This is a genomic window from Chryseobacterium taiwanense (genome assembly GCF_000813825.1).
Classification (GTDB): domain Bacteria; phylum Bacteroidota; class Bacteroidia; order Flavobacteriales; family Weeksellaceae; genus Chryseobacterium; species Chryseobacterium taiwanense.
This window is the reverse complement of the sequence record NZ_JWTA01000018.1, coordinates 1-115,343: the sequence shown is the minus strand read 5'-3', so window position 1 is coordinate 115,343 and position 115,343 is coordinate 1. Positions and strand designations below refer to the sequence as shown.

General features: G+C 33.4%; 103 protein-coding genes, 1 other RNA gene and 1 riboswitch (1 of these 105 running past the window's edge). Of the genes, 78 read left to right on the top strand and 26 right to left on the bottom strand.

Going from position 1 to position 115,343, the window contains the following annotated elements:
• Positions 1–628, bottom strand: partial view of a fructose-6-phosphate aldolase gene (gene fsa, locus RM51_RS17205; RefSeq protein WP_039372485.1) — the 5' portion only. The gene continues 26 nt to the left of window position 1, outside the view; the window shows 628 of its 654 coding nt (coding positions 1–628); it begins with the start codon at positions 626–628; the stop codon falls past the left edge of the window.
• A gap of 245 nt (positions 629–873) precedes the next feature.
• On the opposite strand from fsa, the gene RM51_RS17200 reads away from it, so the two are divergent.
• Positions 874–1,359, top strand: coding sequence for a YdeI/OmpD-associated family protein (locus RM51_RS17200; RefSeq protein ID WP_039372481.1), 486 nt, complete (start codon positions 874–876; stop codon positions 1,357–1,359).
• 33 nt (positions 1,360–1,392) lie between these two features.
• Here the strand turns inward: RM51_RS17200 and RM51_RS17195 are convergent, their stop codons facing one another.
• Positions 1,393–1,947, bottom strand: a complete 555-nt coding sequence (locus RM51_RS17195) for a tetratricopeptide repeat protein (protein ID WP_039372478.1) — start codon at positions 1,945–1,947, stop codon at positions 1,393–1,395.
• Positions 1,948–2,131: 184 nt separating this feature from the next.
• Here RM51_RS17195 and pepE point away from each other — a divergent pair, with 184 nt between their 5' ends.
• The 3 genes from pepE (at position 2,132) to RM51_RS17180 (ending at position 5,540) form a co-directional block, all read left to right on the top strand.
• Complete coding sequence (gene pepE, locus RM51_RS17190; protein ID WP_039372475.1) at positions 2,132–2,824, top strand: dipeptidase PepE; 693 nt, start codon at positions 2,132–2,134, stop codon at positions 2,822–2,824.
• A gap of 166 nt (positions 2,825–2,990) precedes the next feature.
• Positions 2,991–4,364, top strand: a complete 1,374-nt coding sequence (dacB, locus tag RM51_RS17185) for a D-alanyl-D-alanine carboxypeptidase/D-alanyl-D-alanine endopeptidase (RefSeq protein WP_039372473.1) — start codon at positions 2,991–2,993, stop codon at positions 4,362–4,364.
• A 6-nt stretch (positions 4,365–4,370) separates the two neighbouring features.
• On the top strand, positions 4,371–5,540 hold the full coding sequence (locus RM51_RS17180; RefSeq protein ID WP_039372470.1) for a sensor histidine kinase: 1,170 nt from the start codon (positions 4,371–4,373) through the stop codon (positions 5,538–5,540).
• A 220-nt stretch (positions 5,541–5,760) separates the two neighbouring features.
• Here RM51_RS17180 and RM51_RS17175 read toward each other — a convergent pair whose 3' ends face one another.
• From RM51_RS17175 to RM51_RS17160, 4 genes are all read right to left on the bottom strand, one after another.
• Positions 5,761–7,605, bottom strand: coding sequence for a M61 family metallopeptidase (locus RM51_RS17175; RefSeq protein WP_039372468.1), 1,845 nt, complete (start codon positions 7,603–7,605; stop codon positions 5,761–5,763).
• Between the two features lie 147 nt (positions 7,606–7,752).
• Complete coding sequence (locus tag RM51_RS17170) at positions 7,753–9,381, bottom strand: M1 family metallopeptidase (protein WP_039372466.1); 1,629 nt, start codon at positions 9,379–9,381, stop codon at positions 7,753–7,755.
• A gap of 174 nt (positions 9,382–9,555) precedes the next feature.
• A complete protein-coding gene (gene tatC, locus RM51_RS17165; RefSeq protein WP_185095018.1) occupies positions 9,556–10,383 on the bottom strand; it encodes a twin-arginine translocase subunit TatC in 828 nt (275 codons plus the stop codon).
• A 67-nt stretch (positions 10,384–10,450) separates the two neighbouring features.
• The gene (locus RM51_RS17160; RefSeq protein ID WP_039372463.1) at positions 10,451–11,410 is read right to left on the bottom strand and encodes a KpsF/GutQ family sugar-phosphate isomerase; all 960 of its coding nucleotides are present in this window, start codon (positions 11,408–11,410) and stop codon (positions 10,451–10,453) included.
• 158 nt (positions 11,411–11,568) lie between these two features.
• Between RM51_RS17160 and recQ the strand changes: the two genes are divergently transcribed.
• From recQ to RM51_RS17125, 6 genes are all read left to right on the top strand, one after another.
• Positions 11,569–13,773 (top strand): DNA helicase RecQ, encoded by a 2,205-nt coding sequence (recQ, locus tag RM51_RS17155; RefSeq protein ID WP_039372461.1) that lies wholly within the window; start codon positions 11,569–11,571, stop codon positions 13,771–13,773.
• A gap of 409 nt (positions 13,774–14,182) precedes the next feature.
• Positions 14,183–15,262 (top strand): glycosyltransferase, encoded by a 1,080-nt coding sequence (locus RM51_RS17150; RefSeq protein WP_039372458.1) that lies wholly within the window; start codon positions 14,183–14,185, stop codon positions 15,260–15,262.
• A 78-nt stretch (positions 15,263–15,340) separates the two neighbouring features.
• Positions 15,341–15,691, top strand: coding sequence for a hypothetical protein (locus tag RM51_RS17145; protein WP_039372457.1), 351 nt, complete (start codon positions 15,341–15,343; stop codon positions 15,689–15,691).
• A 489-nt stretch (positions 15,692–16,180) separates the two neighbouring features.
• A complete protein-coding gene (locus RM51_RS17135; RefSeq protein ID WP_039372452.1) occupies positions 16,181–16,684 on the top strand; it encodes a hypothetical protein in 504 nt (167 codons plus the stop codon).
• A gap of 117 nt (positions 16,685–16,801) precedes the next feature.
• A complete protein-coding gene (lpdA, locus tag RM51_RS17130) occupies positions 16,802–18,205 on the top strand; it encodes a dihydrolipoyl dehydrogenase (protein WP_039372450.1) in 1,404 nt (467 codons plus the stop codon).
• Between the two features lie 95 nt (positions 18,206–18,300).
• Entirely contained in the window at positions 18,301–19,170 is an 870-nt protein-coding gene (locus tag RM51_RS17125; RefSeq protein WP_039372449.1) for a DUF4476 domain-containing protein, read from the top strand.
• A gap of 115 nt (positions 19,171–19,285) precedes the next feature.
• Here RM51_RS17125 and RM51_RS17120 read toward each other — a convergent pair whose 3' ends face one another.
• Positions 19,286–19,774, bottom strand: a complete 489-nt coding sequence (locus RM51_RS17120) for a hypothetical protein (protein WP_039372447.1) — start codon at positions 19,772–19,774, stop codon at positions 19,286–19,288.
• 262 nt (positions 19,775–20,036) lie between these two features.
• Between RM51_RS17120 and RM51_RS17115 the strand changes: the two genes are divergently transcribed.
• The 5 genes from RM51_RS17115 to RM51_RS17095 all read left to right on the top strand — a co-directional run bounded on the left by RM51_RS17115 (position 20,037) and on the right by RM51_RS17095 (position 27,873).
• The gene (locus tag RM51_RS17115) at positions 20,037–22,763 is read left to right on the top strand and encodes a TonB-dependent receptor (RefSeq protein ID WP_039372445.1); all 2,727 of its coding nucleotides are present in this window, start codon (positions 20,037–20,039) and stop codon (positions 22,761–22,763) included.
• A 17-nt stretch (positions 22,764–22,780) separates the two neighbouring features.
• A complete protein-coding gene (locus tag RM51_RS17110) occupies positions 22,781–24,169 on the top strand; it encodes a DUF4876 domain-containing protein (protein ID WP_039372443.1) in 1,389 nt (462 codons plus the stop codon).
• Between the two features lie 6 nt (positions 24,170–24,175).
• Complete coding sequence (locus RM51_RS17105) at positions 24,176–25,759, top strand: DUF6850 family outer membrane beta-barrel protein (RefSeq protein ID WP_039372441.1); 1,584 nt, start codon at positions 24,176–24,178, stop codon at positions 25,757–25,759.
• Between the two features lie 6 nt (positions 25,760–25,765).
• The gene (locus tag RM51_RS17100; RefSeq protein ID WP_039372438.1) at positions 25,766–26,893 is read left to right on the top strand and encodes a cytochrome-c peroxidase; all 1,128 of its coding nucleotides are present in this window, start codon (positions 25,766–25,768) and stop codon (positions 26,891–26,893) included.
• Between the two features lie 158 nt (positions 26,894–27,051).
• A complete protein-coding gene (locus RM51_RS17095; RefSeq protein ID WP_039372435.1) occupies positions 27,052–27,873 on the top strand; it encodes a CvfB family protein in 822 nt (273 codons plus the stop codon).
• A gap of 49 nt (positions 27,874–27,922) precedes the next feature.
• Here the strand turns inward: RM51_RS17095 and RM51_RS17090 are convergent, their stop codons facing one another.
• Positions 27,923–31,255 (bottom strand): T9SS type B sorting domain-containing protein, encoded by a 3,333-nt coding sequence (locus tag RM51_RS17090; protein WP_039372433.1) that lies wholly within the window; start codon positions 31,253–31,255, stop codon positions 27,923–27,925.
• A 181-nt stretch (positions 31,256–31,436) separates the two neighbouring features.
• Here RM51_RS17090 and RM51_RS17085 point away from each other — a divergent pair, with 181 nt between their 5' ends.
• The 4 genes from RM51_RS17085 to RM51_RS17070 all read left to right on the top strand — a co-directional run bounded on the left by RM51_RS17085 (position 31,437) and on the right by RM51_RS17070 (position 37,744).
• Positions 31,437–32,030 carry a TetR/AcrR family transcriptional regulator gene (locus tag RM51_RS17085; RefSeq protein WP_039372431.1) on the top strand — a complete coding sequence of 198 codons (594 nt, stop codon included), beginning with the start codon at positions 31,437–31,439 and terminating at the stop codon, positions 32,028–32,030.
• Between the two features lie 94 nt (positions 32,031–32,124).
• On the top strand, positions 32,125–33,477 hold the full coding sequence (locus RM51_RS17080; protein ID WP_052248548.1) for a TolC family protein: 1,353 nt from the start codon (positions 32,125–32,127) through the stop codon (positions 33,475–33,477).
• Positions 33,478–33,486: 9 nt separating this feature from the next.
• Entirely contained in the window at positions 33,487–34,548 is a 1,062-nt protein-coding gene (locus RM51_RS17075; RefSeq protein WP_039372428.1) for an efflux RND transporter periplasmic adaptor subunit, read from the top strand.
• A gap of 7 nt (positions 34,549–34,555) precedes the next feature.
• Positions 34,556–37,744, top strand: coding sequence for an efflux RND transporter permease subunit (locus RM51_RS17070; protein ID WP_039372426.1), 3,189 nt, complete (start codon positions 34,556–34,558; stop codon positions 37,742–37,744).
• 325 nt (positions 37,745–38,069) lie between these two features.
• Here the strand turns inward: RM51_RS17070 and RM51_RS17065 are convergent, their stop codons facing one another.
• On the bottom strand, positions 38,070–38,666 hold the full coding sequence (locus tag RM51_RS17065; protein WP_039372423.1) for a hypothetical protein: 597 nt from the start codon (positions 38,664–38,666) through the stop codon (positions 38,070–38,072).
• A 155-nt stretch (positions 38,667–38,821) separates the two neighbouring features.
• Between RM51_RS17065 and RM51_RS17060 the strand changes: the two genes are divergently transcribed.
• Complete coding sequence (locus RM51_RS17060) at positions 38,822–39,694, top strand: AraC family transcriptional regulator (protein WP_039372421.1); 873 nt, start codon at positions 38,822–38,824, stop codon at positions 39,692–39,694.
• A gap of 138 nt (positions 39,695–39,832) precedes the next feature.
• Positions 39,833–40,633, top strand: a complete 801-nt coding sequence (locus RM51_RS17055; RefSeq protein ID WP_039372419.1) for a Cof-type HAD-IIB family hydrolase — start codon at positions 39,833–39,835, stop codon at positions 40,631–40,633.
• A 77-nt stretch (positions 40,634–40,710) separates the two neighbouring features.
• Here RM51_RS17055 and RM51_RS17050 read toward each other — a convergent pair whose 3' ends face one another.
• Entirely contained in the window at positions 40,711–41,157 is a 447-nt protein-coding gene (locus tag RM51_RS17050) for a KTSC domain-containing protein (protein ID WP_039372416.1), read from the bottom strand.
• Positions 41,158–41,361: 204 nt separating this feature from the next.
• Between RM51_RS17050 and dcm the strand changes: the two genes are divergently transcribed.
• On the top strand, positions 41,362–42,603 hold the full coding sequence (gene dcm / locus RM51_RS17045; protein WP_039372413.1) for a DNA (cytosine-5-)-methyltransferase: 1,242 nt from the start codon (positions 41,362–41,364) through the stop codon (positions 42,601–42,603).
• On the opposite strand, the gene RM51_RS17040 is transcribed toward dcm, so the two are convergent.
• Positions 42,579–43,343 (bottom strand): Eco47II family restriction endonuclease, encoded by a 765-nt coding sequence (locus tag RM51_RS17040; protein ID WP_039372410.1) that lies wholly within the window; start codon positions 43,341–43,343, stop codon positions 42,579–42,581. The two genes, dcm and RM51_RS17040, sit on opposite strands and share 25 nt — an antisense overlap.
• A gap of 127 nt (positions 43,344–43,470) precedes the next feature.
• Entirely contained in the window at positions 43,471–45,786 is a 2,316-nt protein-coding gene (metE, locus tag RM51_RS17035; RefSeq protein WP_039372408.1) for a 5-methyltetrahydropteroyltriglutamate--homocysteine S-methyltransferase, read from the bottom strand.
• Positions 45,787–46,319: 533 nt separating this feature from the next.
• Positions 46,320–46,504: riboswitch (cobalamin riboswitch) on the bottom strand.
• A gap of 154 nt (positions 46,505–46,658) precedes the next feature.
• Here metE and RM51_RS17030 point away from each other — a divergent pair.
• Positions 46,659–47,120, top strand: a complete 462-nt coding sequence (locus RM51_RS17030) for an Lrp/AsnC family transcriptional regulator (RefSeq protein ID WP_039372509.1) — start codon at positions 46,659–46,661, stop codon at positions 47,118–47,120.
• Positions 47,121–47,135: 15 nt separating this feature from the next.
• Here RM51_RS17030 and RM51_RS17025 read toward each other — a convergent pair whose 3' ends face one another.
• On the bottom strand, positions 47,136–47,525 hold the full coding sequence (locus RM51_RS17025; RefSeq protein WP_039372405.1) for a VOC family protein: 390 nt from the start codon (positions 47,523–47,525) through the stop codon (positions 47,136–47,138).
• Positions 47,526–47,744: 219 nt separating this feature from the next.
• Between RM51_RS17025 and udk the strand changes: the two genes are divergently transcribed.
• From udk to RM51_RS16920, 21 genes are all read left to right on the top strand, one after another.
• Positions 47,745–48,359, top strand: a complete 615-nt coding sequence (gene udk, locus RM51_RS17020) for a uridine kinase (RefSeq protein ID WP_039372403.1) — start codon at positions 47,745–47,747, stop codon at positions 48,357–48,359.
• A 1-nt stretch (position 48,360) separates the two neighbouring features.
• Positions 48,361–48,717 (top strand): FtsB family cell division protein, encoded by a 357-nt coding sequence (locus RM51_RS17015; RefSeq protein WP_039372400.1) that lies wholly within the window; start codon positions 48,361–48,363, stop codon positions 48,715–48,717.
• Between the two features lie 87 nt (positions 48,718–48,804).
• Entirely contained in the window at positions 48,805–49,956 is a 1,152-nt protein-coding gene (locus RM51_RS17010) for a methylmalonyl-CoA mutase family protein (protein WP_039372396.1), read from the top strand.
• Positions 49,956–50,396 carry a DinB family protein gene (locus RM51_RS17005; protein ID WP_039372393.1) on the top strand — a complete coding sequence of 147 codons (441 nt, stop codon included), beginning with the start codon at positions 49,956–49,958 and terminating at the stop codon, positions 50,394–50,396. The genes RM51_RS17010 and RM51_RS17005 overlap by 1 nt, the downstream gene beginning before the upstream one ends.
• 33 nt (positions 50,397–50,429) lie before the next feature.
• Positions 50,430–51,578, top strand: coding sequence for a THUMP-like domain-containing protein (locus RM51_RS17000; protein WP_039372391.1), 1,149 nt, complete (start codon positions 50,430–50,432; stop codon positions 51,576–51,578).
• 138 nt (positions 51,579–51,716) lie between these two features.
• The gene (locus RM51_RS16995; protein WP_039372389.1) at positions 51,717–51,995 is read left to right on the top strand and encodes a hypothetical protein; all 279 of its coding nucleotides are present in this window, start codon (positions 51,717–51,719) and stop codon (positions 51,993–51,995) included.
• Positions 51,996–52,162: 167 nt separating this feature from the next.
• Positions 52,163–53,542, top strand: coding sequence for a dipeptidase (locus RM51_RS16990; RefSeq protein ID WP_039372387.1), 1,380 nt, complete (start codon positions 52,163–52,165; stop codon positions 53,540–53,542).
• Positions 53,543–53,757: 215 nt separating this feature from the next.
• Positions 53,758–54,465: an SDR family oxidoreductase gene (locus RM51_RS16985; RefSeq protein ID WP_039372384.1), complete on the top strand. Its 708-nt coding sequence runs from the start codon at positions 53,758–53,760 to the stop codon at positions 54,463–54,465.
• Positions 54,466–54,615: 150 nt separating this feature from the next.
• Positions 54,616–55,362 carry an electron transfer flavoprotein subunit beta/FixA family protein gene (locus RM51_RS16980; protein WP_039372382.1) on the top strand — a complete coding sequence of 249 codons (747 nt, stop codon included), beginning with the start codon at positions 54,616–54,618 and terminating at the stop codon, positions 55,360–55,362.
• 42 nt (positions 55,363–55,404) lie between these two features.
• Complete coding sequence (locus tag RM51_RS16975) at positions 55,405–56,352, top strand: electron transfer flavoprotein subunit alpha/FixB family protein (RefSeq protein WP_039372380.1); 948 nt, start codon at positions 55,405–55,407, stop codon at positions 56,350–56,352.
• Positions 56,353–56,510: 158 nt separating this feature from the next.
• Positions 56,511–57,110 carry a bifunctional nuclease family protein gene (locus RM51_RS16970; protein ID WP_039372378.1) on the top strand — a complete coding sequence of 200 codons (600 nt, stop codon included), beginning with the start codon at positions 56,511–56,513 and terminating at the stop codon, positions 57,108–57,110.
• 22 nt (positions 57,111–57,132) lie between these two features.
• On the top strand, positions 57,133–58,515 hold the full coding sequence (locus tag RM51_RS16965; RefSeq protein ID WP_039372376.1) for a nucleoside permease: 1,383 nt from the start codon (positions 57,133–57,135) through the stop codon (positions 58,513–58,515).
• Positions 58,516–58,630: 115 nt separating this feature from the next.
• Positions 58,631–59,173, top strand: a complete 543-nt coding sequence (locus RM51_RS16960; protein ID WP_039372374.1) for an RNA polymerase sigma factor — start codon at positions 58,631–58,633, stop codon at positions 59,171–59,173.
• Positions 59,151–59,840 (top strand): hypothetical protein, encoded by a 690-nt coding sequence (locus RM51_RS16955; protein ID WP_039372372.1) that lies wholly within the window; start codon positions 59,151–59,153, stop codon positions 59,838–59,840. Before RM51_RS16960 ends, RM51_RS16955 begins: the two co-directional genes overlap by 23 nt.
• 75 nt (positions 59,841–59,915) lie before the next feature.
• On the top strand, positions 59,916–61,001 hold the full coding sequence (locus RM51_RS16950; protein ID WP_039372370.1) for a hypothetical protein: 1,086 nt from the start codon (positions 59,916–59,918) through the stop codon (positions 60,999–61,001).
• 149 nt (positions 61,002–61,150) lie between these two features.
• Entirely contained in the window at positions 61,151–61,537 is a 387-nt protein-coding gene (locus RM51_RS16945; protein WP_039372369.1) for a hypothetical protein, read from the top strand.
• A 54-nt stretch (positions 61,538–61,591) separates the two neighbouring features.
• The gene (locus RM51_RS16940; RefSeq protein WP_039372367.1) at positions 61,592–62,770 is read left to right on the top strand and encodes an acetyl-CoA C-acyltransferase; all 1,179 of its coding nucleotides are present in this window, start codon (positions 61,592–61,594) and stop codon (positions 62,768–62,770) included.
• Positions 62,771–62,964: 194 nt separating this feature from the next.
• Positions 62,965–64,506: an MFS transporter gene (locus RM51_RS16935; RefSeq protein ID WP_039372365.1), complete on the top strand. Its 1,542-nt coding sequence runs from the start codon at positions 62,965–62,967 to the stop codon at positions 64,504–64,506.
• A gap of 79 nt (positions 64,507–64,585) precedes the next feature.
• Positions 64,586–65,512 carry a mevalonate kinase family protein gene (locus RM51_RS16930; protein WP_039372507.1) on the top strand — a complete coding sequence of 309 codons (927 nt, stop codon included), beginning with the start codon at positions 64,586–64,588 and terminating at the stop codon, positions 65,510–65,512.
• 10 nt (positions 65,513–65,522) lie between these two features.
• Positions 65,523–66,452 (top strand): UbiA family prenyltransferase, encoded by a 930-nt coding sequence (locus RM51_RS16925; RefSeq protein WP_052248547.1) that lies wholly within the window; start codon positions 65,523–65,525, stop codon positions 66,450–66,452.
• Positions 66,453–66,517: 65 nt separating this feature from the next.
• A complete protein-coding gene (locus tag RM51_RS16920) occupies positions 66,518–67,687 on the top strand; it encodes a proline dehydrogenase family protein (protein WP_039372364.1) in 1,170 nt (389 codons plus the stop codon).
• 288 nt (positions 67,688–67,975) lie between these two features.
• Here the strand turns inward: RM51_RS16920 and RM51_RS16915 are convergent, their stop codons facing one another.
• A complete protein-coding gene (locus tag RM51_RS16915; RefSeq protein ID WP_039372363.1) occupies positions 67,976–68,515 on the bottom strand; it encodes a helix-turn-helix transcriptional regulator in 540 nt (179 codons plus the stop codon).
• An 844-nt stretch (positions 68,516–69,359) separates the two neighbouring features.
• Between RM51_RS16915 and RM51_RS16910 the strand changes: the two genes are divergently transcribed.
• Positions 69,360–70,469, top strand: a complete 1,110-nt coding sequence (locus RM51_RS16910) for a M14 family zinc carboxypeptidase (protein WP_039372501.1) — start codon at positions 69,360–69,362, stop codon at positions 70,467–70,469.
• A 107-nt stretch (positions 70,470–70,576) separates the two neighbouring features.
• Here the strand turns inward: RM51_RS16910 and RM51_RS16905 are convergent, their stop codons facing one another.
• Entirely contained in the window at positions 70,577–71,083 is a 507-nt protein-coding gene (locus RM51_RS16905; RefSeq protein ID WP_039372499.1) for a DUF4920 domain-containing protein, read from the bottom strand.
• A 144-nt stretch (positions 71,084–71,227) separates the two neighbouring features.
• Between RM51_RS16905 and RM51_RS16900 the strand changes: the two genes are divergently transcribed.
• The 3 genes from RM51_RS16900 to RM51_RS16890 all read left to right on the top strand — a co-directional run bounded on the left by RM51_RS16900 (position 71,228) and on the right by RM51_RS16890 (position 75,133).
• Positions 71,228–72,643, top strand: coding sequence for an APC family permease (locus RM51_RS16900; RefSeq protein WP_039372361.1), 1,416 nt, complete (start codon positions 71,228–71,230; stop codon positions 72,641–72,643).
• A 143-nt stretch (positions 72,644–72,786) separates the two neighbouring features.
• Complete coding sequence (locus RM51_RS16895) at positions 72,787–73,227, top strand: GPW/gp25 family protein (protein WP_039372354.1); 441 nt, start codon at positions 72,787–72,789, stop codon at positions 73,225–73,227.
• 22 nt (positions 73,228–73,249) lie between these two features.
• Positions 73,250–75,133: a type VI secretion system baseplate subunit TssF gene (locus RM51_RS16890; protein WP_039372351.1), complete on the top strand. Its 1,884-nt coding sequence runs from the start codon at positions 73,250–73,252 to the stop codon at positions 75,131–75,133.
• 67 nt (positions 75,134–75,200) lie between these two features.
• Here RM51_RS16890 and RM51_RS16885 read toward each other — a convergent pair whose 3' ends face one another.
• The 3 genes from RM51_RS16885 to RM51_RS16875 form a co-directional block, all read right to left on the bottom strand.
• Positions 75,201–75,500 carry a putative quinol monooxygenase gene (locus RM51_RS16885; RefSeq protein ID WP_039372349.1) on the bottom strand — a complete coding sequence of 100 codons (300 nt, stop codon included), beginning with the start codon at positions 75,498–75,500 and terminating at the stop codon, positions 75,201–75,203.
• 21 nt (positions 75,501–75,521) lie between these two features.
• The gene (locus tag RM51_RS16880; protein WP_039372347.1) at positions 75,522–76,202 is read right to left on the bottom strand and encodes a type 1 glutamine amidotransferase domain-containing protein; all 681 of its coding nucleotides are present in this window, start codon (positions 76,200–76,202) and stop codon (positions 75,522–75,524) included.
• A gap of 458 nt (positions 76,203–76,660) precedes the next feature.
• Positions 76,661–77,233, bottom strand: a complete 573-nt coding sequence (locus tag RM51_RS16875; protein WP_039372345.1) for a Crp/Fnr family transcriptional regulator — start codon at positions 77,231–77,233, stop codon at positions 76,661–76,663.
• A gap of 185 nt (positions 77,234–77,418) precedes the next feature.
• On the opposite strand from RM51_RS16875, the gene uvrA reads away from it, so the two are divergent.
• The 7 genes from uvrA (at position 77,419) to RM51_RS19680 (ending at position 83,080) form a co-directional block, all read left to right on the top strand.
• Positions 77,419–80,250, top strand: a complete 2,832-nt coding sequence (gene uvrA / locus RM51_RS16870; RefSeq protein WP_039372342.1) for an excinuclease ABC subunit UvrA — start codon at positions 77,419–77,421, stop codon at positions 80,248–80,250.
• A gap of 240 nt (positions 80,251–80,490) precedes the next feature.
• Positions 80,491–80,889: an energy transducer TonB family protein gene (locus RM51_RS16865; RefSeq protein ID WP_039372339.1), complete on the top strand. Its 399-nt coding sequence runs from the start codon at positions 80,491–80,493 to the stop codon at positions 80,887–80,889.
• A gap of 144 nt (positions 80,890–81,033) precedes the next feature.
• Positions 81,034–81,168, top strand: a complete 135-nt coding sequence (locus tag RM51_RS19325) for a bacteriocin-like protein (protein ID WP_081999148.1) — start codon at positions 81,034–81,036, stop codon at positions 81,166–81,168.
• A 135-nt stretch (positions 81,169–81,303) separates the two neighbouring features.
• Complete coding sequence (locus tag RM51_RS16860) at positions 81,304–81,816, top strand: DUF421 domain-containing protein (protein WP_039372337.1); 513 nt, start codon at positions 81,304–81,306, stop codon at positions 81,814–81,816.
• 6 nt (positions 81,817–81,822) lie between these two features.
• Positions 81,823–82,317 (top strand): GNAT family N-acetyltransferase, encoded by a 495-nt coding sequence (locus RM51_RS16855; RefSeq protein ID WP_039372336.1) that lies wholly within the window; start codon positions 81,823–81,825, stop codon positions 82,315–82,317.
• Positions 82,318–82,427: 110 nt separating this feature from the next.
• Positions 82,428–82,718 (top strand): hypothetical protein, encoded by a 291-nt coding sequence (locus tag RM51_RS19425; RefSeq protein ID WP_131667094.1) that lies wholly within the window; start codon positions 82,428–82,430, stop codon positions 82,716–82,718.
• Between the two features lie 227 nt (positions 82,719–82,945).
• Positions 82,946–83,080, top strand: coding sequence for a hypothetical protein (locus RM51_RS19680; protein WP_262483705.1), 135 nt, complete (start codon positions 82,946–82,948; stop codon positions 83,078–83,080).
• Positions 83,081–83,133: 53 nt separating this feature from the next.
• Here RM51_RS19680 and RM51_RS16845 read toward each other — a convergent pair whose 3' ends face one another.
• A complete protein-coding gene (locus tag RM51_RS16845; RefSeq protein WP_039372496.1) occupies positions 83,134–83,448 on the bottom strand; it encodes a DUF4286 family protein in 315 nt (104 codons plus the stop codon).
• Between the two features lie 149 nt (positions 83,449–83,597).
• Between RM51_RS16845 and gyrA the strand changes: the two genes are divergently transcribed.
• The 6 genes from gyrA (at position 83,598) to RM51_RS16815 (ending at position 90,781) form a co-directional block, all read left to right on the top strand.
• Positions 83,598–86,189, top strand: a complete 2,592-nt coding sequence (gene gyrA / locus RM51_RS16840) for a DNA gyrase subunit A (protein ID WP_039372332.1) — start codon at positions 83,598–83,600, stop codon at positions 86,187–86,189.
• 29 nt (positions 86,190–86,218) lie between these two features.
• Positions 86,219–87,262: a tetratricopeptide repeat protein gene (locus RM51_RS16835; protein ID WP_039372329.1), complete on the top strand. Its 1,044-nt coding sequence runs from the start codon at positions 86,219–86,221 to the stop codon at positions 87,260–87,262.
• A 391-nt stretch (positions 87,263–87,653) separates the two neighbouring features.
• A complete protein-coding gene (locus tag RM51_RS16830; protein WP_039372493.1) occupies positions 87,654–88,490 on the top strand; it encodes a 1,4-dihydroxy-2-naphthoyl-CoA synthase in 837 nt (278 codons plus the stop codon).
• Positions 88,491–88,577: 87 nt separating this feature from the next.
• Positions 88,578–89,507, top strand: a complete 930-nt coding sequence (gene menA, locus RM51_RS16825) for a 1,4-dihydroxy-2-naphthoate octaprenyltransferase (protein WP_039372328.1) — start codon at positions 88,578–88,580, stop codon at positions 89,505–89,507.
• A 12-nt stretch (positions 89,508–89,519) separates the two neighbouring features.
• On the top strand, positions 89,520–89,966 hold the full coding sequence (locus RM51_RS16820; RefSeq protein ID WP_039372326.1) for an SRPBCC family protein: 447 nt from the start codon (positions 89,520–89,522) through the stop codon (positions 89,964–89,966).
• 128 nt (positions 89,967–90,094) lie between these two features.
• Positions 90,095–90,781, top strand: a complete 687-nt coding sequence (locus RM51_RS16815) for a metal-dependent hydrolase (protein ID WP_039372324.1) — start codon at positions 90,095–90,097, stop codon at positions 90,779–90,781.
• A 105-nt stretch (positions 90,782–90,886) separates the two neighbouring features.
• Here the strand turns inward: RM51_RS16815 and ffs are convergent.
• Positions 90,887–90,984, bottom strand: an RNA gene (gene ffs, locus RM51_RS19320) — signal recognition particle sRNA small type.
• A gap of 131 nt (positions 90,985–91,115) precedes the next feature.
• Between ffs and RM51_RS16805 the strand changes: the two genes are divergently transcribed.
• The 12 genes from RM51_RS16805 to RM51_RS16750 all read left to right on the top strand — a co-directional run bounded on the left by RM51_RS16805 (position 91,116) and on the right by RM51_RS16750 (position 100,925).
• On the top strand, positions 91,116–91,712 hold the full coding sequence (locus tag RM51_RS16805) for a DUF4199 domain-containing protein (RefSeq protein ID WP_039372320.1): 597 nt from the start codon (positions 91,116–91,118) through the stop codon (positions 91,710–91,712).
• 20 nt (positions 91,713–91,732) lie between these two features.
• Positions 91,733–92,683, top strand: coding sequence for a glycosyltransferase family 2 protein (locus RM51_RS16800; protein WP_039372318.1), 951 nt, complete (start codon positions 91,733–91,735; stop codon positions 92,681–92,683).
• A gap of 16 nt (positions 92,684–92,699) precedes the next feature.
• A complete protein-coding gene (locus RM51_RS16795; protein ID WP_131667093.1) occupies positions 92,700–93,077 on the top strand; it encodes a hypothetical protein in 378 nt (125 codons plus the stop codon).
• 22 nt (positions 93,078–93,099) lie between these two features.
• The gene (locus tag RM51_RS16790) at positions 93,100–93,831 is read left to right on the top strand and encodes a DUF3667 domain-containing protein (RefSeq protein WP_039372314.1); all 732 of its coding nucleotides are present in this window, start codon (positions 93,100–93,102) and stop codon (positions 93,829–93,831) included.
• 6 nt (positions 93,832–93,837) lie between these two features.
• Positions 93,838–94,539 carry a GIN domain-containing protein gene (locus RM51_RS16785; protein WP_039372491.1) on the top strand — a complete coding sequence of 234 codons (702 nt, stop codon included), beginning with the start codon at positions 93,838–93,840 and terminating at the stop codon, positions 94,537–94,539.
• A gap of 157 nt (positions 94,540–94,696) precedes the next feature.
• Positions 94,697–96,412, top strand: a complete 1,716-nt coding sequence (locus tag RM51_RS16780) for a phospho-sugar mutase (RefSeq protein WP_039372312.1) — start codon at positions 94,697–94,699, stop codon at positions 96,410–96,412.
• 31 nt (positions 96,413–96,443) lie between these two features.
• Complete coding sequence (locus RM51_RS16775; protein WP_039372309.1) at positions 96,444–96,800, top strand: four helix bundle protein; 357 nt, start codon at positions 96,444–96,446, stop codon at positions 96,798–96,800.
• Between the two features lie 54 nt (positions 96,801–96,854).
• Positions 96,855–98,108 (top strand): pyridoxal phosphate-dependent aminotransferase, encoded by a 1,254-nt coding sequence (locus RM51_RS16770; protein WP_039372307.1) that lies wholly within the window; start codon positions 96,855–96,857, stop codon positions 98,106–98,108.
• Positions 98,109–98,189: 81 nt separating this feature from the next.
• The gene (locus tag RM51_RS16765) at positions 98,190–98,786 is read left to right on the top strand and encodes a hypothetical protein (RefSeq protein ID WP_039372305.1); all 597 of its coding nucleotides are present in this window, start codon (positions 98,190–98,192) and stop codon (positions 98,784–98,786) included.
• Positions 98,787–98,830: 44 nt separating this feature from the next.
• Complete coding sequence (gene kdsB / locus RM51_RS16760) at positions 98,831–99,553, top strand: 3-deoxy-manno-octulosonate cytidylyltransferase (RefSeq protein ID WP_039372302.1); 723 nt, start codon at positions 98,831–98,833, stop codon at positions 99,551–99,553.
• A 115-nt stretch (positions 99,554–99,668) separates the two neighbouring features.
• Positions 99,669–100,331 (top strand): hypothetical protein, encoded by a 663-nt coding sequence (locus RM51_RS16755; protein WP_039372299.1) that lies wholly within the window; start codon positions 99,669–99,671, stop codon positions 100,329–100,331.
• A 15-nt stretch (positions 100,332–100,346) separates the two neighbouring features.
• Entirely contained in the window at positions 100,347–100,925 is a 579-nt protein-coding gene (locus RM51_RS16750) for a glutathione peroxidase (RefSeq protein WP_039372297.1), read from the top strand.
• 109 nt (positions 100,926–101,034) lie between these two features.
• On the opposite strand, the gene RM51_RS16745 is transcribed toward RM51_RS16750, so the two are convergent.
• Entirely contained in the window at positions 101,035–101,691 is a 657-nt protein-coding gene (locus RM51_RS16745; RefSeq protein ID WP_039372294.1) for an NAD(P)H-binding protein, read from the bottom strand.
• A gap of 93 nt (positions 101,692–101,784) precedes the next feature.
• Here RM51_RS16745 and RM51_RS16740 point away from each other — a divergent pair, with 93 nt between their 5' ends.
• The gene (locus RM51_RS16740; protein ID WP_039372291.1) at positions 101,785–102,138 is read left to right on the top strand and encodes an MmcQ/YjbR family DNA-binding protein; all 354 of its coding nucleotides are present in this window, start codon (positions 101,785–101,787) and stop codon (positions 102,136–102,138) included.
• Between the two features lie 18 nt (positions 102,139–102,156).
• Positions 102,157–105,906, top strand: a complete 3,750-nt coding sequence (locus tag RM51_RS16735) for a DUF3857 domain-containing protein (protein ID WP_084111192.1) — start codon at positions 102,157–102,159, stop codon at positions 105,904–105,906.
• A 45-nt stretch (positions 105,907–105,951) separates the two neighbouring features.
• On the opposite strand, the gene RM51_RS16730 is transcribed toward RM51_RS16735, so the two are convergent.
• Positions 105,952–106,872 carry a bifunctional riboflavin kinase/FAD synthetase gene (locus RM51_RS16730; RefSeq protein ID WP_039372286.1) on the bottom strand — a complete coding sequence of 307 codons (921 nt, stop codon included), beginning with the start codon at positions 106,870–106,872 and terminating at the stop codon, positions 105,952–105,954.
• A gap of 300 nt (positions 106,873–107,172) precedes the next feature.
• On the opposite strand from RM51_RS16730, the gene atpD reads away from it, so the two are divergent.
• The 3 genes from atpD (at position 107,173) to RM51_RS16715 (ending at position 109,961) form a co-directional block, all read left to right on the top strand.
• Positions 107,173–108,681 (top strand): F0F1 ATP synthase subunit beta, encoded by a 1,509-nt coding sequence (atpD, locus tag RM51_RS16725; RefSeq protein WP_039372285.1) that lies wholly within the window; start codon positions 107,173–107,175, stop codon positions 108,679–108,681.
• Positions 108,682–108,777: 96 nt separating this feature from the next.
• Positions 108,778–109,059, top strand: a complete 282-nt coding sequence (locus tag RM51_RS16720; protein WP_039372283.1) for a FoF1 ATP synthase subunit delta/epsilon — start codon at positions 108,778–108,780, stop codon at positions 109,057–109,059.
• An 80-nt stretch (positions 109,060–109,139) separates the two neighbouring features.
• Positions 109,140–109,961, top strand: coding sequence for a hypothetical protein (locus tag RM51_RS16715; RefSeq protein ID WP_039372281.1), 822 nt, complete (start codon positions 109,140–109,142; stop codon positions 109,959–109,961).
• 254 nt (positions 109,962–110,215) lie between these two features.
• Here the strand turns inward: RM51_RS16715 and RM51_RS16710 are convergent, their stop codons facing one another.
• From RM51_RS16710 to RM51_RS16695, 4 genes are all read right to left on the bottom strand, one after another.
• Positions 110,216–112,411, bottom strand: a complete 2,196-nt coding sequence (locus tag RM51_RS16710; RefSeq protein ID WP_039372278.1) for a B12-binding domain-containing radical SAM protein — start codon at positions 112,409–112,411, stop codon at positions 110,216–110,218.
• A gap of 70 nt (positions 112,412–112,481) precedes the next feature.
• Positions 112,482–113,366, bottom strand: a complete 885-nt coding sequence (locus RM51_RS16705) for a DMT family transporter (RefSeq protein WP_039372276.1) — start codon at positions 113,364–113,366, stop codon at positions 112,482–112,484.
• 89 nt (positions 113,367–113,455) lie between these two features.
• Positions 113,456–114,727: an aminotransferase class I/II-fold pyridoxal phosphate-dependent enzyme gene (locus RM51_RS16700; RefSeq protein WP_185095019.1), complete on the bottom strand. Its 1,272-nt coding sequence runs from the start codon at positions 114,725–114,727 to the stop codon at positions 113,456–113,458.
• A gap of 81 nt (positions 114,728–114,808) precedes the next feature.
• Positions 114,809–115,343: pyridoxal-phosphate dependent enzyme (locus RM51_RS16695; protein WP_039368867.1), on the bottom strand; the 535-nt coding region annotated here is incomplete at its 5' end.

Genomic DNA, 115,343 nt, shown 5'->3' with positions numbered 1-115,343 from the left:
CAAATTGAGCCAATCCGCTGTCTGTTAATGGGTGTTTCAACAAGCTCAAGATCGGAGGAAGTGGAGAAGTGATAACATCTGCACCAATTTTAGCACAATCAATAATATGCATTGAGTGACGGATAGAAGCTGCTAAGATTTCAGTTTCATACATATAATTATCAAAAATCAATCTGATTTCCTGAATTAAATTTAATCCGTCAGTAGTAATGTCATCTAATCTTCCCAAGAAAGGAGAAACATAAGTAGCACCTGCTTTAGCTGCTAAAAGAGCTTGTCCCGGAGAGAAAATCAAAGTACAGTTAGTTTTAATTCCTTTGTCAGAAAAATATTTTAACGCTTTGATACCATCCTTAATCATAGGGATTTTTACCACAATGTTTGGGTGGATTGCTGCCAATTCATCACCTTCTTTGATCATTTCTTCATAAGTTGTAGAAAGAACTTCCGCAGAAATATCTCCGTCTACGATCTCACAGATTGCTTTGTAGTGATTTTTGATCGCTTCAGCTCCCTGGATTCCTTCTTTTGCCATTAATGAAGGATTGGTAGTAACACCATCTAAAATTCCAAGATCTTTAGCTTCTTTAATTTGCTCTAAATTGGCTGTGTCAATAAAAAATTTCATTTGTTTTCTAGATTTATTTGTGCAAAGATAATCATTCCTTTGTGAGTGGAAAATTAATTTACGGCGAGATTCGGGATTCGTGTTCCGAGGCTTTGGGTTAAAATTATTACAATCAAAAATAAAGTTAGTTGTTGCAAGAAACAATTCCCCTCCTTTGGAGGGGTGGCAAAAATTCTTTGAATTTTTGACGGGGTGGTTAAAAACAGCTCAACAAAAATGAAGAAAAAATCATTACATTTATTTCAATGAAAAACCTGTTCACAGCCAGATTAGAAATCATCGGAATCAATCCTTTTGTATTTATTCCTGAAGAAATTTTAAAAGAAATTTTTGAAGTATCGGGAAGAAATAAAAGCCCGATTCCTGTAAAAGGGACTGTAAATGGAAAAGAATATACCCAAAATCTCATGAAATATCTGGGAGAATGGCGATTGTATATCAATATGATCATGTTGAAAGATTCACCGAAACGGATTGGTGAAAACATAGAAGTCTGTATTGAATATGATGCTTCGGACAGAGTGCTTTCCATTCATCCACAATTGGATCAGGCGATCAAAGAAAATCCTTTAGCTCAAAAGAATTTTGAAGAATTAATCCCTTCCAGAAGATCAGAACTTATTAAATATATTAATAACCTCAAGACAGAAGAAAGCATTCAACGGAATATTGAAAAAATTATCCGTCATTTACAAGGTGAAACCGACTTTTTCGGGAAGAAACTAAAATAAAAAAGGTTCAGAAAATGTTCTGAACCTTTACAACTATGAATTTAAAACTTTGCTAAGTTTTACAGCGTCCTGATTGCTAGGATCATACTGTATGGATTTAGCAATGTGCTCTTTGGCCTTATTAGGATCGTTTTTCTGTTCAGAAAAAGCAAGATAAAAATAAGCATATGCCAAGTTTTTCTTATTCTGTTCCACTTCTTCTGGTTTTACAGTGGCAACATATTTTTCATAAGCAATTTTTGCATTAATGTCATCTTTTGCAGCCTGATAAGCATAAGCCTGACTATAATATGACGGGGCCCAATCCGGTAATAAAACCGATATTTTTTTCCAGGTATCCACTGCATTCTTCCAATCTGAAGCTTCCTGATAAGCTGTTGCTAACTGTGCTAAAGCATTTACATCTTTCGGATTGGCCTCAATTTGTTTTTTTAGCCCATCAATGGTGGTAGTATCTCCAGTTTGAGATGTTTTTGCCGCAGCGTTTGTGTTGTCGGTTTGTGTCGTTTGAGCGCTAACAAAACCTAAACCTCCTGCGAATAATAAACCTAAGAATAAGCTTTTTGTGTTCATTTTAATCATTTTCATAATCTTATATTTTCGAGTTGTGCTGGGTAAAGTTCAATTATAATTCCACAAAACCTTAAATTTTAGAACCCTTAAGTTTTTTTAGAAAAAATTAAGAGGATTAAATGTTTTTTTATCGAAATTTTTGATTCGGGGCGGTTTCAGCTATCTTTGTATTTGAACTTTTTTAATCAATATATTTTATATGAACATCATATTGGCTTCAACTTCCACGCTTTTTGGTGGAGAGTATCTGGAATATTTAAGAGAAGAATTAATTCAATTATATAATGGAATAGACGAGATCGTATTTGTTCCTTTTGCAAGACCAAGCGGAATCTCTCATGATGAGTACACGGCAAAAGCACGTTCTTTCTTTGAAACAATCAATATAAAAGTGAAAGGGCTTCATGAGTTTGAAGATAAAACTGAAGCATTAAATAATGCAAAAGGATATTTTACAGGAGGCGGAAATACTTTCTTATTGGTAAAAACACTGCATGAAGAAGGTATTATGCCTGTTTTAAAACAAAATGTTGAAAGTGGAAAACCTTATTTAGGGTGCAGTGCCGGAAGTAATATTGGAGGACTGAATATGAAAACAACGAACGATATGCCAATTGTGTATCCGCCAAGTTTTGACTGTATGGGATTGGTTCCTTTTAATTTAAATCCACATTATTTAGATCCGAATCCAGATTTGAAGCATAATGGAGAAACAAGAGAAACAAGAATTAAAGAGTTTTTAACGCAGAATGATGTAAAAGTTGTAGGATTGCGTGAAGGAAATTGGATCAGAAAAATAGGAGATAAAATTACGGTTGAAGGGAATGAATTAACGAGAATTTTTGAAAAAGATAAAGAACCTTACGAGATAGAAACAGGTTCTGAACTGTAATTTTAATTATATTTGAACTAGAGAGTCTGATTTTGGATTATATTGAATAGTTAAGGATGCTTCGACTCCGCTCAGCATGACATTTCTAATACTAAAAAATTATTTTGTAACATGTCATGCTGAGCGAAGTGAAGCATCTCCTATAAAAAGAAAATAAAAAAGCGAAATGAAAAAAACATTTGCAGTTCTTACTTTATCAACGCAAATTATTTTTGCTCAAAATATTGCCCAAAAACTGGATGCAGCTACAAAAGACCTGATGAATTCTTCGGGAGCGATTGCTTCCAATTTGTCATTCTATGTATCGGATGAAGATGGAAAGCTTGTTTATGAATTTCAAGGGAATAAAGGGCTTTCTACGGCTTCTACCCAGAAAATTTTTACAGCCGCTGCAGCGTTAGAAACGTTAGGAAAAGAATACACTTATAAAACAACATCAAGCTACTCCGGAAGTATTTCAGGAGGAAACTTGAATGGCAATCTTTTTATCAGCTCAAACGGAGATCCTACGTTAGGAAGCTGGAGATATGAATCTTATAAGCCGGAAAGTTTTAAAAAGAAACTTCTTGAAGCCATAAAAAACGCAGGAATTACAAAAATTTTGGGAGATCTGATTATTGATGATTCTTATTTTGATCATCAAACCATTCCCGGAGGTTGGCCTTGGGATGATTTAGGAAACTATTACGGAGCCGGAGTCTGGAGTGTGAACTGGAGAGAAAATCAGTTTGATGTGAATATCAATGGAACAGATTTTAAAAACTTTTCTTATCCTTTAGCCGGAATTAAATGGCTGAATGATCTGAAAACCGGAGGGAATTCTGATCAAAGTTTGGTTTTTACCGCTCCTTATTCAGATGTAGCTTTAATTAACGGAACTTTACCTGCCGGAAAAACAATCACGGTTTCAGGTTCTGTACCCAATCCTCCTTTACAATTAGGAGTAGAAGTAAAGCAATGGTTAAAAGAATCAGGAATTAATTTTTCAGGAAAAGTAATCACCAATTCTCAGCTTGAAATTGAAGGAAAAGCAATACAGGTTGCTCCTAAAAATAATATTATTCTTACCTATCAATCACCAACATTAGATAAAATTGTCTATTGGTTTCTGAGAAAAAGTGTGAATATGTATGGCGAAACCCTGATTAAAACATTAGGAAAAGAGAAAAAAGGAGATTCAAGCTTTAAAAGCGGAGTCGCTTATCTGAAAGAATTCTGGAAGTCAAAAGGAATTAATGGAAATATGATCAATTTTGCGGACGGAAGCGGACTTTCTCCTCAAAATTATGTGGCTGCAAGAGCGGAGGTTCAGGCGTTGCTGTATGCAAAAAAACAACCATGGTTTACTGCTTATTATGATGGATTTCCTATTCAGGATAATGGGCTGAAAATGAAAAGCGGAACGATGAAAGACACGAAATCTTTTGCCGGTTTTCATACCTCAAAAGATGGACAAAAATATGTTTTTTCAATAATTATTAACAATTATCAGGGAAGCGGAAGTACAGAACTTCAGAAAATCCTGAATGTTTTAAAATAACTTGCTTTGAAAAAGAAATCGATATTTTCCAGATTCAACAACTGGTTTATTTTTTCTCTCATGACTTTGGTCGTTGTATCCATCGTGATTGCATCTACGCTTATCGTTAATTATTTGAAAAAAGAAGAAGTAAAAAGGGTTGATATTTTGGTGAATGCTATAAAATTTCAACAGGAAGTTACTACACCTAGCCTGGAAGTTCAGGAATTACTTTTGACGATATACAGTTCAAATACAACAATTCCGTTAGTTATTCTGGATAAAAATGATCAGCTTATAGAATACAAGAATCTTCCAAAGGAAATACACGATCCAAACGAAATTATTGCTTTGGCAAAAAAAATGGAAAAAAAATATCCGGCCATTGAAATTAAAATTTTGCAGGGAAATAATCAGTTTGTGTATTACGACAATTCAAGAATTCTTAATAACCTTCAGTATTTTCCTTTCTTATTAGGATTGTTTGTGTTGTCTTACTTCTTATTTTCTTTTTGGTTTTTAAGAACGATCAAGAAGACGGATGAAGGCTATCTTTGGGCTGGTTTGGCAAAAGAAACAGCACATCAAATCGGGACGCCTCTCTCTTCAATGATTGGCTGGATGGAAATTATGAAACTTGATAATCCGGAATCTGAAGGGATACATGAAATTGAAAAAGATATTGAACGTTTGCGTACCATCTCGGAACGTTTTTCTAAAATAGGTTCTGTTCCTGAGTTGAATGATAGAAACTTTAATGAAACCATTCAGGAAAACTATGACTATCTGAAAACAAGAATTTCCAAGAAAATCAATTTTACATTACATCAGCCTACCTACACCATTTTGGTGATGCACAACAAAATATTGATAAGCTGGGTGATTGAAAATCTGGTGAAGAACGCGGTAGATGCAATGAAAGGGCAGGGAAATTTACTGATGACCGTTTTTGAAAGAAACAAGAATATTATTGTCGAAGTAAAAGACGACGGAAGCGGAATGACGAAACAACAGGCAAGAAATGCTTTTAAGCCGGGATATTCTACCAAAAAACGCGGTTGGGGATTAGGATTGTCATTGGCGAAGAGGGTCGTTCAGGAATATCATAACGGAGATCTAAAAATTGTTCAGACAGAAGTAGGAAAAGGAACTACTTTCAGAATTACAATTAAGAAAATTGAAGAAGAGAAAGTCTAAAACTTTTGAATTTATTTAAACCATTAAGGTATTAAGTTAATTTAAGGCAAAATTGAAGATTTTTATAAACAGAATCAATGCTTTAAGGGAAGCAAAGTTCAACTTAATATTCTTAAAATCTTACAATATCTTAATGGTTAAATTCTTCACTAGCTTTAAAGACTCTCAAACAGAAAATATTCACAAATAAAAAAGCGAGGAAATTTTCCTCGCTTTTTGTTTATTTTTTACCCGTTAACCACTGAGTTTGCAGTTTTTGTTCTTCTGCAGTCGGATTAGTTTTAAATTGTAGACTTTCCATCGTCATTTTATCAAGAATTGCTTTTCCTTTCAGCTCCATTTTATTATTGTTTCTTAAAATAGTAACTGTAACGTTTTGCCCTTCTTTGATCGTTTTAGAATAATCAATAAATGCCTGTACATTCTGGATATTGATCGTTTTGCCATCTAATGCTACAATTTCATCTGTCGCTTTGAAACCTATGCTTTTTGCAAATGGTGACAATGCCGAGCTTTCATCAAAAACAAACGTATTGTTCTTATCATTATAACCCGTTTGATTTGGATCTTTGATGAACCAGAAAATAGGCGGAGTTTCCTGTTTCTTTGTTTCCACACCTACCATACTCAGGTATTTTTCATACGGAGTAGGCTCGCTTCCTGCAATATATTTGTTGTAGAAATCTTTTACCTGAGGATACCCTGTAACGGTTACTAATTCGTCAATAAGTTGGTCATCTTTGAACGGTTTATTTTCTCCGAATCTTTGAGAAAGCTTACGGATCATATCACGGTATCCCATTTCACCATTAGATAACTTTCTTAGCTCAATATCAAGACACATCGCAAGAAGTGCCCCTTTTTCATAGACGTTTCTGTATTGATCCTTATATTCATCCAACAGAACGTTTTTACTCATCACCGTAAAAGGCATGGTATCATTATAGTTCTTAGAATTCGTGATTTTCTCAGCCATTCTTTGAAGGAATTCATCTTTAGTAATCAATCCTTCCTGAATCTGGAATAAATTGGCAAAATACTCAGTTCCTCCTTCATACATCCATAAATGCTGAGACATTTTAGGATCTGCATAGTCAAAATAATGGATTTCCTCAGAATGTGTTTTTAAAGGATTTACCGTATGGAAAAACTCGTGAGAAACAACATCGGTAATTGTTTTATCGATGGCTTCTTTAGGCATCATTTCAGGTAACACAACACTAGTTGATTCATGGTGTTCCAATGCTCCGAAACCTTTAATTTGCGGTCCGTCTCCACCTGAAAGATACAGCATGATCGCATATTTCTTATTGGTATTCATATCACCCAAGAATTTCTTCTGAGCAACGACCATTTTTTCTAAATTATCTTTAAAATCTGCCGCTTTGTATTTTCCTGTCGGAGAGTAAACTCCCAACACAAGATCCATTCCTCCAGCGTTGAATGTAATGTAGTCTGGTTTTGTATACATTAATGGAGAATCGGTTACTTTCGCATAATTTGCTAATGTAAACGTATCTGTAGATTCAGATTTATCTTGATCTACCAAAGCGGTTGTTCCGTAAAAATTCGCAGGTTTTTGAACGATTAATTGATAAGGGACATCTTGCATATTATCAATATACCCTATGAATCCGTGAGTATTAAGCAGGTAAATTTTTCCTTCCTCGATATCTGTTCCTGAAGGTGAAAATACCGCTTTGTGCTTTGAAGTGTCCATTTCATCATCAAAACTGTCATTCACCAGATAGGTAACTTTGCTTAAGTTCTGAGCGTTTTTAAGAGAATAGGTATTGTCATTCACTTTCGTAAAAGCTATTTCTTTTCCTTTATTATCAAAAAACTTGATGCCTTCTACAAATCTTCCGTAATCATCTATAGAATAAGTTCCGGGAACCGTTTTAGGAAAATGGAATTTTACATCTCCCGACTTCATTTTCGGGAATTCCATCGTTACGGCAACTTTATCATTTTTTACATTGACAAGATCAATGGTCGTCTTAATAGACTGGGCATTCACCAAAAAAGTGGCTAAAATGCCTAAACTTAGTGCTATTTTTTTCATTGAGTTTAAGTTATAGTTAAATAGTTGTTTTTTTTATCGTTTTGTTACGGAGATATGTATTAAAGTTTTCTTAAAAATAAATGTTAAATTTTAAAAATTTCAAAAAAATAAGAGCAAAACCACAATTTTGCTCTTAGATAAATAGGATTATATTTTTGTATAGTTAATGTAATAAGCATTGTTAAACTCAACAGGATTGTTGTTCTTTAGTTTTACCGTTTGCCATTCCTCTGTTGGGTTGATTGTTTGTTCTCCCTCAATTCTAATAGGTAGTTTTAAATTTTTAATCACATTCGTATAGCGGAATTTCAAAACATTTCCATTTTGAGAATATTCTAAAGTCGGGATTTTAGTGGTTCTTAAATACTGATTAAATACACTGGAGAAATCAATTCCTGCCTTTTTTGAGATATAACTTTCTATCTCTTCAGTCGTTACTGTTTTATGATAGAAATCCTTATTTAAACCTCTTAAAATCTGTCTGAATTTTTCGTCGTTATTAATCACCTGGCGAATCGTATGAATCATACTTGCTCCCTTGTAATACATGTCTCCGCTTCCTTCATTTCTTACGCCATATTTTCCGATAATCGGGATGTCATTTTCTATACTCTTTCTGATTCCTACAGCATAAAGATCTGCCGACTTCTTATCCATATATTTTTCGGTAAAAAGAACCTCAGAATACATGGTGAAAGCCTCATGAACCCACATGTCTGCCTGATCTTTTGCGGTGATATTATTGGCAAACCATTCGTGACCACTTTCATGAATAATGATGTAATCCCAGTTGAGTCCAACTCCCGTTCCTGACAGGTCGTTCCCTAGATATCCGTTTAGGTATTGATTTCCATACGCTACATTACTCTGATGTTCCATTCCTAAATACGGAGAATCTACCAATTTGTAAGAATCTTCATAGAAAGGATAGGCTCCAAACCAATATTCAAAAGCAGAAAGCATAGGTTTTACCTGCTGAAACTGTTTTTTTGCTTTCTCTAAATTATAATCTAATACCCAGTAATCAAGATCAAGTTTTCCTTTTTCTCCGTTGAACGTATCTTTAAAATTCACATATTTTCCAATATTTGGAATAATGGAATAGGCATTGATTGGATTTTTTACTTCCCAAGTGTAAGCAGTTTTACCTCCTACAGTTTTTGTATTGATTAATCTTCCATTTCCGACACCTACCAAATTTGTTGGAGTAATGATTTTCATTACAACGCCATTGTCTGGTTCATCGCTCCAAATATCTTTTGTAGGTAACCAGATTGAGGCTCCGATCCCTTCATCAGCAACGCTCATCCAAGGATTTCCATTCTGATCTTTTGTGAAAACCCAACCTCCGTCCCAAGGCGCATGTTTCGCAATGGTAGGATTTCCGGAATATTCTACATCAATCGTATATTTTTCGCCTTTTTTGAAACTTTTTTTAGCTTTAACCCAAATGAAATCACCGTCTTGCTTGTATTCTGAAACCGGGAAGCTTGCTGTTACTTTATCGGCTTTCATAGGTTGTTGTAAATCAATCTGAAAGGTTGGATTGGTAACGTCTTTAATAATTTCAAAACTGATCGTATTATTCCCTTTGATGCTTTTTTGTGCAAAATCGGGTTCAACAGACAGGTCATATTTCTTTACATCCCAAAAGTTTCGGAATATGGTGTTTGAACCTTTTAAAGTATCCTGTTTTGTGAAAGTTTTATCTTTCTCAAAGAATTGTCCAAAAACAAGTCCTGAAGCGAATAGAAGGGTATATGTCAGTTTTTTCATTTGAAATTAAATTAATCTGTCAAAAATAAATAATTAATTGTTTCTACATGGAGAAAGTCTAAATTATTAGATCTCTTTTGATTAGACGAAAGAAATAAAATTTTGTTACTTTCTATATCATAAAAAATCCCGCAGATGATTCTACGGGAATATTTTATAGGATATGCTTTTAAGCTATTTCTGAACAGCCGGAAGATTTCCGTTACGTTTTTGAACCTTTTTATACGTGTAAGAACACATGATAATACTAAATTCATACAATAGTAGCAAAGGTAATGCTGCCATCAACATACTTAAAACATCAGCAGGAGTGATGATTGCTGCTACCACCATAATTAATACAATGGCATGACGACGATAGGTCTTCATAAACATTGGTGTTAAAATTCCAATCGATGTAAGGAAGTAGATAAGGATAGGAAATAAGAAAATGACTCCCATACCCAAAACTACCTGTAAAAATAAGGTAGTATAATCACTAAGGTCATAAAGCGGAACAATGATGTCTGAAATTTTGAAAATAACTCCAAAATTAACCGCAAAAGGAAGAATCAAAAAATAACCGCATAAAACGCCGGTCATAAACAAGATCCATACAGAATTGATGATGAAAATTGAGTTTTTTCTTTCTTTCGGATGCAAAGCCGGACCAATGAATCTCCAAAGTTCCCATACAATATAAGGAAAGGCTGCAACCATTCCTCCAAAAATAGAAACCGCCATCATGACGTTAAACTGTTGGTACAGTTTACTGGCACGAACAGGGAAATCTTTCGGAAGGTGAATGCTGTCTTCTCCCAAAAGCATTCTGGAAAAGTGATTCACAAGTTCAAAAGTTGGAAAATCGTTTCTGGTAGGACCAAAAAAGATATGATCCATAATCCAATTGATGTTAAAGCCGACAACAAAAGCCGCAACAATGATCGCAATGATCGAGCGGATAAGGTGACCTCTTAATTCTCCAATATGTCCAAGGAAGGACATGTCTTTAGCATCACTCACAGAATAATATTTTTTAAGGCTTCAAATTTATGAAATATTTAAACAAGTTAAAGGTTTCAAACTATTTCTAGTTGATTCCTTCATCCAACAATTTATGCAGATCGATAATTCCGAAATACTTTCCGTTTTCTGTAACTACAAGCTGTCCGATATTGTTATCCTTTAAAATCTTCATGGCATCTTTTGCCAAAGCCGTTTTCTCGATCGTTTTCGGATGAGCAGACATAATATCTTTAGCCAATACTTTAGAAATATCGTCACCTTTCATCAACATTCTTCTTAAATCTCCATCTGTAATGACTCCGATAATTTCCCCTTCATTGGTAACAACAGTGATTCCATGTCTTGAGCTGCTGATAGAGATGATAACATCTTTAATCGTATCATTTTCCGTAACCTGTGGTTTTTGTGAAGAAAGAAAATCGTTCACTTTGGAAATCAGGTTTTTTCCTAAACTTCCTCCCGGGTGAAATTTTGCAAAATCATTGGCTTTAAAATCATTCATTTCCATTAAAGATACAGCTAAAGCGTCTCCGAGAGCCATTTGTAGCGTAGTAGAGCTTGTTGGAGCCAGTTTGTTAGGACAAGCTTCCATATCAACGTGTGTATCTAAAATAATATCAGAAAATTCTGCAAGTTTACTATTTTTATTTCCTGTCATCCCGATTAATGCAGAAGAATAATCCTTTAAATAAGAAACAAGATTTACAATTTCCGGTGAATTTCCGGATTGTGAAATACATAAAACAACATCCTGTTTTTGAATAACTCCCAAATCTCCGTGAATAGCTTCCGAAGCGTGAAGAAATTGAGAAGGTGTTCCCGTAGAATTTAGAGTGGCAACGATTTTATTTCCAACGTGTGCTGATTTTCCGATTCCTACCACAATTAACTTTCCTTGTGCAGCATGTATTGTTTCTACAGCTTTTACAAACTCTTCGTCAAGTCTGTTTTTCAGCTTTTCAAGTTCCGAAATCTCTATCTCTAAAGTACTTTTTGCTATCGAAATGATATTGGCTTTTTCCATTTTACTTTTATAAGGTCTACAAAAAATCTTTTAAAAAATGTTATATTTTAAAAAGAATATTTAATATGAATTTTATTTTTTATAAATTCGTTTGCTTTTATTTTAAGCAAAAAAATCTTAACTTTGGGTGAGATGCAAATTTAGCAATAGAAAATTAGATGAGCGCAAAAAAAGCCAATTTATCAGGCGAATTGAAAAAATATTTCGGGTTTTCTACTTTTAAAGGACAACAAGAACAAATTATAGAAAACCTGTTGAATGGGAAGGATATATTTGTCTTGATGCCTACAGGAGGAGGAAAATCACTATGTTATCAGCTACCTGCTCTTATTTCAGAAGGTACTGCCATAGTAGTTTCGCCTTTAATAGCGTTAATGAAAAACCAGGTAGATGCAGTAAACGGACTGTCATCTGATGATGGGGTAGCCCATGTTTTAAATTCATCTTTAAATAAAACGCAGACCAAACAGGTTTTCGATGATATTAAAAGTGGAAAAACAAAACTTCTTTATGTAGCCCCGGAATCTTTAATTAAAGATGATTATTTAGACTTTTTGAAAGAGGTGACAATTTCTTTCTTTGCGATTGACGAGGCGCACTGTATTTCAGAATGGGGGCATGATTTCAGACCGGAATACAGGAATTTGAAATCAATTATCGATAAAATTGCAGACGTACCTGTAATTGCTTTAACGGCAACAGCAACCCCTAAAGTTCAGGATGATATCCAGAAAACTTTGGGGATGAGCAATGCTTTGGTTTTTAAAGAAAGTTTCAACAGACCGAATCTTTATTATGAAGTACAGCCAAAGGTAAACGTAGATAAAGAGATCGTTAGATTTATTAATCAGCATAAAGGAAAGTCCGGAATTGTTTACTGCTTGAGCAGAAGAAAAGTTGAAGAATTTGCTCAGCTTTTACAAGTGAACGGAATCAATGCTTTACCTTATCACGCAGGTCTTGATCAAAAAATAAGAGTAGCCAATCAGGATAAATTTCTGATGGAAGAAGTGGATGTCATTGTAGCGACAATTGCATTCGGAATGGGAATCGACAAACCGGATGTTCGTTTTGTGATTCATTATGATTTCCCAAAATCTTTAGAAAGTTATTATCAGGAAACCGGACGTGCCGGAAGAGATGGAGGAGAAGGTCACTGTTTGGCATTTTATGATCCGAAAGACATTGAAAAACTAGAGAAATTCTTGGCTCAAAAGCCTGTTTCTGAAAGAGAAATTGGGTTACAGTTATTAAATGAAGTCGTAGGTTATGCCGAAACTTCAATGAGCAGAAGACAATATATCCTGTATTATTTTGGTGAAAACTTCGATCCTATTCACGGTGACGGAGCAAAAATGTGTGATAATTCATCAAATCCGCCAAAACTGAAAGATGCAACAGATGATTTGAAGAAAGTGTTGGAGCTCATCAGAGATACAGGAGAAAAATTTAAATCAAAAGACCTTATTTCTGTGATTGCAGGAAAAGAAACTGCAGTAACGAAATCTTATAAACTTGAGCAAAGTTCTTATTTCGGTTTTGGGAAAGAGGAAAAGGATAACCACTGGAAAACCATTTTAAGACAGGCAACCGTTCAGAATTTCTTGCAAAAAGATATTGAAACGTATGGGGTTTTAAAGATCGCCGAGAAGGGGAGATTGGTTTTGGAGGGTAAATTAGAACACTCGTTCCTGATTGCTGAAGACAGAGAATTTGATTTAAGTCAGACTAAAGCAGAAAGTGATCAGATTCAGCAGCAATCCGGAGGAGGATTAGATCAGAACTTATTCACTTTATTAAAGGAATTAAGAAAGAAAGTTGCCAAAAAGCACGGAATTCCGCCTTACACAGTCTTTATGGATCCTAGTTTGGAGGATATGACCGTTCAGTATCCGATTACTGTGGAAGAAATTGCGAAAATTTATGGAGTCGGTGAAGGAAAAGCCAAGAAATATGGCAAAGAATTCGCTGATTTTATCAACAAATACGTAGAAGATAACAATATCGAACGTACTCAGGATATGGTACTGAAGCAAGTGGCTAACAAATCCAGCCATAAAGTTTTCATTATCCAGAGTACCGATAAGAAAATTGACCTTGAAGATATTGCAAGAGCCAAAAATCTTTCAATGGATGAATTGTTGAAAGAAATGGAACGTATTGTTTATCAGGGGACTAAATTGAATATTGATTATTATATCGAAGACAATTTTGATGAAGATATCGTAGATGGTTTCATGGAATTTATGAACGAATCTGAAAGTGACAGCATGAAAGTTTTACTGGATGAATTTGGGGATGAACTTTCAGATGAAGAGGTGAGAATGTTGAGAATAAAATTCATCAGCGATGTGGCCAATTAATAATGAAAGATGTTTTAAAATATCTTTTATATATAATAATTTTCTTGATAGGCTGTTATCTGCTTTTGCTCCTTTTTGGAGTATTGATAGAGTGGTATCTTCAGGGAAGAAAATAATTAAAAAGAAACTTTTCTGTTGAGGAGTTTCTTTTTTTATGAAATAAATAATTTTAATGTTCAATTTGTCATTCCGTAGGAATCTCAATATAATATTAAAAAATAGCTAATAATTCTCTTGCCTGGATTCCTATGGAATGACAAGTTACATGGAGAATAAATGGCTTTAAGTTAAATATTTTCAGGAGTTTAAAAAAATGTGAAAAAAATAATCATATTTAATTTAAAGTTAAAAATCACTAATTGTAATCTGAAATTAAAGGTTGCCAAAACTTTTTACTAACTTTACATGAATGAAAAAGATTTCTGTCATATTTATTCTGCCGGATTTGGAAACCGGAGGTGCAGAAAGAATCATTACCACCATTGCGAACCATCTTTCCAGAGATCGGTTTGAACCCAAAATATTGCTTTTACGCAAACAAGGCGGCTATCTTGATTTTCTTAAAAAAGACATTGAAATCATTGATGTAGATACGGAACGAATCAGACATTCATTAAAGCCTATTTTAAGGGAGATCTATCGAAGAAAACCCGATATTGTTTTTTCGGGATTTGGAGAAGTAAATGCGTATTTATCTTTATTTATCAAGCTTTTTCCGAGAACAAAATTTATTGCAAGAGAAACCAATGTGGTCTCTCACCATGTAACCCGAACAGAAATAAAATTCTTCTACAGCTTTTATAATAATTATCAGCAAATCATTGCGCAAAGTGATGATATGAAAAAGGATCTGATCGATAATTTCAACGTAAAAGAAAGAAAAATCATTAAAATAAATAATCCTGTCGATTTTGATTTCATTGAAGAAAAACTGGCTGTTTCAAGTAAACCTGAATGTTTTAAATACAATTATAAAAATGTTGTAGCCATTGGGAATTTATCCGAAAGAAAAGGTTTTGATAATCTTCTGAAAGTATTTTCCAGACTTAAAAGTGAAAATATTTTGTTACATATTTTAGGAGACGGGAAAGACCGGGAAATACTGCATCAGATGAAAGACTTTTTAGATTTAAAAAAAGTAATTTTTCATGGAAGACAGGAAAATCCTTATCAGTTCCTGAAATATGCAGATTTGTTTATTCTCTCTTCACGATATGAAGGTTTTCCCAATGTTTTACTGGAAGCAGGAGCCTGTGGAACGTATTCTTTGGTGAATAATTGCCCGGGAGGAATTAATGAAATTATTCAAAACCGAATTAATGGAGAGATTTCGGATATCGAAAACCATGATGATTTCTCACAAAAAATTATTCAGATTTTACATGACAGCTATGATAGTGGTTCGATCAAAAATTCTATAAAATCAAGATTTTCCAAAGAAATTATTTTGGATAAATATGAAAATGTTTTACTGAACTTGATGAAATAAAAATGATCATATTTGCCTTATGGAGGCTTATTTTCTTACATTTGACCTCGATAATTTTATATAAATCAATATTTCCCAATGAATAAGATTCAGAAACTAGGATGTGCTTGTGAAAAACCTACCTCGGATTATACAGAATACAGAACTTCTGAATTAGGTATAGATCATACGAATGGAAGATATGGAGAAGTAAGTATTCAGCAGTGCAAACTTTGTCAAAGAATATGGATTCATTATTTTGTAGAATATGAAAGCTTTTCCAAATCAGGAAGATGGTACAAAGGAATTGTTTCGAAAAAAGACCGTCCGAACATAACTCCTGAAAATGCTGTAGAATTTTTAGAAAGTCTCGAATGGTATGTATACGGAGGTTCTTATTTTGAGAGTACAGGAACATTTGGCCAAGGAAAAGTGAATGTAGATTTATAATATTTTGATGAAGATTTTTATCAAAATAGTATTGTATTTTATTGTTTCAATCGGATTCTTCTGGTCGCATTTAGATATTGTAAAATATGTTCACAATTGTCATGTTGAGAATGAAATATTTCCTGAATATTATGCTGCGATGCCTTTTATTTATAAATCAGACTCTTTAGCCAGTTCTATGGCGACGGATTATTATATATTAGGTATTTTATTAAATTCAATAATTCTGACATTACTTTTTTTATATTTAGATTTTCTCATTCAAAAAGTTTTAATTAAAAGCAAAATACTGTTAAAATCTTATTTTGCTCTAAAAATTATTATTACTTTATTTTCATTCTCTAATATTTATTTTTCTTATACTTTTATAAGTGATGATCATTTTAGTTTTAAAAGTACTTTTAAAGAAGATATAGAGATGTTTAAAGCAAATTGTAAAGGGAACATAGTTTTCTTTTCACGGTGATTCAGTATTGAAAAAATCGGATTATGAGCTTAAGTTCAATAAAAATATTCAGTAAAATTATTATTTCTTTAGTTGTGATTTTTTTAGTAATGAGCTGTAAAAGTCCCAAAGAAAAGATAGAAGATGTTGTTCTTTATCAGGATAGTATTGGATACTGGAATTATGAATGGTCAAGAGAAAGAGCAGAATATTATGGCTTTACTTTTAAATTTATGAAAAAGAATAAGCTCCAAAAATTATCTTTTAATAAAGTTAAAAATAGAAGAACGATCTGGAATGATTATCCCTATGAAGAATCAATTTACAGATGGGGAGTTGCAGATGATTCAATATTTACTTTAATGAATTATAATTCAAAAATAAAAGTAACAAAATATAATAAAGACACAATTTGGCTTTATGATCCTGAGACAAAGAGCAAGGATCTTCTAATAAAAGTAAAAGGAGATCTTAATATTGAAAAGCCTGTTGAAATAAAAGGGATTAATAAAGATACAGGAGAAGAAATTCAAAGTCTTAATTTATAGTTAGAAGTTTAAATTTTTTAAAAGAAAAATTGACAAATCTCACTTTCTCACGTGGTAATTAATCGTTAAATTTGTAAGAATTAAGAAAGTTAATAATAAACAAATTCATAAAATAACATGAGTCAATTCGATGTTACCGTAATCGGTTCTGGTCCTGGTGGTTATGTTGCTGCAATCCGTGCTGCACAATTAGGTTTCACAACAGCAATTATTGAAAAATATCCTACTTTAGGAGGAACTTGCCTTAATGTTGGGTGTATTCCGTCAAAAGCGCTTTTGGATAGCTCTGAGCATTTTGAGAATGCAAAGCACAATTTCGCAGGTCACGGAATCATTATCAATGAGCCTCAAGCTGATATCGCAAGAATGATTGAGCGTAAAAATGAGGTGATCAAGCAAAATACAGACGGAATCAGCTATCTGATGAACAAAAACAAAATCACTGTTTTTGAAGGAGTGGGAAGCTTCGAATCTGCTACTCAGATCAAAGTAACGAAAAACGACGGTTCTACTGAAACGATCGAATCTAAATATACAATCATTGCAACAGGTTCTAAACCAACTTCTTTACCTTTCATCACTTTAGATAAAGAAAGAGTAATCACTTCTACAGAAGCTTTAAACCTTAAGGAAATTCCTAAGCATTTAGTTGTTATCGGTGGTGGAGTTATCGGTCTTGAATTAGGTTCTGTTTACTTAAGATTAGGAGCTCAGGTAACTGTTGTTGAGTTTATGGATAAAATCATCCCTGGAATGGATGGAGCTTTAAGTAAGGAATTAACTAAAGTTCTTAAAAAGCAAGGAATGAAATTTATGCTTTCTACAGCTGTTTCTGCAGTTGAAAGAAACGGAGATACGGTAAAAATTACTGCTAAAGATAAAAAAGGAGAAGAAGTTGTTGTAGAAGGAGATTATTGTTTAGTTTCTGTAGGGAGAAAGCCTTATACAGAAGGTCTTGGATTGGAGAAAGCAGGTGTTGAACTTGACGAAAGAGGAAGAGTGAAAACAAACGATCATTTACAGACAAACGTTGCAAACATCTATGCGATCGGAGACGTTATCAAAGGAGCAATGTTGGCTCACAAAGCTGAAGAAGAGGGAGTTTTCGTAGCAGAAACTTTGGCTGGACAAAAACCTCACGTTAATTATAACTTGATTCCGGGAGTTGTTTACACTTGGCCTGAAGTTGCAGGAGTTGGTAAAACTGAAGAGCAGTTGAAAGAGGAAGGTGTTGCTTACAAAGTAGGATCTTTCCCAATGAGAGCATTAGGAAGAAGCCGTGCAAGTGGTGATGTTGATGGATTGGTTAAAATCATTGCAGACGAAAAAACTGATGAAGTTTTAGGAATGCACATTGTAGGAGCAAGAGCTGCTGACCTTATCGCTGAAGGGGTAATTGCTATGGAATTCCGTGCAAGTGCTGAAGATATCGCAAGAAGTTCTCATGCTCACCCGACATATGCAGAAGCTATCAAAGAAGCTGCTTTGGATGCTACAGGGAAAAGACCTATTCATATGTAATTGAAAAATAATCATATATACAAAAAGAGAAACCATAATTATGGTTTCTCTTTTTTTTGGCATAAAAATGGAGATCATCAATTAAAAAATTACTTATGAAGAATATTTTTATCGGTTTGATGTTTCTTACAGGAATTCATTCATTCGCACAAGAAGCAGGAAAAGTAGGGGAATTGCTCAGAAATGAAGCTTCTAAAAATGAAATAGAAACTTCGATTTCTAAAACAGAGGGTTCAAGAAATAACAATAATTCAGGATTCAGAACTTCAAATAGTTCAGGATCAAGGATTAAAAATCCTAATTATCAATGGAACCAGAGTTACGGATATTCGGAGGTTTTTCTTAGAATTCCGGAGCAGGGATATTTTAGCATAGAACTAGGAGATCAGACGATCTCAAATAATTCAGGTAAATTTCGCTTTTTTGATCTGCCTTCAGGAAGAATTCCAATCTCTATTTATGAAAATGGGTATTTATTATACAGAACAACGTTAAATGTCCGTAATAACAGCAGATTGGTTCTGGATTTTTTCACTAATAAGGGGTTGTACTTATTAGATTCTTATCCTGTTCAGAATCAGTCTTATGGTTTTAGTAACTGGAACGATATCTGGAATAATCCTTATGGAAATGGAAATCAAGGCAATAATTGGAATAGCGGAGGAAATTATGCGAATGTTATGGATCATAATTCTTTTAGCGAATTTCTTTCTATGCTTCAGAGAAATGCAAGGTTTGACGATGACAGGCTTTCTATGATAAGACAACAGATGCGTATAACTCTGTTCTCTTCTCAGCAGATTCAGACTTTGGTAAAGGAAATGAGTTTTGATAAAAATAAATTGACTTTAGCGAAATCTATATTTAATAATTGCGTTGATAAGCATAAATATTTTATCGTTTGTGATGCGTTTGATTTTGAAAGCAGCAAAAGGGAGCTGATGGACTTTGTTTCAAATTCTTAATAGGTCAATATCAACAAAAAAGAGAAGCTTTATGCTTCTCTTTTTTGTTGATAAATAAGGTTAGAATGTTTTATTTGAAGAAATTATAAGGTATCATATAAAACCAAAGATTACTTTATTTCACAGCATCATGCGGTTGATCTTCCGGAATAAAAAGCCCCAAACCATATTTTTGATTTAAATACTTTTTAATATCAGGACTTGAATTTGTAACCCATTCGATCGTATAAACTTTACTGGTATCAATATCCAATTTTTTGTAATACGTATTAAGAGACTGTACTGTAATCTTGTGTAGAAAATCAAAATCTTCCGGTGTGTGGTTGTTATAAACAAAATATTCAGGCTCATATTTTGCGGCTAATACTTTGTCGCAGGAATCCTGAATATCGCGATGGGTTTTAATGTAATAATCTCCAAAAGTTTTGTTTTTTGAATCCAGTTGATCTAAAAACTGATTAAAAACCTGTAGAGTATCTTGATGAAAGTTCATTTTTGAAACGACAGTATTTCGGAATTCATCATTAGCTTTTGGTGTTTTTGAGCAGGAAATAATTCCTAATACGATAAAAAGAGTGTAACTTATTGATTTTCTTAAAGTCATATATATGTTTTATATAAAACTATGATTATTTTTCTTTAAAAATGTAATTTTTTTGAAATTTATCTTGAAAGGATTTAATGATTTAATAAATTTTAAACTGTTTTTGAACTAAAATTGTGTTGGTTAATTTTTTTTATCGTTAACCAGTGATTTTATATTTAATACGCAATAATATAGCTATGAAATTTATCAACTAGAAAAAAAATATAATTTAATTTTTATTTAGAAAAATTATAAATAATTTTGCAAAAAATTGTTAAAGTTGAAGAAGAGTCTTTTATTTGTTGCTTTTCAGTTTGTTATACTTTCTGTAAGTGGTCAGTCTTTGACCGGGATTGTAGTAGAAGCTGATAACAAAAAGCCTATTTCGGGAGTTAAAGTCGGTATTGAAAATTCAGGAATCTGGACGGTAACGGATAATTCCGGAGTGTTTCAGATTAATTATAATGCGAATGAAACATTGGTTTTTTCAAAGGCTGGTTTACTGGAAGAGAAGAAAACATACGTTACCATTCCTGCGAACAGAATTACGGTAGATATGCAGATTGCTTCTATTCGTATTAAAGAAGTAATGCTTTCTGCAAAAAAGAAAAATTATTCTGAAATTGAGATTAAGGAAGAAGCTTTGAAAAACATTCAGGCATTCTCTTTGAATGAAGTATTGGAACAGATTCCGGGACAGAAACTTCAGAATCTTAATTTGAATGAATTTAAACCCATAGTTTTCCGTTCCACACTTCCTACAACAGTTTCAGATCAGGGATTTGGGAATAAATCTTTTGGTACTGCTATTGTGATAGATGGGATTCCGATCTCTAACAATGAAAATATGCAGAGCTATGCTGCAAATTATTCTGCATCAGGAAATTCTTGGGCCAATGAAGGTTCTGTTTTTATGCCTAATCTTCTTGGTTTTAGTGCCGAAGGAGGAAACTTTTCTAATACTAATTTTGGTGCCGATTTAAGAGAAATTCCTGTTGAGAATATTGAAAGTGTAGAAGTAGTTCAGGGGATTCCTTCTGCAAAATATGGAGATTTAACTTCGGGATTGGTTACCATTCAGCAAAAAAGCGGAAAAACACCTTATAGAGCTTATTTGGCTTTAAGAGATGGAACTCAGGAATACAATATTAATAAAGGGTTTAAGATCAACGATAAATTGGGTTTCTTAAATGTAAACTTCAACTATTTAAGCTCAAATTCCGATCCAAGAACGAAATTCAATAAATATCAAAGAGTTACTACCAATTTGATGTGGACGGTTTATAGCAAGAATAAAAATATTAAAAACTCTTTCTCTGTTGATTATGGGAATAATTTTGATAATGCCAATTTTGAAGAAGAAGATGCAACTCAGCTTATTGTAAAAAATAAAAAAAGAGATCTTAGAATTTCCAATCGTTTCAGCTGGAGGTTCAAGGATTTCTTTTTTGATAACTTAGACATTAATGCAAATTATTCTCAGGGATATCAAAACTCTTTTAAGTCAAGTCTATTTAATGGTGGTGGTGAATTGGTAGGAACAAGTCTTGGAGAAGGGGTTTATACAGCGACGTATTCTCCGCCAAGCTATACTCAGGTTCAGGAAATTGAAGGGAAACCTATTTCTATTTATTTTGCTGCCGATTTTAAGAAACATATCAAAACAAAAGAAAACTGGACTCACAATTTTTTAGTGGGAACATCTTTGAGAAGCAGTGATAATAAAGGAGCCGGAAGATTAGGTAGCCCGGAAACAATACTTACGCAATTTTCAGGAGGAGGGCAAGGTTTCAGACCTTATAACTTCGGAGATAATGTAAGAGCTGAATACCAGTATTCTTTGTATGCTGAAGATAATGTTTTCAAAAAATTCGGAAATTATATCTTTAACTTAAATGCAGGGGTAAGATATGACAATCAATTTGGATCATCGGTTGTACAGCCTAGAATTAATTCTTATTTGATTTATAAAAACTTCAAATTCAGAGGAGGTTTTGGTATTGCTTCTAAAGCGCCTTCTATCAATATGATATATACAGGTTCGAGATATTATGATGTAGTTTTGGCAGATCTTCGTCTCCCTGGATATTATAATCTAGGAATTATGCAGACTTTTATTGATCGTGCAGATAATAAGGACTTAAAGCCTTCAAAAAGTATGCGTTCAGAAATTGGAGTTGATTACAAATTCGGGATAGGAAATGTAGGATTAACCGCTTATTATAACAATTTGTATGATGGATTCACTACTGAAACATACGGTGTAAAGAGAGGTTTGGCTCAACTTCAGATTCACGACAATGGAACAAGTCTTCCCACCTATGATGTAGTAGGATACAGTAATTATTACTATTTACAGAATAGGATGGTAAATGCATTAAAATCTAAAGACAAAGGATTGGAATTAATGGTTGGGCTGGATAAACTTCCAATTAGAAACATCAGTTTAGACTTGAACGGAGCCTATGTTGAAACAACCAACAGATCTGAAATAGACCGATATTTTACTGCATCTACTACTCAGGGGAATGCCATTTGGGGATTGTACAGACCTTTTGATTCCAAATACCAACAGTTTAATATAAGTGCAGCGTTGAATTATCATTTGCCGAAAGCAGGTTTGGTGATTACATTAAGAACTCAGCATTATATTATTGATGAAAAGAATATCTTTAATCGTAAGTCGTTGTATGCATACATCAATTCAGATATGGAAAAAGTAATGCTTACCCAAGAGCAGATTGATGATCCGAATCAATTTGCAAATATTAAGGAAGCGAATTTTTACCAGGATAAGGAACGTATCAATAAAGTGTATCATAACATTAACTTGAAAATTTCCAAAGACTTCCAAAATGGTTTCAAATTTTCTTTTTACGCAAATAATTTCCTTGATCTGAAACAAACAGAGACTATATTCTCACAATCGTTAGGAAAATATACAACTATTTTAAAAGGTGATTTGCTCACGTTGTCTTTCGGAGCTAAAATCGAATATCAATTTTAATAATAAACACTATCCATATGAAACAGTTATTTAGCTTTTTAGCAATTTTAATGTTGCTTTTCTCTTGTAGAGATGATGATTTTGGGAACAATAGCAGCACGTTACAACCTACTAATTTTAAAGTAGAAGTAAAATATGATGCTTCTTATAATGATGCTAACAATAATCCAAGACGTGCAAAAAATGCTGCAGTAATTTTGGTTAATAGTAATTCAGGAGATACCTATACGGTTTCTACTGATGCAAATGGTTTTGCAAACTTTTCAAATGTTATTCCGGGAACTTATAAGATCACAGTATCTAAAAATATGCTTGCTGACGAGTTCTTCTCAACATTTAACTACGTTTCTCCTGCTGATGAGATCAACTTTAACGGAACTCAGGAAGGTGCAACGGTTAATGTTAATGTTCAGAGTACTGTTATTGAGCTGAAAACAGCAAGAATTGGTGATCTGTTAATAAAACAAATATACTATGCGGGTTCTCATGCAACTCAGGGAGCTTCTTTCAGAGATCAGTTTATTGAACTTTATAACAATTCTAATGAGGTAATTTATGCAGATGGTTTATACATTGGTCAGTTGTACGGAAAAGTAAATACAACGTTCAATCAGAGTTATACTCAGGCAAACGGACAATTCGACTGGAGCAAATCTATCGGAATGACAATGGGAAGTGCTGCTAATACAGATTATGTATATGCAGATTATGTAATCAGAATTCCGGGAACAGGCACTCAGTATCCTATTTTACCGGGAGAAAGTATCGTAATTGCAGCCAATGGAGTGAATCATAAATCGCCTTTGGTTGATAATACAGGGAATCCAATTTCAATTCAAAATCCTGCTTTGACTGTTGATTTGAGCGGTGCAAATTTTGAGGTGTATTTAGGTGATTTTAATTTATCAATCGGTCAGCCGGTTTATAAATTTGATATTCAGAATCCTGCGGTAAAAGACATGGAAATTGCGTATTGGGGAAGAACTGGATATTGGAGTGGAAACAATGATTTGTTGATGGATAATCCGGGAAGAGACAGCTTCGTTATTTTTAAAATGAATAATGCTGATTTTACAGCACTTCCAGACTATTCTGATCCTTCTGTGACCAACGTTACGACAAGTACAAAATATTTTAAACAGATTCCTAATTCTGTAATTATTGATGGGGTAGATTTGCAGAACTTCAATCCGAATTCCCAAAGACCCAAAATGCTGAACGCTTCTATTGATGCTTCTTTCACGAATTGTGACGCTTCATTCAATTCTCAGGCGGTGATCAGAAAAACAAAAACAACAGTTCCTGCTCAGGGAAGCACTCCTGCAAGAAAAATTTTGGTAGATACCAACAATTCAGCAAATGATTTTGTAAAACAAGCGGCAAATCCTAGAGGATTTCAACAATAATAAGTAATGAAATTTAAAAGTTTTTATATAATTTCTTTCCTGTCATTCGGTTGTGCTTCGGCTCAGCTGAATGATAGTATTTTTATTCCGACAAATCAGATTTATTATCAGCAGCTCAACAGAATTTGGGATAACCCCATTCAGTTTTCAAAGCAAAAGTTTTCAGACTTTACAGAAACAGAGCTTAGTGCTGTTGTAAAAGATTTGAGTATGAGAAGAACTCAAACGGCGGAAAGTTCAAATGAATTTGGATTTAAAACACAGGGAGTTTTCAATATTTCCAAAAAATTAAGACTTCTAGGTAGCTTTGATTACCAATTTGTAACAGAGAAAAACTTAGGCTACAATTTGACGAATGGAAGAACAGAAGATCAGTTTGTTTTGAATCCTAACTATCTTTTTGTACCTAAAAAAGCCAATTGGGAAACCCAAAATTATCATGTAAAAGGAGGATTGTCTTATAACCTGTGGAAAGGGTTGGAAGTTGGGGCAACGGTTGATTACAGAAATCAAAGTTCTTACAGAAAGTCGGATCCAAGACCGGAAATTAATACTGCAGATTATTCAGGGAAAATTTTTGCAGGATACCGCTACCTAAATCATCAGGTTTCTATTTTCGGAGGATTGGGTAGAAAATCTGATACTTATGATGTAATGGCTGTGAATGAAGCTGTAAATGCGCCTGCAAATCCGGAATATTATGTTAGATTTTCTAATGGTTATGGTAGAATTGTATATTTCCCGTCCTACGGAGATTATGGCTATAGAACGGTAGATAGAAATTTTGGAGCTGGGTATACGTTTGAAAATCAGAAAAACTTCTTTAATATTAACTTTTCTTACAGTAAAGCGATGCAAAACCTTTACGGTAACACTGGTGAATTGTATGGGACAAGTTCTACTTCAGGTACAGGATCCGTTTATTTTGCAGAAAGTTTAGAAAAAATGAAATACCGTCTTGTTAACTATAAAACCGATGCAAACTACTGGTATAAAGGAGATAAAATAGATTTTATGTCCAATGTAAACTTCCAAAGTATTACAGGAGATAATTATAATAATGCAGAATTTGGTCAGAATTATAGGATGACTTTAGATAGAGTTTCCACTGCGAATCATTTTTTATTAAGAGAGGGTAAAAAAATAAAATTTGGGACAACTTTAGAGGGGATTTATAATGATTTTTCAGCGATTGATTTGTTGGGAATCACTTACAAATATGTGAAAAGCCTAAATTTGAATTTGAAATTCAATAAAGATATTTTCTACAGAGATACTCAAAAAGTAAATTTGGAGATTGGTGCGATGTCGTATTTTCCTTTAAGCGAAAGTTTAACGTATGTTCCGGCTTCTTCAAATACTTTACTGTATGACAATGTGATTAAAAACGATCATGAATATGATGCTACTTCAAAATTAGGGCCTCAATTCGGGTTACAATTTTATCAAAAGGTAACTTCTAAGACAGACCTGAAAATATTTACTAATTTTGCAACGTTATTTCCTTTAAGTAAAGATTTAGAAAAAAACACTGATTACAGTGGAAATCCAAGTCTTTATTTTAATGCAGGAATCTCTTTGTTTTATTAGAAAATTATGAAGTATTTTTTATCGCTTTCTGCGGTTTTGTTTTTAGCGTATTCTTTTTCTGATTTTACGGCTGTTCAGAAAGGATATACTCCTCAGGAATTGAGGGATTTGTATGGGAGTGGAAATCAGAGCTTATGGCCAAAACCTCATTTGTTTGATGAAGCTAAAGAAGGATTTCAGGATATAGGAGTTTTATCTAAACCTGAATTTCCGGTAGATAATCCTTATTCTGAAGCAAAAGAAGAGTTGGGGAAAAAACTGTTTTTTGATCCGAGACTTTCAAAATCAGGACAAATTTCCTGTGCAAATTGCCATGATCCTGAATTAGCTTGGGCAGATGGAAGGAGAGTGGCTTATGGTCATGACAGACAGTTGGGAACGAGAAATGCACCAACGGTTTTAAATATTGTATACGCTAAGAAATATTTTTGGGACGGAAGAGCGGCTACTTTAGAAGATCAGGCAAAAGCACCGATTGAAAATCCTGTAGAGATGAATTTTCACTCCAGACTGGCTGTGAAAACAATTGCTAAAATTAAAGGCTATAAAGAGCATTTTCAGAAAGCTTTCGGAAGTGATAAAGTTACAGAAGAAAATATAGTAAAAGCTATTGCTACGTTTGAAAGAACGATTGTAAGTCCAAAATCGAAGTTTGATAAATTCGTAAGCGGAGAAAAAGACGCATTGACTGATTCTGAAATTAATGGATTACATCTTTTCAGAACAAAGGCAAACTGTATCAATTGTCACAATACGCCCTATTTTTCAGATCAAAAGTTTCATAATGTAGGATTGACCTATTTTGGGAGGGAATACGAAGATTTAGGACTCTATAATATTTCAAAAAAGAATGAAGATGTTGGGAAGTTCAAAACGGCTACCTTGAGAGAAATCTCACAAACGGCACCTTATATGCATAACGGGTTATTTCCTAATATCAGAGGAGTTCTGAATATGTATAACGCAGGAATGCCAACAGAAAAACGAAACAGAGAAAGTCAGCTTGCTCCTCAAAAATCAAAAATGTTAGAAAAGTTAAATTTGACAGATGAGGAGTTAACAGATCTGGAAAATTTCCTGAATACGTTGCATAGTTACAAATACAAAATGCGAGCTCCTGAATTACCGAAATAATAAAAAAAGAAGATCAACAAGGTCTTCTTTTTTGTTTTTGAAAAATGTAGTAGTATTTGTGATGATGTCATTCTGACGAAGGAAGAATTTCTGCTTTTTTCACATTATTGCAATTTCCTTTTATATTTCCGTACCTTTGTCAGCTAATTTTATCATACATGCAACTCGGGAAAACTCAGACTTTAAAAATTTCAGATAAAAACAATTCAGGTTGGATCTTAACTGATGATACTGAAAAGGCTTTTTTACCTAAAATCTTCACACAGGATGAAAAAGAAATTGGTGATGAAATAGAAGTTTTCGTGTATCAGGATGATCATAAATTAAAAGCAACTACTGAGATTCCTTTAGCGGAAGTAGGTGAGTTTGCGGTAATGAGCTGTGTGCAGAGTCTTCCAAGCGGTGCGTTTATGGATTGGGGAATTATTAAAGACTTATTCATTCCTTATAAACAACAGAAATCTAAAATCATAGAAGGGAAAAGATATTTGGTAAATATCTATGTAGATGAAGATTTAGATTTGATTACAGGAACTACCAAATTTAAAAGAAATCCACAATATCAGGATTTACCTTTTCAAAAAGGAGATAAAGTTGATTTGATCATGATGAATGAAAGCGAATTGGGCTGGAATGTGGTGATCAATAAAAAATATATCGGGTTAATCTATGGTTCGGATGTTTTCAAGAAACTATATCCTTTATCAGAGGAATCAGGGTATATCAAAGAAATCAGAGAAGATGGAAAAATAGATGTTTCTTTACAGCCTCAAGGTTTTGAAAATATTGATGAGTTTAAAAAGAAAATTCTAGACAAATTAGAAGAAAACTACGGGTTACTTTACCTTTCAGACAAATCTTCACCGGAAGAAATTAAAGATGAAATCCAGATGAGTAAAAAGAACTTCAAAAAGGCAATCGGAGGCTTATATAAAGATAAGATTATCGATATTGAGGAGGATAAGATTAAATTACTTTAATTAGTATACAAATAAAAAAAGCGAGCAGAAATTTCTGCTCGCTTTTTTGTTAATCTCTATTCTTAATAAGTACCCAACCGGTATATATTCTACCGTCAGAAACTTTGATGACATACCAGTAGGTTCCTGTAGAAATTTGATTTCCGTTCAGTTTGCCATCCCACATTAATGGATTTTTAGCAATGATTTCCTTGAATACCGGAAGTCCTTTTCGATCATACACACTTACTTCAGTCCCGGAATAATTTTCTAATCCCACAATTCTCCATTTGTCATTAAATCCGTCTCCATTTGGGGTGAAAGTATTAGGAATATTGAAGATTGAGAAAGGTTTTTGACCAATGATACATCCTTCTTTTGTTCTTACGTACACAATGTATTCTCCCATAATCAGGTTCGTGAAAATATTAGAATTCTGCCAAACTGAATTATCTAATGAGTATTCAAAATTTCCTGTTCCTGAAAGAATGATGGTTGCAGTATTATTGGTGATATTTACGGAAACAATCTCCGGTAAAATTGTATAACTTACAAGAGTATTGTCTGTATCCTGACATCCGAAATTATTAGTTACAGTAACTGAATAATTTCCAGGAGTTGAAACCGTAATGGTTTGAGTGGTAACTCCAGTATTCCATAAGTACGATGTGTATCCGGTTCCTGCATCTAAAATGATACTTTTTCCTTTACAGAAGTCTATTTTTTCAGGAAGGTTCAACTCTGGTTTTGGATTTAGAGTTAAACTTAATCTTACAATCTTAAAACATCCATCCGGAGTAGAAACCTTTACAAAAAATGCGTTTAAACCCATACTCAAAATATAGCTTGTCGGATTAGAAATTACATTTCCTGAAGTATCTGTAAAAGTAAATAGGTAATTTGATGGATTGGCAATGATATTACCTTGATAAGAAGTAAGATCCACTACCATTGAGTTTCCCGCTGTACTGTTACATAAAGTTGCAGAATACTCATTTGCCGGTACATTGTTATTTGAAAGGGTCACAGCTATTGATAGTTTCTCTGATTCACAATTATTCAATGTCTGAGTTACAAAATAGGTAGTTCCGTGTACAAGCGGAGTTGTTAATGGCAGAATATTTCCTGCTGCATCATAGAACTGTAAAGCAGTTCCGGTAACTACTAAATTGGCTAAAGTAGGACCCGCTGAAGAACAAAAATCCTGAGCTGCATTTGCTGTTGGTTTCGGGGTTTCGTTTACGGTTACCTGAACTGCAATTTTTCCACTTTCACAACCATTGATAGTTTGAGAAGCATAATATGTTTCTCCATTTACTAAAGCTGTTGTTGAAGCTAAGATATTTCCAGCTGCATTATACCATTTAATATTTTGTCCCGTAACCTGAATGTTTGAGATTGTCGGATTATTGGTTTTACAGAATATTTGTTGTGTATTTACTGTAGGTGTTAACCCTTGTATTGAAAATACTTTAAAAGGAGCTTTTATACTTTCACATTGTCCATTGTATTGGGCTACATAGTATTGTGCTCCAGCAATTATATTAGAATAATTACTGATAAGATTTCCTGCTGCGTTGTAAAAATGAATATTTTGATTATTGTTAATGTTCAATTGATTTAATGTCATCTGATTAACATTGGTACAAAAATAAAAATCAGTTACAGTTAATGTTGCAGGGGCGGTATTAATCACAACTTTTACTGCAAGACGTTTGGGGTTGTATGGGCAAGATTCATCTTGTACTGATGCGTAATAAGTAACATTATTTTGCAGTGGTGTATTGGGTGCCAATGAATTTAATGATATTGGTGAGTCATACCAAGTTGTATAAGATGTATTAGGATATAAATCCTGTATAGTAGGATTGATAGATGAACAAAAAGTTTGAGTCTTATCTCCATCAGGAGTTCCATTGTAGCATTTTCCAAACTTCTGAATAAGGCCGTTGATATTACTATTGGTATATTTTATAATTTTAACATCTTGATCAGGATCAAAATCTTGATAATCATCATAATATCCTGCTAAAATTATATTTCCTTCATAATCGATATTTTGACTATATGTAAAAGATGAAAAATCACTTTTATTAAAGATTAATTTACCATCATTTCTGAATTTTAAATAATAAGCATCCGCATTACGACTTAGGTAACTGTAATTTAGACCTAAATCTAATTTATGTACAACTTCTTCTGTATTATTATTTCCGTTAACAACTGTGATTGTATTGTCTGAATAACGTCCGAAAAAATTAATAGTATTATCTGGATTTAGTTTTATAGAAAGAAAATCATAAGCACTATTTTCTTCTTTCACTAATGAATTCCAAACTAAATTACCTGTACTGCTAATTTTATAAATTATCGTTTTTCCATCGTCAGGAGCATTGATAGTAGCATTCGGAAAACTGATTGTCTGGGGTTCATAATAAGTACTTGCTGTGTAAATATTATCATTGTTATCTATATCAATTTTAGAATTTGATGAGTTTAGAAACATACTAAAAGAAGTAAGATTCTGATACCAGATAAAATTTCCATCATTATTAAATTTAGCAATGAAATGTCTGTTTGAGCTTATATTTCCTGCTGAAAATGTATTGTTATCTATTTTTAAATAGGCTTCAAAATTTCCTAAAATAATGATATTATTACTCTTGTCAACCTTTACACTATTTATTCCAGGAGTATTATGAGCATGTAGCGGTCTAGCCCATACAAAAGATCCATTAGGATTGTTTTTCATTATAAATATTCCATCAGGAGCGGGTAGATTATAAGTAATTGTTGGATCTGGATTAAAATCTGTAACAAATAACGGAACATAATTTGCGTAATTTCCTGTAGATATTATATTGTTGTTTTGATCTATAGTACACGTTATATTCCCTGCAAAATTATAAATATTTCCAAATACATAATTTCCGGAAGTATCAAGTTTTATAATATATGAACTACCAGAGAGTGTACCGGTATTAAAAATTGCATTTGAATTAGGATTCAGCTTTAGATTTTGTCCATCTGTATAGCCTGCAACAATTACATTGTCCTGTTTGTCAACAACTACTGAAGTCACTGTAGATGCATAATCCGAACTGATTTCTTTTACCCATATTACATTTTTGTTTTTATCGAGTTTTGCAACAACAGCTCTTAACATTTCTGTAGGAGATGTCGTTTTGGTGATGCTTCCGAAGGTTATACCATTAATACTCGGGAAAAATGATCTCCCATATCTTCCTGCGACATAAATATTTCCCTGAGAATCCGTGTCACTTAAAGTGATAAAATGCTCAGATTCAATAATAGGGCTGGTTGTTTGGAATTCCCAAAGAAGATTTTGAGCAAAGGTAAGTCCACAGCAGAAAACTGTGAAAAGAAATAAATTTTTTTTCATCATTACTAATTTTCCCGCAAAGATAATCAAACAGGGCATTTTTACTCATTAATAAATCATTAATCGATGATTTGTGGATTAAAATATGATGCAAGTCATACAATTTTGTTTAATTTTTTTGTTTAACAATTTTGTCAAAAATGATTTTTGAATTAAATTTGCACAAAATTGTTTAACAATAATGTCAAATCAAGCCAAAAAAGACCAAACACAAGAATTGATCAAAGAAACAACGAAGAATTTATTCTTTGTGAAAGGGAAGTTTGATGCCACTACTCAGGAAATTGCTGATGCAGCAGGTGTTAACAGAACGCTTATTAATTATTATTTCCGTTCCAGAGATAATCTGATTCAAATCATTTTTGATGAAGCGCAAAAGGTTGAGAAGGAAAAATCTGAAATAATAATGAACTCTGATCTGCCTTTTAAAGAGAAAATAGGTCAGTTTATAGAAGGAAGTTTATCTACAAGTCTTCAATATCCATACTTAGAAACTTATATCGTATCACAGATCAATAAGGGGAACTGTCATAAAAGAGACATCGAAGAAGATGAGCTGAAAAAGCTCTACACCGATATAGAACAGGAAATGGAAAAAGGAACGATTGAGAAAATGGAACCTATTCAGTTTGTTTTAAATATGATTTCTTTATTAGTCTTCCCGAGTGCGATCAGACCTCTGTTAATGGAGAATTTAATGATCAGCAGCGAAGAATTCGATAGGATCATTTCAGTAAGAAAGGGGATTATTTTGAATATGTTGTTTAAAAATTAAAAAATGTTAAAGTATTTTAAGAAATGATTCGTCCTTTAGAAATAAAAACATTGAAGATAACAATTACATTAAAAAAATAAACGAGTATAAAATTATGAAAAGAAAGTGTATAACTGCAAATAAGCTAAAAATTGGGATAGCGGCTGCATGTATGATTTTCGGTTTTTCATCAGTATCTGCACAGCAACAGATTTCTCTGCAGGAAGCCATAAAACAGGCTCTTCAGAACAAAACAGAGGCTAAAAAAGCTGCTTTACAGATTAAAAAAGCCGAATATAAGATTGATGAAGCCAAAGCCGGAGCTTTACCGCAAATAAGCGCTACAGCCGGGGTAACTTATAATCCTATTATTCAGGAATCATTGCTGGAATTTGGAGGAGAAAAGATCAGAGCTCAGTTTGGTCAGCCATGGGGTTCAACAGCTTCAGTACAGCTTCAACAGGCAATTTTTGACCAAAGAGTATTTACAGGGCTAAAAGCTGCTAAATCAACAAGAGAATTTTATATTCTGAATGCCCAGTTAACCAATGAGCAATTGATTGAAAATGTTGCAACGGCTTATTATCAGGTGTTTGTACAGGAAGAAAATCTTAGAACGATAGAAGCGAGCTATACGAACACAGAAAAAGTAAGAAACGTAATACAAAGTCTGGTAAAGAACGGATTGGCAAAAGCAATCGATTTGGATCGTACTAATGTACAGTTAACGAATATTGGTTCCAACAAACAACAATTAATCAATTCAGTAGAACTTTCAAAAAATGCTTTGAAATTTTACATGGGAATTCCGATTACTACAGATATTGAACTGGAAGAAAAAACAATCGAGCCAAAGCCTGAGCTGATTGCAAGTACTGTAAATCTTGATGAGCGTATGGAGCTTAAAGTTTTGAATAAAAACAAAGAACTTTTGGTTTTCAACAAAAAAGCAACTGAAGCTTATCTATATCCTACAGTGAGTTTAACTGCTAATTACGGATGGGGAGCAAACGGAGCAAAGTTTCCATTGACAAACGGTCTTAAAAACGGAGTACTTTGGAGTGACTATTCTGCAATTGGGCTAAATGTAAACATTCCAATTTTTACAGGAGGAGCTACAAAAGCGAAGATCAACCAAGCGGAAATCGATATTCAGGATTTAGATCAGGATATTCAGAATACTCAGTTGAGTCTAAGTTTAGATTATAAAAATGCGATTACCAATATGGAAAACGCATTGATCAATATCGACAGCATGAAAGATAATGTAGGATTGGCTGAAAGAGTTCAGAAAAATACACAATCTAACTATCAAAACGGCTTGGCAACACTTACAGAATTGCTGGATGCCGAAAATGCATTGACTCAGGCTAAACAAAACTATGCAAACGCTTTGCTAGACTACAAACAAGCTGAGATAAAGCTTATTAAAGCAAAAGGAGAATTAAATACACTACAAAACTTATAATAAACGAAAATGAAAAAAACTTTAATATATATTATCGTCGCGGCGGTATTAATAGGTTTGGCAGCTTATAAGATTGCTGGCAATAAAGAAAAGCAGACGCAGGAAGTAAAAGAGGTTGCTAAGCAGGTTGATAAGATCAATGTGAATGTAATCACAGCAGGTAGAGAAAATATTGATACTGATTATTCAGCAAACGGAACTTTTATTCCTAAGCAGGAAATGAACCAGTCTTCTGAAATTTCAGGACGTATTGTAAGTGTTTTAGTAAAAGAAGGATCAAGAGTTTCAGCAGGTCAGACATTGGCAACCATCAAAAGAGATGCTATTGAAGTAGATGTTACTCAGGCTCAAAACAATTTACAAAATGCGATTATTGATAACCAGCGTTACGAAAACGCATATAAAACAGGTGGTGTTACAAAACAACAGCTTGATAACTCAAGATTACAGCTTAAAAATGCTCAGGCAGCAGTAAGAGCTCAGAGTGTTAAAGTAAATGATACCAATGTAAGAGCGGGAATCAGCGGTACTATCAACAAGAAAATGGTAGAACCGGGAACTGTAGTATCTCCGGGAACTTCAATGTTTGAAATTGTAAATATTAATTCCCTTAAATTATCTGTATTAGTAGACGAAAGCCAAGTTGGAAAAATTGCATTAGGTCAGGAAGTGGCTATTAATGTAAATGTTTTGCCTGGAGAATCTTTCAGCGGAAGAATTACCTTCATCGCTCCTAAAAGTGACGCTTCTTTAAATTTCCCTGTTGAAGTTGAAGTTCAGAACAGAGGAAACCTTAAAGCGGGGATGTACGCAACAGCTACCTTTAAAACAAATCACGGTGCAGAAACTCAGAATATGTTAACCGTTCCGGCAGAAGCGTTCGTAAACGGGGTAAGTTCAGGACAATTATTTGTGGTGAGCAATGGAACTGCAAAACTAATTAAAGTTCAAACCGGAAAAGTATACGGAGACAAAGTTCAGATCCTAAGCGGATTAAATGTTGGTGAACAAGTAATCACCAGCGGACAAATCAACCTTGATAACGGTTCAAAAATCAACATCGTAAAGTAAGCAGAAGATGAAGTTAGCAGAAATATCCATTAAAAGGCCATCGCTGGTTATCGTATTATTTACGATACTTACGCTGGGTGGTTTATTAAGTTACTCCATGATGGGGTACGAGTTGATTCCGAAGTTTGAAACCAACATGGTAACCATTTCTACGGTATATCCGGGAGCTTCGCCAAGTGAGGTGGAAACTTCGGTAACCAGAAAGATTGAAGATGCGGTTGGTTCTTTGGAAAACGTGAAAAAGGTAGAATCTTCATCTTACGAAAGTTTATCGGTAATCATGGTTCAGTTGAATACAGGTGCCGATGTAAACTATGCGTTGAATGATGCACAGAGAAAGGTAAATGCTATTTTAGCAGACCTTCCGGATGATGCAGATCCACCATCACTACAAAAATTCTCATTAGATGATCTACCAATCATGACATTGAGTATTTCCAGTGATAAGCTGAATAATAAAGAACTTTATGACCTTTTAGATAAGAAAATTGAGCCTATTTTTTCTCGTGTAAACGGGGTGGCTCAAGTTGACCTTGTAGGAGGGCAGGAGAGAGAGATTCAGGTGAATCTTGATGAAAAGAAAATGCAGGGATATGGTCTTGCAATTGCAGATGTACAACAGGCAATTCTTTCTTCAAACTTAGACTTCCCTACGGGAGCTTTGAAAACCAGAACTTCAAGATCTACGATCAGACTTTCAGGAAAGTATAAAAATGTTCAGGAAATGAATAACCTTGTAGTTTCCAATAAAAATGGAGCTCAGGTTCGTTTATCAGACATTGCAACAGTGTTCGATACTCAAAAAGATGTTGAAAAAGTAGCAAGATTTAACCAAAATCCAACGATTTTACTTCAGGTTAAAAAACAATCTGATGCCAATGCAGTATCGGTGTCTGAATTAGTTCAGAAAACAATTGCTCAGGTTGAGGATAACTATAAAACTCAGGCGATTAAAATCAATATTGTAGATGATACAACAGACTTTACGCTTGAAGCTGCGGATCACGTAATCTTTGACTTGTTCTTAGCAATTATCTTGGTAGCGGTGGTAATGTTATTATTCCTTCACAATATCAGAAACGCATTTATCGTAATGGTTTCTATCCCGATGTCTTTGATTGCTACGGTAATCGGAATGTACTTAATGGGATATACTTTGAACCTGATGAGTTTACTAGGACTTTCCCTTGTGGTAGGTATTCTTGTGGATGATGCGATTGTGGTATTGGAAAACGTATACCGTCACATGGAGATGGGGAAAAGCAGAATCCGTGCAGCATACGATGGGGCTTCGGAAATCGGATTTACCGTAACAGCGATTACGTTGGTAATTGTGGTGGTATTCTTACCGATTGCGATGAGTTCAGGATTGGTTTCTGATATCTTGGCGCAGTTCTGTGTAACCGTAGTTATTGCAACAATGTTATCGTTATTGGCTTCATTTACCATTATTCCTTGGTTATCTTCAAGATATGGTAAATTGGTACACCTTTCAGGTAAAAATATTTTCGAAAGATTTATCCTTTGGTTTGAAAAGCAATTGGAAAAATTCACGCACTGGATTACAGGAATTCTAGAATGGTGTCTGAAAACAACGTTAAGAAGAGTAATGACTGTTATTGTAACATTTATTATTTTGATCTCTTCATTCATGTTGGTGGCGTTTGGATTCATCGGTGGAGAATTCTTCCCAAAAATGGACAGAGGACAGTTTCTTGTTCAGATGGAATTACCAAAAGATGCTTCGGTAGAAAAAACAAACCAGGTAACACTGGCTGTTGAAAAATACCTTAGAAACGATAAAGATGTAGTAGATATGATTACAACGGTTGGTCAGCAGTCATCAGGATTTGGTGGTGCACAGGCTACATTGTATCAATCGGAAATTCAGGTGATCTTGGTAGACAAATCTTTACGTAATGAAAGTACAGATATCAAGTCTGCAAGAATCAAAAGAGCTTTAGAAGAGAAATTTACCGGAGTTGAATTTAAAACCGCGCCAATCGGATTAATGGGAGCAGATAATGCACCAATTGAAATGGTGGTAACGGCTCAGGATAATGAAACGGCAAATAAAGAAGCGAACAGAATTCTTGAATTGCTTAAGAAAGTTCCGGGTTCAGTAGATGCTGAATTATCAACAGATTCTGGAAATCCGGAAGTTCAGGTAAATATCGACAGAGATAAGATGGCTTCTTTAGGCTTAAATCTTTCTAGTGTAGGACAAACGATGCAGACTGCATTCAGTGGAAATACAGACGGGAAATTCAGAGCCGGAGAATACGAATATGATATTAATATTCGTTTTGGAGATGCTAACAGACAATCTATTGAAGATGTAAGAAACCTGATGTTTACAAATCCTCAGGGAGAACAAATCAGACTAAGCCAGTTTGCAGAAGTGAAAATGGGTTCTGGGCCAAGTTTGCTGGAACGTAGAGATAAAGCACCTTCTGTAAAAGTAAAATCTAAAGTAGTAGGTCGTCCTGTAGGAGACGTTGCTAACGAATGGGCAGCAATGTTCATGGATAATGAAAAAACAAAACCGGCTGGAGTAACGTACATCTGGAGTGGAGATATGGAAAACCAGACTGAAGGTTTCGGTACATTAGGAATTGCGTTATTGGCAGCTATTGTATTGGTGTATTTGGTAATGGTTTCATTATATGACTCATTTGTATATCCGTTTGTGGTACTATTCTCAATTCCTTTGGCATTGATCGGGGTAATGGTAATTCTTGCTATCACAGGAAACTCTTTGAATATCTTTACGATGTTGGGGATGATCATGTTGATTGGTTTGGTAGCGAAAAACGCGATTATGATTGTCGACTTTGCGAATATGAGAAAAGCAGCAGGAGCAAATACACATGATGCTTTGATTCAGGCAAACCACGCTCGTCTTCGTCCGATCCTGATGACTACGATTGCGATGATCTTCGGTATGATTCCGATTGCGATTGCAAAAGGAGCAGGAGCAGAGATGAACAACGGATTAGCTTGGGTAATCATCGGTGGTTTGACATCATCATTATTCCTTACGCTAATTATTGTACCGGTAGTATATTCATTGTTTGACTCTATTTTAAGAAGAATGGGTAAACATGAAAAAGTAGATTATGATGCTGAAATGAAAGCAGATTATGTACACAGAGAACTAAGTGAAGATGGATTTACTTCCAAGCATGTAGATTAATATAACAACCTTTAATTAACCAAAAAAAGCGTATCAGAAATGATACGCTTTTTTCTTTAGTCTGTTAGGAAATAAAAATGTGAAACAAGATAATTTAGTGAATATGATTCTTTGAGACTAAGAAAAAATAGATTTAAAAACTTCTTTTCATTGCATGTTGTTTTATTAAAGATGATAGGATATTGCGGACTCTATAGATTAAATTAATAAATGTTTTAAAAAGAGTAGAGTGCGCAAAAAAGCCAGATTTTTACCGAAATTTTCAGAAAAAACCTGACTCAAAATAAAACTATATAAAAAATTTTTATCCGTTTGAAATAAGAGATTATTTCAAGCTGATTATTTTGTTGAAAACCTTTCCATTATCATCTACACTGATGATGTAGCTGTCTGCTGTTTGAGGATTTAAATCAAAAGTAACTTCCAGTTGACCATTGATGGCTGATCTTGTTGAATGATAATATTCGTTATCCGAAAGATCAGATACAGAGATCTTTACTTTGTCTTTTAAACCAGATAAAGATAATTTTACAATATTTCCGTTCACTGAAAATTCCGGTTTTAGAATTTCAGAAACAGGCTTTTTATCAATGCTGATTTTTTTGTCAGAGCCTACTTTTATTTTATACTTCTCTATTTTCTGATTAGATTCTAACAGTAAATAGTAAGTTCCAGAATCAAGATCTTTAAAATTATAAGATTTTGTAACGTTCTTATCAGAATTTAAGTTTTCAGAAACCAATTCACCGTAAGTATCGTTGTAAATCGTTACCGATACATTTTTTGCGTTTGCTACTACAAAGCTTACCGTTTCAGCATCGTTTTTTCCAAATGAAAGAGAAAAGTCTCTGTCTTTACTCATCATACTCGCTGAAATAGATAAAAAGCCTATCATTAAAGCTGAACTAAATACTTTTTTCATAATATTTATTTTTTCATTTGTTAGTACTGCAAATTTAGAACAGCCTTTCCTTCAATTCTACTATACAATTTTCTTATTTATGTGTTATTTTAACCTTTAAATTAAATATTTAAATATTAATTGTTAATTTTGTGTATGAAATCATTTTGAAAACTATGAAGCATTCACATCCCGCCTTTGAAGCAGTAAAACCTAATGTAGGAAGCAGTTTTACGAGTTTGAAGTTTTTCAGAAATGAGAACATCAAGTCTCATGTTTGGCACTATCATCCTGAAATTGAGCTTATTTTTGTGTGTGGAGGTTCAGGGAAAAGACAAATTGGGAGTAATATATCCTATTTCTCAGATGGTGATTTGGTTTTAATGGGAACCAATCTGCCGCATTGTGGAATGACCAACGAAAATACGAATAACGATTACGAAATGGTCATTCAGTTTAAGCCTGATTTCTTAGGCGAAGAGATCTGGAGCTTACCGGAGATGCAGAAAATTACCCTTTTACTGGAAAAAGCAAAAGCTGGAATTGTATTTTCAGAAAAAATAAAAAAAGAAATAGGGGAGAAGATTGTAGACATGCATCATTCAGCTTCACTTCCTAAGCTGATGAAGTTTTTAAGCATTCTTGATGAGCTGGCTTCTACCAATGAATACAGAATTTTAAATGCCGGAAAATACTATCTCCAAACTCAGGTAGAAGATAACGAGAGAATCAATCATATCTTCAATTTTGTAAAAGATCATTTCAAAGATCAGATTACTTTGGAGCAAATTGCAGACTTGGCGAGTATGAAAGTACCTTCTTTTTGCCGCTATTTTAAAAAAATTACCAATAAAACCTTTACTCAGTTTGTGAATGAATACAGGATTACCCATTCATTAAAACTTCTCGCAGAGCAGCCGTTAAGCATTACTGAGGTTTGTTTTGAATCAGGGTTTAATAATTTCAGTTACTTTAATAAAACATTTAAAGAATACACGGGAAAAAGCCCTTCCCAATACAGAAAAGAATTTAACTATCTGATCAATTAATGATTTTATGAGAAAGTTGTATTAAAAAAAATTAAAACGAAACAAGTCATTTGTAATAAAGCCTGAACCAACCTTTAAGATTTTAAAGTTTATATTTGTATAAGGTTTTAGACATTAGAAGAAGAAAAAAAGAATTTTATGAAGGACATTAAGCTGATTGTAACCGATATGGACGGAACTTTTCTGAATTCAAAATACGAAGTAAGTCCGGACTTTCCAAAGGTGTATGAAGAACTAAAAAAACGAAATATTCTTTTTGTTCCTGCAAGTGGAAGGCAGATGTCGGGAATTACCAAATATTTCGGGGAAATTAAAGATGAAATTGGTTTCATTGCGGAAAACGGAGGGTATGTAGTCTATAAAAATGAAGAGATTTTTGCAGATAAACTGAGCCAGAGTTCAATTGCCGGTATTATTCGTGCCGTAAGAGAGATTTCTGATGCAAGAGCAGTTTTAAGTGCGAAAGGAAATTCCTATTACGAAAGCAGTGACCATACTTTTGTAGATTATTTTTCCAAATATTATATTGAAAATCAAAAAAGAGAAGACCTAACGCAGGAAGTTGATGATTCGGTTTTTAAAATCGCTGTCTATCATCCGATAAGTGCTGAAGAGTTTTTATATCCTGCCCTGAAAAAGTTTGAAAATGAAGATTTGGAAGTCGTAGTTTCCGGGAAAAACTGGCTGGATATTATGAATAAGCATACTAATAAAGGAAATGCGATTGAAAAACTACAGAAATCCTTAAATATTTTACCGGAGCAGACGATGGCTTTCGGTGACTATCTGAACGATATAGAAATGCTTAAAAATGCCCATTATTCCTACGCAATGGAAAATGCTCATCCTTCAGTAAAAGAGGTCGCAAAATTTGAAGCCTGTTCCAATGATCGCTTCGGAGTATTAGAAACGATAAAAACATATCTGAACGGAATGTAAGCGTTTAAAAAGATAAAGAAAAACCGTACCTCATTGAGATACGGTTTATTTATTGTGTACTATGGGTTACTTCAGAATTAGTCCTGCATTACTTCACCTGCTTTTCTGAAAACAAAATTTCCATAAATATGTCTTCTTGCAAAACGGCTCGGTGAATCAGAATTGATCATCTTGATATACGTATTTTTCGGAACACCCATATATTCGTATGAAACTCCATTCAGGTGAAGAACAGTAAGGATCGATTTCTCAAGATAAAAATCCTGGATATTAGATTTGGTAATCGTTTCCGTATATTCTTCTTTATATTTTTCCTGTGTTTCCGGATTGATACTTACTAAAAAGTGGTAAGCTTCAATCACAGATTTACTTTTTTCTTCCGCTTCCAGTTGCCCTGCTTCGTCATTGACAAATTTATCAGGATGCGTATCTTTCATCGCATTTCTGTAAATAGTTTTTAACTCTTTTAAAGTTACATTCTGATCAACTCCCAAAAGTTTTCTGTGCTCGCCAATTTTTTTCATATTTTCTATCCCTTATTTTCGGGGTGCAAAATTAAGAAAATTAATTGATAAAATTGTAAGTTTTTGATTATTAATTTGTTTTGCCTTTGAAATCTATATTGTGGAGATTATGGTATTAATTTATAATTTTTTTTCTTAAAAATCATTATTGCTATAAGAGAAAAATTAGAATAAATTTGTAACCAATGTCTAATGTTGTCCAATATGGTTATTAAAGAATATTATACGATATCTGAAGCTGCAGAAATTTTAAATAAAAGTACAAAAACATTGAGAAGATGGGATGATGAAGGGAAGTTGGTTGCTGTGAGAGAACCAATGAGTAACTATCGGGTTTATCACAGAAATGATATAGAAAACTTATTTCCAGATTTTTTAGTTGATAATAATAAATCAACAGATAATTATGCTAAAGCTGAAAATGAATATAAAGTTTTAGAGCTTTTTGCAGGAGCAGGTGGCTTAGCAATTGGTCTCGAAAAAGCAGGTTTAAAATGTGAAGCTTTAAATGAAATAGATAAATTTGCTTGTCAGACTTTAAGGAAAAATAGACCTAATTGGCAAGTTCTTGAAGGTGATATTAAGAACTTCAGTTTTATACAATATAGAGATGAAATTAATGTTGTGACTGGCGGATTCCCTTGTCAAGCATTTAGTTATGCAGGGAAACGATTAGGTTTGGAAGACGCAAGAGGAACTCTTTTTTATGAGTTTGCAAGAGCTGTTCAAGAAGTTAATCCTCCCATATGTATTGGCGAAAACGTGAAAGGACTTCTTAGTCATGATGGTGGAAATACTTTAAGAGGAATGATTTCTATCCTAGATGAAATAGGATATAATGTTGTACCTGTAGAAGTTTTAAGAGCTATAGATTTCAAAGTTCCTCAAAAAAGAGAACGATTAATCTTGGTTGGTATTAGAAAAGATATTGATATTACTTTTAATTATCCTAAACCTTATTCTAAAATATATAACCTAAAAGACGCTTTAAAAAAAGGAGAGTTATTTGATTGTGATGTTCCTATTTCAAGTGGAGCAACTTATCCTAAAAGTAAAAAAGATGTTTTGGATTTAGTACCTCCCAAAGGGTATTGGAGGGATTTGCCTGTGGAAATTCAAAAAGAATATATGGGGGGGAGTTTTTATTTAGGAGGAGGAAAAACAGGAATGGCAAGAAGAATTGGTTGGGATGAACCAAGCTTAACATTAACTTGTAGTCCTGCTCAAAAACAGACAGAAAGATGTCATCCAGACGAAACACGTCCATTTACGGTGAGAGAATATGCGAGAATCCAAACTTTCCCAGACGATTGGGAATTTGCGGGTTCTATGGCCCAACAATATAAACAAATAGGAAATGCTGTTCCCGTGAATTTAGGAAAAGAAGTAGGGTATTCGATTATTAAATTTTTGAATACTTATTATAATTTATCAAAACCTAAATAATAACTGTAATTTTCAAAAGTTATTTGATCTAAAATTGATCTGTTAGATTTTTCGGTTTCAGAAGTAATCTCTTCTAAAGCCGAATTTTCTTTAATTAGGTCTCCTCGTTCAATAGATTTTAAATGATCTGAAATAACTAATGGTAAAGCCTTGTATAGTTCTAATAGTGCATCTTCTTGATCAGAAAGAAGTGCATAGAATTGGTCTCCGGATATTTTAAAAACTCTACTATGACTATATTCTTTTCCATTAATATCACCTTTCCAACTTTCATTAAAACTTCCTTTTGCTAAAATTTGTACCCAATAACATTTCGCATTTTTATAAGTATCAGCATAACGAGCTAGCTTTTGAAATAGCGCTTCTGAAGAACTACTGTTCATTGTATTATGCTTATTTTTAATATCAGCAAATAATGTATCATTTGTTGCCTTTATATCAAAACCACTCAGATTTCCAATTTCATATCCTTCAATTCCTCCTAAAACCTGTTCATGAAATGTTCCAATGGAATTATTGATTGATTTATCTATTTGGCGCAAAATTTCGGCTTGAATTAAATCTTCTTCTTCAATATTATTAAATTTAGAATCAAAAGTTAATTTGATGGTGTCAACTTTATTAGAATAGAAGTTTTTTTTAGAAATATTATTTTTAGCTTTTAAATACGAATTGTGAAGATTTTTAACACATTCTAATAAATGTTCATCGGATACAAAATTTACGTATTTATTTGCCATGTTTAAAAGTTTTTAATTTTAACTCCAAAAATATATCTTTTATTTGGAAAATTAAAATCATTAAATTGAATATTATTAAACCAAAATAGGAGCCTTAAAGGCTCCCGAAAAAAATAAATATCAATAATTAAACTGTTCGTAAAGCAAACTCCTTACTCGCTTCCCTCGAAGCTTCCACCATCGCAATCAATGCCTTTTCCGTTTCATCCCAATGACGGGTTTTCAAGCCACAATCAGGATTTACCCAAAGTTGCTGAGCCGGAATTACGGCTTGTGCTTTTTTCAGCAATTCCACCATTTCCTCTTTCGATGGGACTCTTGGTGAATGAATATCATAAACTCCCGGTCCAATCTCGTTCGGATATTTGAAATCTGCAAAAGCATTCAACAATTCCATCTGACTTCTGGAGCATTCAATCGTAATCACGTCTGCATCCATATCTGCGATATTTTGGATGATGTCATTAAATTCAGAATAACACATATGTGTATGAATTTGCGTCGCATCTTCCACACCGCTTGCTGAAATCCTGAACGCTTCAACTGCCCATTTCAGATAATTCTGCCAGTCGGATGTTCTTAATGGAAGTCCTTCACGAATTGCAGGTTCGTCAATCTGAATAATTCTGATGCCTGCTTTTTCGAGATCATTCACTTCATCACGAATTGCCAATGCAATCTGTTTGCAGGTTAATGAACGAGGTTGATCATCACGCACAAAAGACCATTGAAGGATCGTTACAGGTCCCGTTAACATCCCTTTTACCCATTTTTGAGTTAAAGATTGAGCATATTTCGACCAATACACTGTCATCGGATTCGGTCTGTAAACATCTCCAAAAATTACAGGAGGTTTCACACAACGGCTTCCATAACTTTGAACCCAACCGTTTTGAGTAAATACAAATCCTGCTAATTGTTCCCCGAAATATTCCACCATATCATTTCTTTCGAATTCTCCGTGAACCAGTACATCAATTCCGATTTCTTCCTGCCAACGGATTGTTCTTTCAGTTTCCTGTTTTAACAAAGTATCATATTGTTCAGCATTCAAGTCCCCTTTTTTGAATTTTGAACGCCAGTTTCTTACCTCTTTCGTCTGTGGAAATGAACCGATAGTGGTTGTAGGGAATAAAGGAAGCTGTAATACGTTTTGCTGAGTTTCTTTTCTTATCGTAAATGGTGAATTTCTCTGCGCATCCTCTTTCGTTGTTACATCTACACGGTTTTTCACGTTTTGATTATGAATTAATGCAGATGTTTTACGGTTTTCAATAGCTTTTTTATTTTCCGCTAAAATCTGTAAGGTATTATAATCCGGATTTTCTGAAGCTAATTTCTTTAGATTGACAATCTCATAGACCTTCTGTTTAGCAAAAGCCATCCATTGTTTGATTTCAGGAGATAAAACTTCTTCATTTTTCTCAGAATCCAGGTCGAAAGGAGCGTGTAATAACGAACACGACGGAGCGATGAAAATCCTTTCCGAACCGATTTTTTGAACGGCTTTTTTAATGAACTGTAAAGAATGCTGAAAATCATTTTTCCAGATATTTCTGCCATCTACAACGCCCAAAGAAAGGCTTAAATGATTAGGAATATTATCTAAAACTTCATCTAATTGTTCAGGACAACGAACCAAATCAATATGTAAAACGTCGATAGGTAGGGAAGTAGCCAATGAAAGATTATCTTTTAGCCCTTCAAAATAAGTCGCAACAATAAATTTTAGTTTAGGGAACTGTTTTCTGATTTCAGCATAGATAAACTGGTAGGTTTTCTTTGCTTTTTCAGTTAAATCTAAAGCCAAAAACGGCTCATCAAACTGAATGTATTCCGCTCCGTGATTTTCAAGTTCCTTTACAATTTGAATATAAACCGGAAGTAAGTTTTGGGCTAAATCCAATTTATCAAAACCCTCTTCTTTTTCTTTTCCTAATAATAAATACGTCAGTAAACCTATAATTACTGGTTTTGCATTGATTCCTGCCTGTTTTGCGTTAATGAATTCTTTAATGATTTTATTAGAGAATAGCTTAAACTCCTGTTTTTTCTGAAACTCAGGAACGATGTAATGATAATTGGTATCAAACCATTTCGTCATTTCCATTGCGGTAATATCCAAACCGTCCTTCTGGAAACCTCTTGCCATGGCAAAATAAACATCCAGTTCTGATTTTTTTAAGGCTATTTTCTGATAACGTTCAGGAATGGCTCCAACTGTCAAAGTCATATCCAGAACCTGATCGTAATACGAAAAATCATTACATGGAATAAGATCAATTCCTGCTTCCTGCTGAAGTTTCCAATTACTTTGAGTAATGTTTTTTCCAACTTCCAAAAGATCGTTTAATTCGATTTTGCCTGTCCAATATTGCTCGCAGGCTTTTTTGAGTTCTCTGTTGCTACCAATACGCGGATAGCCAAGAAGGTGTGTTTGCATTTTTTTACAACTTTTAAATTAGATAATGATTTTAAAAGTTCTTTAGATGCTTCATAATGCTGTTGTGGAAGGAAATTTCTTGGAGTAGAGGAGATACCGTGAGGACGTAAAAGGATTAGTTTAATAGTTTTGAAATTTAACCATTAAGAAAAATTAAGTGGTTAAGATTAATTAAGGAAACATCAAAGATGTTTTAAGCACTATGCTTAATAATTTGAGGATCAAATTACCTTAAAATATCTTTAAACTTAAAATTCTCAAATTCTTAATGTTGAATTTTTTGACGCAAAGTTTTAATTAAATCTTCTTTATGTCTTAAGCGAGCAAAGAAGAATCAATTTCATTGATTGTAAGAAGCGGATGTTTTATCCAGATGCTTCATCAGCGACGAAGTCGCAATTCTTTGCTTCCTAAAAATAATAAGTCACAACAAAAAAATCTTTGCGTTTAAAAATTAAAATTAATTCAAATTTTAAACCCAATACGTTTCCAAAATATCATCTTTCTAACCAAAAACTCCAAACCGCGAGAGCATTGTCAATTCGGAACAGGCAGGTCTCCTGACTTGTAACAGTTGTTGTCATCCTTCCCGTTTATACAGTGGATATGCGTGGACAAAAACCTTTGGTGTATTACTTACAGTTGCGCGACAGCTCGTGATTCTCACACGATTCCCTATTAATTTACCTTACGTAAAACCTTTTCCGTTTGATGAAGTATGTTAAAGAACAAAATAGGATTCAAAAATAGTAATTAAAGTATATTGATTTGGTTTAATGATTAAAATAAGAATTTTGTTTTGATTTATTTATTTTTAAAAGATTATTATTCTGTAAATTTGAAAATTGAAATCAAAAAAAGAATATTATTCTGTGGAAAGACTGGATGAAAAGGATCTTCAGTTGCTGAGAATCCTTCAAAAAAATGCAAAACTGACGGTAAAAGAGTTGGCGAAAGAAGTTAATCTCTCAGCTTCACCTGTTTTTGAACGGATGAAAAGACTGGAGCAGGACGGATATATTAAACATTATGCTGCTGTTCTGGAAGCCGAAAAACTGAATCGTGGTTTTACGGTTTTTTGTCAGGTAAAACTGAAAATTCACGACCGCTCTGTGGGAAACCGATTTGTTGAAGATATTTTACAGATTGATGAGGTTGCAGAATGCTATAACATATCCGGAGATTTTGATTTCCTGCTGAAAGTACAGGTGAGAGATATGAAACACTATCAGGATTTTGTTTTTAATAAACTAGGTTCTGTAGATTCTATTGGGAGCACACACAGTACTTTTGTGATGGCAGAAGTGAAGAATATTCACGGAGTAAGTATCTAAATACGATTTCTATTTTTAATTAATATGTATATAATTACTCACTTCAATCAAATTCAAATCCGGATCTCTGAAATACACTGATTTTATTTTTCCCAATGCTCCCGTTCTGTCTACAATTCCTTCTATGATTTCAATATTTTTCTGCTGTAATTCTTCCAGAACTTTGTAAATATCAGTAGTGGAAATAAAACATAAGTCAGTCGAACCCGAAGTCGGATGTTCTGCTTTAGGTTCAAATTCTTTTCCTTTTTGATGAAGGTTGATTTTTTGATTTCCAAAAGTCAGCGCTTTTCTGTTCTCTCCGAAAGTGACGACTTTAAAGCCTAAAATTTCGGTATAAAATGCTATGGTTTTGTCAATATCTGCAACTGTTAAAACAATATGATCTATATTTTTGATTTCCATAATTTTTTGTTGAGGTAATCAAATTTCGGAAGAAATTTTAAATTGATGAAATGCTTTTTAGTGTTGTTGATCATGTAAAAGATTCTCCATTTCCTAATGGAATATAACTGAATAAATAGTACTCTACAGATCATGGGAAATGAAAAGCATCTTCAATTATTTTATTTGCATTCATCTAAAATAGTATATTTGTAAAAACTATAAAGAAACAAAAAAAGAATGCTTGTAATAGGAATTGCTGGAGGTACAGGATCCGGCAAAACTACAGTTGTTGATAAGATCCTTCAGCAGCTTGATGTTGAAGGAATGAACATCCTTTCTCAGGATAATTATTATCATGATAACCATAGTCTTACACTTACGGAAAGAGAAGCTTTAAACTATGATCACCCGAAGTCTATAGATTTTGAATTGATGTTGAAACATGTGAAAGCTTTAAAAAATAACGAGCCGATTGAGCAGCCTATTTATAGCTTTGTAACACATTCCAGAACCGGAGATCACGTAACTGTAGAACCTAAAAATGTATTGGTTGTAGAAGGAATTTTAGTACTTACCAACAAAGAATTACTAAAAGAATTTGATTTAAAAGTATTCGTTCACGCTGATTCCGATGAAAGATTGATCAGGAGGATCAGGAGAGATACTCAGGAGAGGGGAAGAGATTTGAATGAGGTATTACATCGTTATCAGACGACTTTGAAGCCGATGCATCAGGAATTTATTGAGCCTTCAAAAAATGAAGCGGATCTTATCATTCCGAATATGAAGCAAAATTCCGTAGCGATTGATTTTTTAACTACTGTTATTAAAAATTCGTTGAGAAAACATTAAAATGAAAGAAAACAAACTTATTAAAGACATCCAGCCTAAGTCTGAAACTTTTAAGCTTATTCAAAAATATGTTTTGAATAAATATACGCTTACCATTTGCCTGTTTCTGGTATGGATGATTTTCTTTGATAAAACTTCGTTTTTGGTAATTAATGAACTGAATGGGGAAATTGGCAAATACGAAGACCAACTTCAATATTATAAAACCGAATACGAAAAAAATGATGCGTTTTATAAAAAATTGATGAACAATAAATCTGAAAAAGAAAAATACGCAAGAGAAAATTACTTTATGAAAAAACCGAATGAAGAGATCTTCATTTTGGTAGTAGATAGTACGAATATTGCGAAAAAATAATTCTAAAAGTGAAATGTAAATGGTGAATTTTGCATCGCAAGTTAATTCTAAAATTGACTATTCACAATTCACACTCAAAATAAAACTATGTCAAATACAGCCTGGGAAAATTTAGTAAAAAAACAGCTTAAAACAGAAGATATTTATTCCGTTCTTTCCAAAGGAAATTTAGAAGGAATTACGGTAAAACCTTACTATGATTCAGTACAGAAGCCTTTGGTAAACCTACCAAAAATAGAAGAAAGTACTCATTTGGTAGCAAGATATCATGAAAGTCTGGAACAAGATGTTTTTGCATTTATTTTAGATCAAAATGTAGAAAATCTGGAAGAAAAAACAATTTTCGTTAACAATCTTGATTTGGCAGGACATATCAGTCCAAAAGAAGAAGATCAGTATTTTTCTTTGATTGATGTATTTGATGAAAAAGAAGCGACAATCAATGATCAACTGGTAAAAGAGCTATTGTCTAAAGAGTTTAAAAGAAATATTTGTGTAGATATTTCTCTTCATCAAAATGCCGGAGCTGCAATTTATCAACAATTAGGTATTGCTTTGGCAAAAACAAAAGAACTGGTTGAAGTATATGGAGCTGAAGTTCTAAATAAACTGATTTTCAGAATCGCTATAGGAGGAAACTATTTCTTTGAAATGGCGAAACTGAGAGCTTTTAAAATGGTTTTTAATCAATTGTCTAAAGAATATGGTTTGGATGAAATTCCATACATTTTTGCAGAAACTTCTTTGAGAAATAAAGCAATTTCGGATAATGAAAATAACCTAATTCGTTCAACTTTAGAATTGGCGTCTGCAATGATTGGCGGAGCTGATGCAGTTTTCAGTAATAACTATTTAGTGGACAGAAGTACTGAAAACTCTGAAGAAATTTCCTTCAAACAACAGATTGTTCTGGCTTACGAAAGTATCATTAATGTTTTTGAAGATGCTTCTAACGGAAGTTATTATGTAGAAGATATTACGCAGCAAATTGCAGAAAAATCATGGGCTTTATTCGTCGAAATTGAAGAAGCTGGAGGTTACCTTGAGCTTTTAAAACAAGGAATTGTTCAAAAGAAAATTTACGATCATGCAGTGGAAGAACAAAGGTGGGTAGAAGAAGGAAAAATAAAGCTGATTGGAGTGAATTTATATCCAAAATTAGAGGTTAAAAAAACGGTTAAGGAATTGTATAACGAAACAAATATTAAAGCTGTTCGTTGGGCTGAAATTTTTGAGTAATGAAAGAAAAGCTGATTGATTTATTCGAATATACTTATCATTTCAATAGAGAGATGATAAAAGTTATTGCCGGAAATCTTGAAAAAATTGATGAAAAAACAATCAGTTTAATCAATCATATTTTGAATGCTCAACAAGTATGGAACTCAAGAATTTTAAATGAAAAATCATTTGAAGTCTGGCAAATCCATCCTTTTGATGATTTAGATGAAATCAACCAACAAAATTTTGAAAAAAGTATCGAAATTATTGAAGAATCTGATTTAGATAAAGAAATAGCATATCAAAATTCGCGAGGAACAAAATTTGAGAATACTATTTTTGAAATGCTTTTTCAGGCGATCAATCATTCAACTTATCATAGAGGGCAAATAAATTCTCAATTAAAGCAAAAAGGAATAGATCCGATATTGACGGATTATATTTTTTATAAAAGATAAAACAAAATTATTTGTATTAATCTAGAAAAATCTGTGAATAAAGAAATTCTAAAAAAAGAAATTCAAAAATATATCAATGCAAATCTAACCAAGGATTTGCATTCCTTATTATTGAAAAAATCACCATTTTCCGAAGTTTCTATGCAGGAAATTGTTCAGCAGATTAAAGGAAAATTGGTAGCACAGAAAAAGTTTCCGTTTTTATTGAAGGACGGAATTATTTTTCCTCCACAACTTAATCTTGAACAGGCTTCTTCAGAAAAAACAGCAGTCTACAAATCTGAAATTTTAAAAGGGAAAAAGTTTATTGATTTAACGAGCGGTTTCGGGATCGATGCTTATTATTTGTCTAAAAATTTTGATGAGATTACACTCGTTGAGCAAAATTCCGAACTTTTGGAAATTGTTGAAAATAACTGGACTGTTTTAGAGAGGAAAGCAAGATTTATCAATCAAAAACTGGAAGATTTTCTCAATGAAAATGAAGAAAATTTTGATGTAATTTATCTGGATCCTGCTCGAAGAGATAACAATAAGAACAAAGTATTCTTGTTAGAAGATTTGTCACCGGATATTCTTGGAATTCAGAAAAAGTTACTTTCGATTTCTGATGAGGTGGTTATAAAATTGTCTCCGCTTATTGATTTAAAATACCTTGTTTCCGTTTTACAGAATATTTCGAGAATTGATATTATTGCATGGAAAAATGATGTAAAAGAGGTAGTTGTCTTTTTATCAAACAAAAATTCGGGAGAAATTATTTGTAATTGCGTGAATTTAGAAAGTAGAGAGTCTACTTTCACTTATAAATTCGGACAGGAAGAAAATGCTCAAGCAGAATATGCTGAGCCTGAAAAGTTTCTTTATATTCCCAATAATTCAATTTTAAAAGCTGGAATTTTCAATTTGATTTCAGAAAGATTTAATCTGAAAAAGCTTCATCCGAATACGCATCTTTATACTTCAAATGAAAAAGTAGAAGATTTTCCCGGAAGAATTTTAGAAATTGAAATGATTGATAATAAACAGATTAAAAAGAAAAGCCAGTTTAATATTGTTTCAAAGAATTATCCACTAAAACCGGAAGAAATTAAGAAAAAGTATGGTTTAAAAGATGGTGGAGAAAGCTATCTTATTTTTACACAATCCAAAAAAGGAAAAATAATAGTAAAATCAGTATAAAAATGTTGCCGAAAAATGTAGGATTTCTTAATTTTGGGCAATTAAAAATTTGAGTAGGAAATCGCTTGCTTTTAAATAGGGTTATAAGAGACCAAAATAATGCGATTTCATATGACTTTAAAAAAATAAATCTTACATATGAAAAAATTAGTTATATGTTTAGCCATTGCAACTGTTGCTGTAAGCTGTAAAAAAATTCAGGCAGGTGGAAACAAGAATACTTTGAAACTTGAAGAAGGAGTTGAAAGATATTCAGATGATCCACAAGGAGAAGGTCACGGTCATGGTCATGAAGCTGCTGCAACTCACACAGAAGAAGCGACTGCTGAAAAACATGGGACAGAAGCTCCAAAAACTGACAGTGCTGCTGCTCCTGCAAAAACAGAAGAAGCTCACGCTCCTAAAGCTGAACACTAATTAGTAGTACAATATAAAGAATGTCTCGCAGAAATGTGGGACATTTTTTGTGAATTAAAAATGATAAATAATTAACTCTCAGTGTATAATGCACATGAGGAAAATTATATGTTTTTGTTTGTCGCTGCGGGGCAAATTTTTTACTTTTAACAAAATATTATTTTACAATGCAAGAGACATTAAATTACATCAACGAAAATAAACAACGTTTCGTAGATGAATTATTTGAGTTATTGAGAATTCCTTCTATTTCTGCAGATCCGGCGTATAAAGATGACGTTTTGAAATGTGCAGATGTAGTGGCAACACACCTTAAAAATGCAGGAGCAGATAATGTAGAAGTTTGCCAGACGAAAGGATATCCTATAGTTTTTGGTGAAAAATTCCTGAATGAAAATTTACCAACGGTTTTGGTGTATGGACATTATGATGTTCAACCAGCTGATCCACTAGAATTATGGACAAAACCACCTTTTGAACCGTATATCGAGAAAACTCCACTTCATCCGGAAGGTGCTATTTTTGCAAGAGGTTCTGCCGATGATAAAGGTCAGTTTTTCATGCATTTGAAGGCGTTTGAAGCAATGATGAAAACCAATACACTTCCTTGTAATGTTAAATTTATTTTAGAAGGAGAGGAAGAAGTAGGTTCTGTGAGCTTAGGGGATTTCGTTAATGAAAATAAAGAGAAATTATCTTGCGACTGTATCTTAATTTCTGATACTCATATTTACAGCAACGAACAACCAACGGTTACAACAGGATTGAGAGGATTGAGCTATGTAGAAGTAGAAATTGAAGGGCCAAACAGAGATTTACATTCAGGACTTTACGGAGGAGCGGTTCCAAACCCTATTCACGTGCTTTCAAGAATGATTGCTAAATTAATCGATGAAGATGGTCATATTACTATTGACGGATTCTATGATAATGTAGAAACGGTTTCTGAAGCTGATAGAGCAGATATGAATAAATTGAAAGACAATCCTGAAGAATTCAAACAATCTATCGGATTAAATGGAGTAGAAGGTGAAAAAGGCTATACAACGCTTGAAAGAACCTCTATCCGCCCAACTTTAGACTGTAATGGAATCTGGGGTGGTTATACAGGAGAAGGAGCTAAAACCGTAATTCCTTCTAAAGCTTCGGCTAAAATTTCAATGCGTTTAGTTCCGTATCAGACTCCTGAAGAGATTACTGAAAAATTCACAAAATATTTTGAAAAAATCGCTCCGGATAACGTGAAAGTTAAGATTACCCCGCATCATGGAGGTATGCCTTACGTATTACCAACTGATACAAAAGAATTCTTAGCAGCAAAACAAGCCATGGAATCTTCATTCGGAAAAGAAGTTCTTCCATACAGAGGTGGTGGAAGTATTCCTATTACAGCGATGTTTGAGCAAGTTTTAGGCGCTAAATCTGTCTTAATGGGATTTGGATTAGATTCTGACGCGATTCACTCTCCAAATGAACATTACGGGTTATTCAATTTCTATAAAGGAATTGAAAGTATTCCTTTGTTTTTTGAGAATTATTCGAAATAATTTTTTTTGATTTATCAATGTTTATTTAATTTACTTTGATCGATTATTGTATCTGAATAATTTTACAGCCTATGCTTTAAGGAATTTAAACAGAAAACGGAATTTCAACTGAGAAATTTATCAAGAAATAAAAAAATAAGATGATAAATCTTACCTATTTAAAGCGCTCCATTTGGGGCGTTTTTGTTATTTTTAAGAACTTAAAATTATAAAATATGATAGAAAATAAAGTAGCTTATATAACAGGGGGAACAAAAGGAATAGGTTTCGGGATTGCTAAGATTTTACTTGAAAATGGTGTTTCGGTGGCATTTTCAGGAAGAAAAAGGGATGATGTGGAAAAAGCTGAGCACGATTTAAAGCAATATTCTCAGAATGTTTTAGGAATCGTTTCCGATGTAAGAAGTCTTGAAAGTGAAAATGAAGCCGTAAACTCTATCAAAGAAAAATTCGGAAGATTGGATTTCGTGATTGCAAATGCTGGTTTAGGGATTTTTAAACCCGTAGATGAACTTTCTGCTGAGGAATGGAATAATATGATTGAAACGAATTTAACAGGTGTTTTCTATACGTTAAAAGCTTCTGTGGAAGAGTTGAAAAAGTCAGAAGGATACTATATTACCATTTCAAGCTTGGCAGGAGCCAATTTCTTTGAGAATGGAACGGGCTATAATGCCTCAAAATTTGGTGTGGTAGGATTTACACAGGCTGCAATGATTGATTTAAGAAAATATAATATTAAATCTACGGTGATTATGCCCGGATCTGTAGCAACTCATTTTAACGGAAACATTCCTTCAGAAAAAGATGCTTGGAAGATTCAGCCGGAAGATATGGGGAATTTGGTTTTGGATATTTTGAAAATGAATCCGAGAGTTTTGCCTAGTAAGATTGAGTTTAGGGCTTCTCAGCCAGGTAAATAAGTACATCTAATGCGCTGAATAGTAAAATAATAAGTATTATGCATGCATAATATATATTTTATTTATATTAGCAAAAATTAATTCAAACAAAATCTCGGTATAAAATTCCCTAATTTTTTATACAAAAAGAGAAACAATAAAATAGTACACATGAAAATATTAGTTTGTATTAGTAGTGTTCCGGATACTACTTCCAAAATTAACTTCACGGCAGATAAATCTGCTTTCGACAAAAACGGAATTCAGTGGGTAATTAATCCATTAGATGAATTTGCGTTAACAAAAGCGGTTAAACTTCAGGAATCTCAAGGAGCTACTGTAACAGTAATTAACGTAGGTGATGCTGCTACAGAACCTGTAGTAAGAAAAGCTTTGGCAATCGGAGCAAACGATGCGGTAAGAGTAAATTTAGATCCAAAAGACAGCTATTCTACAGCAAAAGAAATTGCTGCAGTTGCTCAAAATGGTGGGTATGATTTAATCCTTTGTGGTAAAGAATCAATCGATTATAACGGAGGTTCCGTTCCTGGAATGGTTGCTCAATTATTAAACCAGCCTTTCGTAAATGCATCTGTAGGTCTTGATGTAAATGGAAGCGAAGCTACTGCTGTAAGAGAAATTGAAGGCGGAAAAGAAACTATTTCTGTAAAATTACCTGCTGTAATTGCTGGTCAGAAAGGATTAGTAGATGAAAAAGATTTGATTATTCCAAACATGAGAGGAATTATGTCTGCAAGAACAAAACCTTTGCAGGTGGTTGAACCGACTTCTTCTGAAGTGAAAGTTCAGGGAGTTTCTTATGACAGTGTTCCGCCAAGAGCTGCTGTAAAATTGGTTTCTCCTGATAATTTGGATGAATTGGTAAGATTACTTCACGAAGAAGCGAAAGTGATCTAATCTTTTAATCATTAAATCTTTTAATTTTTAAATTTAAACAAAATGGCAGTATTCGTATACGCAGAAAATATAAACGGAGTTTACAAAAAAGCAGCTTTTGAAGCAGTTTCTTATGCTAAAGCTATCGCAGATCAGGCTGGTGAAACAGTTACAGCGATCTCTGTAAACCCAACAGATTCTTCAGATTTATTATACAAATATGGAGCATCGAATGTAATCAACATCAAAGATGAAGGGCTGAAAAGTTTTTCGGCTAAAGCTTATGCACAGGCTGTAAGTGAAGTAGCAAACGGGAATATTATCGTTTTCCCTCACACAACAGATGCTTCTTCTATCGCTCCAATGTTGGCAATCATGAACGGACATTCTTTAATTACTAATGCAATTGCAGCTCCGGAAAGTCTTTCTCCGTTTCAGGTGAAAAGAAGATCTTTCTCAGGAAAAGGTTTCATGCATGCAAAAGCTGAAGGAGCAGCAGTAATTATTACAGTTTCTCAAAACGCTTTTGGAGTTAAAGAAAATGCCGTTTCTGGTTCAGAAGAAGTGAAAAATCTTTCGGTAGCTAATGAAGATACTAAAGTGATTTCTCACGAGCAAAGCTCAGGAAAATTAGACTTAAAAGAAGCTGAAATCGTAGTTTCTGCAGGTAGAGGATTGAAAGGTCCTGAAAACTGGGGAATGATCGAAGAATTGGCAAACGTTTTAGGAGCTGCTACAGCTTGTTCTAAGCCGGTTTCTGACATTGGTTGGAGACCTCACACAGAACACGTAGGACAGACTGGTAAAGCAATTTCTCCAAATCTTTACATTGCTGTTGGTATCTCTGGAGCTATTCAGCACTTGGCTGGAGTTAACTCTTCTAAAACAATCGTAGTAATCAACAGTGATGCAGAAGCTCCATTCTTCAAATCAGCTGACTACGGTGTAGTAGGTGATGCTTTCCAGATTATTCCTGCATTAACAGAGAAAATTAAAGCAATAAAAGGATAAAATAAATAGTGAGTTTTACACTTCATAATTTGAATTAGCGAAGTGAATTATTCACGATTTACAACCCTTCAAAATACAAATAAAAGCTCGGCTTCCGGGCTTTTATTTTTGTCTAAAAAGTAAAAAAAACTATGGAAAATTAGTCTATATTTGTAGTTATGGATTATAAACAGCTAATTATTCGCGGAATATCGTACAGCCAGACCCAATCAGGAGCGTACGCATTGTTATTGGAACATGAAGAAACACATATAAAATTACCTGTTGTTATAGGAAATTTCGAGGCACAATCCATTTCTCTTGGTCTGGAGAAAGACATTCATCCACCTCGTCCTCTTACGCATGATTTATTCACAAAATTTATAGTTTCTGCCAATTATGAAATGATCTCTGTGATTATTTATCAGATTGTAGACGGAGTTTTCTTCTCCAATATTAACTTTAAAAATAAAGCGACAGACGAAGAATTAATTCTTGATGCAAGAACTTCTGATGCTGTGGCAATGGCAGTAAGATTTGATGCCCCTATTTTTACGACTCAGCAGGTGCTGAATGAAGCAGGAATTCTTCTTGAACTGGAAGAAGTAGCGAAAGAAGAGCAATCGTTTTCAGAAACGGTTTCTACAGAAGATAATTTGAAATCTGTTTCTATGGAAGAGCTTCAAAAATTACTGGAAGAAGCGGTAAAAGAAGAAGATTATGATACCGCTTTGGAGATTCAGGAAGAAATTAAGAGGAGAAAAAAGAAGATTGATTAAAAGAGATATTTTATACTGACTTATGAATTTAAAATTACGTCTAACCATTCTCAGCTTTCTACAGTTCTTCGTTTGGGGAGCTTGGCTGATTACAATGGCTAACTTTTGGTTTGGTACAAAACATTGGGACGGAGCACAGTTTGGTGCTGTTTTCGGAACCATGGGGATTGCTTCCATTTTTATGCCGACCATTACCGGAATTATTGCCGATCGTTGGGTAAATGCAGAAAGAATTTTTTCGGTTTTACATATTCTTTACGGGATTGTACTTTTCATTTTGCCACATTCGGCAGATCCTAATTCCTTCTTTTCTGTAATGTTGGTGGCGATGTGTTTCTACATGCCGACAATTGCCTTAGCTAATTCCATTTCTTATACAGTTTTAAAGAACAGTTCTTTAGATGTTGTAAAAGATTTCCCGCCAATCCGTGTTTGGGGAACTATTGGATTTATCGTAGCAATGTGGATTACCAATCTTACAGGAAATAAAGCTACAGAAGGGCAGTTTTATATTGCAGGAGGTGTTGCCATTATTTTAGGAATTTATGCTTTAACATTACCAAAATGTCCTCCTCAAAAGTTAATTGATAAAGATGCTCCATTATCAGAACAATTAGGACTTAATGCGTTCAAATTGTTTAAAGATTATAAAACAGCATTATTCTTCTTATTTTCTATGTTATTGGGAGCTGCTTTACAGTTGACCAATGCTTATGGAGATGTTTTCTTGAGTGAATTTGAACATTTTCCTAAATATGCAGATTCTTTTGTAGTACAAAGATCTACAATTATCATGTCTATTTCTCAGGTTTCTGAGACGTTATTTATCTTGGCAATTCCTTTCTTTTTGAAGAAGTTCGGAATTAAAAAAGTAATGTTGATGTCGATGTTAGCTTGGGTGTTGAGATTTGGATTTTTCGCTTACGGAATTCCGGAAGGATTTGGGTTAGGACTAATCATTCTTTCATGTGTGGTTTACGGAATGGCTTTTGATTTTTTCAATATTTCAGGGTCACTTTTCGTAGAAACGACGACTGATAAAAAGATTCGTTCTTCTGCTCAGGGTCTTTTCATGATGATGACCAACGGTTTTGGAGCAGTTTTCGGAAGTTATGCAGCAGGTTGGGCGATAGATAAATTTTTTACACATAAATTTACTACAGCTTCGTCCTTATCAACGTATCTTGAAACAACACCGGATAATCCTACCTTTTTAGAAATTCTGAAAAAAAGCTTTAATTCTGTTGTGAATCCGGACGGAACTTTATCATCAGTTGTCATGGTAAAAGACTGGCAGAATATTTGGCTTACTTTCGCAGCTTATGCTTTAATACTTGCAGTTTTATTTGCAATCTTATTCAGACACAAGCACAATCCAGAAGAGATTGCTGATGTAAAGCATTAAGATTATAGTATTGATAATTAATATATTAAATTGCACTCCTCAAAAAAGTGCAATTTTTTTGTTTTTACAGGCAACCATTTAAAAGATCTATTGTCTTATAGATAGAAACAGATACATGAAGAATTTAGAAGAGAATTTCAAACTGGCAAAAAAGCAGGATCGGAGAGGGCATAAAGCTCTTTACGACATGTTTTCGGCAAAAATGCTGGCTATTTCAAATTCTTATGTCAATAACCTTCATGATGCGGAAGATATTTTAATGAATTCTTTTTTTATCTGTTTTTCAAAGATTGATGAATGCAGAGAATGGAAAAGTTTTCCGTTTTGGCTGAGGAAAATTGTAGTTAATAATTCGATAAACTTCATCAGGAAAAGTAAAAATATACTGTATACAGATGTTGAAATAAATGAATTGGGAACGATTGATGAAGACTGGGAAGAAGTAGATGAAATCAATATGGATGAAATCTTTTCTAAAATGCCGGACGGATACAGACTGATTTTCAACCTGTACGTTTTTGAAGAAAAAAAGCATCACGAAATTGCAGAAATTCTTAATATTTCTGAGGGAACTAGCAAAAGCCAGTTGAGTAAATCTAAGAAATGGATTGCAGATTTTTTAAAACAAAAGAAAGATGAAAAACAATACGCTCAATAAATTAAAATCCGGCTACGAAGAGCTTGAAATAAAGCCCTCTTCTGATCTTTGGGATAGATTGGAGGGAAAGTTGGAAGAAAAGCCTGGAATCGTATTAAAACCATCTTTTCAGGGGTGGAAATATGCTGCAGTGATTGTTCTTCTAATTTCTTTAGGAACTTTCTTGTATTATAATGCTGATCAGAAATCCCAATCCGAAAAGGTAAAGATTACTCAAAATACATCAGAAAATACTGTGAAATCTGCAGTAGAACAAGATGAACCTGTAGTTTTAAATGAAAATACAAGAGAAAATTCAATTTATCCTAGATCAGATAAAAATAGTGCTCAATCGAATAATTCTTCAGAGAAGTTACCTGAAAAAATAGAACAGTCTAAAAATGTAGCAGTCGCAGAGAAAGAAAATATCATAGAAGAACTTCCTACAGTTTTGACTGAAAAACCGGAAATAGCTCCTGTAAAACCTCAAATTGCAAACCGAAAGAAAACATCTTACATCAGTGCTGATGATTTACTTTTAGGGAGAGAGCTGGATAAAACGAGAAATGAAACTCAAACCCATAAACAATTTGGAGTGTTAGATGTATCAAAAATTAAAATCAAGCGTCCAAATTCTTTACAGATATTTGGTTTTAAAGTGTTCTCAGATTCTACTGAAATAAAATAATTTAACAAACAAAACATTATTATAAACTGGCTAAAATTAGACAGGAAGTATTATTATGCTTAAAAATACCTTACTATGAAAATAAAAATTACTTTATTAGCCTCTACTTTTATCTCTGTTTTTGCTTTTGGGCAGAGTGATAAAAACATTGATTTTAAAATGCAAAACTATACAAAGAAAATAGATAGCATTATTACTTCCGAAAAACAGAAGATGAATGTAGAACTTGATGAGACTCTTGAGAAAGTTAAAGGGAATAAAGTGGCTTCTATTGAAGAAAGACAAAAACTTAAAGCAGAAATCGCTGAGAAATACGAGCAGATTATTAATGAGAAAATAGAAAATGAAAGATTTGAATTAGATAATGCTACTAAAGATCTGGTGAAGAATATTGTTCTAAATCCTGAAGGAAAATATAGTTTGTCTTTTGAACCTTATACAGGGAGAATTCAATTTAAAGGTAAAAGAGTACTGCTTCCGAAAGATTATTTACATTCTTTTAAGCTTTCGATAAGTTTTGTAGGAGCAAGTCTTACTACTAAAAACGAACCCTTTAGATTTTATAGTAAAGATTCTGAGGTAAAGAATTCTGTTTATAATTCAGTAAGTTTCAATTTTAAATACGAAAATCAATTAGGAGGCTTTAAAAGTCCTATATTTTATCGTATTGGCATAGGTACTAGAGCAGACTATTTCGTTCCTAAATATGGGAAAGTTTTTTCTCAGGATGACAAAAACCTCTTTGTACAGGATTTTACAAAAGGTGTACTTAAAAAAACGAGTTTAAATAATACTTATATTATGATTCCGTTGGAATTGAAATGGGTTCTTAATCCTAAATATGTAGAGTTTGAAAATGTTAAATATGTTGATAACAGAGAAACGCAATTTTATGTTGTAGCTGGTTTGTATGGAGGAATAAGAGCTGCTAGTGTGATCTATAATAAATATTCTACCGAATATTCAAACAGAATTGTTGAAAGAGAGACCGTCTCAAAAGGAGTTAATAATTTTATCGTAGGAGGAAAACTGGGAATTGGATATGGTGGTTTAGGATTATACATTCAAAAAGATTTTACCCCGACATTTGATAATAATGCACTTATTAATAGCAAATATGGAATACAAATTGGCTTGGAATTAGTAAGTGTTAATTTTTAAGTTAATAAAATTTGATATGTTTTATTGTGAATTGTTTAAATTTATTTTGAAATTTTTATTATTAATAATTGATTGCCTATAAATAATACGTTTTTAAAACACACTGATTTTAAGTGTGTTTTTTTTTGTATTTTGGCACTTTAAGAAATATGAAAAATATTCAATTAGTAGGGTTAATTTTAGTAATTATCGGTAGTTTTTTGCCTTTAGTTCACGTTCCTGTGGTTGGAAATTGGAATTATTGGGATCTTAATCATTACTTAGCCATTGCATGCTGGATTTTATCAGCTTGTGCTGTTTTTGGCATTGTAAATAATAATATCAAAATAGGAAGAATATTTGGAATTCTATTATTACTGCTATTTTGCTTTACTTTATTCGCAATTAAGTTTCAATCCAAAGAATATTTTAGTTTTTTACCTTTTAAATCATGGGTAGAAACATTTGCTGGAATAGTTAAGTTAAAATGGGGATGGATAGTAGAGTTTTTAGGAGCTTGCTTAATGATTGTGGTGAAAGACAATACAAAGAATTAAAACATAATACATAACCGAAAGGTTCAAAAATTAATAAAAAATAAAAGTATAGACATGAAAGAGGTATTCATTGTTTCCGCAGTAAGAACTCCTATGGGAAGTTTTATGGGAAGCTTATCAACAGTTCCGGCTACAAAATTAGGATCTGTGGCTGTAAAAGGAGCATTAGATAAAATTGGTCTTGATCCGAAATTGGTTCAGGAAATCTATATGGGGAACGTTTTACAGGCAGGTGAAGGACAAGCTCCGGCTCGTCAGGTTGCTTTAGGAGCTGGACTTTCTATTGAAACGCCATCTACTACGGTAAACAAAGTTTGTGCTTCAGGAATGAAAGCCGTTTCTATGGCTGCACAGGCAATTAAAGCAGGTGATGCAGACGTAATTGTTGCTGGAGGTATGGAAAATATGTCTTCAGTTCCTCATTATTATAACGCAAGAAATGCTACAAAATTAGGAGATGTAAAAATGTTGGACGGAATGGTTCTTGATGGACTTACAGACGTTTACAACAAAGTTCATATGGGAGTTTGTGCAGAGAAATGTGCTACTGACTACAACATTACAAGAGAAGATCAGGATAATTTCGCTATCGAATCTTACAAAAGATCTGCAAAAGCTTGGAGCGAAGGGAAATTTGCTGAAGAAGTAGTACCGGTTTCAATTCCTCAGAGAAAAGGAGAACCAGTTATTTTTGCAGAAGATGAAGAATATAAAGCAGTAAATTTCGATAGGTTACCAACACTTCCAACAGTATTCAAAAAAGAAGAAGGAACTGTAACAGCAGCTAATGCATCAACGCTTAATGATGGTGCTTCAGCTTTGATCCTTGTTTCTAAAGAAAAAATGGAAGAGTTAGGTCTTAAGCCATTGGCAAAAATCGTTTCTTATGCAGATGCAGCTCAAGAGCCTGAAAACTTTACAACTGCACCGGCAAAAGCATTGCCAATTGCACTTAAAAAAGCAGGATTAGAACTTACAGATATCGATTTCTTCGAATTTAACGAAGCTTTCTCTGTAGTAGGATTAGCAAACAATAAAATCTTAGGATTAGACGCTTCAAAAGTAAACGTAAACGGAGGAGCGGTTGCTCTTGGTCACCCACTGGGAAGCTCAGGTTCTAGAATTATTGTTACTTTGATCAACGTATTGAAGCAAAACAATGCAAAATATGGTGCTGCAGCGATTTGTAATGGTGGTGGTGGTGCTTCTGCTATTGTTATTGAAAATATCTAATATTTATTTTAAATAGTAAATCAAATCCGGAAGCAGAGCTTCCGGATTTTTGTTTTTAGCATAAACTCCAAGCTAAAATATCCATGAACAAGAGCCCGAATTTTAACCCAATAATAAAATTTCACCGAAAAAAAATAAAAAACTCCGAATATTCAGCGGTTTTGTTATTTTTGTGCTATTAATACTTTTTTGAAATGTCTGAAATTGAGAATCCACAACCTCAAATTATAAAGAATAATCCTAAAATAATGAAAGCCTGGGCGGTCTATGACTGGGCAAATTCAGTATATTCTCTGGTAATTACATCCACTATTTTTCCTATATATTATTCAATTCTTACCACAGCTTACGAAAAGAAAGAATATGTAGAAGAAACAAAATCCTGGATAAATGTTCCGGTGAGACACATGATTAAGATCTTCGGAGAAGAATATCAACCGGATGCGGTATATGGGTATTCATTAACTATTTCCTTCTTTATTGTGGTATTACTATCTCCATTTTTATCATCATTGGCAGATACAATCGGAAATAAAAAATCGTTTTTACAGTTTTTCTGTTACTTAGGAGCTACTTCTTGTATGGGATTAGCGATGTTTACAGGGATGCACAATGTATTTTTAGGATTGCTGTTTAGTATTACTGCGAGTGTCGGTTTCTGGGGAAGTTTGGTATTTTATAACTCGTTTTTACCAGATATTGCAACACGCGATAAACAAGATGCCCTTTCTGCAAAAGGATACGTTTACGGATATATTGGTTCCGTAGTATTGGTAATTATTTGTTTGGTACTGATTCAGGTTTTTGCTAAAGGAGCAGCACAACAATTACTGTTTACAAGAATAAGTTTCTTATTGACAGGAGCTTGGTGGTTTGGGTTCTCTCAATATACATTCAAACACTTACCTCAGTTTGGAGATGTTAAAGAAAAACTTCCGAAAGATTTAGTGCTTCTGAACTATAAAAACATTTTCAAAAAACATGCAGAACAGGGAGGATTCTTTGAAGTATTAAAAGATAATATCAGCTTTTATAAAGATATTGCCAAAGAAAGTTTCAGAGAACTGTTTAAAGTAGGTAAAGGCTTATTTAAAGACAGAAATCTAAAATTCTTCCTATCAAGTTTCTTCTTTTATAGTGTGGGAATGCAGACTATTTTCCTGATGGCTACGCTTTTCGGGAAAAGTGAAATAAACCTTCCTCAGGATAAGCTGATTGGTACTCTATTGGTTATCCAGATAGAAGCAATTATCGGAGCCGTACTTTTCTCAAGATTATCTAAAAAAATAGGAAACAAAAATGTGATTACCATTGCTATTGTTCTTTGGATCGTAGCTTGTATCTGGGCGTTTTTCTTAAACAAAGAAAACCCTACCGTAGAATATCAGTTCTACGGAGTCGCAGCTGTTGTAGGTCTTGTAATGGGAGGTCTTCAGGCAATGTCTAGATCTACTTATTCAAAACTTTTACCCGAAGATTCAATGGAAAATACTACATTTTTCAGCTTCTATGATGTGCTTGAAAAACTGGCGATCATTATCGGGACATTTGTTTTTGCTTTATTTATTGATAAATATGATACATTAATCGAAATTTTTGCTAAAATTGATATTAAATTGCCGTCTGCTTCTGGTATGAGATTTGCGGCTTTTTCAATGGCATTATTTTTCTTTGTCGGATTAATTTTGATACGTTTTCTGAATTTGAAGACGCTTAAAGAAAAAGAAACCCTGTAATTGGCTTGATATTTGCTTAAAATCAGGCGAATTATATGTAACTTTGCATAAAGAAAGTTTTAAAATTGTTGTAAAAGAAATGACAAACCCTTTATTCTACGCAAAAATAATTTTGTTCGGTGAATACGGAATGATCGAAGATTCCCAAGGTTTGGTAGTACCTTACAGTTTTTATAAAGGAACTTTAAAATACTCTGACCTTGCTTCAGAATTTGAAAAAAAATCGAACCATCACCTACAGAAATACTCAGATTATTTAGCTGATTTAAGTTTTTCAGAAGACTTTAAGCTTGATATTGATCATTTTAAAGCAGATATTGCAAACGGACTTTTCTTTGATTCCAATATTCCGCAAGGATATGGAGTAGGAAGTTCTGGAGCTTTAGTAGCTGCTATTTTTGAAAAATATTCGGTTGAGAAGCTTAATCCGGAAACAATTTCTAAAGAAAATTTAAAAAATCTAAAAGCTGTTTTCGGTGAAATGGAAAGCTATTTCCATGGTAAAAGTTCAGGGATGGATCCTTTGATTTGCTATATGAATCTTCCGATTCTTATTGAAAATAAAGAGAATTTAGATAAAGTGGCTATTCCGGATGGTCAGGCAGGGAAAGGAGCAATTTTCTTGATAGATTCAGGAATTACAGGTGAAACCGGACCTATGATTCAGATTTTCTTCGAAAAAATGAAAACAGAAGGGTTCCGTAAGACACTGAAAGAAGAGTTCATACGCTATAATAATGCTTGTATTGAATCTTTCCTTAAAAAAGATATGAATCCTTTCTTTAGAAACCTTAAAAAACTTTCCCATTGGGCGTACGAACATTTCCGTCCAATGATTCCTGAAAGTATTTTTAATATCTGGAAAAAAGGATTAGACTCTAATGCTTACTATCTGAAACTTTGCGGAAGTGGCGGTGGAGGATATATTTTGGGCTTTACCCAAGATTACGAAAAAGCAGAAAAAATGCTTGACGGTTTCCAAAAAGAGGTGATTTACAGATTCTAAACAACCTGGAATGAATTCTGAAAAAGAAACTTTCCAACAGAAAAATTATATTCAGAAATCTTTATTTTACAGATTTTCACAATTCGTGGGCTTTCTTTTAGGAGCTCGCTTTTTTGTGGCTGCTTTACTTACATTTGCCTTATACGTTTCCACATTTTTTCTTTTTAATCAGGACGAAAATTTCAGAAAATTTGTCTTTGATTTTAAGGTTCACGGCATCATTTTCTGCACGGTACTTACCATTCTCGCAGGAGGAATTATTAATCAATTCTATGATTTTGAAAAAGATCATGTGGTAAAACCATTCAGGACCAGAATTCAAAGCTTCATCAAGCAGAAATATTTCTTATATGCTTATTTGTTTTTAAGCATTCTTTCCTTAGGAGTTGCATGGTTAATTTCACATAGAGTATTTTTGTTTTTTGTTGTCTATCAATTTTTTATGTGGTTTTACAGTCATAAACTGAGTCGGATTTTAATTTTAAACAATCTTACTTTTGTAAGCCTTACACTATATCCTTTCTTTGGAATGATGGTGTATTACGGAACCTTTTCCAAGAAGGTATTGTTGATGGCAATTTTCCTGTTTCTGATACTTTTATGCATTGATATTGTAAAAGATACCTTGACGAAAAGTGTAGACAAAGCATTTGGATATGTAACCATTCCGAATTATTTTAAAAGTAAAAACACCAAAATCATTATCATTTCATTACTGATGATTACCATGGCAGTTTCAATGAAATTGATCATGCGTACCGGAATTTCCGGTTTTATGGCCTATTACTTTACAGGAGGATTATTTGTAATGATACTTTGTGTTTATCTTCTTTTGAACCATTCCAGAAAGAGTAAATTTTTGACACTCAATATTTTAAGATTTTGGGTTTTCATAGGAATTATTGCCATGCTTTTAAACGGAATAGAAGGTAAATTATAGAAAAAAATCTTTAAAAAAACTCAGGTTATGCTTACCTTTGCAGAACCCTAAACTATATAATTGTAATGCCCATTTTTAACGATACTAAAGTTGCATTTGCAGATAAATCTGACGCACAGTTAAAGAAAGCGTATTGGATGTTCAAAATGATTGAGCAGCCTGCACTAACTAAAATTGGAACTTCTGTTCTTAATTTCACCGTTCATAATGACTTTCCTTTTGTTACCGGAATTGTAAAAAACACTTTGTTTGAGCAGTTTTGCGGTGGTGAAACCCGTGAAGAAAGTATGAAAGTGGTGAAGCAAATGTTCAAAAGAGGAGCAGGAAGTATTTTCGACTATTCTATTGAAGGTAAAGAAGATGAAGCTACTTTTGATGCGGTTTGTAATGAGATTAAAGATATTGTAAGATTTTCTGTAGGAAATCCTGCGATTCCTTTTATCGTTTTTAAACCTACTGCTTTCGGTAGAATTGATTTGTACGAAGCGGTTGGTAGCAATGCAGAACTTACTTCTAGCCAGAAAGAAGAATGGGAAAGAGTGGTGAGAAGATTTGATGAAGTATGTAAACTTTGCCATGAACATGATAAAAAAGTAATGGTAGATGCAGAAGAAACATGGATGCAGGATGCTGCAGATCATCTTTGTGAAGAAATGATGGAGAAGTATAATCAGGAAAAACCGATTGTTTGGAATACCATCCAGATGTACAGAACCGGAAGATTGGAATATATGGAGGAAAATCTTCAGCGAGCAAGAGAAAAAGGGTACTTTATTGGGTATAAGATTGTTCGTGGTGCTTATATGGAAAAAGAGAGAGCCAGAGCAGCCGAAAAAGGATATGCAGATCCGATTCAGCCGAACAAAGAATCTTCGGATAAAAACTATAATGCAGGAATTGATTTTGTAATGAATCATCTGGATAAAGTTTCTGCTTTCTTCGGTACCCATAACGAGATCTCTTCAGAGCTGGTAATGGACAAAATGAAGGCTAAAAACCTTGAAAATGGCAACGATCATGTATATTTTGGACAACTTTACGGGATGAGTGATAATATTACATTCTACCTGTCTGATAAGGGCTATAATGTGGCAAAATATCTCCCTTACGGACCTGTAAAAGATGTTGTTCCTTATCTTACAAGACGAGCTCAGGAAAATACCTCTGTTGCCGGACAAACAGGAAGAGAGCTTGGTCTTATTAAAAAAGAATTGGAAAGAAGAAAAGGTAAATAACCTTTTCCCATTAAAAAATAGTAAAGCCCTACAAATATTGTAGGGCTTTTTTTATGATTTGCAATGGCTAATTGATTATATATATTAAAAGTATTTAAAACGCAAGTAATTAATAATAAAATATATTTTATATTGATTATTTAATATTTATTTTGTACTTTAGTTGTCTATCATGAAAGCACATGGAATGATTGAATCATTTTAACGTAATACGCTGAAAAAAATAAAGCACTAGCTTTAGTTTCTTCTCAAATATTTTTTAGCCTGGTCTTTTCTTGATCAGGTTTTTTATGGCTCAAAACTTTCAAATTTTCCGTTTTCGTAGAAGATAACAATTCGTTTTATCTTACCTTGTTGATTTACAGATGGTTGATTTATTATTTGCTGATGTGAATTATCTAATCGCTGAGAATCGAATATTTTTTCCTGTGCTGTACTTTGATGCGGTATAAACGATTCTCCAGGACTTTGTTTGGGAGTGATAATTTCAGGCTCTTCAGTCCCGAAATCTTCATCATCTTTCATCATAGTAAAAAGATCGGGAAGGGAAGTAGGCTTTGCAACTTCTTCTTCAACTTCCTCTTCGAAAATTTCTTTCTCTTCCAGTAAATCCGACTTCAGCATTTTACCTTCACCTGTTACCAACCAATCCCAAAGAATCTCGGGGAAGCGTGATTTTATTTTTATGATAAACTCCAAAGAGGGTTTGTTTCTTCCGGAAGTGATGTGTGAAATAGATGAACGTTGAACATCTATTTCGTCCGCAAATTCGGAAGGGGTAAGATTGGAATATTCTATAACCTTGGAAATTCTCTCGTTTAAACTCATAAAAATTGGTTTTAAATGGGATTACAAATGTAAAAATAAAGTTTACAAATGCAAAGTACAAATGTAAATATCTTTAAACTTATTGACAATACATTTGTAAACATGAATAAATAGCTTATAAACAGCTATTTACATTGTTTGTAAAATTAAACTGTAGTTTTTAATAAACAAATTTTCCCCAAAATTCACTTTTTTACATTCTACTTCAAGTAAAAGATGAAATAAATGACTTAATGATTATTTTCTATTTTTTATATCCGCTAAATATCCTGTTAATGGTCTTTTAATAGCTTTTATTGCCATTATTTCAGCTTTTAGGGTAGGAGATACCATAAGTGCCTGATTACATTGCTAAATTCTAGTCTAAAAGTGTAAAATTGACTGGTATATTACCCCTAAATAACCATTAAAAGGGGATTCAAGCATTTACTGCATTAGAGTAAAATTTATTTTTCCAGATAAACCCCTTAAACAACTTAGCAATTTTAGATGAACACTAAAAATGACAAAAATTTTAAAATTTCAAACATAATTATTAACAATTTACATTTGTATAAAATAGTTATCAACAGTGTTTTTAACGTTTTTTGATGTTTAATAGAATTACACCCAAATGTTGATAAATAGGGTAAATTACACTTAAAGTTAAGTTTAAATATAGATTTAGATAAACTTTGTAACTAACTGAATTTAAATAATATAAATACTTTATTTTGAATTATCATTAATCCACAATTTTATCCACAGACATTATGGCAATTTACATTGTTTAGTGTAATTACAAATGTTAATTTTATTTTTCTCTCAAAAATGGTTAAATTTGACTCTTGTAAATTATTACAGAATGAACTTTGAACAGATGTATCAGCAGAATCCTGATTTTCCTAATCGCTATATTTCCCCTGAAAAATTATTTTCTTACTTACAGGAGAATCTCGGCGATTATATTCAAGAGATAGGAAAGTCCTACTTAGGAAAACCTATTTATAAACTAACTATTGGAAGTGGCAATATTGCTGTTCTTGCATGGTCGCAAATGCACGGAAACGAATCCAACGCAACACACGCAATGCTCGACTTGCTTACAACCTTGGATAAAGCTCCTGAACTGAAGGAGAAATTGTTTAGTAAAATTCAACTGGATTTTATTTTCATGTTAAATCCGGATGGCTCGGAAAGATGGACAAGGCTGAATGCTGCAGATATCGACTTAAATAGAGATTTTCACAACGAAGCGAGTACGGAGATTAAATTCCTTAAAGAAACAGTAGCTTCTAAGAAATACGACTACGCTCTGAATCTTCACGAGCAAAGAACGATTTTTACTACAGATGCTATTCATCCTGCTACCTTATCATTCTTGGCACCTTCTGAAGATGTAGAAAGAACCGTGACTGAAAACAGGAAAAAGTGTATGGCGGTAATTGCTGATGTTTATAATCACTTAAAAGAAATGATCCCTAATCAAATCGGAAGATATTCGGATGAATTTTATCCTACTTCTACAGGGGATAATTTCATTAAAGCAGGAATGCCTACCATTTTATTTGAAGGAGGACATTTTGTGGATGATTATACACGACAAGGAACAAGGAAATATTATACTATCGCATTCTATTATGCTTTAAAAGCGATTAGTGAGCTTAATTCCTCAGTTGAAGGTTGGGAAAACTATCTTACGATTCCTGAGAATAGAGAGACCCACTACGATATTATTTACAGAAATGTAAAACTGAATACAGAGCATGAATGTATTTTGGATGTAGCAGTACAATACAGAGAGATAAAGGAAGAGGGGAAGGATGAAATATCTTTTATCCCTTTTGTAATGGAGGCAGGAGATGTAAAACAGCGAAAAGGCTGGCTGGAAATAGACTGTACAGGAAAGAAATTTATTTCGGCTACTAAATATCCTAAGCTGGATGCAGAAGTAAGCTTTACGATAGAAGACTAAAAAAAGCGGAACAATTTGTTCCGCTTTTATTTTATGCTGTTGTCATTTCGATGATAGGAGAAATCTGAGATTCTTCATTTCGTTTAGAATGACAAACTTGTTTTGATTTAGTTTACGACTTTAATTCCATTAGCTACGAATCTGATCTCTTCTTTCGGTGTTGTGATCGCGTCGATTTCAGATTGAGGTCTTTTAGCATCTTCTGCATAATGTTTCTGCTCGTCTATAGAAGTTACTTTTCTTTCAGCAGTTCCGTCCATTACTACCGTTTTACCTTTCAAAGCAGTAGGAACGAAGAATGCGTAGTCTTTCATTTTTACGAAAAACTTAGAATTGTCTTCTGTTTGAATCGTTAACCAACATCCTTTTTTATCACAAACGTCAGTTACTTTCCCTTTTATCGCTACGTTTTCTACCTTCTTCTCTTTTTTAAGCTTTTTACTTAATTTATCTACAGAGATTGCTTTTGATTCTGTATTGGAAGCTACACCACCTCCGTAAGTATCACCTACAAGAGCATTTCCTGCCGGTGGACCTGCTTTCTTTGATTCCTGTGCAAAAGCTAAAGTAGAAGCACTTACCGCTACTGCAAATAATATTGCTTTGAATTTCATTTTTAATATTTTTTTCAAAAGTACTAATAAAAATTGAATCATAACTTCCGAAAAAATTGATAAAAAACAGGTTGTGCCTGAAATTTAAAACAAAATTCTCAACTCAATTGCATATTTATTTATATTTGAGGCCTATACTTCACTATGCAGAAAAAACTAAAACTTTGGGATGCCATTATGCTTGTAATGGGATCTATGATCGGAAGCGGAATTTTTATCGTAAGCGCCGATATGATGCGAAATCTAGGCTCAGGATTCTGGCTGATCATTGTCTGGGTAATTACAGGGATCATGACCGTTGCCGCAGCAATCAGCTATGGAGAGCTTTCTGCGCTGTATCCCAAAGCAGGTGGACAATATACCTATCTTAAAGAAATTTTCGGAAAAAAGATGGGTTTCCTTTACGGATGGGGATTGTTTACGGTGATCCAGACAGGAACTATTGCTGCAGTAGCTATGGCATTTGGTAAGTTTACGGCGTATTTGGTTCCTGCTTTAAATGATGCGGCACCTATTTTTCAAAGTGGAGAATTCAAAATTACCTGGATTCAGGTTTTGGCAATTGCGATTATCCTTTTGCTTACGTACATCAACACAAGAGGGGTCGAAAGTGGTAAACTGTTACAGAATATCTTTACAGGTTCTAAAATTATTGCTTTGGTAGGACTGATCGCTGCAGGTTTTATTTTAGTAGATATTTCGCATTTGGCTGAAAATTTCAGTTTAGGAATGGATTCTTTTAATAACCTTAAAAAAGATACGCTTGGTAATTTTCTGAAAGAAGGTTGGGAACCTATTGGCGGTATGACTTTAATGGGCGGAATTGCAGCAGCAATGGTAGGTTCTGTATTCAGTTCTGTAGCATGGGAAAGTGTAACTTTTGTTTCGGGAGAAATTGAAAACCCAAAGAAAAATGTTGTAAAATCAATGATCTACGGAACAACGGCTGTCATGATTTTATATATTGCTGTTAATTATGTTTACTTAAATGCTCTGGATAGAGATGCAATTGCGTTTGCCGAAAATGATAGAGTAGCGGTCGCTGCTTCTCACTTTATTTTCGGAAGTGCGGGAACGGTAATTATTGCTGTGTTGGTAATGGTTTCTACTTTTGGCTGTAATAATGGATTGATCTTAGCCGGAGCGAGAGTTTTCCAAACGATGGCAAAAGATGGAATGTTCTTTAAACAAGCTGAAAAAAACAATAAAAATGAAGTTCCTGCCAATGCGCTATGGATGCAGGGAGTTTGGGCTTCTTTGCTATGTTTAAGCGGTCAGTATGGGAATCTTTTGGATATGATCTCATTTGTGATTGTATTGTTTTATATGATTACCGTTTTTGGAGTGATTTATTTAAGATGCAAGCAGCCAAACTTGGAAAGACCTTATAAGACATGGTTATATCCTGTGACACCAATTATTTATTTATTGATTGGAGCGGGATTTTGTATTCTGTTATTAATTTACAAACAACAATACACTTGGCCGGGATTCTTAATGGTCTTACTCGGACTTCCAGTCTATTATTTTATTAATAGAAATAAGAAAATTGAAGAATAAATACAAAGCTGCTCAATAAACGGGCAGCTTTTTTATTATAAGTATTTTCAAATGTAGTAATACTCTATTTCGTGAAAAATGTTTAATTTGGTAGTTCTTTTCAAGTAAACCAGAATTATGAAGTAAACCACAGAAGTTGAATCATGGACACACCAAATTACAGAATGCCTTTTATTCCATCAACATTAATGACGGAGGGAGGAAGTATTGACACCTGCGATATGGGTGAAAGTATTGCTCACAATATCATGTTGTTGATAACGACCAAAAAAGGCGAAAATAGATATGATGAAAATTACGGAAACGATGTTTGGAATCTGGAATTCGATAATGGAGTTACCAGTGCTGTTTGGGAAAATGTTTTCATTAAGAGTCTGAAAAGGCAGATACAAGAATACGAACCCCGAATCGTACAGCCGCAAATTGAAGCTCATATTCAGTTTGTAGAGCATAATTACGATACAAAAGAACACACGGAAATTAAGAAAAAAGTAAAAATAGCCATTAATGCAAAAATGGAGATGACGGGAGAGCGTTTTAGCTTTTCGACAGAATTATTTTTGAGCCCAATGTCTATTGATTAATTTTTAATGGTAATCACAAATTATGAATTTAGATCAGAATATATATTCCAAAGAATCGGTAAAAGCGAGAATGCTGCAGAATGCAACTAAAGTTTGGGGGTTGAAAAGTCCGCAGTCTTTAGATCCTTTTGTAAAATTATTAATTGATGCATTCAGTACTGAAGTTTTTAAAGCGAACAACGAAATCCAGACGGTAAATGCCAGAATTTTAGAAAAACTGGCAAAGCTTCTTACTCCGTCTATTTATACCCATCCGGTGCCTGCTCATGCAGTGGCCTTTACAAACCCTACAGAATCTACTGAGGTTTTGCTGGAGCATACCGAATTTTTCTTCAGAAAACAGATGGTTTCTACGGTAAAATCTGAATCTGATAAGCAGATTAATATTCCTTTTACTCCGGTAGGCAATGTAAGGATTAATAAAGCGCAGACTTCTGTCATGTTTGTAGGAAATACATGTTATGGTATTGATGACAGGCTTAATAAAGTTCCCATTGCAAGATTTCAGGGAAGACCGGAAGATTACAGAAAGATCACCATAGGAATTAACGTATCGAAATACAGCAGTGAAAAATTCCCTAAGAATCTAAGTATTTACTGTTCAAATCCTGCTTTTGAACATATTGATTTTGTGTATAAGCTCTTGCCGTATATTACCGTGACAAGTAACAATAATCCATTGTTTATTAGGGAAGGTTTGACCTATCTTAAAGATAATGTAACCGATGGTTATGAGCAAATTTTTAAAGAACAGTCTATCCAGAATAAGATTGTAGAAGACGTTAAAAGTATCTATCATCATAAATTTATAGAAATAAAAGGAATTTCGGAAAGCCTATTTACCGAAGAAGGAAAGTTGCCTGAGAATTTAAATTTTCTAGACTATAAAGAGGAAATCAACAAATATCTGGATGGGAAAAAATTCTTGTGGCTTACTTTTGAATTTCCGCCACAGTTTTCTGCTGAGATCTTAGATAATTTTTCATTTGTACTTAATGCATTCCCTATTTATAACCGAGGCTGGAAGAAAACAGAATACAGTCTTGATATTATGGGGAATAATATTCCTCTGGTAACAGACGACGGAGAACATTTCTTATACGTAGATGAAGTTCAGGATGGTGACGGAAGAAGATATACAGAAATTCCGTTTACACCAAGCGACGATCTTAAGAAAGGGCTTTATACTGTGAGAAAAGGTGGTATGGAACGTTTTTCTAACAGAAATGCAGTAGATATGATTGCAAGTGTACTGGAGCTGACCAGAGATGAAATTGCTGCTTTTTCACTGTTGAACAGAGACAATGTAAAAGGTATTCTGAGTGAAATGTCAGACAGAATGAAGTCTATGATCCAAAAAGTAAATAATGCTAAAAGAAGCATTAAACAAGAGCTGAATTATGTGATCATGGAGCCTGTTGATAAAACAGATCACACTTATGCTTCATTTTGGGTAACACATTCCACATTGGCAAATCATATGCGTCCCGGAACGGAACTTTCCAATCAATTGAAATCTCAGATGTTGGTGCTTCTTACCGAGACTATTGGAGGAGCGGAAGAACAAAAAGGAACAGACAGCATTCAGGCTTATAAATATGCTTTAACCACCAGAGATAAGATTATTTCTTTGGAAGATGTGAAAAACTATTGCAGAATGGTGCTGAAAGATGAGCTAAAAGAAGTAAGAGTAACCAGAGGAACAATGATCAGCAATAAGCCTAAAGAAGGTTTTGTGCGTACGGTGGAAGTAGAGATCATTCCTCAAAACTATTCTTTTTACGGAAGAATGTACTGGGAAAATATGGCGAATATGCTTAGAAACCGTATTATTTCAAAAGCAATAGACGGAATTGAGTATGTCGTAAAAGTAACGAATGAAGATTCTGATTTTTCTGATAATTAAGATTTGAAATAAATAAACAGTTTCGGGCGAACCTTTGGTTCGCCCGAAACTGTTTAAAAACACATTATTAAAATAAACGATTCATAAGAATCACCTCTCTATTTTCCAGCAGAGGAACCACCTGTTCTACAACAATATTTTTAAAATGTTCGGAATTTCGGTGTGTTTCAACAGCATGAGCATCTGTATACCCTTCATATAAAATGATTGTATTGTGATCTTCTTGACTTTGATGCAGATTGTAGAATAAATTACCCTGTTCCTGAGTACTCTTTTCTGCAGCTTCTTTCATCAGTTGAAGAACAGCCTCCAGTTTTCCTTCTTTTACTTGCCATTTTGCGCAGACAAATACATTATTTTGATCCATTTTCTTAATTTTAAAATTAAATTATGCTTTTTTAGCTTCCAAAAGTGCTACAATTTTTTCACCTACACCTTTTGCAGATGCAGGATTCTGACCAGTTACAAGATTTCCATCTGCGATACTGTTTGCAGACCAGGGTTCAGCTGTATGGAAAACCGCTCCTTGTTCAGTCAGAGATGTTTGTAAATCAAAAGGAACATCCGGTCTTGCATAATGATCTTCTTCTTCAGTCGTGAAAGATGTAATATTTTTACCATTTACGAGATAACTTCCGTCACTCAGTTTTACATTTAAAAGAGAAACTGGGCCATGACAAACTGCTCCGACAACACGATTGGTTTCATAAAATCTTGCAATCACTTTTTTAAGTTCAGGAGCTTCTGGCATATCTGCCATTGGAGCAATTCCTCCGGGAACGAAAACAGCGTCGTAATCATCGATATTTACATCCGATAATTTTCCTGCGTTGTGCATATCTTGCCAACCTTTTCCGGTTAAGAATTTTAAATTATCAGGATCGTCGGCTAAATTTAAAGCATCTAAAAACGGAGATTCACCTGTTAAACTTGCAAAATCGATTTGATACCCTGCTTTTTCAAATTCTGCGTAAGGATGCGCAACTTCAGATAAGAAAGTTCCAGTTCTTCTGTGATTTGGTCCGATTGAGTTTGCATTGGATACAATGATTAATACTTTTGGATTCATGATGTTACATTTTTTAGTTAATTAATATTTATTTGTTTTGATCTTTGAAATTGTTTTAATTTCTATAGCAAATGTATGTCGATCCGATGCCTCAATAGAAGGAGTGAAGTCACAAAAAAAGCGTGATCTGGATCACACTTCGATATTTTGGCTTTAAATTTTATTTGGAGCTTAATCCCGCTTTCTGCTGTATCTTTTTTGGCATTTCTTCTCCCATTGCAAAAAAAGGATGCCGCGGCAATCGGGGCTAGGTAGAAGTTATTCATTCAAATATGGGAAATATCCACAACGTTTGTCATCCTGGAAGGATCTAGGTGTAGTATTAGAAGTAAGTTTTACGTCATTGCAAGGAATGAAGTGACGAAACAATCTCTTCAAATGAAAAGAAAAATTTATAAAATCAGTATTTAAAGAAACTGATTGCTTCCTTCCTTGCAATGACACGCTACGACAAACAATCACTTATTAGTATTAGAATATAATCTACTTAAAGTTTCCCGACTTACTCCAAGATATTCCGCTACATATTTTTTAGGAACTTCTGAAATAAGATCAGGATACAATCTTACAAATTCTTCGTAACGTTGTTGAGGAGTGCTTGATAACAAATGAATAATTCTCTGTTGCAAAGCAATATAACCATTGGTTAATTTTATTCTAAAAAAATGATCCATTTTATGAAAATCCGCCGCCAATTGATTTCTTCCCTGTAAAGTAAGACTTACCACCTCGCCATCTTTAAGACATTCTATGAACATTTTAGAATTATGTTGCTTAAAAAATCCTATATAATCGGACATCCACCAATTTTTTTTCGCAAACTGTAAAATATGTTCCTTTCCATTTTCATCAATATAAAAAACCTTATAAATTCCGTCCAAAACGAGAAATTCATACTTCACTTCATCTCCTTCATGAATCAAAAACTGATTTTTACGAACTTTCTTAATGGTAAAAAATGTTTTCACAGACTCAAATTCCTCGTCCGTAAGTGGAGTTATTGCTTCGATATGTTCTCGGAGTCTGTTCATGACCGGGGTTTTATGTAGTGTAAATTTAATTAAAAATTTGGTTAAAAGAAAAACGATGTTTCAACCCTCTTTGTCATAACTTCAGTCATAATCGCATTAATAAACTTACATTTTTTAACACCAAAAATTCCTAAAAAATCCGTAATTTTGCACATCGTGATTTTCAGGTAAAATCACACCAAATTATGAGTAAATCAACAGAATATATAGAAGTTTACGGAGCCAGAGAACATAATCTTAAAAACATTAATGTTAAAATTCCGCGCAACGAATTGGTAGTAATTACCGGACTTTCGGGAAGTGGAAAATCATCATTGGCTTTTGATACCATCTTTGCAGAAGGCCAGCGTCGTTATATCGAAACGTTTTCTGCCTATGCAAGACAGTTTTTAGGAGGTTTGGAACGTCCTGATGTTGATAAAATTGAAGGATTATCTCCAGTCATTGCCATTGAACAGAAAACGACGAATAAAAACCCTCGTTCAACCGTAGGAACGGTTACGGAACTGTATGATTATTTGCGTCTTTTGTATGCAAGAGTTTCGGATGCATATTCTCAAACAACAGGTCAAAAGTTGGTAAGCTATACAGAAGATCAAATCCTTGAAACCATTAAAGAAAACTACAAAGGCGAAAAAATTATGTTGATGGCGCCTGTTGTTCGTTCCAGAAAAGGACATTACCACGAACTTTTTGTGCAGATGGCGAAGAAAGGGTACGGACAGGCAAGAATTGATGGTGAATTGCAGGATATTGAATATGATTTAAAACTTGACCGTTACAAAACCCACGACATCGATATTGTAATCGACCGTTGGATTATCGGAGAAAGCGCTTCCGAAGCAAGAATGGAAAAATCATTGCGAACCGCGATGGAAATGGGAGAAGGATTGATCGGAATTCAAAAGCTGGGAAGTACGGATATTGAATATTTCTCTAAAAATTTAATGGATGCGGAAACTGGTCATTCATTAGCACTTCCGGAACCTAATACATTTTCATTCAACTCTCCGAAAGGAAGCTGTCCAAGCTGTAAAGGATTAGGAACTATCAAAAAGATCAATACCGATTATTTTGTTGAAAATCCGAAACTATCCATTAATCAGGGAGGTTTGTTGCCTTTAGAAGATATTAAATCTAATAAGTGGATTCTTTCTCAGATTAAAAATATTCTTGAAATTTTTGGATTGGGATTAACAACTCCTTTTCAGGATATTCCGGCAGAAGCGTTGGATTATATGTACAACGGTTGTCATAAAGAATTTAATAAAGACTTAAAATACGCAGGAATTACCAAGAAGATCAAAATTAGTTTTGATGGGTTAATTCCTTTTATGGAGGAGATTATTGAAGAAAGAGAATCTTACGAAGCAATTTTACTGGAAAGACATTTCACAACGGAAGAAACCTGTCCTGAATGTAAAGGAACCCGTCTTCAACCTTCAAGTTTAAGCTTCAAAATTGATGGAAAAAATATTGCTGAAGTGAATGCCTTAAGTTTATCAGACTTAAAAGAATGGTTAGCAGATGTAAAAGATAAATTCTCAGAGAAAAACGCGATTATTGCTCATGAAATTTTAAAGGAGATTGAAACCAGACTTCAGTTCTTATTGGATGTCGGCTTAGATTATTTAAGTTTGAGTAGAAGCTCAAAAACACTTTCCGGTGGAGAATCGCAAAGGATTCGTTTGGCAACTCAGATTGGTTCTCAATTGGTGAATGTATTGTATATTTTGGATGAACCAAGTATCGGACTGCATCAAAGAGATAATGAAAGACTCATCAATTCATTAAAAAACCTTCGTGATATTGGAAACTCTGTATTAGTGGTAGAACACGACAAAGATATGATCCTTGAAGCGGATGAGGTGTTGGATATCGGTCCGAGAGCAGGAAAATTCGGAGGAGAAATTCTTTGGCAAGGAAAACCAAAAGATTTATTGAAAGCCGATACGATCACTGCTCAGTATATTAACGGAAAAAGAAAAATCGAAATTCCTGCAGAAAGACGTGCTGGAAATGGTAAAAATATAGTATTGAAAGGTGCTACAGGGAACAATCTTAAAAATGTTACGCTAGATATTCCTCTAGGTAAATTAGTTGTTGTTTCTGGGATTTCTGGAAGTGGAAAATCTTCTTTGATCAACGGAACTTTATATCCGATCTTAAATAAACATTTCTACAGAGCGGTTCAGGAACCTTTACCATACAAGAAAATAGAAGGTCTTGAAAATATTGATAAAATCGTAGATGTAGACCAGACTCCGATTGGTAGAACGCCACGTTCTAATCCTGCGACATATACAGGAATGTTTACAGACATCAGAAACCTGTTTGCAGAATTGCCTGAATCTAAAATCCGTGGCTACAAACCGGGAAGATTCTCTTTTAATGTGAAAGGTGGAAGATGTGAAACTTGTCAGGGAGGTGGTTTGAAAGTCATTGAAATGAATTTCTTACCGGATGTCTATGTTCACTGTGAAACATGTAACGGAAAACGTTTTAACAGAGAAACCCTGGAAGTTCGCTACAAAGGAAAATCGATTTCCGATGTGCTGGATATGACGATTGATGAAGCTGTAGAATTTTTCCAGCCGATTCCTAAGATCTTTGCGAGAGTAAAAACGTTGCAGGATGTTGGTTTAGGGTATATTACTTTGGGACAACAATCAACAACACTTTCAGGGGGAGAAGCCCAGCGTATCAAGTTGGCAACAGAATTAGCTAAGAGACAAACAGGAAATACATTATATATTCTTGATGAACCAACAACCGGGCTTCATTTTGAAGATGTAAAAATCCTGATGGATGCTATTAATCAACTGGTAGAATTAGGAAATTCGTTCATTATTATTGAACATAATATGGATGTAATTAAACTTGCCGATCATATTATCGATGTGGGTCCGGAAGGAGGAAAACACGGTGGACAGATTGTTGCGCAGGGAACTCCTGAGGAAATTGTAAAGTCGAAGAAGAGTTTGACCGGGAAGTTCTTAAAACGAGAATTAGAATAACTACTTTTCAGAAAATATAAAAAGCTAAATCTAATCGGATTTAGCTTTTTTTGTACCCAATATTACCTTCCAATGTTAAATTTTCAATTATTTTATAATTTTATAATATTGAAAATCAATATTATATATTTTGATGTTAACTCAATGTTAACTCAATGTGAAATTAATATGAATTATTTTTAATAACTTTGATTAAGAGATAGAAAATAAAATTAATATAACATTTAAAATCAAAGAGTTATGAAAAATAAAATTCAAATATTTGTTGCTTCATTTTTAGTTTGTGGATTTGCTAGTGTAATGAATACTTTTAAAGCACAAAGTGTGAATAATAATGTAATTGAAGAAGTTCAGCTTAATAGAAATGAGACTTTGAATGAAATAAGAAGCGAACTGATAGGTAATTTTGATTTTGCAAATTATGAGTACAAACAAGGAGTTGTGAACTCAGAAGTGAAATTTGATATTACTGAGAATGGAAGGGTTATTAACGTACATTCTACAGGGGATTGCAAAAATGTAAGTAAAGAAATAGAAAATGTATTGACCAATATGAAAGTAAAACCAAAAAAGTTAAATAAAGATACATTAGCATATACCTATGTGATGCCTGTCACAGTAGAAATCGACAATAGATGAGGTTCGTAAGATCTTTTAATATATAGCCATACAGAATTTCTGTGTGGCTTTTTTTGACGTGTAAATTGTGAAAGTTTCAAACAGAAATTTATAATAACTGAGGACGATTTTCGTTTTATCTTTAACCTACAAAATTAAAACGATATGAAAAATTTAAAAAAACTAACAAAAACAGAATTAAAGTCTGTGTACGGTGGAGCACCAAAACAATACTGTGTTTACTGTGAAAAACTAAACAAAACAGTTTGCAGTACAGTTCCGATTGGACAATGTCCTTAACAATTTAAAACCGCTTTTTATGAGGCGGTTTTTTTTATGAGTATTTGATTGAAGTAACTATAGGATATTATTCTAATGTATAATTTCAAAGTCTTCATAAAAAATCAATACATTTGATAGTATAATAAAACTATTGTGAATCCTATTTTAGATGTCGTTGTGCGTTCACTTTGTGTTTACCTCTTCATGGTGGTCGCTATCCGTTTATTTGGCAAAAATCAGCTTTCTCAGCTTAATGCAGGAGATGTAGTATTACTTTTGCTAATTTCCAATGCGGTTCAGAATGCAATGGTGGGACCAGATACTTCTTTACAGGGAGGATTGGTTGCGGCTTTAGTTCTGTTTGCTGCCAATTTTATCTTAAAAAGATTAATGTTTAAAAATCCTTCATTCAAAACATTTATGGAAGAAGATCCTGTAATTTTGGTAAAGGATGGGGTTGTTATTCAAAAAGCGCTAGATGAGGTGAAAATAACTGAAGATGAATTGGAGGAGGCGATTAGAGAACATGGAGTGGATGGAATAAAAAATGTAAAATTATCTATCCTTGAAGTAGATGGAAATATAAGTGTGATTTCCGAGGATGAAAAAGACAAGCAAACGCATTATTCCAGAATTAAAAGAAAAAATAAACGAAAATACCATTAAAATAAAATGAACTACGAATTAAGAGAAATGCTTCCCGGTGACGAAGCAAGAGTATTGGAAATATTTCAACAGGGTGTAAATGGTGGAATGGCAACTTTCGAAACTACTATTCCCACTGCAGAAGCCTGGAATATGGATTATTTCAATGATTGCCGTTGGGTATTGGAGAATGAAAATAATGAAATCGTAGGTTGGTGTGCTTTAAAACCAGTAAGTAAAAGAGAAGTTTATAAAGGGGTTGCTGAAGTGAGTATTTATTTTGATGATAATTACCAAGGTAAAGGATTGGGTTCGGTGTTGTTAAAGAAAATGATTTTAGATAGCGAAAGTCATGGATTCTGGACTTTACAAGCTAATATCTTCTCTGAAAATGATTCGTCCTTAAGGTTTCATCAGAAAAACGGCTTTCGAACGGTAGGAGTAAGAAAGAAAATAGGCAAGCTAAATGGAGCATGGAAAGATGTTACTATGCTGGAAAAAAGAAGTGAAGTGATTTCTTAAATCAGAAAAAAAATAATAAATTTTCTTAAAATTTTCATAGAATTCAACAATAATGCATTATTGGCATTAGTCTTGTAAGTTTTCTTCTTGTAATTTGAAAACAACTTGTTATGAATTTTTTAACTAAAGCGTTAGGATTTTTTTTAATTGTCTTTTCCTTAGCGTATTATCAAGCGTCGCCTATGCAGAGAGGGCATGGTAATGGACATGGTCACGGGCCGAAACATTCAAAACATTATTATCATGGTCCGCGTAGACCTTACTACAGACCGGTCGTTTATCATAGACCTCCAAGACATCATTATAAAAGATATTATTATGAACCTGTAAGACCAAGATATTATTCTCACAGACCGCATCGTGTATATCATAGTAGACCGGTAATTATCGTGAAATTATAAAAAGAATATAGATGACTGTTTTTTAACAGTCATTTTTTTTGTTCAATATTTTTTGTCTTTAAATATTTAATAGACACAGGTTTAGGCTAATTCTTTTTTAGTCTTTTATAAAATTATATTATTTTTAAAACTTTGGCATTATGATTGATTATTTCGGATATAGAAATTTGAAAAAGTAGAAAATGAAAGGATTGATTAAAATTGTTGGAGTTACAACAGTAATGCTCATGTTAACATCGTGTATCGTTCATGAACATCCTGGGAGAAGAGTTCCTCCGGGGCATGCAAAACGAGTATATATTTATGAAAAAGGAGGGAAGGGGCATTACAAGCATAGGGGGCATGGCCACAGACATCACTAGAATGAAAAAAATAAAAAGCACTGAATTTTCAGTGCTTTTGCTTTATAAGTGTATTAAAGTCTGGTTTTTTTAGGATTAAGGAAAGTATTAAAAATCATCACCTCCTGTCCAAATTTTGTTTCTATTCTTTCGGCAATATTTTCGAGTTCGCTTTTTACAAAATCATCCCTTAGATTGTCATTGTCAAAGATCAAAAGAAGATTGTAGTTTTTCCCGTCCTCAATATACTCACTATGAACTTCAGAAAGAATATATTTATTGACGTCTAATAAATTTTCTGTCATTAAAACCAATGTTTCATCAATATAATTTTCCCATTCTTCAAGGTTGTCTTTCGTGCAGTGAAAAGTTATACTTAGTACGCTCATATTTTTATGAATTTTTAAGATTCTGTGGATAAATTTTACTGCAAAAATCGGCAAATTTTTCGTAAATTAGCCCGTTAATAAAAATTCAAAAAGAATAATTTTCAGACACACAGCTAAGGGTCTGACTATCATTATAATAAAATTTGTTTATGCAAAAAGAAGGAGAAAGACTGATTCCTATCAACATTGTTGATGAAATGAAATCGTCTTATATCGATTATTCGATGTCGGTTATCGTTTCAAGAGCGTTACCTGATGTAAGAGATGGTTTGAAGCCCGTTCATAGAAGAGTACTTTACGGTATGTATGGATTAGGGGTTTTTTCTAATAGAAAATATTTAAAATCTGCGAGAATTGTTGGGGATGTTTTGGGTAAATATCACCCTCACGGAGACTCCTCTGTATATGATGCAATGGTAAGAATGGCTCAGGACTGGAGCTTACGTTACCCTCAGGTTGACGGGCAGGGTAACTTTGGTTCGATGGACGGTGACCCGCCTGCAGCAATGCGTTATACCGAAGCAAGATTGAAAAAAATCTCTGATGAGGTTCTTTCAGACTTAGACAAAGAAACGGTAGATTTCCAGAATAACTTCGACGACAGTTTACAGGAACCTACAGTAATGCCTTCAAAAATCCCTAACCTTTTGGTAAACGGAACTTCAGGTATCGCAGTAGGTATGGCAACAAACATGGCTCCTCATAACTTGACGGAAGCTGTGAATGCAATCTGTGCTTATATTGATAACAAAGAAATTACAATTGATGAATTGATGCAACACATCATTGCTCCGGATTTTCCTACAGGTGGGATTATCTATGGTTATGATGGTGTGAGAGATGCTTTCCATACAGGAAGAGGTAGAGTCGTTCTTAGAGCTAAAGTTGCTTTCGAGGAAATCGGAAACAGAAATGCAATTATCGTAAACGAAGTTCCTTATCAGGTTAATAAGGCAGAGATGATTGCTAGAACAGCAGAACTTGTTAAAGACGAAAAAATTCCGGGAATTTACGAAATCAGAGACGAGTCGGACAGAAGAGGTCTTCGTATTGTTTATGAATTGAAAAACGATGCGATTCCAAATGTTGTTTTAAACTTATTATATAAATATACTGCGCTTCAGACATCTTTCAGTGTTAATAATATTGCTTTGGTTCATGGAAGACCGGAGCAATTGAATCTAAAAGATATCATCCACCATTTCGTAGAGCACAGACATGAAGTAATTGTAAGAAGAACTCAATACGAGCTTAAAAAAGCGAAAGAGAGAGCTCATATCTTAGAAGGATTCATGAAAGTGATCGGAACGCAGGATTCCCTAGATAGAGCAATCTCAATTATCCGTCACTCTGCAAATCCGCAAGCTGCGAAGGAAGGATTAATTGAAGCATTTGAGCTTTCTGAAATCCAGGCTCAGGCGATTCTTGACTTACGTCTTGCTCGTTTGACGGGAATGGAGCTTGATAAAATCCGTGATGAGTACGATGCAATTATGAAAGAAATTGCTGACTTGGAAGATATTTTGGCGAATGAACCAAGAAGATTCCAGATCATTAAGGATGAATTAATTGAAATTAAAGAAAAATACGGCGACGAAAGAAGAACTGAAATTGACTATTCAGGAGGAGAAATGTCTATCGAAGATATTATCCCGAATGAGTCTGTAGTTCTTACAATTTCTCACGCAGGTTATATTAAGAGAACTTCGCTTTCAGAATACAAAATTCAAAGTAGAGGTGGCGTAGGAAACAAAGCGGCAACCACAAGAGATTCTGACTTCTTAGAATATATTGTTTCTGCAACGAATCACCAATATATGTTGTTCTTTACAGAAAAAGGTAGATGTTATTGGTTAAGAGTATTCGAAATTCCTGAAGGTTCAAAAACAGCGAAAGGAAGAGCGGTACAAAACTTAATTAATATTGAGCCAGACGATAAGATTAAAGCATATATCAGAACCAACAACTTAAAAGATTCAGAATATGTGAATCAAATGAGTGTGGTAATGGTAACGAAAAACGGGACAATCAAGAAAACATCTCTTGAAGCATATTCTAGACCGAGAGTGAATGGGGTGAATGCAATTGAAATTAGAGATAATGACCAATTGTTAGGAGCTTATTTAACAAACGGGACTTCTCAGATTATGATTGCTACTAAAAATGGTAAATGTATCCGTTTCCCTGAAGAGAAAGTAAGAGAAGTAGGTAGAGGTTCTATCGGTGTTCGTGGTATTGCCATGGAAGATGATGATGAAGCAATTGGTATGATTGTTGTGAACGATGTGGAGAAAGAAACAGTTCTTGTAGTATCTGAAAAAGGATATGGTAAGAGAACTGCAGTCGAAGATTACAGAATTACCAACAGAGGAGGAAAAGGAGTTATTACCTTAAATATTACTGAGAAAACAGGTAATCTTATTGCTATTCAAAATGTAACAGACGAAGATGGATTGATGATTATCAATAAATCCGGTGTTGCTATCCGTATGAATATGGATGAGATGAGAGTGATGGGTAGAAATACGCAAGGGGTAAGAATGATTAACCTTAAGAAAAATGACGAAATTGCAGCCATTGCAAAAGTAGAAATGGACAAAGATGTAGAAGAAGATTCTGAAGAAAATGAGGAAGGAACAGAAGAAACTGTAGCTGATAACCAAGAAAACAATACAGAAATACCTCAGGTAGAAAATGAAAATTCTACTGAGGAAACTGAGAATTCTGATTCAGAAGAATAAAATTGTACAATTAATATAAAATAGTTATTATGAAGAAACTAATTTTAGGTATAGCTATCGTTGCGTCGACATTTGCTTTTGGTCAAAAAGAAGATGTAAACGCAAAGCTTCAGGCTGCTAACAAATCGGCTATGGATGCTTATAATGCTAAAAATTATACCGTTGCAGCTCCAAAGTTTTTAGAAGTCTATGACATATTAAAAACTAACGGAAAAGAAGATAAAATTTATTTGTATTACGCAGGTCTTAATTATGCTTTAGCAAATAATTTAGATGAAGCAATTAAGATTTATACAGAGTTGATTAACTCAGGTTATACAGGGGTACAAACGCAATATACTGCGAAAGATAAAAAAACTGGCCAAGTCTCTAGTTATGATAAAGCTACTTGGGAGTTGTTGAAAAAAACTGGTGGGGATTATACAGACTTTAATACTGAGCAAACTAAAAGTGTAGAGCCTGATTTATATGAAACTTTATCAACTTTATTACTGAATGCTAAAAAGAATAATGAAGCTACAGCTATTATTGAGAAAGGATTGGCAAAATTCCCTAATAGTACTAAATTAAAAGAAAATCAAGGATCTGCATTGTATGCATCTGGAAATACAGATAAATTTATGCAGAATTTAAAAGAACAGTTAGCTAAAAATCCTAATGATGCGACAAACTGGTATAATTTAGGAGTTTTACAGTCTAAGAATTCAGGAACAGCATCGGAATCAATAACATCCTTTAAAAAAGCTATCGAACTGGGAGCTAATGATACTAAATTACTTAATAATGCATATCAAAACTTAGTATATGCTACTATTGGTGATGATGATGGGGCTGTAAAGGAGATTAATTCGTTAAGAAAAACTAATCCAGATAAAGCGACTGAGCTTATTGAGAAAAGAAAATCTAGATTTAACCAGGCTTTACCACATGCTGAAAGCTGGTATAAAGCTCAACCAGAAAATTTAGACGCAATATCTACTTTGAAGGATATTTATGGTATAACTAAAAATCAAGCAAAATTGGCTGAAATGAAAGCTAAAGAAGCTGAAATTCAAGCTAAACAGCCTAAATAATTTTTCTACAACAAAATTAAATATAAGCCGAAACAATTTGTTTCGGTTTTTTGTTTAATAAGAATGGGCTTTTAACTTGTTGTATATTTCATTTAATATTGCTCCGTGTCATTCTGACTACCGGAAGAAGCTAATGTATTATTGGCTTTCAATTATTATAAGAGAGAGATAATTAAGTGGATTCTTCAATTTAATTTGTTACTTCCTGAGTGATAAGTACCGTAAAATTTAGTATAATCATTACAATTATTCGTGTAAATCTGAGAAATCTGTAGGAGAAAATAAAAGAATGAAAAGGTTTAAAAACCTTACAAATTTCCTAGATTTATCATCAAAAATCAAGGTTAAAATTCTCTGTAATTCCGTATCTTTGAGAAAAATTTTTACAAAAATGATCGAGTGGAAAACCGTCAAAGAATACGATGATATTACTTACAAAAAATGTAATGGTGTAGCGAGAATTGCTTTCAATAGACCGGAAATTCGCAACGCTTTCAGACCTAAAACTACTTCAGAATTATACGATGCTTTTTATGACGCTTCAGAAGATCCTTCAATTGGTGTTGTATTGCTTTCAGGAGAAGGACCAAGTCCAAAAGACGGAGGTTGGGCTTTCTGTAGTGGAGGAGACCAAAAAGCGAGAGGACATCAAGGATATGTAGGAGAAGATGGAAGACACCGTTTGAATATTTTGGAAGTTCAGCGTTTGATCCGTTTCATGCCAAAAGCTGTGATTGCAGTAGTTCCGGGATGGGCAGTTGGTGGAGGACACTCTCTTCATGTGGTTTGCGATTTAACATTAGCAAGTAAGGAACATGCTATTTTCAAACAAACAGATGCGGATGTTACAAGTTTTGATGGAGGTTATGGTTCAGCCTATTTAGCAAAAATGGTTGGACAGAAAAAAGCTCGTGAAATTTTCTTTTTAGGGAGAAATTATTCAGCTCAGGAAGCTTTCGAAATGGGAATGGTAAATGCAGTAATTCCTCACGACGAACTAGAAGATACAGCTTACGAATGGGCTCAGGAAATTTTAGCAAAATCTCCAACTTCTATCAGAATGCTGAAATTTGCGATGAACCTTACCGATGATGGAATGGTTGGTCAACAGGTTTTTGCAGGTGAAGCAACTCGTTTGGCTTATATGACGGAAGAAGCAAAAGAAGGTAGAAATGCATTCTTGGAAAAAAGAAAGCCGGATTTCGGAAAAGATCAATGGATATCTTAAAAAAAATAATTGATAATTTATAAATGATGCTTGATGATATTGTTTATAAATTATCGTTTATAAATTATCGTTTATCAATTATACTATATGACTGATTGGATAAAAGCCGCAAGGCTTAGAACATTGCCGCTTTCACTGAGCGGGATTATAATGGGAGCTTTCATTGCAAAATGGAGGCTTTATGGTGAAGGAGGAACTTGGGACTGGAAAATCTTTGCACTAGCATTGGTGGTTACTTTATTGTATCAGGTGCTATCTAATTATGCGAATGATTATGGAGATGGTGTAAAAGGAACAGATGCTAAAAGAGTTTCAGAAGCAGAAGCAAGAGCAGTAGCCTCTGGAAAAATTACAGCAAAACAAATGAAAAATGCCGTAATTCTTTTCTCCGTATTATCTTTTGTGGTAACTGTTGCGCTTTTATACGTTGCCTTCATTCCGAATTATATGAAGGAATTTTATATTTTCATTGGTCTGGGAGTAGCAAGTATTTTAGCTGCGATTGGTTATACAGTGGGTAAAAAACCTTATGGATATATGGGATTGGGTGATATTTTTGTGTTCATCTTTTTCGGATTGGTTTCTGTATGCGGAAGTTATTTCTTGTTTACAAAGACGTTCAGTTGGGATATGTTATTACCGGGAACAGCAATCGGATTGATGAGTATGGCTGTTTTGAATCTGAATAACATGAGAGATATTGAAAGCGATAAGCTATCGGGTAAAAACAGCTTTGCATTGAGAATCGGATTCAAAAATGCAATGATCTATGAAATGATCCTGTTGCAATTACCATTGATCTTGATTTTAATGTTTTTGGCAGTAAACGGATTCTTCCAAACGCAAAATTATTATGTTTTCATTGTAATGATTTTAATGCTGCCGTTGATGAAACTGAGAAGACAAATTATGGCGGTGAAAAATCCAAGGGAACTTGATCCGTTTTTAAAGCAAGTTGGAATTATGACTTTTATGATTGCTGTTCTTACAGCTTTAGGACTTAATTTATTCCATTAAAAAAATAAAATCATGAATCCAAAGGTCTACGTTGAAGCTCAGATGCTGATCAGAAAACCAACTGAAGAAGTTTTCGAAGCATTTATCAATCCGGAAGTAACAACTCAATTTTGGTTTACAAAATCAACTGGGAAATTAGAAGAAGGAAAAATGGTAACATGGGAATGGGAAATGTATGGCGTAAAAACGAATGTTGTTGTCAATCAACTTGTTAAAAATCAATTGATAAAAATAATCTGGGGAGAACCTTCAACGAATGTAGACTACGAATTCAAAGAAATGGAAAAAGGAACTCTGGTTGTTATTAAAAGTTATGGGTTTTCTCAGGAAGGAGAAGAGTTGCTAAAAATAATTAATGACAATACGGGAGGTTTCACAACGGTTCTTGATGGTTGTAAAGCTTATCTTGAACACGGAATCAATTTGAGATTAATTGAAGATAAATTTCCATCTAAATAAAAAGATGCTTCGACTCCGCTCAGCATGACATTGTGAACAATTAATAGATAGATTTACAACAGTTGGTATTAGCGCTGTCATGCTGAGCTTGTCGAAGCATCTTAGTATAAGTTTAAAATAATAAAATTATGAAAATACAATACTTAGGACAAAACTGTTTTTTGTTCACTTACAAAGACAAAACAATTTTGAGCGATCCATTCTACAACTACAAAAAAGCAGAATCGGGATTTGATATTTCAGCTCAGAAAATCGATTATATTTTATTGACTCATGCTCATGGTGATCATATCGCTGATGTAGAAGAAGTATTACAGTTTCATCCTGAAGCAACGCTTATTGCTGTTCCGGAAATCTGTGGATATTTCAAGTCGGCAAAAAATACAGATGATGTGAACTTAGGAGGATCGGCAAAAATCGACGATCTTAAAATTTCTATGGTTCCGGCTCACCATACGAGTTCTTTTCCGGATGGAAGCTACGGAGGTGTTCCTGTAGGATATATTTTCAGACTTCCTGAAGGTAAAAACGTTTATTTAGCTGGTGATACAGGAGTAATGGCAGATATGGAGCTATTTCCAAGATTATATGGGAATTTAGACCTTTCTATCCTTCCAATTGGCAGTCATTATACAATGTGCCCGAGAAAAGCAGCTTTTGCAGCGGCAGAATTATTAAAAACTCCAAAAGTTATCGGATGTCACTTTGATACTTTCCCTGCGATTGAAATTAATCATGAAAGTGCATTGAGGCATTTTGCTGACAGAAATGTAGAACTTGTTTTACCAAAATTAGGAGAGGAGTTCGAATTTTAAATAAATGAGAAAAGATAATTTGAAAATTAAAATAGAAATGTTGAAAAGTTTAGACATAAAAAAAGATAATCTTCAAATTACCTCTCTTCAACTTAAACCAAAAAAAAATGGCAAGCTACCTAAATCACACCGCTACGACCAATTACCTTTGCTGCGTTCCCACCCTGGAGGATTCTCAGGAGCTGGTTGTTTAGGACTTGCCGTTGCAAAGGTAGGAATATTTTATAAACTTCAAAACATTATTAAAGAAAAAATAGTTGAAAACTCTAATGATAGAGCTAAATAATTGAAATTTAGAACAATAATTTTTCAACTTTTTTTAAAAAATTTAGATATGACGAAAAGTCCATCAACATTAGGAATTATACTTTTTATCGCTACAATGGTTGTTTTTTTTGTAGTGTATTATTTTTTCTCAGGAATCAATTATTTTGATATTTCATTGAAAGCTAATGCTTTCGTTTTGCCTGTTTTATATGCAATTACTGCTTTTTGGTCTGTAAAATCGTATTGGAATTCCCACAAAGAAGTGAGTTTCAAAGATGCATTCAAAAGAGCATTTGTTCCAATGTTTATTGGGGGGATTCTTTCAGTATTCAGTATTTATGCATTTTTAAACTTTGTAGATACAGATGCTAAAAAACTTCTGAATTATCAATATGTCACAAGACAAAAATCAGAACTTGATGCAGAATATACCTCTGCAAAAAAGATTTTAAAACATCAAAAAGATATTGATGAGTTGGAGCAGAAGTACAAAGAAGGTCTTCAGAGATTCAATCCGGAGACTGTGAAAGGGAAAGATATGCTTACGGCAAGTCATTTTTCAGGATATTTTGCAGCGATTCTGATATTTTACGTAGTTTTGTCAGTGTTTTTCGGGGCGTTTTTCAGAACAAAAACTGTTTATACCGAAATCCAAAATCAATAATTATTTTATTTAAAAATTAAATGAATTTATCTATAGTTATTCCGTTACTGAACGAAGAAGCTTCTTTGGAAGAGCTTTTTTCTAGGATTGATCATGTTTGCCAATCAAACAATTTATCCTATGAAATTTGGTTTGTAGATGACGGAAGTACAGACTTATCTTGGAACATTATTGAAAATCTGAAGGTTCAACATCCTCAGGTTCACGCCATAAAATTCTCCAAAAATTACGGAAAATCACAGGCATTACATGCTGCGTTCGAAAGAACGAATGGAGACGTAATTATTACAATGGATGCTGATTTACAGGATTTTCCAGAAGAAATCCCGGAATTGTATTCAATGGTTATTCATGAAAATTATGACATTGTTTCAGGTTGGAAAAAGAAGCGTTTTGACAATGTAATGACGAAAAATGTTCCGTCAAAACTATTCAATGCAGCGGCGAGAAAAGTTTCAGGAGTTTATCTTCATGATTTCAATTGTGGACTAAAAGCATATAAAAAACAGGTGGTAAAAACTATTGATGTATACGGAGATATGCACCGTTACATTCCGGTTTTGGCTGCCAATGCAGGATTCAGAAGAATTACGGAAAAAGAAGTTCAACATCAGGCAAGACCATACGGAACTTCAAAATTCGGAACGGAAAGATTTATCAGAGGTTTTCTAGATTTAGTAACCCTTTGGTTTGTAAGTCGTTTTGGAGGAAGACCAATGCATTTCTTCGGAGCAGTAGGAACGTTAATGTTTATTGTTGGTTTCCTTTCAGCGCTTTGGCTGGGAATTTCAAAATTAATTGATGTTGCCAGAGGAATTTACGGACATTTAATTACGAATAATCCATGGTTTTTTATTGCTTTAACCATGATGATTATGGGAACGTTGCTTTTCGTAGCAGGATTTTTAGGGGAAATGATTATCAGAACGAACAGAGAGCATAAAAATTATAATATTGATGAAGTAATTTAATTAATTGATGTTTAAAATGAAATTTTTTAAATTATCATTAATTGTAATTACCATTTTATTTTTATCTTCATGTAGGTCAAAAAATGTGGTGGGATCATGGGAATTTATCGAAGTTTATAAAGGTGTTGTAATCAATACTATCGATACTTTAAAAGCTAAAGATAATAATTCTCAAAAAGGAATTGGAACTTTGGTTTTTAATGATAATCAAACTTTTACATCAATGGATTTGAAAGGCGGTTATCAAAAAAGAGACAACCTATTAAAATTAAAATATACTGCTGATAAAGATACTGTTGTAATGAATATTTCTTATTTAGATAAAAAGTATTTGTTATTATCATCACGATCAGAAAAACCTACGACTTGGTTTTATAGGAAAATTAAAAATTAAACAGGATGCATTAATTTGAAGAATGAATAAAAAAAGTTGTTTGAACTGCGGTCATTCAATCTCCGATGAGTTTTGTGCTCATTGCGGACAGAAAGCCGACACAGCAAGAATAACGATACATTCACTCATCAAAAATGATATTCTCGGATCAATTTGGCATGTTGAAGCCAAATTTTTCTATACGTTAAAAAATATTTTGTTCAGCCCCGGAACGACGGCGATGAATTATATTTCAGGAAAAAGAATCAGATACAACAATTTTATTTCGTTGTTACTGATTCTTTTTGGTTTTAATGTGCTGAGCTACCATTATTACGAAAAATTTGCTCCTGCAGAAACGCTTACGGATGATGTGATATATGTGAAAGATTTTTTCTCAAAATATTCTAAAGTCATATTGTTCGTATTGATCCCGATGTTAGGAGCAAACGGCTATTTTTTGTTCAAAAGAATAAAATTGAATATTGCTGAACATTTTATCATAGGAACTATAAGTCTTTTAGGAATTTTAATCTTATTTTTGCTGAGTGATATGGTAAGTTTAATTGGTTTATGGAAACCTGTTGAAACAATCTTCAATATCATTGATAAAATCGTATTCGGTCTTTCTATTCTTTTTCCGGCAATTACTTATTGGACTGCTTTTAAAAATTCATACTCAAAACCAGGATTACTGTGGCGAGTATCGGTTCTTTATGTTTTGATGGTAGTAGAAAGTTCTGTAATAAGTTTGATATTATATGAAATATTTTAAATGAATATGAAAAAAATATTGTACACATTCGCTTTGGTTGCTGTGGTTTCTTGTGGAAAAGTTTCTCCAAAAGGAAATATTGAAAGAAAAGATGTGGATGTATCAGAATTTGTAAATCTGGATTTAGAAGGAAAGTTCAGAGTTTTTTATGCAAGGGGAGCTAAAAATTTTGTTGAAGTAGAAACTTATCCGAATGTTGCTGATAATCTTGATATTGATGTAAAAGATAAAACACTTTCCATCAAAGAAAAAAGAGGGACAAAAGGAGTGGATTTTTATAATGTGACCATTTATTCAAAATATAATCTGGAAAAAGTTGCCATTTCTGATTCCGTAGAAATGAATATTTCTAGCGAAATAAAGACCGATAATTTTAGATTAAATTTAAAAAATTACGCTACATTTATGGGTTCTGTCAATACAAGAAGAGCAGAAGTTGAGATGTTGAACAGAAGTAGAGCTAATTTCTTGGGACAAACCAGAAATGCAGTTATAAAAATTTCTGATACAGCAAGTTTGATTGCTCCTTATTGGAAAATAGAAAACCTGAAAATTGATTCTAAAAATGGGAATTATGCAGAAGTCAATGTAAAAGATTCATTAAAAGGTCACATTCAGAATACTGCAAAACTTCTATATTATAATGATCCGATTCGTGCATTTAAAATAGATAAAGACACGAAAGTGGAAAATAAAAAATTAGATTAATTAAGGCTGAACAATTATACAGCAATTTGTCATTCTGAATGAAACAAAGTGAAATGAAAATCTCTTTTAAAATATAAAAACAGATTTTACGTTTCTTGAAATGACAAAACAAATAAATAAATTAAGACTGGAACTTTACAAATTATAAAATACAAATATGACAACTTTAGAAAAGGCTAAACTTTGGTTAACCGATACCTTCGATAAGGAAACAAGAGATGCTGTTCAATCTTTAATAGATAGCAATTCTCCCGATTTGGAAGATTCGTTTTACAGAGAATTGGAGTTCGGAACAGGAGGGATGAGAGGAGTTATGGGGGTAGGAACCAATCGTTTAAATAAATATACGTTAGGTCAAGCTACACAGGGACTTGCGAATTATATGTTAAAGCAGTTTGAAGGAGAAGAAATCAAAGTTGCAATTGCTTATGATGTAAGACATAATTCAAAAGAATTTGGAAAATTGGTAGCAGATGTTTTGACGGCAAACGGAATTAAAGTATTGCTTTTCAAAAATCACAGACCGACTCCGGAATTGTCTTTTACAGTACGAGATAAAAAATGTAATGGAGGAATTGTGTTGACAGCTTCTCACAATCCGCCAGAATACAACGGTTATAAAGTATATTGGAATGACGGAGCGCAAATCGTTCCGCCACATGATGAAGCAATCATTAATGAGGTATATTCTGTAAAATTTGAAGAAATTAAATTCAACGGAAATGATGATTTGATCGAATGGGTAGGTGAAGAGCAGGATGATGTTTATATCGATGCTTGTATTGAAAACTCTACTTATCAGAATGTTGGAAAAGGAAATTTAAATATTGTTTTCACATCCATCCACGGAACAACCTATACAACTGTGCCAAAAGCATTGGAAAAAGCGGGTTTCAAAAAAGTAGACTTAGTTAGAGAACAAATGATTCCTAGCGGAAATTTCCCAACAGTGGCTTCTCCAAACCCTGAAGAACCTGCTGCATTGGAAATGGCAATGGATCTTGCTAAAATTACAAACGCGGATATTGTTATCGGAACAGATCCCGATGGTGACAGATTAGGTATTGCCGTTAGAAATTTGGATGGTGAAATTGAATTGTTAAATGGAAACCAGACCAATACAATCCTTACGTATTACATTCTGAACGAATGGAAAAAACAAGGAAAAATTACGGGGAAAGAATTTATTGGTTCTACAATCGTAACTTCAGATATTTTCTTTGACATAGCTCAAAAATTCGGTGTTGACTGCAAAGTTGGATTGACTGGATTCAAGTGGATCGGAAAAATGATCCGTGATTTCGAAGGAAAAGAAAAATTCATTTGCGGAGGAGAAGAAAGTTTCGGATTTATGACCGGAGATTTCGTTCGTGATAAAGATTCTTGCGGAAGTATCCTTTTAGCTTGCGAAATTGCAGCTTGGTGTAAAGCTAACGGAAGAACAATGTACCAATACATGATCGAAATCTATCAGGAATTGGGAATGTATTACGAAGGTTTGATCAACTTGGTAAGAAAAGGAAGAGACGGAGCAGAAGAAATTCAGAATATGATGAAGAATTTCCGTGAAAATCCACCTAAAGAAATTGCAGGTTCATTGGTTGAAGAAGTAAAAGACTTCAAAGAACAAACAAATTTCATTGTTTCTACAAATGAGAAAAAAGTAATGGATGACATTCCAAAATCGAATGTATTGATTTATTACACTCAGGACGGAACGAAAGTTTGTGTAAGACCTTCAGGAACAGAACCAAAGATCAAATTTTATGTTTCTGTAAAAGATTCTGTGACTTCTGAAGCGGATTTCAGAGAAAAATTAAAATCTTTAGAAGAGAAAATAAACCAGGTAAAAGAAGATTTACAACTAACATAAATAATGAGTTATAAGTTTTGAGTTATGAATTATGAGTGACAGCATTATTGGGAAGAAAAGTTTTGAATTTGCTATAGAAATTGTAAATTTTTATAAAAAATTCAGTCCAGAGAAAAAAGAATTTATCCTTTCGAAGCAGGTTTTACGATCTGGAACTTCTGTCGGAGCAAATGTTAGAGAAGCTTTAAATGCTCAGAGTAGAATGGATTTTATTCATAAACTTTCTATTTCCCAAAAAGAATGTGACGAAACAATTTATTGGCTTGAACTTTTGTTTGCAACAGATTATATTTCAAAAGAAGAATTTGATAATTTAAAAAATCCGGCTGTGGAAATTTTAAAAATGATAAGAAGCATAATTATAACAACGAAAAATAAAAACTCATAACTCATCATTAATAACTTATAACAAATAATACTATAATTCTAAATTTAAAATAAAGTGAAAGTTTCAAAATTAGCGGCGAACCTGATTGGTTCTGAAATTGTAAAAATTGGTAATGAAGTAAATGATTTAAAGGCGAAAGGAGCGGAGATTGCGAATCTTACGATTGGTGATTTAAATTCTAATATTTATCCGATTCCTGCAAAATTGAAGGAGGAAATTCAGAAAGCTTATCAGAATAATCTGACAAATTATCCGCCTGCAAACGGACTTTTATCTTTAAGAAAAGAAGTTTCTAAAGACTTAAAAACAAGATGGAACCTTGATTATTCACCAAACGATATTTTGATTACTGCAGGTTCAAGACCATTGATCTATGCTGTGTATAAAACAATCGTTGACGAAGGAGATAAAGTAGTGTATCCTACACCATCTTGGAATAATAATCACTATGCTTACCTTACTTCAGCAGATGCTGTAGAAGTGAAGACGACTCCTGAAAACAATTTCCTTCCGACTGCAGATGATTTAAGACCTCATTTATCAGGAGCGGTTTTAGTAGCACTTTGTTCTCCATTGAACCCAACAGGAACAATGTTCACAAAAGAGCAGCTTTCTGAGATCTGTGAGCTAATTTTGGAAGAAAACAAAAAAAGGGGTGAAGATGAAAAGCCGTTATACTTAATGTATGACCAAATCTATTCTAACCTTACTTTTGGTGCAGAACATGTAGATCCTGTTTCTCTTTTCCCTGAAATGAGAGAATATACAATTTATATCGATGGTATCTCAAAATGTCTTGCTGCAACAGGTGTTCGTGTAGGATGGGGATTCGGTCCTGCTCATATTTTGGATAAAATGAAAGCTCTTTTAACACACGTTGGAGCTTGGGCACCAAAACCGGAACAAGAAGCTACTGCAAAGTATTTTGAAAATCCGGAAGAAGTAAACGCTTTCGTTGAAGATTTCAAAGGGAAATTAGAAGCAAGCTTAAAGGTTCTTCACGGTGGAATTCAGGATTTAAAAGGAAAAGGTCTAGCGGTTGACAGTATCGAGCCGATGGGAGCACTTTATCTGACAATCAAATTAGATTATATCGGAAAAACTAAACCAGATGGAACAGTTATCGAAAATTCTTCTGATTTGGTATTCTATTTAATCAATGAAGCTGGAGTGGCTTTGGTTCCTTTCTCTGCTTTCGGAGAAGAGAAATCTGAGCCTTGGTTCAGAGCTTCTGTAGGAGGTTTGGCAACGGACGAAATTGCTGTAATGATGCCGAAATTAGAGAATGCTTTGAATGCTTTAAAGTAATCTTTTAATTACAATAATAAATGCTTCGTGAATGAATATTTGCGAAGCATTTTTAAAATATAAATCCACCATTCACAAAAAATGAAATTCCCCAAAAAATACTTTCTTGAAACAAAATTGTTGACATATTCAACAATAGGAATTATTGTTTTGGTGATTCTGAGTGTTTGGCTTTCAGGAACAGGATCACATAGATCCTTATTTCAAAACTCTATTCTGTCAACTTCTATTTTAGCCGTTTCTCTTTTCCTTTTCGTCAGCTTAGGATTGTATTATGGAGTGAAGTTGAAGGATAATATTGGAAGTATTGTAAGCAAAGAAAAATTAAAAAAATATTCGAAAAATACCCCTGAAATTGACAATTTTGGTACAAGTGTTCCTGATTTTAGTGGTGCAGGTGGATGTGGAGAAATTATACTTGCTATCATTCTTTGGATATTCGTTTCAATTGTTCTTGTTTTTCTATTATACTTTCTCGGTGTTTTCTTTTGGGCGGTAATTTTATTATTTGCTGCGATGTTATATTGGATTTTTTTCCGAGCTTTACGTTTGGTATTTAAAAATTCGAGACATTGTAAAGGACAACTATTGAGAAGTCTTACTTTCGGATTTATATATTCATTTCTATACATCTCATGGATTTATGGAATTATCTTTTTGGTAAATTATTTAAACTAAAAAGAAACTTATAATTAATAACTTATAATTCATAACTAACTAAAATGAAGATAATCGCAGTTATTCCTGCACGTTACGAAGCAAGCCGTTTTCCAGCAAAACTCATGCAGATGTTGGGTGAAAAAACCGTTATTACGACAACCTATCAGAATGTGGTGGAAACTGGTCTATTTGATGAAGTTTTTGTAGCAACAGATTCAGAAATTATTTTTGATGAAATTGTACAAAATGGAGGAAAAGCGGTTATGACTGGTCAACATGAAACGGGAAGTGACCGAATTGCAGAAGCTGTACAAAATATTGACTGTGATATTGTGATCAATGTTCAGGGAGATGAACCTTTCCTTAAATTAGAGCCTTTGCAACAATTGATTGAAGTTTTCAACAATGATGATAATCAGGAAATCTCTTTAGCTTCATTAAAAATAAAACTGACTGAAAAAGAGGAAATTGAAAACCCAAATAATGTAAAAGTAATTACCGATAATAACGGTTTTGCGTTGTACTTCAGTCGTTCTGTAATTCCTTTTCATCGAGAAATTTCTTATCATGTAGATTATTTTAAACATATTGGTGTCTATGCTTTCAGAAAACATGCTTTGATTCAATTTTCAAAATTGGAAATGAAACCGCTAGAAATCTCTGAAAAAATAGAGTGCATCCGTTATCTTGAATATGGAATGAAAATCAAGCTGATAGAAACTAATTTTATCGGAGTCGGTATTGATACACCGGAAGATTTGGAGAAAGCAAGAAAGTTAATTTGAAAATTTTTTAATTAGATAATTTGAAAATGTAGTGTTAGAGTTGGATTTTCAAATTGCTTCATTTTCAAAATTTCAAATTAAAAAAGCCTTATATTTGAATTTATAAATAAAATTAATGAAGAAGTTACTTTTAGTTTTCGTCTTGGCATGTTCGAATTTCTCTTTTGCTCAGACTGCAAAAGAAATTATAGATAAAAATATCGAATTGTCAGGAGGATTAACGAATTGGAAGCTATTGAATTCAGTATTACTTCAAGGAAAAGTAATTTTAGGAATTAAAGACGAATATCCGATTAAAATCTATCAGCAGCGTCCTAATCTTACCAAAACGGTTTTAACGATTAATAACAAAGAAACTGCTATTGAAGGCTATGATGGAGTAAAAGGATATGCGATGAATTATGCAACTAATAAACTTCAGGAATATGCAGATTATAAACCTGAAAGTTTTGACAATGATTTCATAGATTGGGAAAATAAAGGGTTTGAGGCAAAATATGTAGGCAAAGAAAAACTTGGAAATATCTATTGCTATAAAGTCGAACTCATTAAAAATGTTAACAAAAACATTTATTATTTTGACAGCAAAACCTATATGTTACTGAGAGAAATTAAAAAAGATGAAACATTAGATTATTCTGATTACAGAAAAGCAGGAAATCTTGCTATGCCTTTCAGAATAGAATCTTCAAGTGCTAAAAAAGATGGAGATTACGTGATGTTATTGAACAAAATAGAGATTAATAAAGTATTTCCGGCCAATATTTTCAAATTTTAAATAAATTAATAAAAAATGAAAAAGCTCTTTATATTGCTACTTTCTTTTGTAGCATTTTTGAATAGTTGCGCTCAGAAAAAAAGCGAAGTGTCTAAAGCAAAAACCAAAGAACTTATGGGAAAATCAATATACGATTTTAAAGTTGATGCCTTGGAAGAAGGTAAACAAATCAATTTTGCAGATTTTAAAGGGAAAAAAATCCTTATTGTAAATACAGCTTCAGAATGTGGATTTACTCCACAATACGCTGATCTGGAAAAGGTTTATGAAGAATATAAAGATAAAGTAGTGGTTGTTGGTTTTCCTGCAAATAATTTTGGAGGACAGGAACCGGGAACAAATCATGAAATAGGAGCTTTCTGTCAAAAAAACTATGGAGTAACTTTCCCAATGGCAGCAAAAGTTTCTGTAAAAGGTGACGATACAGCTCCAATCTTTAAATATTTAACAGAAAAAGAATTAAACGGAGTAAAAAATTCAACAATCGCTTGGAATTTCACAAAATTCTTGATCGACGAAAACGGAAAATTAATTGATTCATTTGTAAGCTCTACAAAACCTACGGATGAAGCGATTACGAAATATTTAAAATAAGAAAGAGCAGTTATAAATAATTATTTTCAACCCCACTTAACTTTATAAACATAGAGTTAAGTGGGGTTGAAATTTTTCTATGAATAAGAGGTTGTAAATTTATTCAAGATTACTCATTACTTTTCTCGGCAAAACAAGAAATATTTCCCAGTTTAATACTAGAGTAGCCATTGCTTTTTATTTTTGAAGATTTGATCATAGCCTTAGCTAAAATATTGGTGGGTAAAGGCTTTTGACTTTCTAATAATCCTAATTTATTGGCGAATTTTATAATTCTGCTTCCCAAAACTTCTCCGGCTCTGTCCGAATCTTTTCTTTCCAACATTCCGGGTTTGAAGATGGTAATTTTAGTAAAATGGAGTTGCTTTACGGCTTCTTCCAGTTCTCCTTTCATTTTAGAATAGAAAATCTTTGATTTCGGATTGGCTCCATACGCTGAGACTAAAATATAATCTTCTACATTATTTTCTTTGGCAGCTTTCGCAAACTCATATTGATAATCATAATCTACTTTTCTTTGAGCCTCTTTACTTCCCGCAGCTTTTAAAGTTGTTCCGAGACAGGAAAAAGCAACATCTCCTTTTACATTATTTTTCCATTCCTCAGGTTTTTCAAAATTAACAATATGCACATTGAGCTTACTGTTTTGAATATCAATTGGTTTTCTTACAAAAACATCTACTTCTTCAAAATCTTTATCATTGAGTAATTGATTAACCAAATCTTTTCCTGTAGCACCTGTAGCGCCGATGACCAAAGCTTTCATAAAATAATGTTTTTTGTAGTGATGATGTTTCTTTCTTAAATTTACTAAATTTGAAGGAAAGTATTATAAAAATTATACAACTAAACACAAAATATGGATGCGAATGAAATTTTAGACTATTGCCTGGCCAAAAAAGGAGTTACAGAAAGTTTTCCTTTTGATAATGAAACCCTTGTAATGAAAGTAGGAACAAAAATGTTTTTACTCATGGCTCTGGAAAAACAACCCTTAGGAATTAATGTAAAAACCGATCCGGAATGGAGTGCTGAACTCCGTGAACAATATCCACAAATTGCAGGAGCATTTCACATGAATAAAACGCATTGGAATTCCGTAATGGTAGATGGTCTGAAAAGAGATTTGATTTTAAAAATGATCGACCAGTCGTATGAATTGGTATTTAATTCTTTAACCAAGAAAATTCAAAACACAATAAATAACCTTTAAGAAAACAAAATTATAAACATGAGGAAAGTATTAATCTCCGCCGTGTATTTTATGTCAATCGGTGCATTTGCACAGTCGAAAGAACAGGTAAAAACATGGAATTTGTTATTGACGAATAAAAGACAGGAAGCGAGAAATTTTTATGATAAAAACTTAATACAAAATAAAACAAAAGACTTAGAAAGTCTTTTCTTAGATGCTTTAATTGATTCAGAACTGGGTGAAATGGTTTTTGATGAATCATTTGTGAGGAATTTTATTGCTCTAAAGCCTGAATCGATTTATTTATATCCGATGCTTCACCAAAAATTTGTTTTGGGAGAGGATGGGACTTCTTTTGATGATTATTCCTATTCAAGGATTGATCTTTTGGCACAATCTTCGGAATTTGGAAATGAGCCAACGGTGTTGGAATATAAATCATTGTTGGACAGATTAAGAAATAACTATAAATCAGCAGAGGAAAATTTAGCAAAGATCCAGAGAATTGACAAGTGGCAATATGCCGGAGTCTTTGAAAGTCTTAATGGAAGTGGGCTTTACAATGAGTATGATCCTGAAACTTATGCTAAGAGTGACAAGCTTTTCAATGCAAATAGTTTTGGAAATATCGGTTGGTACAATAGGAAATCTCCTGCAAATGACGGATTCAATTTTTTCTTAAATGAAACTGAATATGGAAGAGGAATTGTGTATGCTCAATCATTCATTGAAAACCCTACTGAAAGAAAACTTTTATTTGAAGTTGATACCAATGCAGAATTTAGAATGTTCTTGAATGATTCTGAAATCTTATCAAGTACCAATGAAGGGCAGACAAATTTAGGCTCTCATCTTGTAGAAGTGAACCTGCCTAAAGGGATGAACCGACTTCTTTTAAAATTCGATGTAAAGAATACGAAAAATGGATTCATGGTGGTTCCTATGGATACTAATTATCAAAAAGTTTCTGATCTGAAGTATTTCGAGACGCATCAAAGTTATCAAAAAACAAGTCTTGCCCAATTGCAACCCAAGGAATTGTCTTTGCGATTTGAAAGTTTTTTACAAGAAAAAATCAAACAAAATCCGGATAGTTTTTTCTATAAATATCTTTTAGCTTCAGGATATTTAAACAATTTTCAAAATGATCAGGCAAAGGAAATCATTGATGGATTTGTAAAAAAATATCCAAAATCATCTTTAGTTCAGGGGCTTTTAACCAAATATTATGATAATACTGAGGATAAAGAAAAAATTGTTGAGATTTTTAAAAATCTAGAACTGGACGATTCAGATTATTATCTTATTTCGATCATTAAAATGACGGATAGTGATAAGTTTGGAAATATGCCAATTAAAGAGCTTGAAAAGTATAGGGATATTCTGAATAAGACTAAAGGAAAACCCATGGGAGAGTTCTTTGATGTGGTCATTGCAATGAGAAATAGGGAAATGGACAAAGTTCAGGGGCATTTGGTGAATCTTAAAAAGAATTTTGCAAATAATGAAAAGTTATTTACAATTTTCACAGCTTTGGAAGATATGGAAAAGAAGGACCAAAGTGGTACCATCAAGAAACTGGAAGATTTTTATGCTAAAAAAAATAGCCCAGATGTGATGGATACCCTTTATTCTTATTATGAAAATGCCAATAGAATAGAGGATCAGAAAAAACTACTCAAAAAGTTTATCGAATTATATCCTATTATTAACTCCTTTAGAAGCCAATATATTAATCTTATAGATGAAGACATACAAAATCCGGAGCTAATTCAGGAGATTGAAAATGCATTAGGGAATTTTCCGTATTCATATACTATGCTTGCAACAAAGGCAGAAGTTTTAGCTAAACAAAATAAAAAGGCAGAAGCCGTAAAATTTGCAAAATTATCTCTTTCTCATAATGCAGAAAACGAAACAATGCACAAGTTGGTGCGAGATCTTGATAATACAGAAGATGAAATAAGTACTGTCGCGGTAAAAGATTTATATAAAATAGCTTCCGATAGAAAAAGTAAATCTCCAAAAGGTAAAAAAGGTGTAACAACCCTTTTGGATGAATATATTGTGAATGTCTATCCGGAAGGAGGTTTCAAAAAAAGAAGTACCTATCTTTATGAAATAACTTCCGAAAAGGGCATTGAAGAAATGAAAGAATATTACGTTAATTATTATGATGACGTGATAAAATCTGAAATCATGAAGCCTAACGGAAGTATTATTCCCGGGGAAAAATCTCAAGATCAAATTGTATTTACGAATCTTGCGGTGGGAGATGTGGTTGTTATTCAAAAAGAAAGTCTGGAGAGAAGTGGGGGAAGATTTTATAAGGATTTTAATCTAAGTTCTTATTTTAACTCAGAATATCCTGTTGTTGAATCTATTTTTACTGTTATTACACCAGAATCAATGAATTATCAGGTAAAAAGTAATAACAAAGAAGTTGCTTCAACGAAGAAAAAAGTTGGTAATAAATTATTCCAGACATGGAAATTGACTGATCTTCCGGAAGTAGATCTTGATGAATATTTTGGACCGAGCTATTATGATGCAACCATTTCTGTAACAGCGAATTCTATTAAAACATGGCAGGAGATTTCAAATTGGTATGCGGACTTAACCAGAAAAAGTCTGGTTTCAGATAAAGTAGTTGATAAAGCATTCAAAGAAATCTTCCCAACAGGAACTTCAGGAATGAATGATACTGAAAAAGCGGAAAAAATTTATAATTATATTGAGAAAAATGTAACGTATAGCTCGGTAGATTTCCGTCAAAGTGGATATATTCCACAGAAGCCGTCTAAGACATTGGTAACAAAATTAGGAGATTGCAAAGACCTTTCTACACTTTTTGTGATCCTTGGAAATCAGGCAGGATTAAAATCGAATTTGGTTTTGGTTCAGACTAATGATAATTCTGTTCAACGATTAATTTTACCTAATTTAAGTTTCAATCATTGTATTGTAAAAGTAAATCTTGATGGGAAAGATACCTTTTTGGAAATGACAGATAAATATTTACCATTTAATTCTGTTGTTAAAGGAAATTATAAAGCAAAAGGATTAGTAATCAATACTGATAAAGCAGCTGCAGGAAATACGGATTTGATTGATATTCCGATTGATAACAATACGAAAATGACTTTCAAAACAATAAGCGAAGTTAACATTAATGGAGATCTTCAGAATTTTTCAACGAAACAATTTGTAATGGGGCAATCGAAAAGTTATTATAATGACTTCTTTCAGGACTCTCAGACGGATGATTATCGTAAAAAAAATATGGAGGAAGAATATGGCGAGATTTTGGATAAAGTCATTAATGTAAAATCTGTAAAATTAATTGATGGGAAAGATCTTACTTCAAAACCTTTAGCATTTGAAGTTGAATATAATATTAATGATAAGCCACAGTCTGTAGGAAGTCTGAAAATCATGAAAATTCCTTTTGTGACAAAGCCTTTTACGAAAGAAGTGGTAGCGACAGAGAACAGAACTACAGATATTCAGTACACGAAATATGAAAAACAAAACGACTATTTTGAAGAAGTATATCTGAATATTCCGGAAGGAATGAAGTTTATTGAAATTCCAGAGAATAAAGTATTGGCTTATAATGATTTTAAGTATTCGATCAATTACAATTTGGAAAAGAATAACAGATTAAAGATTACCAGAAAAGCAGATACTCCATGGAATAATATTAAAAAAGAACAATATCCTGAGTTTAAAAAATTTGTGGAAGATGTTATTAATACAGAAAACCAGATTCTGGGATATAAATAAAACCAAAAAGAAAAATGCTTACGAATCCGTAAGCATTTTTTTATTTTAAAATTGAAACTCTTCCGTCAATCTTTTGTCTTCATCCAGTCTTTCAATCAATTTCTCCAGTCCTTCGAATTTGATTTCGTCGTGAAGAAAATCTCTGAATTTTACAGTAATTTTTTCATCATAAATATCGCCGTCAAAATCAAGGATATAAACTTCAACCGTTAGTTTTTCTCCATTGACTGTCGGATTGGTTCCAACACTCAACATTCCTTTGTATTGTTGACCTTTTACGAAAACTTCAACAATATAAGCACCTTTTTTTGGTAAAAGTTTAATAGATTCCGTTTCGATGTTGGCAGTCGGATAACCAATGGTTCTTCCAATCTTTTTTCCGTGAACAACTGTTCCTGAAACAGAGTAGGAGTAACCCAGCATTTCATTGGCTTCTTTGATGTTTCCTGCTAAAAGTGCATTTCTGACTTTCGTAGAACTGATATTGTTTTCGTGAATATTGATGGCTTCCATTTGCTCTACTTCAAAGTCAAGTTCTTTTGACAGTTTTTGGAGCAATTCAAAGTTTCCGCTTTTATTTTTTCCAAAAGAATGATCGTAACCGATAATGAGATATTTTACATTTAACTTATCAATTAAAATCTGACGGACAAATTCTTCTCCCGTTAGATTTCTAAATTCGTCATCGAATTCTTTTAAAAATAAATTTTCAATAGAATATTTTTCCATCAAAAATTTCTTTTCTTCCAATGTATTCAGAAGTTTTAAATCTTCATTAGGATTAAAAACAAATCTCGGATGTGGCCAAAAAGTAAGAATGGCGGTCTCAAGATTGTTCTCAGAACCGATTTTTATTAATTCATCAATAATACTTTTATGTCCAAGATGTACCCCGTCAAACATCCCTAAAGATAATGCCAAAGGTTTTTGAGAAGTATAATCTGTGAAATTTTTGAAAGCTTTCAAAACGGGAAAAATTTGACTGCAAATATAAAGCCTTTAAAATTATCTATTATAATATCGTAAGAGTTATTTTCAAGTTATGATTTTTATGATATCTATTAAGTAAATTTGGTTTATAATTATGCTGTAAATTTTCTCATCTCCTAAAATCTTTGTAATTTGTAGTATTCATAAAAGGTTTGCAAAAAATTAAATATTAAAATCCAAATTTTAAATTCTCTCAAAAGCATGATAAAAATCTCTTTTTTACCAATTGTGAGTTTATGAAGAATCATTATATTTGCACCAAGAAAAAATTTAGCAATGGCAAACCAAATTAAAGGTAAAATTTCTCAAATTATTGGTCCGGTAATCGACGTTGTCTTCAGTGATGTGGAAGCAGTTCCAGCGATCTACGACGCGTTAGAAATTACAAAAGAAAACGGTGAAAAAGTAGTTTTAGAGGTAGAACAACATATTGGCGAAGATACAGTAAGATGTATCGCAATGGACGCTACTGACGGTCTTAAAAGAGGGCAAGACGTAATCGGATTCGGAAATCCTATTATGATGCCAATCGGAGAGGCTGTAAACGGAAGACTATTCAACGTTGTTGGTGATGCTATCGACGGACTTCAAAATATTTCTAATGAAGGTGGTCTACCAATTCACAGACCAGCTCCAAAATTTGATCAACTTTCAACTTCTGCAGAAGTTTTATTCACAGGTATTAAAGTAATCGACTTAGTTGAGCCTTACGCAAAAGGAGGTAAAATTGGTTTGTTCGGTGGTGCAGGTGTAGGTAAAACGGTATTGATTCAGGAGTTGATTAACAATATTGCAAAAGGACACGGAGGTCTTTCAGTTTTTGCCGGAGTAGGTGAAAGAACGAGAGAAGGAAATGACCTTTTGAGAGAGATGTTAGAATCAGGTATTATTAAATACGGTGATGATTTCATGCACTCTATGGAAAACGGAGGTTGGGATCTTTCTAAAGTAGATTTAGAAGCTATGAAAGATTCAAAAGCTGCATTCGTTTTCGGACAGATGAACGAGCCACCTGGTGCAAGAGCAAGAGTAGCACTTTCTGGTCTTACATTAGCTGAGTATTACAGAGACGGTGGAGAAAGCGGACAAGGTAGAGATGTACTTTTCTTCGTAGACAACATTTTCCGTTTTACACAGGCTGGTTCTGAGGTATCTGCACTTCTTGGTCGTATGCCATCTGCGGTAGGTTACCAACCGACGCTAGCTTCTGAAATGGGTGCGATGCAGGAAAGAATTACTTCAACTAAAAATGGTTCAATTACTTCAGTACAGGCGGTTTACGTACCTGCGGATGACTTAACTGACCCGGCTCCTGCAACTACGTTTGCTCACTTGGATGCAACTACGGTACTTGACAGAAAGATTGCTTCATTAGGTATTTACCCAGCGGTAGATCCATTGGCTTCTACTTCAAGAATCTTGGCTCCGGAAGTTATCGGTCACGATCACTATAACTGTGCTCAAAGAGTAAAAGAAATTCTTCAAAGATACAAAGCGCTTCAAGATATCATCGCGATCCTTGGTATGGAAGAACTTTCTGAAGAAGACAAAGCAGTTGTTTACCGTGCAAGAAAAGTTCAGAGATTCTTATCTCAGCCTTTCCACGTAGCTGAACAGTTTACAGGTATTCCAGGATCATTGGTAGATATCAAAGATACTATCAAAGGATTCAACATGATTATGGATGGTGAATTAGATCACTTACCAGAAGCTGCTTTCAACTTGAAAGGAACTATCGAGGAAGCAATCGAAGCTGGACAAAAAATGTTGGCAGACAACGCTTAATAAATTAGACACAAGATTTTTAGACCTGAGATAAGAGACATTATTTGTCAAAAATCTTTTAATCTTCAATCTTTTAATCTTTTAATCTAAATTAAAATGAATATAAAAATTTTAACACCAGAATACGTAGTTTTTGAAGGAGAAGTAAACTCTGTATTGTTGCCTGGAAAAAATGGTGAGTTTCACATCATGAAAAACCACGCAGGAATTGTTTCTTCTTTAATTGGTGGTAAAGTAAAATTGTATGCGAACTCTATCGATGAAGCATATGCTAAAAACTTTACTAAAGAAAACGACAAAGATTCAGTTTTTTCTTACCCAATCAAAAGCGGTGTTGTAGAATTTAATCATGATAAAGGAATCATCCTTTGTGAATAATTAAATGAAAAGCTAAATATATTTTCAAGAAAGTGTAACTTTGGTTACACTTTTTTTATTTCATGTAAAAATCTGATTTTATGAAGAAAAGTTTAATCATTTTATTTACAATTCTGGGATTATGCTTTAATGCTCAGGAAATTAAAACAAAAAGAGGAATCGTAAGTCTTGATGGAGTTCATGTCGCTAAAATTTCAAATAAATCCAATCAATATACTTTTTTGGACCTTAAAGAGACCCCTATTTATACTATAGAATTTGTAGATAAAAGTGTAGTGGATTCTGTAAGAGATAGTTATATAAAAGTAAATCGGGTTTATAACCGAGATAAAACGATTGAGCTTGATTATATTTCTCCGTCTGCATTTTCCGGTGAAGAAAGATCGGCAGTTTATACTTCCATTAAAGGATTGAAACTTATTGATAATAAGGGAATTAATGTTAAAAACCTTGATGAACTTTTCAATAATACTCCCAAAAGAAAGCTTGATACCAAAACTAAAGATGCTTATACGACAAGAAGCAAAATTGATCGGTTAAATATTACGGTAAATAGTGTTGGTGAAATTTTAAGTAATGGAAAACCAGTAGGTTACTTTACTAATTTGCCTGTTAGTTTCGGTTCAGAAGATACAATATCTGAAAAAACTTTTGTCGATATTGAAATATATGACGCCAATAGTAAGTATATCGGAAGATATATTACGACTACCAAACAAATCAAAACAGCCGGAGGAAAATTTTTTACTCTTTATAAAGAAATGTCTGGCCGAGCTTCGATTTTAAAATTTCCAACTTATAAAGCAATTGCTGAACGAATGGCAATCTTAGATCCGAATTTTATTAAAGTTCAAGATAAAGTAATTGTAGGGGAAGTTAAAAAAGATGGTGTTGAAAAATAAAATCATCAATAGAAACGGACTTTAGTCCGTTTACAGAAAGAAATAAATTCAAGTGGCTTTAAGCCAAAACTTATAAAATAAAAACCTCTTGAAAAATTATTTTTCAGGAGGTTTTTTATTTTAATTAAATTTTCACAAATTTTGTCATTCCGTAGGAATCTAAATTATAATTTTAAATAAACCGTGTTGAGATTCCTACGGAATGACAAAATTGACAATTATTTTTTCCATATAGAATTTAAATAAGAGAAAACCTACAAATTCAAAATCACTCCATTTTCTTTCAATTGCTGTATTGGTTTTGAAAACCAGAATAATTCAAAATCTTCAAGATTTTCTTCAAAATTTACCTTAAGTTGTTGAAGTGTAATACCTTTTGATATTTCTATCGGGTTTTCTCCAATAGTTTTTACCAACCATTCTGCTTGTTCCTGTTCCAAATCAACAGCGACAATATTTGTTTTTAAATGGAATGTAAGTCTTGTGTACGGGTAAATATATTTCTTTTTAGTTTTTATACGATTCTCAGCGATTACGTTTTTTGTTAAAAAAACAACTTTTGAGTTTCCTCTAAATTTGAATTCATTATTTTCTAATAAGCAATCGTGAATGTGATCCGGATGAACTGTTGTTTTTGGAATTTTAAAATCAAACCATTCCTGAAGAGGAAGTTCGAAATTAATTCCGTGCATATAATTGAACAAAGATTTTTTCAGACCGAAACTAAACTTCCCATGATCGATTCCAGTTTTGTCTGTGAAATCAATATCGTTGTTGGCAAACAAAATTTCCTGTTTGATTGGTGTCACTCCAAATTCTTCAGGATTTAATCCGACCGGTGAATGAGCGGTCATGGCAAACTGATGCCAAAATCCACTTTGTAAAATTCCCATTTCAAATAACTGGCGAACCATTTCCAAAGAGTCAACAGTTTCCTGAATGGTCTGAGTCGGGTAGCCATACATCAGATAAGCATGAATCATAATTCCAGCTTCGGTAAAATTTCTTGTGACCTGAGCAACTTGTTCTACAGATATTCCTTTATCAATTAATTTCAATAATCTGTCACTCGCCACTTCAAGTCCTCCAGAAACAGCAACACACCCTGAAAGTTTTAATAAAAAACATAGGTCGCGGGTGAAACTTTTTTCGAAACGAATATTGGTCCACCATGTTACCACCAGATTTCTTCGTAAAATTTCTAAAGCAACTTCTCTCATCAAAGCGGGGGGAGCTGCTTCATCTACAAAATGGAATCCGGTTTCACCAGTCGTTTGGATCAGCTCTTCCATTCTGTCAACCAAAATTTTTGCAGAAATAGGTTCGTAAATTTTTATGTAATCTAAAGAAATATCACAGAAAGTACATTTTCCCCAATAGCAGCCATGAGCCATGGTCAGTTTATTCCATCTTCCGTCGCTCCATAAACTGTGCATCGGATTAGCGATTTCTATAACGGAAATATATTTATCTAATTGTAAATCAGTATAATCAGGAGTTCCGATTTCTGATTGTTTATAATCGTGTTTTTTTGAATTATTTTTATAAGTAACTTCTTGATTTTCAATTAAAAAAGTTCTTTTGTATTGAGATTCTTCACTTTGCTCAGGATGAGAAATATTTTCGTAAAGTAACTCAAGAGGAACTTCACCATCATCTAAAGTGATAAAATCAAAAAATTCAAAAACCCTTTTATCCTTTACTTCTCGCAATTCGGTATTGGGAAAACCTCCACCCATTGCAACTTTTGTATTCGGATAATTTTCTTTGATAAACTTGGCGCATCGAAAAGCTGAATACAAATTTCCTGGGAAAGGAATAGAAAAACAAACTAATTTAGGTTGAGTTAATTCTAATTTTTCCTGAAGAATTTTTAGAGTAAAATTATCAATAAAAGTATGATTATCTGATAGTTTTGAATATAATTCATCAAAAGAATTTGCACTTTTTCCCAATCTTTCGGCATATCTGCTAAAACCAAAATCTGAATCCACATTCTCAACAATATAATCGGATAAATCTTCTAAATATAAAGTAGCCAAATATTTGGCTTTATCTTGAAGTCCCATATTTCCAAAAGCAAATTCCATATCATCAAGCTGATTAAATCGGGAAGCTTCAGGAAGAAAGTTCATAGAACAAATCTGTCTTGCCAATGTTGGAGTCTTACCTTGTAGAAAAGAAATGACCTGATCGATGGTTTTTGAGTATTCATTTCTTAAGGCAAAAATTCTTTGTGAATTTTCTGAAACAGTCTCAATATCAATTTCTTTATCAAAAATTTTCTGAATTCCGTCTTTTGAAAATAAATTTAAAATCACTTCAATCCCCAAATCAATCTGATAGCTTGAAATATTTTTGGTGTTTAAAAAACCTTTAATATAAGCCGTCGCAGGATAAGGAGTATTAAGCTGGGTAAAAGGCGGAGTGATGAGAAGCAGATCTTTCAAGAGAAAATTTTTACAAATTTATTTTAAATAATTGAATTTTTATGATTGGTGTAATTTGAATAATATTCTTTTATTTTTCAATTTCAATTGATTTTTTATTGTCCGAAATGACATTCAAAATAACCCCAATTAAAATTAAAGTGATTCCTAAGAATAGATTGAAAGTAAACTTTTCATGAAACATTGAAACACTAATCAGTACAGCAACTACCGGTTCTAAAGCTCCTAAAATTGCTGCCGGAGTGGAGCCAATATCTTTAATTGCATAGACCAGACACAAACTTGAAATAACTGTGGTAAGGAAAGCAAAAATTAAAAAATTGAAGAATGTATTTACTGACGGAATGATAAATGATTCGTTTCCAAGAATTGCTTTCACCATAAAAAATCCGGAAGTCAACAACATGGAATAAAATGAAAGTTTAAATCCTGAAGCCTGTATGTTGGATTTATTTACGATGACAATATATAATGCATAGAATATGGAACTTAGCATCACAATTCCTAAACCAGCATAATTGATTTCCATACTATTCCCTTTTAAACAAAGTACAATAACTCCCGCAAAAGCTAATAGTAATGACCCTATGGAAAGCTTTGTCAATTTCTCTTTATAAAAGAAAAACATGATCAATGCTACAATAACCGGATAGATAAACAAAACGGTTGATGCAATTCCTGGGGTAAGATAATCATATCCTAAAAACAAAAATTCTGAGGAAAGTGCATAGCAAATTCCAAGAGCTGTAAATATGAATAACTCTTTTTTGCTGATCAGAAAGCTTTCTTTGGAATACAATAAATAGCCTCCAATCATTAAAGCTGAAAACAGAAATCTATAGAATAAAGTAACGTCTAAAGGAAAGTGAGCATGCTTGATGGGTAAAATAAAAATAGGAAGCAATCCGTAAGAAATTGCAGATATAATCCCCAAAACATAACCTCTCAGCTTCATTAATTATTTATTGTATAAATTCAGTTTTATAGAATATTATTTATAAAAAACCACTGAGAAAATTTCAGTGGTTTTTTTAATTTTTATTATTAAATCGGTTTGAAACTTAAACCTTGTTCTTCTAATAATTTTTGCTCTTGCTCTTTATAGTAACCACTTGTTAACTTATCATGAATTGCTTCAAACGCTGCAAGAGTTTCATTGATTTCCGCATCGGTATGAGATGCTGTAGGAATTAATCTTAGTAGAATCATTCCTTTAGGTATTACAGGGTAAACGACTACAGATGTGAAGATTCCGTATTTCTCTCTCAAGTCTTTTACCAATAGAGTTGCTTCTACTGGAGTTCCTTGCATCATTACCGGAGTTACACACGTATTGGTATCTCCAATGTTGAATCCTCTTTCTTTAAGTCCGTTTTGTAATTTATTTACATTCTCCCAAAGTTTTGCTTTGATCTCTGGTCTTGTTCTTAAAAGCTCTAATCTTTTTAATCCTCCGATTACCATAGGCATCGTTAAAGATTTTGCAAAAATTTGAGATCTTAAATTAAACTTCAGGTATCTGATGATTTCTTTGTCTCCAGCAAGGAAAGCTCCGAAACCAGCCATAGATTTAGCAAAAGTTGAGAAATAAACATCAATCTGATCTTGGCAACCTTGTTCTTCACCAGCTCCAGCTCCTGTTTTACCCAATGTTCCGAAACCATGAGCATCATCTACTAAAAGTCTGAATTGGTATTTTGATTTTAGTTCACAGATTTCTTTAAGTTTACCTTGTTGTCCTCTCATTCCGAAAACCCCTTCAGTAATAACAAGAATTCCACCTCCGGTTTCCTGAGCTACTTTTGTTGCTCTTTGAAGGTTCTTTTCTAAGCTTTCAATATTGTTGTGCTTGTAAGTAAATCTTTTACCTGCGTGAAGTCTTACTCCATCTACGATACAAGCATGAGAATCAACGTCATAAACAATTACGTCATTTCTTCCTACCAAAGCATCAATGGCAGAAACCATTCCTTGGTAACCGAAATTTAAAAGATAAGCAGATTCTTTCTGAACGAAATCAGCCAATTCTCTTTCTAACTGTAAGTGTTGCTCAGTTTCTCCAGACATTGCTCTTGCTCCCATAGGATAGAACATTCCGAATTCTGCGGCAGCTTTTGCATCAGCTTCTAAAACTTCCGGGTGATTACACATTCCTAGGTAGTCATTTGCACTCCAGAAAATTACTTCTCTTCCCTGGAACTGCATTCTAGGACCGATAGGACCTTCTAATCTAGGAAAAATGAAATAACCTTCTCCGTAGTCTGCAAATTGTCCAAGAGGTCCTGGATTTTCTTTTATTCTTTCAAAAATATCCAACATTTTATTAGTAATTTAAGTAAAAAAGCCTTTTGTGATTTTACAAAAAAGGCTTGATTTGTATAATGAATTTATTTCTTCTTATTTAATGAATTCTGTCTTGAAAACTTCATCATAATTATGAACACAGTTGTTGACAAATCCCTGTTCAGCCATCCATTTGTCACTGTACACTTTGGTAATGTATCTCGACCCATGATCCGGATAGATTAAAACAACGATATCGTTTTCAGCAAATTCATGAGATTGTGCATATTGCATCAATGCCTGAGTAACCGCTCCGGTTGTATATCCACCCATAATCGCTTCTTTTAAAGCAATCTCTCGGGTTCTGTAAGCAGACATTTCGTCATTCACTCTCACAAACTCATCAATTTTATCAAAAAGCAGGGCAGAAGGAATTAAATTTTTTCCCATTCCCTCAATCTGATAAGGATGGACATCTTCTTTATGAATCTCACCTGTCTCGTGATAGCTTTTAAGAATAGAACCATCGGCATCTACACCGATCACCTTGATATCAGGATTTTTTTCTTTTAAAAATTTAGCTGATCCGGATAAGGTTCCACCTGTTCCAGTGCAGGCAAAAAGGTGCGTGATCTTACCTTCTGTCTGT

Excerpts from the sequence above, each read along its gene's own strand:
- RM51_RS16985 (WP_039372384.1), top strand. The coding sequence starts at position 53,758 with ATGATAGAAAATAAAGTAGCTTATATAACAGGGGGAACAAAAGGAATA.
- RM51_RS16940 (WP_039372367.1), top strand. The coding sequence starts at position 61,592 with ATGAAAGAGGTATTCATTGTTTCCGCAGTAAGAACTCCTATGGGAAGT.
- RM51_RS16820 (WP_039372326.1), top strand. The coding sequence starts at position 89,520 with ATGAATCCAAAGGTCTACGTTGAAGCTCAGATGCTGATCAGAAAACCA.
- RM51_RS17095 (WP_039372435.1), top strand. The coding sequence starts at position 27,052 with ATGCAACTCGGGAAAACTCAGACTTTAAAAATTTCAGATAAAAACAAT.
- RM51_RS16845 (WP_039372496.1), bottom strand. The coding sequence starts at position 83,448 with ATGAGCGTACTAAGTATAACTTTTCACTGCACGAAAGACAACCTTGAA.
- RM51_RS16875 (WP_039372345.1), bottom strand. The coding sequence starts at position 77,233 with ATGAACAGACTCCGAGAACATATCGAAGCAATAACTCCACTTACGGAC.
- RM51_RS16800 (WP_039372318.1), top strand. The coding sequence starts at position 91,733 with ATGAATTTATCTATAGTTATTCCGTTACTGAACGAAGAAGCTTCTTTG.
- RM51_RS16705 (WP_039372276.1), bottom strand. The coding sequence starts at position 113,366 with ATGAAGCTGAGAGGTTATGTTTTGGGGATTATATCTGCAATTTCTTAC.
- uvrA (WP_039372342.1), top strand. The coding sequence starts at position 77,419 with ATGAGTAAATCAACAGAATATATAGAAGTTTACGGAGCCAGAGAACAT.
- RM51_RS17100 (WP_039372438.1), top strand. The coding sequence starts at position 25,766 with ATGAAGTATTTTTTATCGCTTTCTGCGGTTTTGTTTTTAGCGTATTCT.
- metE (WP_039372408.1), bottom strand. The coding sequence starts at position 45,786 with ATGCAAACACACCTTCTTGGCTATCCGCGTATTGGTAGCAACAGAGAA.
- recQ (WP_039372461.1), top strand. The coding sequence starts at position 11,569 with ATGAGCGCAAAAAAAGCCAATTTATCAGGCGAATTGAAAAAATATTTC.
- RM51_RS16910 (WP_039372501.1), top strand. The coding sequence starts at position 69,360 with ATGAACTTTGAACAGATGTATCAGCAGAATCCTGATTTTCCTAATCGC.
- RM51_RS17090 (WP_039372433.1), bottom strand. The coding sequence starts at position 31,255 with ATGAAAAAAAATTTATTTCTTTTCACAGTTTTCTGCTGTGGACTTACC.
- RM51_RS16815 (WP_039372324.1), top strand. The coding sequence starts at position 90,095 with ATGAAAATACAATACTTAGGACAAAACTGTTTTTTGTTCACTTACAAA.
- atpD (WP_039372285.1), top strand. The coding sequence starts at position 107,173 with ATGGCAAACCAAATTAAAGGTAAAATTTCTCAAATTATTGGTCCGGTA.
- RM51_RS16990 (WP_039372387.1), top strand. The coding sequence starts at position 52,163 with ATGCAAGAGACATTAAATTACATCAACGAAAATAAACAACGTTTCGTA.
- RM51_RS16790 (WP_039372314.1), top strand. The coding sequence starts at position 93,100 with ATGAATAAAAAAAGTTGTTTGAACTGCGGTCATTCAATCTCCGATGAG.
- RM51_RS17075 (WP_039372428.1), top strand. The coding sequence starts at position 33,487 with ATGAAAAAAACTTTAATATATATTATCGTCGCGGCGGTATTAATAGGT.
- RM51_RS16880 (WP_039372347.1), bottom strand. The coding sequence starts at position 76,202 with ATGAATCCAAAAGTATTAATCATTGTATCCAATGCAAACTCAATCGGA.
- RM51_RS16955 (WP_039372372.1), top strand. The coding sequence starts at position 59,151 with ATGAAAAACAATACGCTCAATAAATTAAAATCCGGCTACGAAGAGCTT.
- RM51_RS16975 (WP_039372380.1), top strand. The coding sequence starts at position 55,405 with ATGGCAGTATTCGTATACGCAGAAAATATAAACGGAGTTTACAAAAAA.
- menA (WP_039372328.1), top strand. The coding sequence starts at position 88,578 with ATGACTGATTGGATAAAAGCCGCAAGGCTTAGAACATTGCCGCTTTCA.
- RM51_RS17110 (WP_039372443.1), top strand. The coding sequence starts at position 22,781 with ATGAAACAGTTATTTAGCTTTTTAGCAATTTTAATGTTGCTTTTCTCT.
- RM51_RS16740 (WP_039372291.1), top strand. The coding sequence starts at position 101,785 with ATGGATGCGAATGAAATTTTAGACTATTGCCTGGCCAAAAAAGGAGTT.
- RM51_RS17070 (WP_039372426.1), top strand. The coding sequence starts at position 34,556 with ATGAAGTTAGCAGAAATATCCATTAAAAGGCCATCGCTGGTTATCGTA.
- RM51_RS16830 (WP_039372493.1), top strand. The coding sequence starts at position 87,654 with ATGATCGAGTGGAAAACCGTCAAAGAATACGATGATATTACTTACAAA.
- RM51_RS17015 (WP_039372400.1), top strand. The coding sequence starts at position 48,361 with ATGAAAGAAAACAAACTTATTAAAGACATCCAGCCTAAGTCTGAAACT.
- RM51_RS17160 (WP_039372463.1), bottom strand. The coding sequence starts at position 11,410 with ATGGAAAAAGCCAATATCATTTCGATAGCAAAAAGTACTTTAGAGATA.
- RM51_RS16900 (WP_039372361.1), top strand. The coding sequence starts at position 71,228 with ATGCAGAAAAAACTAAAACTTTGGGATGCCATTATGCTTGTAATGGGA.
- RM51_RS16765 (WP_039372305.1), top strand. The coding sequence starts at position 98,190 with ATGAAATTCCCCAAAAAATACTTTCTTGAAACAAAATTGTTGACATAT.
- RM51_RS17135 (WP_039372452.1), top strand. The coding sequence starts at position 16,181 with ATGAGCTTAAGTTCAATAAAAATATTCAGTAAAATTATTATTTCTTTA.
- RM51_RS17060 (WP_039372421.1), top strand. The coding sequence starts at position 38,822 with ATGAAGCATTCACATCCCGCCTTTGAAGCAGTAAAACCTAATGTAGGA.
- RM51_RS16905 (WP_039372499.1), bottom strand. The coding sequence starts at position 71,083 with ATGAAATTCAAAGCAATATTATTTGCAGTAGCGGTAAGTGCTTCTACT.
- RM51_RS16995 (WP_039372389.1), top strand. The coding sequence starts at position 51,717 with ATGAAAAAATTAGTTATATGTTTAGCCATTGCAACTGTTGCTGTAAGC.
- RM51_RS16855 (WP_039372336.1), top strand. The coding sequence starts at position 81,823 with ATGAACTACGAATTAAGAGAAATGCTTCCCGGTGACGAAGCAAGAGTA.
- RM51_RS16960 (WP_039372374.1), top strand. The coding sequence starts at position 58,631 with ATGAAGAATTTAGAAGAGAATTTCAAACTGGCAAAAAAGCAGGATCGG.
- RM51_RS17120 (WP_039372447.1), bottom strand. The coding sequence starts at position 19,774 with ATGACTTTAAGAAAATCAATAAGTTACACTCTTTTTATCGTATTAGGA.
- RM51_RS19325 (WP_081999148.1), top strand. The coding sequence starts at position 81,034 with ATGAAAAATTTAAAAAAACTAACAAAAACAGAATTAAAGTCTGTGTAC.
- RM51_RS17050 (WP_039372416.1), bottom strand. The coding sequence starts at position 41,157 with ATGAAAAAAATTGGCGAGCACAGAAAACTTTTGGGAGTTGATCAGAAT.
- RM51_RS16930 (WP_039372507.1), top strand. The coding sequence starts at position 64,586 with ATGACAAACCCTTTATTCTACGCAAAAATAATTTTGTTCGGTGAATAC.
- RM51_RS17065 (WP_039372423.1), bottom strand. The coding sequence starts at position 38,666 with ATGAAAAAAGTATTTAGTTCAGCTTTAATGATAGGCTTTTTATCTATT.
- RM51_RS16835 (WP_039372329.1), top strand. The coding sequence starts at position 86,219 with ATGAAGAAACTAATTTTAGGTATAGCTATCGTTGCGTCGACATTTGCT.
- RM51_RS19680 (WP_262483705.1), top strand. The coding sequence starts at position 82,946 with ATGTTAACATCGTGTATCGTTCATGAACATCCTGGGAGAAGAGTTCCT.
- RM51_RS16885 (WP_039372349.1), bottom strand. The coding sequence starts at position 75,500 with ATGGATCAAAATAATGTATTTGTCTGCGCAAAATGGCAAGTAAAAGAA.
- RM51_RS16755 (WP_039372299.1), top strand. The coding sequence starts at position 99,669 with ATGAAGAAGTTACTTTTAGTTTTCGTCTTGGCATGTTCGAATTTCTCT.
- dacB (WP_039372473.1), top strand. The coding sequence starts at position 2,991 with ATGAAAAAAACATTTGCAGTTCTTACTTTATCAACGCAAATTATTTTT.
- RM51_RS16720 (WP_039372283.1), top strand. The coding sequence starts at position 108,778 with ATGAATATAAAAATTTTAACACCAGAATACGTAGTTTTTGAAGGAGAA.
- RM51_RS17005 (WP_039372393.1), top strand. The coding sequence starts at position 49,956 with ATGAAAGAAAAGCTGATTGATTTATTCGAATATACTTATCATTTCAAT.
- RM51_RS16775 (WP_039372309.1), top strand. The coding sequence starts at position 96,444 with ATGAGTGACAGCATTATTGGGAAGAAAAGTTTTGAATTTGCTATAGAA.
- RM51_RS16715 (WP_039372281.1), top strand. The coding sequence starts at position 109,140 with ATGAAGAAAAGTTTAATCATTTTATTTACAATTCTGGGATTATGCTTT.
- RM51_RS16925 (WP_052248547.1), top strand. The coding sequence starts at position 65,523 with ATGAATTCTGAAAAAGAAACTTTCCAACAGAAAAATTATATTCAGAAA.
- RM51_RS16920 (WP_039372364.1), top strand. The coding sequence starts at position 66,518 with ATGCCCATTTTTAACGATACTAAAGTTGCATTTGCAGATAAATCTGAC.
- RM51_RS16735 (WP_084111192.1), top strand. The coding sequence starts at position 102,157 with ATGAGGAAAGTATTAATCTCCGCCGTGTATTTTATGTCAATCGGTGCA.
- pepE (WP_039372475.1), top strand. The coding sequence starts at position 2,132 with ATGAACATCATATTGGCTTCAACTTCCACGCTTTTTGGTGGAGAGTAT.
- RM51_RS17085 (WP_039372431.1), top strand. The coding sequence starts at position 31,437 with ATGTCAAATCAAGCCAAAAAAGACCAAACACAAGAATTGATCAAAGAA.
- RM51_RS16935 (WP_039372365.1), top strand. The coding sequence starts at position 62,965 with ATGTCTGAAATTGAGAATCCACAACCTCAAATTATAAAGAATAATCCT.
- RM51_RS16745 (WP_039372294.1), bottom strand. The coding sequence starts at position 101,691 with ATGAAAGCTTTGGTCATCGGCGCTACAGGTGCTACAGGAAAAGATTTG.
- RM51_RS16915 (WP_039372363.1), bottom strand. The coding sequence starts at position 68,515 with ATGAGTTTAAACGAGAGAATTTCCAAGGTTATAGAATATTCCAATCTT.
- RM51_RS16965 (WP_039372376.1), top strand. The coding sequence starts at position 57,133 with ATGAATTTAAAATTACGTCTAACCATTCTCAGCTTTCTACAGTTCTTC.
- RM51_RS16785 (WP_039372491.1), top strand. The coding sequence starts at position 93,838 with ATGAAAAAAATATTGTACACATTCGCTTTGGTTGCTGTGGTTTCTTGT.
- RM51_RS16970 (WP_039372378.1), top strand. The coding sequence starts at position 56,511 with ATGGATTATAAACAGCTAATTATTCGCGGAATATCGTACAGCCAGACC.
- RM51_RS17055 (WP_039372419.1), top strand. The coding sequence starts at position 39,833 with ATGAAGGACATTAAGCTGATTGTAACCGATATGGACGGAACTTTTCTG.
- RM51_RS17175 (WP_039372468.1), bottom strand. The coding sequence starts at position 7,605 with ATGAAAAAAATAGCACTAAGTTTAGGCATTTTAGCCACTTTTTTGGTG.
- RM51_RS17025 (WP_039372405.1), bottom strand. The coding sequence starts at position 47,525 with ATGGAAATCAAAAATATAGATCATATTGTTTTAACAGTTGCAGATATT.
- RM51_RS16780 (WP_039372312.1), top strand. The coding sequence starts at position 94,697 with ATGACAACTTTAGAAAAGGCTAAACTTTGGTTAACCGATACCTTCGAT.
- RM51_RS17170 (WP_039372466.1), bottom strand. The coding sequence starts at position 9,381 with ATGAAAAAACTGACATATACCCTTCTATTCGCTTCAGGACTTGTTTTT.
- RM51_RS17200 (WP_039372481.1), top strand. The coding sequence starts at position 874 with ATGAAAAACCTGTTCACAGCCAGATTAGAAATCATCGGAATCAATCCT.
- lpdA (WP_039372450.1), top strand. The coding sequence starts at position 16,802 with ATGAGTCAATTCGATGTTACCGTAATCGGTTCTGGTCCTGGTGGTTAT.
- RM51_RS16895 (WP_039372354.1), top strand. The coding sequence starts at position 72,787 with ATGGACACACCAAATTACAGAATGCCTTTTATTCCATCAACATTAATG.
- udk (WP_039372403.1), top strand. The coding sequence starts at position 47,745 with ATGCTTGTAATAGGAATTGCTGGAGGTACAGGATCCGGCAAAACTACA.
- RM51_RS17145 (WP_039372457.1), top strand. The coding sequence starts at position 15,341 with ATGAATAAGATTCAGAAACTAGGATGTGCTTGTGAAAAACCTACCTCG.
- RM51_RS17150 (WP_039372458.1), top strand. The coding sequence starts at position 14,183 with ATGAAAAAGATTTCTGTCATATTTATTCTGCCGGATTTGGAAACCGGA.
- RM51_RS16795 (WP_131667093.1), top strand. The coding sequence starts at position 92,700 with ATGAAATTTTTTAAATTATCATTAATTGTAATTACCATTTTATTTTTA.
- gyrA (WP_039372332.1), top strand. The coding sequence starts at position 83,598 with ATGCAAAAAGAAGGAGAAAGACTGATTCCTATCAACATTGTTGATGAA.
- dcm (WP_039372413.1), top strand. The coding sequence starts at position 41,362 with ATGGTTATTAAAGAATATTATACGATATCTGAAGCTGCAGAAATTTTA.
- RM51_RS17195 (WP_039372478.1), bottom strand. The coding sequence starts at position 1,947 with ATGAAAATGATTAAAATGAACACAAAAAGCTTATTCTTAGGTTTATTA.
- RM51_RS16945 (WP_039372369.1), top strand. The coding sequence starts at position 61,151 with ATGAAAAATATTCAATTAGTAGGGTTAATTTTAGTAATTATCGGTAGT.
- RM51_RS16865 (WP_039372339.1), top strand. The coding sequence starts at position 80,491 with ATGAAAAATAAAATTCAAATATTTGTTGCTTCATTTTTAGTTTGTGGA.
- RM51_RS17080 (WP_052248548.1), top strand. The coding sequence starts at position 32,125 with ATGAAAAGAAAGTGTATAACTGCAAATAAGCTAAAAATTGGGATAGCG.
- RM51_RS17125 (WP_039372449.1), top strand. The coding sequence starts at position 18,301 with ATGAAGAATATTTTTATCGGTTTGATGTTTCTTACAGGAATTCATTCA.
- RM51_RS16890 (WP_039372351.1), top strand. The coding sequence starts at position 73,250 with ATGAATTTAGATCAGAATATATATTCCAAAGAATCGGTAAAAGCGAGA.
- kdsB (WP_039372302.1), top strand. The coding sequence starts at position 98,831 with ATGAAGATAATCGCAGTTATTCCTGCACGTTACGAAGCAAGCCGTTTT.
- RM51_RS16750 (WP_039372297.1), top strand. The coding sequence starts at position 100,347 with ATGAAAAAGCTCTTTATATTGCTACTTTCTTTTGTAGCATTTTTGAAT.
- RM51_RS16980 (WP_039372382.1), top strand. The coding sequence starts at position 54,616 with ATGAAAATATTAGTTTGTATTAGTAGTGTTCCGGATACTACTTCCAAA.
- RM51_RS16950 (WP_039372370.1), top strand. The coding sequence starts at position 59,916 with ATGAAAATAAAAATTACTTTATTAGCCTCTACTTTTATCTCTGTTTTT.
- RM51_RS17040 (WP_039372410.1), bottom strand. The coding sequence starts at position 43,343 with ATGGCAAATAAATACGTAAATTTTGTATCCGATGAACATTTATTAGAA.
- RM51_RS16805 (WP_039372320.1), top strand. The coding sequence starts at position 91,116 with ATGACGAAAAGTCCATCAACATTAGGAATTATACTTTTTATCGCTACA.
- RM51_RS19425 (WP_131667094.1), top strand. The coding sequence starts at position 82,428 with ATGAATTTTTTAACTAAAGCGTTAGGATTTTTTTTAATTGTCTTTTCC.
- RM51_RS17010 (WP_039372396.1), top strand. The coding sequence starts at position 48,805 with ATGTCAAATACAGCCTGGGAAAATTTAGTAAAAAAACAGCTTAAAACA.
- RM51_RS17105 (WP_039372441.1), top strand. The coding sequence starts at position 24,176 with ATGAAATTTAAAAGTTTTTATATAATTTCTTTCCTGTCATTCGGTTGT.